The 83,654-nt window shown below is 65.3% G+C and carries 64 protein-coding genes and 2 pseudogenes (1 of these 66 only partly in view); 27 read left to right on the top strand and 39 right to left on the bottom strand.

The genetic code is table 11. From position 1 onward, the window contains the following. Both U5760_RS26395 and U5760_RS26390 read right to left on the bottom strand, forming a co-directional pair. Positions 1-191 (bottom strand): annotated as a pseudogene (locus tag U5760_RS26395) (hypothetical protein); the annotation flags it as partial. 265 nt (positions 192-456) lie between these two features. After that, on the bottom strand, positions 457-4,797 hold the full coding sequence (locus U5760_RS26390; protein ID WP_322015268.1) for an autotransporter outer membrane beta-barrel domain-containing protein: 4,341 nt from the start codon (positions 4,795-4,797) through the stop codon (positions 457-459). Between the two features lie 511 nt (positions 4,798-5,308). Between U5760_RS26390 and U5760_RS26385 the strand changes: the two genes are divergently transcribed. Continuing rightward, positions 5,309-6,583, top strand: coding sequence for a DUF2252 family protein (locus tag U5760_RS26385; protein ID WP_322015267.1), 1,275 nt, complete (start codon positions 5,309-5,311; stop codon positions 6,581-6,583). On the opposite strand, the gene U5760_RS26380 is transcribed toward U5760_RS26385, so the two are convergent. Continuing rightward, a complete protein-coding gene (locus tag U5760_RS26380) occupies positions 6,578-7,531 on the bottom strand; it encodes a LysR family transcriptional regulator (protein WP_322015266.1) in 954 nt (317 codons plus the stop codon). The genes U5760_RS26385 and U5760_RS26380 overlap by 6 nt on opposite strands. Before the next feature lie 113 nt (positions 7,532-7,644). On the opposite strand from U5760_RS26380, the gene U5760_RS26375 reads away from it, so the two are divergent. Further along, a complete protein-coding gene (locus tag U5760_RS26375) occupies positions 7,645-9,000 on the top strand; it encodes an MFS transporter (RefSeq protein ID WP_322015265.1) in 1,356 nt (451 codons plus the stop codon). Further along, positions 8,997-10,046, top strand: coding sequence for a hypothetical protein (locus tag U5760_RS26370; protein WP_322015264.1), 1,050 nt, complete (start codon positions 8,997-8,999; stop codon positions 10,044-10,046). Before U5760_RS26375 ends, U5760_RS26370 begins: the two co-directional genes overlap by 4 nt. A gap of 28 nt (positions 10,047-10,074) precedes the next feature. Here U5760_RS26370 and U5760_RS26365 read toward each other — a convergent pair whose 3' ends face one another. Both U5760_RS26365 and U5760_RS26360 read right to left on the bottom strand, forming a co-directional pair. Next, positions 10,075-10,404 (bottom strand): hypothetical protein, encoded by a 330-nt coding sequence (locus U5760_RS26365; RefSeq protein ID WP_322015263.1) that lies wholly within the window; start codon positions 10,402-10,404, stop codon positions 10,075-10,077. Positions 10,405-10,451: 47 nt separating this feature from the next. Further along, positions 10,452-15,296 carry an NAD-glutamate dehydrogenase gene (locus U5760_RS26360; RefSeq protein WP_322015262.1) on the bottom strand — a complete coding sequence of 1,615 codons (4,845 nt, stop codon included), beginning with the start codon at positions 15,294-15,296 and terminating at the stop codon, positions 10,452-10,454. A gap of 267 nt (positions 15,297-15,563) precedes the next feature. On the opposite strand from U5760_RS26360, the gene U5760_RS26355 reads away from it, so the two are divergent. From U5760_RS26355 to fliD, 5 genes and pseudogenes are all read left to right on the top strand, one after another. Further along, entirely contained in the window at positions 15,564-15,890 is a 327-nt protein-coding gene (locus tag U5760_RS26355; RefSeq protein ID WP_322015261.1) for a hypothetical protein, read from the top strand. A gap of 40 nt (positions 15,891-15,930) precedes the next feature. Beyond that, a pseudogene (locus tag U5760_RS31720) lies at positions 15,931-16,133 on the top strand (hypothetical protein); the annotation flags it as partial. 253 nt (positions 16,134-16,386) lie between these two features. Beyond that, positions 16,387-18,984, top strand: coding sequence for a bifunctional aconitate hydratase 2/2-methylisocitrate dehydratase (gene acnB, locus U5760_RS26350; RefSeq protein WP_322015260.1), 2,598 nt, complete (start codon positions 16,387-16,389; stop codon positions 18,982-18,984). Positions 18,985-19,167: 183 nt separating this feature from the next. Beyond that, positions 19,168-19,518: a VOC family protein gene (locus U5760_RS26345; protein ID WP_322015259.1), complete on the top strand. Its 351-nt coding sequence runs from the start codon at positions 19,168-19,170 to the stop codon at positions 19,516-19,518. Between the two features lie 417 nt (positions 19,519-19,935). After that, positions 19,936-21,510: a flagellar filament capping protein FliD gene (gene fliD, locus U5760_RS26340; RefSeq protein WP_322015258.1), complete on the top strand. Its 1,575-nt coding sequence runs from the start codon at positions 19,936-19,938 to the stop codon at positions 21,508-21,510. Positions 21,511-21,730: 220 nt separating this feature from the next. Here the strand turns inward: fliD and U5760_RS26335 are convergent, their stop codons facing one another. Next, the gene (locus U5760_RS26335; protein ID WP_322015257.1) at positions 21,731-23,242 is read right to left on the bottom strand and encodes a CoA-acylating methylmalonate-semialdehyde dehydrogenase; all 1,512 of its coding nucleotides are present in this window, start codon (positions 23,240-23,242) and stop codon (positions 21,731-21,733) included. Positions 23,243-23,395: 153 nt separating this feature from the next. Here U5760_RS26335 and U5760_RS26330 point away from each other — a divergent pair, with 153 nt between their 5' ends. After that, positions 23,396-24,337: a LysR family transcriptional regulator gene (locus U5760_RS26330; RefSeq protein WP_322015276.1), complete on the top strand. Its 942-nt coding sequence runs from the start codon at positions 23,396-23,398 to the stop codon at positions 24,335-24,337. A 14-nt stretch (positions 24,338-24,351) separates the two neighbouring features. On the opposite strand, the gene U5760_RS26325 is transcribed toward U5760_RS26330, so the two are convergent. Beyond that, a complete protein-coding gene (locus U5760_RS26325) occupies positions 24,352-25,305 on the bottom strand; it encodes a LysR family transcriptional regulator (RefSeq protein WP_322015256.1) in 954 nt (317 codons plus the stop codon). Positions 25,306-25,425: 120 nt separating this feature from the next. On the opposite strand from U5760_RS26325, the gene U5760_RS26320 reads away from it, so the two are divergent. Further along, positions 25,426-26,193, top strand: coding sequence for an SDR family oxidoreductase (locus tag U5760_RS26320; RefSeq protein WP_322015255.1), 768 nt, complete (start codon positions 25,426-25,428; stop codon positions 26,191-26,193). A 42-nt stretch (positions 26,194-26,235) separates the two neighbouring features. Here U5760_RS26320 and U5760_RS26315 read toward each other — a convergent pair whose 3' ends face one another. From U5760_RS26315 to wecB, 11 genes are all read right to left on the bottom strand, one after another. Then, on the bottom strand, positions 26,236-27,189 hold the full coding sequence (locus tag U5760_RS26315; RefSeq protein WP_415914185.1) for a hypothetical protein: 954 nt from the start codon (positions 27,187-27,189) through the stop codon (positions 26,236-26,238). After that, positions 27,182-28,687 (bottom strand): AMP-binding protein, encoded by a 1,506-nt coding sequence (locus tag U5760_RS26310; RefSeq protein WP_322015254.1) that lies wholly within the window; start codon positions 28,685-28,687, stop codon positions 27,182-27,184. The genes U5760_RS26315 and U5760_RS26310 overlap by 8 nt, the downstream gene beginning before the upstream one ends. A 1-nt stretch (position 28,688) precedes the next feature. Then, a complete protein-coding gene (locus tag U5760_RS26305; RefSeq protein ID WP_322015253.1) occupies positions 28,689-28,931 on the bottom strand; it encodes an acyl carrier protein in 243 nt (80 codons plus the stop codon). A gap of 32 nt (positions 28,932-28,963) precedes the next feature. Further along, positions 28,964-30,565 carry an MBOAT family O-acyltransferase gene (locus tag U5760_RS26300; RefSeq protein WP_322015252.1) on the bottom strand — a complete coding sequence of 534 codons (1,602 nt, stop codon included), beginning with the start codon at positions 30,563-30,565 and terminating at the stop codon, positions 28,964-28,966. Positions 30,566-30,570: 5 nt separating this feature from the next. Next, on the bottom strand, positions 30,571-31,824 hold the full coding sequence (locus U5760_RS26295; protein WP_322015251.1) for an alginate O-acetyltransferase AlgX-related protein: 1,254 nt from the start codon (positions 31,822-31,824) through the stop codon (positions 30,571-30,573). After that, on the bottom strand, positions 31,821-32,873 hold the full coding sequence (locus tag U5760_RS26290) for an alginate O-acetyltransferase AlgX-related protein (protein ID WP_322015250.1): 1,053 nt from the start codon (positions 32,871-32,873) through the stop codon (positions 31,821-31,823). The genes U5760_RS26295 and U5760_RS26290 overlap by 4 nt, the downstream gene beginning before the upstream one ends. A 98-nt stretch (positions 32,874-32,971) precedes the next feature. Beyond that, on the bottom strand, positions 32,972-33,709 hold the full coding sequence (locus tag U5760_RS26285) for an alginate O-acetyltransferase AlgF (protein ID WP_322015249.1): 738 nt from the start codon (positions 33,707-33,709) through the stop codon (positions 32,972-32,974). A gap of 15 nt (positions 33,710-33,724) precedes the next feature. Next, on the bottom strand, positions 33,725-36,214 hold the full coding sequence (locus U5760_RS26280) for a bacteriophage N4 adsorption protein A (RefSeq protein ID WP_322015248.1): 2,490 nt from the start codon (positions 36,212-36,214) through the stop codon (positions 33,725-33,727). Between the two features lie 158 nt (positions 36,215-36,372). Further along, positions 36,373-38,544 (bottom strand): glycosyl transferase family protein, encoded by a 2,172-nt coding sequence (locus U5760_RS26275; protein WP_322015247.1) that lies wholly within the window; start codon positions 38,542-38,544, stop codon positions 36,373-36,375. Next, a complete protein-coding gene (locus tag U5760_RS26270) occupies positions 38,541-40,745 on the bottom strand; it encodes a cellulose biosynthesis cyclic di-GMP-binding regulatory protein BcsB (protein ID WP_322015246.1) in 2,205 nt (734 codons plus the stop codon). The genes U5760_RS26275 and U5760_RS26270 overlap by 4 nt, the downstream gene beginning before the upstream one ends. Before the next feature lie 156 nt (positions 40,746-40,901). Beyond that, a complete protein-coding gene (wecB, locus tag U5760_RS26265) occupies positions 40,902-42,098 on the bottom strand; it encodes a non-hydrolyzing UDP-N-acetylglucosamine 2-epimerase (protein WP_322015245.1) in 1,197 nt (398 codons plus the stop codon). A 1,261-nt stretch (positions 42,099-43,359) separates the two neighbouring features. Between wecB and U5760_RS26260 the strand changes: the two genes are divergently transcribed. Then, entirely contained in the window at positions 43,360-44,145 is a 786-nt protein-coding gene (locus U5760_RS26260; RefSeq protein ID WP_322015244.1) for a DNA-binding response regulator, read from the top strand. A gap of 431 nt (positions 44,146-44,576) precedes the next feature. Here the strand turns inward: U5760_RS26260 and U5760_RS26255 are convergent, their stop codons facing one another. Together U5760_RS26255 and U5760_RS26250 are read right to left on the bottom strand one after the other, a co-directional pair. Continuing rightward, positions 44,577-45,902, bottom strand: coding sequence for a DUF3443 family protein (locus U5760_RS26255; RefSeq protein ID WP_322015243.1), 1,326 nt, complete (start codon positions 45,900-45,902; stop codon positions 44,577-44,579). 158 nt (positions 45,903-46,060) lie between these two features. Continuing rightward, positions 46,061-46,597, bottom strand: coding sequence for a DUF2844 domain-containing protein (locus U5760_RS26250; protein WP_322015242.1), 537 nt, complete (start codon positions 46,595-46,597; stop codon positions 46,061-46,063). A gap of 375 nt (positions 46,598-46,972) precedes the next feature. Here U5760_RS26250 and U5760_RS26245 point away from each other — a divergent pair, with 375 nt between their 5' ends. Then, complete coding sequence (locus tag U5760_RS26245) at positions 46,973-48,058, top strand: porin (RefSeq protein WP_322015241.1); 1,086 nt, start codon at positions 46,973-46,975, stop codon at positions 48,056-48,058. A 110-nt stretch (positions 48,059-48,168) separates the two neighbouring features. Here the strand turns inward: U5760_RS26245 and U5760_RS26240 are convergent, their stop codons facing one another. From U5760_RS26240 to U5760_RS26225, 4 genes are all read right to left on the bottom strand, one after another. After that, positions 48,169-49,455: a lactonase family protein gene (locus tag U5760_RS26240; RefSeq protein ID WP_322015240.1), complete on the bottom strand. Its 1,287-nt coding sequence runs from the start codon at positions 49,453-49,455 to the stop codon at positions 48,169-48,171. A 13-nt stretch (positions 49,456-49,468) separates the two neighbouring features. Further along, positions 49,469-50,839: a gluconate:H+ symporter gene (locus U5760_RS26235; protein WP_322015239.1), complete on the bottom strand. Its 1,371-nt coding sequence runs from the start codon at positions 50,837-50,839 to the stop codon at positions 49,469-49,471. A gap of 67 nt (positions 50,840-50,906) precedes the next feature. After that, the gene (locus tag U5760_RS26230; RefSeq protein WP_322015238.1) at positions 50,907-52,022 is read right to left on the bottom strand and encodes a porin; all 1,116 of its coding nucleotides are present in this window, start codon (positions 52,020-52,022) and stop codon (positions 50,907-50,909) included. 144 nt (positions 52,023-52,166) lie between these two features. Then, the gene (locus tag U5760_RS26225; protein ID WP_322015237.1) at positions 52,167-53,372 is read right to left on the bottom strand and encodes an aminotransferase class V-fold PLP-dependent enzyme; all 1,206 of its coding nucleotides are present in this window, start codon (positions 53,370-53,372) and stop codon (positions 52,167-52,169) included. Positions 53,373-53,497: 125 nt separating this feature from the next. Here U5760_RS26225 and U5760_RS26220 point away from each other — a divergent pair, with 125 nt between their 5' ends. Together U5760_RS26220 and U5760_RS26215 are read left to right on the top strand one after the other, a co-directional pair. Continuing rightward, complete coding sequence (locus U5760_RS26220) at positions 53,498-54,406, top strand: IclR family transcriptional regulator (RefSeq protein ID WP_322015236.1); 909 nt, start codon at positions 53,498-53,500, stop codon at positions 54,404-54,406. 53 nt (positions 54,407-54,459) lie between these two features. Next, positions 54,460-54,936 (top strand): RidA family protein, encoded by a 477-nt coding sequence (locus U5760_RS26215; RefSeq protein ID WP_322015235.1) that lies wholly within the window; start codon positions 54,460-54,462, stop codon positions 54,934-54,936. 33 nt (positions 54,937-54,969) lie between these two features. On the opposite strand, the gene U5760_RS26210 is transcribed toward U5760_RS26215, so the two are convergent. Further along, positions 54,970-55,917: a LysR family transcriptional regulator gene (locus tag U5760_RS26210; RefSeq protein ID WP_322015234.1), complete on the bottom strand. Its 948-nt coding sequence runs from the start codon at positions 55,915-55,917 to the stop codon at positions 54,970-54,972. Between the two features lie 122 nt (positions 55,918-56,039). On the opposite strand from U5760_RS26210, the gene U5760_RS26205 reads away from it, so the two are divergent. The 4 genes from U5760_RS26205 to U5760_RS26190 all read left to right on the top strand — a co-directional run bounded on the left by U5760_RS26205 (position 56,040) and on the right by U5760_RS26190 (position 60,274). After that, positions 56,040-57,227 carry a M20 aminoacylase family protein gene (locus U5760_RS26205; protein WP_322015233.1) on the top strand — a complete coding sequence of 396 codons (1,188 nt, stop codon included), beginning with the start codon at positions 56,040-56,042 and terminating at the stop codon, positions 57,225-57,227. Positions 57,228-57,325: 98 nt separating this feature from the next. Beyond that, the gene (locus tag U5760_RS26200) at positions 57,326-58,555 is read left to right on the top strand and encodes a porin (RefSeq protein ID WP_322015232.1); all 1,230 of its coding nucleotides are present in this window, start codon (positions 57,326-57,328) and stop codon (positions 58,553-58,555) included. Between the two features lie 22 nt (positions 58,556-58,577). Next, positions 58,578-58,976, top strand: a complete 399-nt coding sequence (locus U5760_RS26195; RefSeq protein WP_322015231.1) for a BON domain-containing protein — start codon at positions 58,578-58,580, stop codon at positions 58,974-58,976. Then, positions 58,976-60,274, top strand: coding sequence for an MFS transporter (locus U5760_RS26190; protein ID WP_322015230.1), 1,299 nt, complete (start codon positions 58,976-58,978; stop codon positions 60,272-60,274). The genes U5760_RS26195 and U5760_RS26190 overlap by 1 nt, the downstream gene beginning before the upstream one ends. 8 nt (positions 60,275-60,282) lie before the next feature. On the opposite strand, the gene U5760_RS26185 is transcribed toward U5760_RS26190, so the two are convergent. The 6 genes from U5760_RS26185 to catA form a co-directional block, all read right to left on the bottom strand. Continuing rightward, a complete protein-coding gene (locus U5760_RS26185; RefSeq protein ID WP_322015274.1) occupies positions 60,283-60,990 on the bottom strand; it encodes a trimeric intracellular cation channel family protein in 708 nt (235 codons plus the stop codon). Between the two features lie 150 nt (positions 60,991-61,140). After that, the gene (benD, locus tag U5760_RS26180; RefSeq protein ID WP_322015229.1) at positions 61,141-61,911 is read right to left on the bottom strand and encodes a benzoate diol dehydrogenase BenD; all 771 of its coding nucleotides are present in this window, start codon (positions 61,909-61,911) and stop codon (positions 61,141-61,143) included. 2 nt (positions 61,912-61,913) lie between these two features. Continuing rightward, positions 61,914-62,936, bottom strand: a complete 1,023-nt coding sequence (benC, locus tag U5760_RS26175) for a benzoate 1,2-dioxygenase electron transfer component BenC (protein WP_322015228.1) — start codon at positions 62,934-62,936, stop codon at positions 61,914-61,916. 39 nt (positions 62,937-62,975) lie between these two features. Further along, entirely contained in the window at positions 62,976-63,464 is a 489-nt protein-coding gene (gene benB / locus U5760_RS26170; RefSeq protein ID WP_322015227.1) for a benzoate 1,2-dioxygenase small subunit, read from the bottom strand. Beyond that, on the bottom strand, positions 63,461-64,819 hold the full coding sequence (locus tag U5760_RS26165) for a Rieske 2Fe-2S domain-containing protein (RefSeq protein WP_322015226.1): 1,359 nt from the start codon (positions 64,817-64,819) through the stop codon (positions 63,461-63,463). Before U5760_RS26165 ends, benB begins: the two co-directional genes overlap by 4 nt. 65 nt (positions 64,820-64,884) lie before the next feature. Continuing rightward, entirely contained in the window at positions 64,885-65,805 is a 921-nt protein-coding gene (gene catA, locus U5760_RS26160) for a catechol 1,2-dioxygenase (RefSeq protein ID WP_322015225.1), read from the bottom strand. 237 nt (positions 65,806-66,042) lie between these two features. Between catA and U5760_RS26155 the strand changes: the two genes are divergently transcribed. From U5760_RS26155 to U5760_RS26135, 5 genes are all read left to right on the top strand, one after another. Beyond that, entirely contained in the window at positions 66,043-66,960 is a 918-nt protein-coding gene (locus U5760_RS26155; RefSeq protein WP_322015273.1) for a LysR family transcriptional regulator, read from the top strand. Between the two features lie 120 nt (positions 66,961-67,080). Continuing rightward, on the top strand, positions 67,081-68,226 hold the full coding sequence (locus tag U5760_RS26150; protein WP_322015224.1) for a muconate/chloromuconate family cycloisomerase: 1,146 nt from the start codon (positions 67,081-67,083) through the stop codon (positions 68,224-68,226). Between the two features lie 33 nt (positions 68,227-68,259). Next, on the top strand, positions 68,260-68,538 hold the full coding sequence (catC, locus tag U5760_RS26145) for a muconolactone Delta-isomerase (protein ID WP_322015223.1): 279 nt from the start codon (positions 68,260-68,262) through the stop codon (positions 68,536-68,538). A gap of 203 nt (positions 68,539-68,741) precedes the next feature. Next, the gene (locus U5760_RS26140; RefSeq protein ID WP_322015222.1) at positions 68,742-69,851 is read left to right on the top strand and encodes a branched-chain amino acid aminotransferase; all 1,110 of its coding nucleotides are present in this window, start codon (positions 68,742-68,744) and stop codon (positions 69,849-69,851) included. Between the two features lie 556 nt (positions 69,852-70,407). Next, positions 70,408-70,656, top strand: a complete 249-nt coding sequence (locus U5760_RS26135; RefSeq protein ID WP_322015221.1) for a hypothetical protein — start codon at positions 70,408-70,410, stop codon at positions 70,654-70,656. A gap of 212 nt (positions 70,657-70,868) precedes the next feature. Here U5760_RS26135 and U5760_RS26130 read toward each other — a convergent pair whose 3' ends face one another. From U5760_RS26130 to U5760_RS26120, 4 genes are all read right to left on the bottom strand, one after another. After that, positions 70,869-72,359, bottom strand: a complete 1,491-nt coding sequence (locus U5760_RS26130; RefSeq protein ID WP_322015220.1) for a hypothetical protein — start codon at positions 72,357-72,359, stop codon at positions 70,869-70,871. 271 nt (positions 72,360-72,630) lie between these two features. After that, positions 72,631-73,185: a GNAT family N-acetyltransferase gene (locus U5760_RS31715; RefSeq protein ID WP_415914184.1), complete on the bottom strand. Its 555-nt coding sequence runs from the start codon at positions 73,183-73,185 to the stop codon at positions 72,631-72,633. Positions 73,186-73,329: 144 nt separating this feature from the next. Continuing rightward, a complete protein-coding gene (locus tag U5760_RS26125; protein ID WP_322015219.1) occupies positions 73,330-74,667 on the bottom strand; it encodes a type II toxin-antitoxin system HipA family toxin in 1,338 nt (445 codons plus the stop codon). Between the two features lie 3 nt (positions 74,668-74,670). Continuing rightward, positions 74,671-74,934, bottom strand: a complete 264-nt coding sequence (locus tag U5760_RS26120; RefSeq protein WP_322015218.1) for a helix-turn-helix transcriptional regulator — start codon at positions 74,932-74,934, stop codon at positions 74,671-74,673. A 497-nt stretch (positions 74,935-75,431) separates the two neighbouring features. Between U5760_RS26120 and U5760_RS26115 the strand changes: the two genes are divergently transcribed. The 4 genes from U5760_RS26115 (at position 75,432) to U5760_RS26100 (ending at position 78,613) form a co-directional block, all read left to right on the top strand. Continuing rightward, a complete protein-coding gene (locus U5760_RS26115) occupies positions 75,432-76,592 on the top strand; it encodes a porin (RefSeq protein WP_322015217.1) in 1,161 nt (386 codons plus the stop codon). A gap of 176 nt (positions 76,593-76,768) precedes the next feature. Further along, a complete protein-coding gene (lepB, locus tag U5760_RS26110) occupies positions 76,769-77,455 on the top strand; it encodes a signal peptidase I (protein ID WP_322015216.1) in 687 nt (228 codons plus the stop codon). A gap of 17 nt (positions 77,456-77,472) precedes the next feature. Continuing rightward, positions 77,473-77,970 (top strand): ASCH domain-containing protein, encoded by a 498-nt coding sequence (locus U5760_RS26105; protein ID WP_322015215.1) that lies wholly within the window; start codon positions 77,473-77,475, stop codon positions 77,968-77,970. Between the two features lie 49 nt (positions 77,971-78,019). After that, the gene (locus U5760_RS26100) at positions 78,020-78,613 is read left to right on the top strand and encodes a histidine phosphatase family protein (RefSeq protein ID WP_322015214.1); all 594 of its coding nucleotides are present in this window, start codon (positions 78,020-78,022) and stop codon (positions 78,611-78,613) included. On the opposite strand, the gene U5760_RS26095 is transcribed toward U5760_RS26100, so the two are convergent. From U5760_RS26095 to U5760_RS26080, 4 genes are all read right to left on the bottom strand, one after another. Beyond that, the gene (locus tag U5760_RS26095) at positions 78,610-79,989 is read right to left on the bottom strand and encodes an LLM class flavin-dependent oxidoreductase (protein ID WP_322015213.1); all 1,380 of its coding nucleotides are present in this window, start codon (positions 79,987-79,989) and stop codon (positions 78,610-78,612) included. The two genes, U5760_RS26100 and U5760_RS26095, sit on opposite strands and share 4 nt — an antisense overlap. Next, positions 79,989-81,233, bottom strand: a complete 1,245-nt coding sequence (locus tag U5760_RS26090; protein WP_322015212.1) for an SfnB family sulfur acquisition oxidoreductase — start codon at positions 81,231-81,233, stop codon at positions 79,989-79,991. Before U5760_RS26090 ends, U5760_RS26095 begins: the two co-directional genes overlap by 1 nt. A gap of 3 nt (positions 81,234-81,236) precedes the next feature. Next, the gene (locus U5760_RS26085; protein ID WP_322015211.1) at positions 81,237-82,487 is read right to left on the bottom strand and encodes an SfnB family sulfur acquisition oxidoreductase; all 1,251 of its coding nucleotides are present in this window, start codon (positions 82,485-82,487) and stop codon (positions 81,237-81,239) included. Between the two features lie 191 nt (positions 82,488-82,678). Further along, positions 82,679-83,654, bottom strand: the 3' portion of a protein-coding gene (locus U5760_RS26080) for an LLM class flavin-dependent oxidoreductase (protein WP_322015210.1). 356 nt of this gene lie beyond the right edge of the window; the window shows 976 of its 1,332 coding nt (coding positions 357-1,332); its start codon lies off the right edge, out of view; its stop codon occupies positions 82,679-82,681.

The following is an 83,654-nucleotide window of genomic DNA, read 5'->3' as shown; positions in this document are numbered from 1 at the left end:
CGGCAACGCCAGGGCGGCGCTGCGGGCGGGCGGCCGCTAGTCGCCCTGGTATGCGGCGTGCTGTTTTCGTCTCTTCCTGCCAGCCGTTCGGCTGCACGCCGGGGCGTGAGTCTGCCATCCACCACATCCTGTATGACCTTGAATCTGTCCAGCTCTCGCATCGTCAGTGTCACCAATCCAGCTGGCCGCATGGTCGGCTCCCGCGCTTACGCAACAAGCCGTCCAGCATGCCAGCAGTCAAAAATACGACATCTGTACTTTGCCCAGCTACGACACTACTACTTTGCTCCCACAGCAATTGGGTTGATAAATTATGTTATGTTAAATTAAATAATTCAGCTACCTCACTAAACCCCTGCATACCCCGAAGAGAACACGACGGCACGCTTCCTGAATGCAGCACACGTTCCGCCGGTTCCCTTTGCAAGTTCGCCAGTCACGTTCTCCCTGCGTGCCTCACCAACTGATCCGCACGCCCGCATTGCCTTCCACCGTCTCGCGATGCTCGCCGCCCAGGTTGAACCAGTAACCCGCCGACGCAAACACGCTCACCTTTTGCGTGACACGCGCCGAAATACCCAGTCCCGCATGGCCTTGTGTCGAGCTCACGTTCGAATAACTGGTGGTGGTGCTGGCAAAGGTTACGCTGTCCGTGCCGCCGAAATAGCGCAGCACGTCGAGCCGCAGGTATGGCTTCCATTGCGTGCCATACGCCTGGAATTCGCTTTGCGCGCGCAGACCCAGCCGGCCGATTAATTCGTTAGCAGTATGAAACGAAACCGTGGACGCCGAATCGGTCACATCGTTCACATGCGTGTACTGATAGATCAGTTGCGCCTGCGGCTCGATCGTCAGGCTGTACCAGTTCAACGGAATCGGCAGGCCGCTTTCGAGCGAGGCAGTGAACGCGTTCGCGCGCGTGGAGGCCGTGTCGCCCAGGTTCGAGCCCGGGCTGATCGACATCGTGCTGCCCATCAGCACCGTGTCGGTGTACCAGCCACCGGGGCCGATATGTGTCCAGTAGCCGCCGACGCTATACGCATTCATCTGCAGGCTGCCCGCGCCGTAGCCCGGCTGCGCGAGCGCGAAGCCATCGACGTCGCCGCTCGCGCGCGCATAGCCGAGGAAGAAGCCGTAGTGGTTGCGATGGCCCGAAGCAGTCGTGTCCGAGTAGATATCCTGGCCCACCTGCAGACCGAAGATCGTGCCGCTGAACGATTGATTCGCGGTGCCCGAGTGACCGTCCGCGTAGTGGTCGCCCCACACGCGCCCCCAACCCGCCGGCAGCGCGCCGTTCTCGCTCAGCAGATCCTGATTGCCCATGCGGTCGTGGAAGGTGCCGATCTGCTGCACGGAAAGCTCGCGGGCCAGCGACGGCACCTCGGTGTAGATCGGCAGGCCCGGCCGGTAGATCGGCGTCGGCTCGTCGTGGCTGTTATCGCTCTCAGGCGGAGTCGGCGGCACGACGGCAGGATCGACGGAGGGATCGGGCGGCGGCGTGGTCACGCCGGGGCCTCCCGGCTGCTCGGGCAGGCTCGAGCGCAGATACCAGTTGTTCTGCGTGCCCGCCGTCACCCCGCCGTGATAGAGCACGTAGGTATACGCCCCCGCGCTGACCGGCGAGCCGACGAAGGCGCCGTTCGCCGTGCTCGCACCATTGGTCGCAGCGACCACTTCGATGCCGTTGAGCAGGGTCAGCGCACCGTTGCCGCCCACGTTCGTGACCTTGAGCGCCGTCGCGCCGGTTGCGGTGCCGCCGCTCACGATCAGCTTGTCCGTGGGCGAATTGTCCGCGCCAAGCTGGGTATTGAGCGCAAGCGTGCCCTGCCGGCCGATATAGTTGCCCACCACCGTCAGCGTGTTGCCCACGCCGCGGCCACCCAGTTGCGCGAGGCCCGCGTTCGTCAACGAGCCGTTGATCGTGAAGTTGCCCTGGGTGCCCGCGAACGGGCTTTGCGGCGTCGCCGCGGCAACCGTGGCCTTGGCCGACTGCTGCGCCGCGGCAGCCGCGACATTCGCAGCGGCGGCTCCGGCGAACAGCGGTACCGCGTCGGCGACCGCAAGCGTGCCCAAGTTCGTCACCGGGCCTGTCACGCTGCCATACCCGCCCAGCGTCGCGCCCTTGGCCACCGTGACCGCGCCGCCGCCCGCGAGCGCCGCCGACGCATTCGACGGATCGCCGACCGCAAGCGTGCCTGCGGCCACCGTCGTGCCGCCGCTGTAGCTGCTCACACCGTCGAGAATCAGCGTGCCCGCACCCGTCTTGGTCAGTGCTCCGGTGCCGCTGATGCCCTGCGCGATGGTGGTGTTGACGCCGTTCGTATCGAGCGTGCCGCCGCCCGCATCGAGCACGATCGCCCGCGTCGCCGCGAGATCGAAGGCGGCGCCCCATTGCAGCGTGCCGCCATCGAATGTGAGCGAGCCGGACGTGTCGCCGAAGGCGCCGTCCGCGCTCGCCACGAGCGTGCCCGCATAGAGCGTCCAGGGCGTGAGCGCGGTCGTGGTGTTCGTGAGCGTCCACGTGCTCGCGCCGGTCTTGTAATACGCGGCAAAGCCCTGGTACTGCGCCGATCCGCCAATGAGCGAAGTGTCGAAGCTGCTATCGGCGCTGCCGCCCAGAATCAGCGTGTTGGTGCCCGTATTGGCGTCGACAGTGCCAACGATGGTCGAGCCTGCCTGCAGTTCGAGCGAGTTCGCACCGCCGGAGAAGACGATGGCGTCGGCCTGGGTGCGGCCGTCGCCGGACAAGCCCCCTTTGATCGTGCCGCTGTTCACGACCGTCATGTTCGCCCCGCCGATGCCGATGCCGCCCTGGCCCGTAGCCCCCGTGCCTCCCGCGTCGCCGGCCGTGCCGCCCTCGCCGCCGCTCCCGCCGGTGATGGTGCCGGTGTTGTTGACGTTGCCGCCCGAGCTGCTGACGAGCACGCCGTCGCCGCCCGTGCCGCCCGCGGCGTTGCCGCCGCCGCCGCCGCGGTTGCCCTGGCCGCCCGTGACGTCGCCCGCGTTGACGATGCTGCCGCCCGAACTCAGCAACACGCCATTGCCGCCCGTGCCGCCTGCACCGCCGTTCGAAGTCGAGTTACCCGCGCCGCCGCCCGTGCCCCCCTGGCCGCCGATGATGGTGGCGTTGGCGGCATTGTTGACGACGCCCGCGCCGGTCACGTCGACACCGTTGCCGCCCGCTGCACCGGCGCCGCCTGCGCCGTTGTCGCCGTTCGCTCCCGCGCCGCCGGTGCCGCCCGCGATCGCGCCGCTGTTGTCGACCTGGCCGCCGCCCGAGATGAACGCGCCGTTGCCACCGGAGCCGCCGCTGCCGCCGCCCCCCGCGCCGTTGTTGCCGCCGTTGCCGCCCGTGAGTGTGCCGCCCGCCTCGTTGGTGACGGTGCCGCCGCCGTCGATCTCGACGCCGTTGCCGCCAATGCCCGCGCTGCCGCCCGTGCCGCCACCGGTCGTATCGCCCGATCCGCCGCCGCGGTTGCCATTGCCGCCGATGATCGCGCCGAGGTTATGGACCGTGCCGCCCTGGCTCACCAGCACGCCGTTCCCCCCCGCGCCGCCAGCCGCGCCGAGGGCCGCCGTGATGTTGGTGCCCGTGCTGGTGCTGCTGCCGCCCCCGCCCGTGCCGCCGTTGCCGCCGGAGATCGTGGCGCCCGCCGCATTGTTGAGCGTGCCGCTGCCGTTGACCGCGACCCCGTTGCCGCCCGCGCCTCCCGCCCCGCCATTGCCGCCGACGGCCGTGGCGACGCCTTCGGCCGCGCCGCCGTTCTGGCCGTCGCCGCCCGTGCCGCCTGCGATCGTGCCAGCGTTGTCGACGACGCTGCCGCTGGTGAGGAACACGCCCTCGCCGCCTTGGCCAGCTGCGCCGCCGTTGCCGCCGACGGGGATCAGCGAGGCCGAGGTCGTGGTCGCGAACGCAGCGAGACCGCCCGTGCCGCCTGTGCCGCCGGTGATGCTCGAATTGGCCGCATTGCTGATCGTGCCGCCGCTGGTCGCGGTGACGCCATCTCCGCCGTCGCCGCCCGCACCACCCGCGCCGGCCACGATGCGCGTGCCGTTGCCGGTGCCGCCCGACACGCTGCCGCTGCCGCCGCCGTTGCCGCCGCTCCCCCCCACGACGGTCCCCTGGTTGCTGAAGGTGTTCGATCCGGTGAGCAACGCACCCACCCCGCCGGTGCCTCCGCCGCCGCCGGAACCCCCGCCGCCGGTGCTGCCCGCCCCACCACCACCGCCGCCGTCGCCGCCTTTGCCGCCCGCGAGGCTCGCTGCATTCGTACCACCCGACGAAAGGACGGTACCCGCGCCTCCGCCGCCGCCACCGCCGCCACCCGCGCCATCGGCGGTGCCCGTAGCCGTGCCGTTGCCCCCGGCGCCGCCATTGCCCCCCGTGCCGCCGCCCGCTGAGCCGGCCGCGCCATTCGAACCGGGCGCGCCGCCGCCGCCCGTGCCACCGCCACCGCCGGAACCGCCGTCGCCGCCGTTGCCCGTTACCAGGCTCTCGCCGCCACCGCCACCCCCGCCGCCGCCCAGGCCATCGGCGGCATTTTCGCCGGTACCATTGAGTCCGATAGTCGCGCTGGTCGTCGCCACCGAAGTCGTGCCCCCCGAAGCGCCGCTGCATGTCCCATTGCTCGAGTTGGTGCAGCCACCCGCTCCGCCGTCGGCCCAGGCGCTCGTACAGGCCAGCAGCGCCGCCGCCGCAATCGCAGTCCCACGGCGGGCGTAAGGCACACCTTGCGCGAGCGCATGCGTCGAACCTGTAGTGCAAATGATCCCGACAAGACGGCTAACTGGATTCATCGGAGGCTCCCAAAGCGCGGCAGTGCCGAACGCCCACGCAGGTTAATCGTCGTGCGGAATAGCGAAACGCAGTGCGGCAAATTCCTGCAGCGACGAAAGAAAGGGTCGCAAAGTAATAAACCGTAATAAAGAGCTTACAGCGTTCGCCAATCGTGCAGCGTCTGCATGGCCGACCGCCGGATTGACAAATCCCGGACATTGAGGCTGCCCGCGAATTGCGTATCCGCAAGCTGAGCGTTCGTTATGCCGCCTGCTGTCGCTGTGCGGCGTGTCAATTTTTCTGGTCTTGTCACCGCGCGAGCAGTTCCATTGCCGCGATCAGATCCCTCACATACCGGGTACCCGGGCAACCCGGAGCCTCATGCCGGCTCGCGCGCCGATAAGCAGAACACGCCCCGCTCCTGCCGCCGTTCGACCGCGGCACCCCGTCCAGACAAACATCGGGGCTATGATGAACGGGCCGACCTCGCGCCCCAGGAGGCTTCCTTAACGAGCAAAGGAGATATCCCGCATGTCCAGCCAAAAGAAGAACACCGGGCGAGCCGAAGAGCAAAAACCCAAAAATCCAAAGCGTGCCGCACGCTCGAAGCCGCTGCCGAAGCCAGCCGGACGAGCCCCAATCCTCACCGATCAACGCCGCCTGAAAATGGCACGCTCGCCGCATGCCTACGTGCGAGGCAACACTGCACAGTTCTACGAATGGATCGTCGAGGCAAACGGCAGCTCGCTGCCGCACGGTCCCGCGATCTGGATCTGCGGCGACTGCCATACCGGCAATCTCGGGCCCATTGCGAATCAGGACGGCGAAGTCGAAGTCCATATCCGCGATCTCGACCAGACCGTCATTGGCAATCCGGCGCACGACATCATCCGTCTCGGCCTTTCTCTCGCGACCGCCGCGCGCGGTTCGTCGCTGTCCGGCCTCACGATCGTGCACATGCTCGAAGCGCTCGCGGCCGGCTACGAATCCGCGTTCGAGGCGAAGCACGGGAAGGCGCGGCTGCCCGAGCGTCCCGAGGCCGTACATCTCGCGATGAAAATGGCCGTGCGCCGCTCCTGGCAGCATCTCGCCGAAGAGCGCATCGAGGATCTCGAGCCGACGATTCCGCTGGGCAAGCGTTTCTGGCCGCTCAGCCGCTCCGAATGCAAGGCGATCGATGCGCTCTTTCGCGACGAGGCCATTTCGAGTCTGCCCACTGGCCTGCGTGGCCGCAACGATGGCGGAAAGGTCAAGGTGCTCGACGCCGCTTACTGGGTCAAGGGCTGCAGTTCGCTCGGCCGTCTACGCTATGCAGTGCTGCTCGATGTGGATGGCGGCGTGATCGAAGGCGACGACCTCTGCCTCATGGATATCAAGGAAGGCGTGAAGGCCGCCGCGCCACGTTACGAGGACGCATCGATGCCTCGCGACAACGCCGAGCGCGTAGTGGAAGGCGCCCGCCACCTCTCGCCCTTTCTCGGCGAGCGCATGCGCGCGGCGCGCATGCTCGACCGCGCCGTCGTGATTCGCGAGTTGCTCCCGCAGGATCTCAAGCTGGAAATCGACACGCTCGACAAGGACGAGGCACGCAAGGTCGCGTTCTATCTCGCCGCGGTGGTCGGCCAGGCTCACGCGCGCCAGATGGATGCCCCGACCCGACGCGGCTGGCTCGCCGAGCTCCGGCGCAACCGCTCGAAGACAATCGATGCGCCATTGTGGCTCTGGACGAGTATCGTCCAGCTGGTGAGCAGCCACGAAGCCGGATATCTCGAACATTGCCGGCGCTATGCAACGGGCGCGTCATGATCCTGGCCGGGCAGTCGACGAACGGCGGCCCTCCGGCGCATCCCCCTTCCCTCTGCTGCGCGCTGCGAACGCGAGCACCGTTTCGCGAAAGCGCTCCACAGCCGGATTCTGGGCATCGGGTTTCGTCACGAGGTGCAGCGGCGCGCGGAATGCCGCGTCGCCGGCCACCCGGCAATAACGCACGCTTTCCTGCCGGTAGCGCCGCATCGAGGCCGGCACGAGCGTCACGCCGCCGCCCGCCGCCACGAGGTTGATGGCGGTGACCATGCGCGGCACCTCGTCCACCACGCGCAACTCCACGCCCAGCGCTTCGCAGGCGCGAATGAAGTCCGCATACATGCCCGGCGCCCCGGGCCGCCGCACGAACACGAACGGTTCGCCCGCGAGGCATTCGAGTCCTACCGCGCGGGCACCGGCGAGACGGTGTCCGGCCGGCAGCACGAGCAGCATCGGTTCGTCGGCGATCTGTTCAAAGCGCAGTTCGGGCGGCATCTCGACGGGTTTGCGCAGCATGGCGACATCCGCCTGATCGCGCAGCATCATTTCGATGATTTCCGCCGCGTTAATTTCGCTGAGCTCGATGGCGATATCGGGGTTGTCCTCGCGAAACGCGCGGATCGCCGTAGGCGCAAGCGGATGAAACGCCGCCGAACTCGTGAGCGCCACATGCACTTTGCCCACCTGCCCGTGCGCCACGCGGCGCGCCTGGGTGACGCCCTGCTCCAGCGTGCGCATCACCGAACGCGCACACGTCGCGAAAGCCTCGCCTGCCGCGGTCAATTCGACACCGCGTGGCTGGCGCCTGAACAGCGCAAAGCCCAGTTCGTGTTCGAGTTCCTGGATCTGCTGCGACAGAGGTGGCTGCTGCATATGAAGACGCGCCGCCGCGCGTGTGAACTGCCGCTCTTCGCACACGGCGAGGAAATACCGCAGGTGACGCAACTCCATCGCGCGCTCCGCTATATTCAATGGATATGGGAACCGTGTCCGATATGTATTTTACATTTGGCGGCGCACTTTGTACGCTCTGAAAAAACACCAGCAACGGTTCATGGAGACATATGGATTCGATCCTTGAAAGCGGCGCGGGACTGCGCAATGCGCAACCCCTGCCCGCCTCGCAGGTTCGCCGCGCGGTTCTCGCGTCGGTGATCGGAAACGGGCTCGAGTGGTTCGATTTCCTGATCTACGGCTACTTCGCCAATACCATCGCCAAGGTTTTCTTCCCGGTCGCAAGCGGTGCGCTCTCGATCACGCTGACGCTCGCCACGTTCGCCATCGGCTTCGTCGTGCGCCCGCTCGGCGGCATCGTGATTGGCGCGTGCGCCGACCGCTACGGGCGGCGCAAGACACTCGCCGCGCTGATCCTGCTGATGGCGGCGAGTACGTTGCTCATGGGCCTCACGCCGGGTTACGCGTCGATCGGCATTGCAGCGCCGCTCCTCGTGCTGCTCGCCCGCGTGCTGCAGGGGCTCTCGGTGGGTGGAGAATTCGCCACGGCCGCTTCGATGCTCACCGAGTACGCGCCGCCGGGCCGCAAGATGTTCTACGGCAGCTTCCAGATGACCTCGCAGGCCGTCGCGCTGCTGCTCTCCTCGGTCTGCAGCTACCTGCTCTCCACGCGCCTCGCGCCCGCGTCGCTGGCTGCGTGGGGCTGGCGCGTGCCCTTCCTGCTCGGCGCACTGGTCGGACCCTTGGGTTTCTATATCCGCCACAAGGTCGCCGAATCGCCGGAATTCGTGCAGTTGCGCAAGCGGCTCGGCCATGCGCCGCGCCAGTCGCTGCGCACGTTCCTGCGCGAGCGCGGCGACGCCGCGCTCTGCGCCATCGGCGTAATCGCCATTGGCGCTGCGACCAACTATCTCTGGCACTCGTATATGCCGCTCTATGTGGAGCGGCAGTTGCATCTGCCGCTCAGGAACGCGCTGCTCGGCACGGCGGCGTCGGGGCTGATCGGCATCGTCGGCTATCCGCTCGCGGGCCGGCTCGCAGACCGCTTCGGCGCCTACCGGCTATTCGTTCCCGTCGCACTCGTCTGGATCATTGCCGCATGGCCGCTCTTCGCATGGGTGCTCGCCGCCCCCACGCCTGAACGCGTCTTCGTCGCGCAAATGGTGGCTACCGTCGTGCTGAGCCTGATGTCGGGCGCGCACCCCGGCATGCTCACGCAACTCTTTCCGACTTCCACGCGCTCCACCGGCGTCGCGCTTTCGTACAACATCGCCGTCACGCTGTTCGGCGGCATGGCCCCGCTGACCGTTTCCACGCTGATCGATCTCACCGGCTCGCGCATCGTGCCCGCCTGGTATCTGATCGTGGCCGGCGTGATCTCGCTGCTGCTGGTGGGTTTTTCGGCCTCGGGGCGGCGCCTGCTGCGCGATCCCGGTGCGCTGCCCATTGAATCGGAGTCCATATGAATGCGCCGCACGCAGGGCAAGCGGCGCAGGCGAGACGTCCACGCAACGAAGCGCCGGTGGCCGTGATCGGTGAAGCCCGGCTAGGCGTCGAGACCGTGCACGGCAGCGGCATCCTCCCACTCTTCAAGGGAGGATGCGCCGATGCCTCAACGACCACGCGGGCCGTGATCATGCTGCACGGACGCCTGCGCGACGCGGACGCCTATCTGCGCACGACACTGCATGCGCGTGCCGTTTCGTCCGCGCATGATGACGGCACGCTGATCGTGGCGCCGCAATTCCTCGCCAGCGCCGACGTGGCGCATCATCGTGCCGATGCCGGCTGCCTGCACTGGGAGTGGACAGCGTGGATGGCGGGGCTCGATGCGCGCGGGCCCGCACCGCTAGGTTCGTTCGATGCGCTCGATACGCTCGTCGGCCATCTTGCCGACCGCTCGCGCTACCCGGCGCTGGAGGAAATCGTGATTGCGGGCCATTCGGGCGGCGCACAGGTGGCACAACGCTATGCCATCCTGAGCGATGCCCCCGAACATTGCGCAGCGCGCGGCATTGCGATTCGCTTCGTGATTGCCAACCCTTCGTCGTATGCCTGGTTCGACGGCCTTCGTCCTCGCGCGGACGGCAGCCTGCAACTCGCGGATCGCACAGTGTGCCCCGGCGTCGATGACTGGAAGTACGGCATGCGCGATCTGCCGCGCTACGGCGCTCTCCGTGAGCCCGCTGCGCTGGAGCGCCGCTACGTCGGGCGCGACGTCGTGTATCTGGCAGGCGAGCTCGATTGCGATCCGGCGCACCCGGCACTGGACCGCTCGTGCGCCGCCAACGCGCAGGGGCCGCATCGACTCGCGCGCGCCCGTGCCTACTACGCATACCTGCGCGGACGACATGCCGCGCTGCGCCATGCCTGGCACGAGGTGCCGGGCGCAGGCCATAGCGCCGAAGCCATGTTTACCTCGATACAGGGCATACGCGCGCTGTTTGGCGACAATGCCTCGATCGCTTCGGAAAAACCGCTCGCGCCCGCGGTGAGCGGCGCGAGCGAATAAGCGCCGGGAACGATCTGGACTGCCTCTTTTACTTGTTATTGTCCCCGGACTTGCCGTGAGCCGCGTCGAGCGGCTTATGCTGCTCGTCGCCGAGGCCAGGAAAGAACGCGTTCCACACGGCGCGCACGCCCACTGCCGCAGTCGCCGCCGCGTCGATCGTTTCGGCGTCGGCGGATTTCGCCGGATCCGAACTCAGGCCGCGCCAGTGGGAAAAGACAAGCGGCGGTTTTTCGGTCCACTCACCGGCGGCAAAATTCGCAAATGCCGTGTCCCCGCTCACCAGCCGAACCTCGTACCATCCCTCCCGGACAGGCGCATGCCGCTCCACCGGAAACCACCTCGTCGTTTGAAGTCCCATGACGCCCTCCCAGCTCCGGTATCTCGCTGGGAATCACCGAGCATTCGTCATGCCCGCTCCAGTGCCGCCATCGCCCGCACGATCACCAGCAGCACGGCCAGGCTCACGCCGCTGGTCGCGCGCAATTCGGCAAGCAAGCGCCCGTAACGTTCGAGCACGGCTTCGTGCTGCGCGCACCACGCATCCACGAGCGCCTGCGCGTCGGCGGTATCGCTCGCTTCGGCGAGTGCGTTCGTCGTCAATGCGCGCTTGAGGCGCGCGACTTCCGCGAGCGCCGCCGCACGCGCCATCGTGTCCCAGTGCGTGGGCGTCGGCAGCGCCGCTGCCCGCTCGCCGATCCAGCCAAAGTTCAGCCGCGTGTCCAGCGCGAAATACGCCGCCGCCACGTCCTCCAGCGGCCGGTCGCACGCCGCGGCCACATCGGCAATGTCGAGCAAGGCGATAGAAATGTCGCCGCTTGCCACGCGCACCGCCAACGCACTTTCGACGCCCGCATTCACGAGGGCCGCCTGACGTGCAGACAGCGCTTCGAGATCGGCCGTGGGCAACAGCGCCGGCAATTGTGGCGCGAGCCGTTGCGCCGCATCGCGGCAACGCGCGAGCAGCGTACCGCCGCCGTCCGCGGCGCCCGCCTGCAAGTGCCTGAGGAACCATAGCGCGGCCCGTTCGAGCAGCCGCGCCACATCGACGAACATGCGTGCCTGCACGTCGTCGGGCACGCGATTGTCGAGCGCGTCGATATCGCGCCAGACGGCGTCCAGATCGAACACGTCGCGCGCCATGATGCACGCGCGCACGATTTCGTCGGGTTGCGCGTCAGCCTCTTCCATCAACAGGTGCACGAACGCACAGCCGACCCGGTTCACGAGCGCGTTCGTCAGGTGCGTCGCCAGAATCTCGCGGCGCAGCGGATGGCGTTGCATCGGTTCGAGAAAACGCTCCTGCAAGGGCTTCGGAAAGTAGTCGATCAACATGCCGGTGACGAGCGGGTCCTCCGGCACGTCCGATTCGAGCAGCGCGTCGTAGAGCCACATCTTGCTGTAGGCAAGCAGCACGGCCCGCTCCGGCGACGTCAGGCCGACCTTCCTCGACACGCGTTCGGCGATTTCCTCGTCGGTGGGCAGGAATTCGATGGCGCGGTTCAGGCGCCCGGCGCGTTCGAGCGAGCGCATGAGGCGCGTTTCCGCCTCGAGCAGTTCGGCACTGTAGCGGCCCGCAATCGAGAGCGCCTGCGTCTGGTAGTAGTTGTCGCGCAGCACCAGCAACCCGACTTCGTCGGTCATTTCCGCGAGCAGCGTGTTGCGCTGTTTCGTCGTCATCTCGCCGTCGGCCACCACGATGCCGAGCAGAATCTTGATGTTGACTTCGTGGTCCGAACAATCCACGCCGGCGGAATTGTCGATGGCGTCCGTGTTGATACGGCCACCCTGCTGCGCGAACTCGATGCGGCCGAACTGCGTGACGCCCAGGTTGCCGCCCTCGCCCACCACCTTGCAGCGCAACTCCGCACCGTTCACGCGTACGGCATCGTTCGCCTTGTCGCCGACTTGGGCATGAGTCTCGTGCGATGCCTTCACATAGGTGCCGATGCCTCCGTTGTAAAGCAGATCCACCGGGGCCAGCAAAATCGCACGGACCAGCTCGGCCGGCGTGAGCGCGGCCGACTCGATGCCGAGCACCCGCTGCACAGCAGCCGACAGCGGAATCGTCTTCACGGTGCGCGGGAAGACGCCGCCTCCCGCCGAAATCGCTGCAGGATCGTAGTCGGCCCAGCTCGAGCGCTCGAGCGCGAAGAGCCGGCTGCGTTCCGCAAAGCTTGCGGCCGGATCGGGATCGGGGTCGAGGAAAATGTGCCGATGATCGAAGGCGGCGACGAGCTTGATATGCGGCGAGAGCAGCATGCCGTTGCCGAACACGTCGCCGGACATGTCGCCGATGCCCACCACGGTAAAGTCGGTCGCCTGCGTATCGACACCCATCTCGCGGAAATGCCGCTTGACCGACTCCCACGCGCCGCGCGCTGTGATGGCCATTTTCTTGTGGTCGTAGCCTACCGAGCCGCCGGATGCGAAGGCGTCGTCGAGCCAGAAACCGTACTCCTGCGAGATCGCGTTCGCGTAGTCGGAGAAGGTGGCGGTGCCCTTGTCGGCAGCCACGACCAGGTAGGGGTCGTCGGGATCGTGGCGCACCACGTCCGGCGGCGGCACGACGGTATTGCTCACGAGGTTGTCGGTGAGATCGAGCAGGCCGCGCAGAAAGGTCTGGTAGCACGCTACGCCTTCGCGCATCCATGCTTCGCGATCGGTGGGCGGCGGCGGATTCTTCACCACGAAACCGCCCTTCGATCCCACCGGCACGATCACCACGTTCTTCACCATCTGCGCCTTCATGAGCCCGAGCACTTCGGTGCGGAAATCCTCGCGCCGGTCCGACCAGCGCAAGCCGCCGCGTGCCACGCGCCCGCCGCGCAGATGCACGCCCTCCACGCGCGGCGAATAGACCCAGATCTCGAACATCGGCTTCGGTTCGGGCAGCCCCGGCACTTTCGCCGGGTTGAACTTGAACGAGAGCGATGGCAGCAGCGCACCGTCAGCGGCGCGCCGGAAGTAGTTGGTGCGCTGAGTGGCCGTGATGACGCCGAGGAACTGCCTGAGAATGCGGTCTTCGTCGAGATTGGGCACCTGGTCGAGCGCGGCTTCCACCGCCTTGAGCGAGCGCGCTTCGCGTTCTTCCCTGCCTTCGCCGATATTGCCCGTCGCGGGATCGAAGCGGATCAGGAAGAGTTCGACCAGTTGGCGCGCGATGTCCGGATTGCCGGTGACGGCGCGCTCGATATAGGCGTCGCTGAAAGTCGATCCGACCTGGCGCAGATACTTCGCGTACGCACGCAGGATCGTCACTTCGCGCGCGCTCAGGTAGGCGCGCAGCACGAGGCGGTTGAAATTGTCGTTTTCGATGCGTGCACTCCACACGCCCTCGAACGCGTCTTCGAAGAGGTCTTTCACGCGTTCGATATCGAATTCCGCGTCGTCGGCGAGTTCGAGGCCGAAGTCGTGCACCCACGCAGGCTCGCAACCGGCAGTCTCGATCACATAGGGCCGCTCTTCGTCCACCCGCACACCGAGATGTTCGAGCATCGGCAGGCTGCGCGAAAGCGCAATGGCCTCGCCCGTGCAATACACCTTGAAGCGGAACGTGCGCGGCCCCGCTTCGATGGGCCGGTAAAGGTTCATCGCAATGCGGCGGGTGCCCTGCACGCGCTCGATCAACTCGATATCGCGTACCGCCGTGCGCGCAGGATAGTCCTCGCGATAGGCCGCGGGAAACGATTCGGCATAACGATGCAGCAGCCGCGTGCCCTGCTCTTCGCCGAATGCGTCGAGCAGCGCGTCGGCCAGATCGTCCTGCCAGCGGCGCGTGACCTGCACGAGCCGCTCTTCCAGTTCGCGGGTATCGACGTCCGGCATCTCGCCGGATTTAGCGTGGACAACGAAATGAATGCGCGCGATGGTGGACTCGGAAAGCAGCGGCGTGAATTCCACCGAAGCTCCGTTGAATGCCTCCGTAAGCAGATTCGCGATCCGGCGGCGCAGGTCGGTGTTGTACTTGTCGCGCGATACGAAGACGAGACACGAAACGAAGCGCCCAAAGCGGTCGCGCCGCACGAACAGCCGCGTGCGCTGATGCTCCTGCAAACGCAGCACGCCCATTGCGATGTCGAAGAGTTCGTCTTCGCCGGCCTGGAACAGTTCGTCGCGCGGATAGGTTTCGAGCACCGTCACGAGCGATTTGCCGAGATGGCCTTTCGGCAGAAAGCCCGCTCGCCGCACGATGTTGGCGCACTTGCGCCGCACGATGGGAATCTCCGCGCTCGAGACCCTATACTCGGTCGAGGTATACAGCCCGACGAAGCGCCGCTCGCCCGCGACTTTCCCATCCAGTCCAACCAGTTTGACGCCCACGTAATCGAGGTAGCCGGGACGATGCACGGTCGCGCGCGAGTTCGCCTTGGTCAGGAAGATGGGCCATGCGCCCCCGATGATTTCGGCCGCCGCTGCGGGAAGCGGCGTGACCTCCGGCGTGCCGGATGCGCGCAGCGACTCGCGCAGGATGCCGAGGCCCGAGCCCTCCACGCCGCGCAGGCCAAAGCCGCCGTCGTGGGGCACGAGCGCGTAGTCGCGCTGGCCGAGAAAGGTAAAATGATCGGTAAGCATCCATTCGAGAAACGCGCGCGATTCCACGTCTTCGGCGCTGCTTTCGCGCGCCTTCATCGTTTTGATCGTGGTGCGCGCCACGTCGAGCATCTTCGGCCAGTCCTCCACCGCGGCGCGCACGTCGCCCAGCACCTTGGCGATCTCGCTGCGCAAGGCCTCGAGCTTTGCTGCGTCGCCGCAGCGATCGACTTCGAAGTGGATGAACGAGGCGAGCTGCGACTGGCCGTCGTCGCTGCCGGCCCCGCCCACATCCACGCGCGCAATCGCGCCGTCCTGGCCGCGCCAGATGCGAAACACCGGGTGGATGACCGAATGCAGCGCGAGCCCGAGCTTGTTGACGGCCATGGAAACGGAATCGACGAGGAACGGCATGTCGTCGTTCACGATCTCGATGGCGGTGTGATCCGAATGCCAGCCGTGCTGCTCGAGAATCGGGTTGTAGACGCGCATGCGCTCCGCGCCCGGCACGAAGCGCTGGGCCGTTTGCCAGTGCGCCATGGCGGCGCCGTAGAGATCGGCGATGCTGCGGCTGCGCAGGTCCTCGGCGTCGACGAAATCGTAGTAGCGCCGCAAAAAGGGTTCGACGATCTGGAAGGTGGGCTCGGGTAAACGTGTACGCGCGAATGCCACGACATCGGAGAGCAGATGGGCAGCGTACTCTTCGTTCCTCGCTTGCATGGCGAACTCCTGGAAGGACGGCCATCGAGTGCGTCGGTGGGCGTTCATTATGCACCGGCGTGGTGAGCGGGCGGCGGCTGCGTGTGCACCGGGCCGCGCAGCCACGGCATGGCCCCGGCTGCGCGGCGACTCGCACCGGACGGTCGATTTGCGGTGCGAAATGACGCTATCTCCCGCGATGGATCCGGTTTTTGGCGTCGTAGAGTTGCAGCTACCGGGAGTCTCGTGAAAAGCGCCCCGGTTTAAGAGAGCCGGAGGGTGGATTCAGTGAGCAATACGTTAAATCGGCTAGTGGCCTGGAGTGCGCGCGCAGGGGTGCTGGGCGCCGTGCTGTTGGGCGTTCCGGTCGCGCACGCGCAGGGAACCGGCGGCACGGGCAGTGTGCCGGCGAGTATGTTCTTCAACGAAGCCAGCCTGGCCACCACCGCCGCGCCCAATGTTTCGGGCGACCTCAAGACCGGCACAGATTTCCTTCCCGCTTTGGCCCCCGCTCCCGCCGGAACCGAGCCGCCGACCCGCGTAGTGCCTTTTTTTGAGGGCAGCTATGGACACCACCCGGCCGTCGGGCTCAATTTCCTGTTCGACCTCGGGTGACGAGCGGGGCCACGGACACAGCACGCGATTTCAACCGCCGCGTGAAGACTGGGAATCGCTGTTCTGCGCGCACGGCATGAAGCACCCGTTACCCCGCATGCACATGCTGGACGGGTTCAACGAAGGCTGGATCCGCTTCGAAGCCCCGCCGATGCGATCGTTCGCGGGAGCATCGAACGCATCGAACTCGACACGGTACTCGAAACGCTGGTGAACCGCGCGGCGAGGCAGGAAGCTTCGTAGGCAATCGCCCGTGTGGCATTTCAGGTTTGCCACCTTCCCGGTACGCATTTCATCAAGATTCAGGTAGATTCCGACGCACCACAAATCTATGTCATTGATTTACCTAAATTTTAATTTTTAACTCTTATATAAGATATAAGACATTTGACAATACAGGCCTCTGGAACTAGAATCGCGTCCAAAGCCGCGCCCGGGACATAACCGTCCCGGCGCGCGGGGAAAGCCCCCCAACCCATTTCCAGCAGGTCCCCCCATGCTTGAAAACTTTCGTGCTCACGTAGCCGCCCGCGCCGCGCTCGGCATTCCTCCCCTCCCGCTGACCGCCCAGCAGACCGCCGAACTGGTGGAGCTGCTGACGAACCCGCCCGCGGGCGAAGAGCAAACGCTGCTCGACCTGATCACCCACCGCGTGCCCGCCGGCGTGGACGAAGCCGCGCGCGTGAAGGCCGGCTTCCTCGCCGCCGTGGCCAAGGGCGAGATCGCCTGCGCGCTGATCTCGCGTGCGCGCGCGACGGAACTGCTGGGCACGATGCTGGGCGGCTACAACATCGCCCCGCTGATCGAACTCCTCGCGGATGCCGAAGTGGGCACCGTCGCCGCGAACGCGCTGAAGAACACCCTCCTGATGTTCGATCAGTTCCACGACGTCAAGGAACTGGCCGACAAGGGCAACGCCAACGCGCGCGCCGTGCTGCAAAGCTGGGCCGACGCCGAATGGTTCACGAGCCGCCCGGAAGTGCCGCAGAGCCTGACCATCACGGTCTTCAAGGTGACGGGCGAAACCAACACCGACGACCTCTCGCCGGCTCCGGATGCCACCACGCGCCCGGACATCCCGCTGCACGCGCTGGCAATGCTCAAGAACGCCCGTCCCGGCATCACGCCGGAAGAAGACGGCAAGCGCGGCCCGGTCAAGTTCATCGAGTCGCTGAAGGAAAAGGGCCATCTGGTCGCTTACGTGGGCGACGTGGTCGGCACGGGCTCCTCGCGCAAGTCGGCGACCAACTCGGTGCTGTGGTTCACGGGTGAAGACATTCCCTTCATCCCGAACAAGCGCTTCGGCGGCGTGTGCCTCGGCAGCAAGATCGCCCCGATCTTCTACAACACGATGGAAGATGCCGGCGCCCTGCCGATCGAGCTCGACGTGTCGAAGATGGAAATGGGCGACGTGGTCGAACTGCGCCCGTACGACGGTAAAGCTCTCAAGAACGGCGAAGTCATCGCGGAGTTCAAGGTCAAGTCCGACGTGCTGTTCGACGAAGTGCGCGCCGGCGGCCGCATTCCCCTGATCATCGGCCGTGGCCTGACCGCCAAGGCGCGTGAAGCGCTGGGCCTCGCCCCGTCGACGCTGTTCCGCCTGCCGCAGCAACCGGTCGACAGCGGCAAGGGCTTCTCGCTCGCCCAGAAGATGGTCGGCCGCGCATGCGGCCTGCCGGAACTGAATGGCAAACAACAGGGCGTGCGCCCCGGTACGTACTGCGAACCGAAGATGACCTCGGTGGGCTCGCAGGACACCACGGGCCCGATGACCCGCGACGAACTGAAGGATCTGGCCTGCCTCGGCTTCTCGGCCGATCTCGTCATGCAGTCGTTCTGCCACACCGCCGCCTATCCGAAGCCGGTCGATGTGAAGACGCACCAGACGCTGCCGAACTTCATCAGCACGCGCGGCGGTATCGCGCTGCGCCCGGGCGACGGCGTGATCCACTCGTGGCTGAACCGCATGCTGCTGCCCGACACCGTGGGCACCGGCGGCGACTCGCACACGCGCTTCCCCATCGGCATCAGCTTCCCGGCCGGTTCGGGTCTCGTCGCCTTCGCGGCCGCCACCGGCACGATGCCGCTGGACATGCCGGAGTCGGTGCTGGTCCGCTTCAAGGGCAAGATGCAGCCGGGCGTGACCCTGCGCGATCTCGTCAACGCGATCCCGCTCTACGCCATCAAGCAAGGCATGCTGACGGTGGCCAAGCAAGGCAAGAAGAACATCTTCTCGGGCCGTATTCTCGAAATCGAAGGCCTGCCCGACCTGAAGGTCGAGCAAGCATTCGAACTCTCCGATGCGTCCGCCGAGCGCTCGGCCGCCGGTTGCACGGTGCACCTGAACAAGGAACCGATCATCGAATACCTCAACAGCAACATCACGCTGCTGAAGTGGATGATCGCCCAGGGCTACCAGGACCCGCGCAGCCTGCAGCGCCGCATCAAGGCGATGGAAGCGTGGCTGGCCGATCCGCAACTGCTGCAACCCGATGCGGATGCCGATTACGCCGCCGTGATCGAGATCGATCTGGCCGACATCCACGAGCCGATCGTGGCCTGCCCGAACGATCCGGACGACGTGAAGACGCTCTCGGACGTCGCCGGAGCGAAAATCGATGAAGTGTTCATCGGCTCGTGCATGACCAACATCGGTCACTTCCGCGCCGCCTCGAAGCTGCTGGAAGGCAAGCGCGACATCCCCGTGAAGCTGTGGGTCGCGCCGCCGACCAAGATGGACCAGAAGCAGCTGACCGAAGAAGGCCACTATGGCGTGTTCGGCACGGCCGGCGCCCGGACCGAAATGCCGGGCTGCTCGCTGTGCATGGGCAACCAGGCACAGGTGCGTGAAGGCGCAACGGTCATGTCGACGTCGACCCGTAACTTCCCGAACCGTCTGGGCAAGAACACGAACGTGTACCTCGGCTCGGCGGAACTGGCGGCAATCTGCTCGCGTCTGGGCAAGATTCCGAGCAAGGAAGAGTACATGGCCGATATCGGCGTGATTAACGCCAACGGCGACAAGATCTACCAGTACATGAACTTCGACCAGATCGAAGACTTCAAGGAAGTGGCCGACACCGTGACGATGTAAACGGGCGGTCGAGCTACGGCGCGAGGTTCGCGTTGTCGCACCACAGAATGGCGCTGCAGGCATTGTCTGCGGCGCCATTTTTTTAACTGCAATCGGTACGTCGCTTGGTCGCCTGGCCCGCCGGAGATCCTGGCGTATCGATCTCTGCTAGATTCCGGTCCACCTCCACTCCGGGACAATCCCATGAAGCTTCGCACGGTTTATCTGAAAGTGAATGACATGGCGGCATCCACCTTGTTCTGGCAAAAGCTCCTCGAACGCGAGCCGCATAAGCAGTCCGGGAAATGGACGGAATTCATGATCGACACAATCCGTCTGGGTCTTTTGCTGAACGACTTTGGCGATGAATACTCGGGCAGCAGCTCGGTGCCGGTTTTCGAATTCGAAGAACACGCCCTCCATGCATTCGTGAAACGCGCGAAAGAGAATGGCGCAGTCGTCGTGGTCGACGGATTGGAGATCGAGGCGATGAAGAGCATCGTCCTGAGCAGCCCGGACGGCCACGAGTTCGAACTCTGCATGTGTCACGCCTAGACGGCGCAGGCCGTCCCTTCCTTCCTGCCGACGAGTTCTGCGCGGCAAGCCCTTTCTGCGGATCGCCTCGCCGATCCCAATCCCATCCCGCGCCGGCGGCACGCGCCGCCGTGCCGGTGCCGCCCCGATAGCCCCCGCCCCTCTACGGCCCGTCGCCCCGCGATGCCAATGAGCATTTAAATATTGTTATAATTGGTAATAAGTTCCATATCAAAAGTTTGACTAATGGCCAAACCGGTGGTCTAGCACGCGGCGTAGTGGTATGCGCCTTCAGCTATCGAAGGCTAAAGCTTTCGTTTTCCTTGCCGTTAGCTGTATGTAGGGTTTCGAGTTACCCCTCTTCGAGAAGCGGAATACCGCTCGTTCCGGTGCGAACCGGATTGCGTTCAGACAGGCCAACCATTACGCGGAGTTCTCATGGCAACCATCGGTGGAACCCCTTCCGTCACCAACGGCACCGGCACGACGGCCCAGCAGGCAGCCGAGCAGGCGAAGGCGGCCGCACAGAGCGCGCTTCAACAGGCGGCGCAGTCCATCATCGGCGGATCGACGGGCAATAGCTCGATGAACGTGCAGGCGCTGGTCTCCGCGCTCGTGACCGCCAAGGTCGCCGGCCAGACGGCCACGCTCACCGCGAAAACCACCGCCGCCAACGCGCAGATCTCCGCCTTCGGCCAGTTGTCCGCTTCGCTTTCGGGCTTGCAGGTCGCGCTCGCCCCGCTCTTCAACGGTTCGATGCTCACGTCGTTCACGGCCACCACGAGCGGCACCGGCATCACGGCCAGCGCGGGCAACGGCGCCACCCCGGGCACCTACTCGCTCGACGTCACGCAGATCGCCAGCGCGCACAGCCTGACGTCGAGCGCGTTCGACGCGAAAAGCGCCGCTTCGCTGGGAACGGGCGCGCTCACCATTCAGGTCGGTTCGCAGTCCATGACGATCGACGTCAATGCGTCGAACAACAGCCTGAGCGGGATCGCGTCGGCCATCAATTCGGCGAACAACAATCCGGGGCTCAAGGCTTCGGTGATCAACGGCTCGAATGGCCAGCACCTTGTGCTGACCTCCACCGCCACGGGCGCGGCCAACGCGATCAGCGTCATACCGAACGACACGTCGAGCGACGCGCTCAAGAGCCTCGCCGTCAAGACGACACCGGCGAGCAACACCACGCCCGACAGCAAGTCGACGCTCACGCAGCCGGGCTCCATGTGGAGCCAGACGTCCTATGCGCTCGACGCGCAATTCACGGTGAACGGCGCGACGGCAACGAGCGCCAGCAACAACGTGACGGGCGTCATCAACGGTCTGACGTTGAACCTGACTTCGGCGGCCGTGGACACGAGCGGCAAAGGCACCGGAGCCCAGACGGTCACGGTTGCCGCCGACACGGCAAGCCAGGTCTCGACCATCAACAGCTTCGTGACGGCCTACAATTCGCTGATCGGCACCATGGGCACGCTGACGGCATTCAACAAGGGCGCGGCGGCCGGCCAGCAGGGCGCCACGCTGCTGGGCGACCCGCTCGTGAACAACCTGCGCGAGGCCCTGGGCAATATCGTCGGCGGCACGGTTGCCAGTTCGGGGGTGCGCAGCACGCTCGGGGCGCTCGGTATCACGCTGGGAGACAACGGCAAGCTGTCGCTCGATTCGGCCAGGCTCACGAGTGCGGTGCAGAACAATCCGTCGCAGGTCGGCGCGGTGTTCAACCTGACGAACGGGATCGGCAAGCAGCTCAATTCGGCCATCAAGCCCTATACGCAGACGGGCGGCCTGATTGATTCCCGCACCAACGCGGCGACGGCGAACCTGAACGACGTCACGACGCAGGGCAAGGCGTTGACGGCCTACAGCAACCAGTTGACGGCACGATACAACGCAGAATTTACGGCCTTGAACACGCTGATGTCGACGACGAACAACAATACCCAGTACCTGACGGCATTGTTTGGCGGTGCGAATAATTCTGGAGCGCTCAACAAGTCCAGGTGATCACCTGCGTGTTGACACGGCCTCGGCTGAACGATCAGCGGCGCGCGCTCGCGAAAGGGCTTTCTAGCGGCTCAAGCCGCGGCCAGGTTCGTCCGGATCGACCGTATCGACTGCGCACCCTCTCTACGCTATCTACTGGCCTGACAAAAGAGAAACGGTCCCGGGCGACGGCTTCATGCCGCCGCCCGGGACCGCTCTCAAACGCTTCGGTTAACGCGCGTTACTTCGCCACCGGCATCGTAAACTCCGCCCCCTTCTCGGTGCTTTCAGGCCAGCGCTGCATGATCGACTTCTGCTTCGTATAGAAGCGCACGCCCTCTTCGCCATACGCGTGCATATCGCCGAAGAGGCTGCGCTTCCAGCCGCCGAAGCCGTGCCATGCCATCGGCACCGGAATCGGCACGTTGATGCCCACCATGCCCACTTCGATCTGGCGGCCGAACTCGCGGGCCACGTTGCCGTCACGCGTAAAGCAGGCCACGCCGTTGCCGAATTCGTGGTCGTTGATCAGTTGCACGGCTTCCGAAAAGTCCTTCACGCGCACGCAGGCCAGCACCGGCCCGAAGATTTCCTCGCGATAGATGCGCATTTCGGGCGTGACGTTGTCGAACAGCGTGCCGCCGGTGAAGAAGCCGTCTTCGTGTCCGGGGACCTTGAGGCCGCGTCCGTCCACCACCAGCGTCGCGCCTTCTTCCACGCCACCCGTGATGTAACCCTCGATGCGCTCCAGCGCCTGGCGCGTGACGATCGGGCCCATTTCGGCATCGGCTTCCATGCCGTTCTTCACGATCAGGCTCTTCGCGCGCTCGGCGAGGCGCGGCACGATCTTGTCGGCGACGTCGCCGACCAGCACCGCGACCGAGATCGCCATGCAACGCTCGCCCGCCGAGCCGTAGCCGGCGCCGATCAGCGCGTCCACGGCCTGGTCGAGGTCGGCGTCGGGCATCACGACCATATGGTTCTTGGCGCCGCCCAGTGCCTGCACGCGCTTGCCGTGCTTCGCACCCGTTTCGTAGATGTAATTGGCAATCGGCGTGGAGCCCACGAAGCTCACCGCCTTCACGTCGCGGTGCGCGAGCAGTGCGTCCACCACGGTCTTGTCGCCCTGCACGACGTTGAATACGCCGTCCGGAAGACCGGCTTCCGTGAGCAGGCGCGCCATGAACAGCGACGCAGAAGGATCGCGCTCGCTCGGCTTGAGCACGAACGTGCAGCCCGCCGCGAGCGCCACCGGGAACATCCAGCACGGCACCATGCAGGGGAAGTTGAACGGCGTGATGCCCGCGACCACGCCCAGCGGCTGGCGCACGGTCCAGTTGTCCATGCCCGTGGACACCTGCTCGGTGTAGTCACCCTTGAGCAGTTGCGGAATGCCGCAGGCGAATTCGATCACGTCGATGCCGCGCGCGACTTCGCCCTGGGCGTCGGCGAACACCTTGCCGTGCTCGGCCGTGATGATGGCCGCGAGTTCGTCCTTGTGGCGGTTCATCAGTTCCAGGAAGCGCAGCATGACGCGCGCCCGGCGGATGGGCGGCGTGTCGCGCCAGGCCGGAAACGCGGCTTTCGCGCTCGCCACGGCCGTATCCACGTCCGCTGCCTCGCCCAGCACGAGGCGGCGCGCCACGGCGCCCGTCGCCGGGTTATAGACCGCCTGGGTACGGTCGCCCGTGCCCCGTTCGGTCTTGCCGCCAATGAAATGGACCACGTCCGCGGAATCGGTGTATGCCTGCATGTCATCTCCTCGCCAGTCGGTTTGATGACGCCCAGTGTAAGGAGGCCTTTCGAGCCTGCAAAGACATCGCAGCTGAATTGATTGTTTTCCATAATGAACAATCAAGGTATCCCACGATGAAAGATGAAGACCCGCGGTGCTATCATCGGCTCCATGGATACGCAGAAAGTCGAAGCGCTCTGGACCCATCTGCACTGGCTGAATGTGCTTGCGGAGCAAGGCAGCTATACCGCTGCCGCTACGCGCCTGGGCGTGAGCAAGGCGGCCATGAGCCAGCGCATTGCCGAACTGGAGCGGGTGGCCGGAGTCGCGCTGGTGCAGCGCACCACGCGCAGCGTGCGTTTTACCGAGGCGGGGCGGCAGCTCGTGGAGCAAACGCGCGCGCAGTTCGAACACATCGCGGCGAGCTTCGCGAGCGTGCGCGAGATGGCCGACGTCGTGCGCGGCACGGTGCGCGTGACGGCGCCCGTGGCGTTCGCGCGCCAGCAGCTCGTGCCACGGCTCGCGCAGTTCGCGCGCGCGAATCCCGAGGTGCGGGTGCAGGTGGATCTGTCCGACCGGCTCACTTCGATTGCGACCGAGGGCTTCGATCTCGCCATCCGCCACAGCGCGCAGGTGCCGGAAACGCACGTGGCATGGAAGCTTTGCGACACGCGCTCCGTCATCGTCGCCACGCCGGCCTACCTCAAAAGACGCGGCACGCCGCAGGCGCCCGCCGATCTCCCGGCCCACGACTGCCTGTTCTATCCGCGCATGCCGGGCTCGGCCGTCTGGTCGTTCGAAAAGACGGGGCGCCGCGCCGACCCTGTGCGCGCGAACGTGGCGGTGAACGGCCCGGTCTCGGCCAACAACAGCGAAGCGCTGCGCGACGCCGCGCTGGAGCATCTGGGCATCGCGCTCTTGCCCGACTTCAGTGCCCAGACCGCATTGCAGGCCCGCAAGCTGGTTCTGGTGCTCCCGGCCTGGCGGCCCGTGGGCGCGTTTGCCCCGGAACTGCATGTGCTGCGTCCCTACGGCGCCCATGTGCCGCGGGCTGTGACGCGTTTCACCGAATTCCTCCGGGAGTCCTTCGCAGGCGGCTTCCCCCTCGAATGAGGGCAGGCAGCGCGCTACTCGCCCAACGTCACGCCCACCGTCCTGCCTACCGTCCCGCCCGCGCTGCCGCCCTGCTCCAGCAGCCCCGGCAACTGCGCCTGCAACCACGCCACCACGGCGCCCGTTTTCGCCGACACCCGCCGCGAGGCCGGATAAATCACGTGAACCGCTACGTCCGGCAACCGGTAATCCGGCAACACCGGCACGAGCTTGCCTTCGGCAATCTCGTTGCGACAGCTCGGCCACTGCAGCGCGCCAATGCCATTGCCGGCCAGCAATGCGCCCAGCAGCGGGCGCCAGTGGTTACAGCGCCAGGCTGAACGCACGGACGCAAGAACGGCCGAGCCGTCCGGCCCGTCCAGGCGCAGCTTGCCGTTGCGCGCAACACTGTCGATGTGGACGAACGGATGCGCTGCGAGCGCCGCGGGCGAAGCCGGTGCGCCGGCCCGCGCCAGATAGGCGGGCGAGGCCACCAGCAGCTTGCGCATCGTGCCGAGCGGCCGCGCGACGAAGCCGCCTTCGCCCAGACGGCCCACCCGGATCGAGACGTCCACGCCCTCCACCACGGGATCGACGAAGCGGTCGTTGAGCACCAGGTCGATACAAAGCTCGGGATGGCGCTGCTGCAATTCCGCGAGCAGCAGGGGCAGCAGCGTTTCGCCCAGTCCGTGGGGCGCCGCGATCCGCAGTCTGCCGCGCAACTGCCGGTTGAAGGTGGCGACGCTCGCGGTCGCGCCATCGACCACGTCGAGCGCCTCTTTCGCGCGCGCGTAGAACACCGCCCCTACGTCGGTGACGTTGACCGAACGCGTGTTGCGATCGAGCAGGCGTGCGCCCAGGTGCTGTTCGAGCTGCCGCAGACGTTCGCTCACGGCCGGCTGCCCCAGCCCGAGATCGCGGCCGGCGGCGGAGAGCCCGCCGCATTCGACGACGCGCACGAAAACGCGCATGGCGAGAAGAATGTCCATGAGTCAACCCATTCAATTCATCAAAGAATTCGATAAGGGTAATCGACGACGCGTGCGTTCTCCCGGCTCCGGTTCTCATAGAGCATGGCGGTTCTACTTCCTTGTCGATCGGAGAATACGATGAACGAAACCACGATGGAGCACCACGCGAACGCTAACACGGCTGGCCACACGAGGCCACTCGCGGGCCGTCATGTGATGGTGGTGGGGGGCACCTCGGGAATCGGCCTCGCGGTAGCACGCGACGTGGCGAGCGCGGGCGCCGAAGTGACGTTGGTCGGCCGCGATCCGCAGCGGCTGCGCCGCGCCGCCGGGTCGATCGGCGGTGCTCGACAACTCGTGGGAGACCTGCACGATGCTTCGGTGTTCGAAGCATTGTTCGATGCGCTGCCGCCGCTCGATCACCTCGTGATCACGGCGGGCACCGCATCGCTCAAGACGCTGCGCGAAAGCACGCCCGACGACTGGCGGCGCGTGGCCGAAGAGCGCATCGTCGGGCCGCTCGCTATCGTGCGTGCGGCGCTGAACCGGCTGCGCCAGGATGGCTCGATCGTCCTGACCTCGGGGCTGCTGGCTTCGCGGCCGATGCATACCGGCGCGGTGATCGGGGCGGGCGTGGCCGCCGTCGAGGCCATGGTGCGGGCGCTCTCGCTGGAGCTCGCGCCGATCCGGGTGAACGCGGTGTCGCCGGGGCTCGTCGATACGCCGCTGCTCGACACCTTCTTCGGCGACGGCAAGCACGAGGCGCTCGCGTCCGCCGCGGCGGCGCTGCCCACCGGACGTATCGGTCGACCCGACGATATCGCGCAAGCCGTACGGCTGCTGCTCACGGGCGGTTTCATTACGGGCGAAGTGCTGCACCTCGATGGTGGCGCGCGCTGGGCCTAGTGGTCCCCAAGCCGGGCCAAAAGCCAAGCCGCAAGCCGGCTTTCACCCCTGCCCCTCGGCATTGAGCAGGTCCTGCACGAGCCGATTCGACACATAGTGCGGACCGTCGAAGATCCAAATCTTGTAGTTGCGGTAGGCCCGCAATTGCGGCAACAACTCGGCCGCCGTAGCAGGACGAAAAGCGGGACGAAAGCCACTGCCGCTCGGGGCCGGCCGGAAGGCCTCGGCGATGATCCGCACGCGGTTGCCGCCAAGCCGTGCCGCGAGGGCATCGGCATAGCCGCGCGCCGTGTCCGGGGCGCGTGCCGAGGCACCGCAGCCGTCCTGGAAGAACACGCCCACATCGCGCGGCAGGCACCGATCCAGGAACGCGGCCAGCGCCGGGCCGCCCACGTTCGAGTTGTCATAGGCGCTCACCCACAGCGGGCGCGGCAGTTCGTCGAGCACTTGCGCAAGCACCAAGGCGCCCTGCCACGTGGGATCGATTTCGACGGGGAAATAGTAGCCGTCGATATGCACCGGCGGCTGCGCCGTCACCAGTTGCAACGACCGCCCGGTCAGTTGCGCCAGGTTCGTGCGCGCTCGGGTCTCGTCGAAATAACCGGCCAGTCCGACGATCACATTGCGCGCCCATGGCGCCTGTGCAATGCCAGTCCAGTCCGGCAACGGGCTGGATTGTTGCAAGCCGCTGGCAGCCTCGGCGACCGGCAGGAACGACGTGCCGTCCACGGCGGTCCATTGCACCAGCAGGTCCGTCACGCCAAGGCGGTCCCAGTCGCCATGCGGGTTGAGATGGTCGGCATCGGGCTGCCAGACGATGCCTTGCGCGAGGCGTTGCGGGCTGTTCGAACCGGGCGTCGAGCAGGCACCCGCCATGAGCACACCCACGCCGGCAACCAGCAGCGCGCGGCGGCGCGGCGATTGCAGCGGCGATTGCAGCGGCGGGGCCAGCGGGTCCGGTCGCTTCGCGCTGCGCGGATCAACAGGATCAGGCATCGGTCCGGCGCTCAGTACGGGCATGAAAATCACGGTAGTCGTTGGCGAGCTGCGCGCGGTCGATCTTCGCGTTGACCGTGAGCGGCAAGGCCCGGCAGGTCAGCAGTTCGGACGGGATCATGTAGGGCGGCAGGTATCGGCCCAATTGCGATTTCCAGTCGTGCAAAACATCGGGCAAGCGGCCGCTGCCATCGTGACTTTGATCGATCGCGACATACGCCGCGATCCGCGCCACGGAACCATCCGCGCGGCGCAGCGCCACCGCCGCGCCACCCTCCACGCCGGACAGCGTCCGCAAGGCTGCATCGATTTCCGCCAGTTCGATCCGGTAACCGCCTACCTTGATCTGTTCGTCGATCCGGCCATGGCAAAAGAGAAGCCCGTCGCCTTCCACCGAACCCAGATCGCCGGTCCGAAAGGCGCGCTGCCCATTGTGTGTGAACATGCGCGAGGCGTTCAGATCCTCACGGTTCAGATACCCGCGCATCACATGCTCACCCGCGATGCACAGCTCACCGTTCTCCACAAAGACTTCGGCGTCGCGCTTCGCGTAGCCGACCGGCAGACGCGCGTGTTGGGCGAGCACCGCGTCGTCGATCACGATCCATGTCGTAGCCACCGTGGCTTCGGTCGGCCCGTAGGTGTTGATGATGCGCGCGTTGGGAAAGCGCTGCCGCAGTTGCCGTGCGAGCGTCACGGGCAACACTTCGCCGCAGAACAGCAATGTTCGGAGCGACGGCAACCCTGCCGCGGAGAACTGCGTGCTCAGCAGTTGCTGCTGCGCGAAAGAAGGGGTGGATACCCACGTGGTCAGGCCGTTGCGCGCGAGGATGGCGCGAAAGAGATTGCCCTGGGCGGTCAGCGAGCGGGACGCGAGTATGATCGTGCCGCCCATGACCAGCGTGCCGAATACCTCGTACATCGAAAGATCGAAGCTGAATGGCGCCTGGCTCAGGAACACCGGGGCCTCGCCGAGTGCGAAATCCGCCATCCAGGCGGCCAGTGCCGCCACGCTCTCGCGACCGATCTGCACGCCTTTGGGTTCGCCCGTCGTACCGGACGTGAAGAGCACATAAGCAAGACCGGGCTCGCGCAACGGCGGTGGCGCCGATGCCGACTCAGCCGCGGCCAGCCGGGACTGCCCCTGCGCGTCGAGCGCGACGAAGCGCCCCTCGCTTGCGTCGAAGTACGTCGTCGCACCAAGCACAGCGGCAATGCGCTGCATGCGCGCCTCGGGATAGATCGTATCGACGGGCACGAACGGCGCGCGCAGCAGCAGCGCCCCCGCCATCGCCACGAAGAACGCCGCCTCCTTGTGGCCCCGCACGATCACGGGCACGTCGGCCGAGAAACCGTAGTCGCGTGCCTGCGTGGCCCACGCTTGCGCCTCGTCGGCCAGTTCGCGCCAGCGCAAGCTGCGATCGTCGGCAATGACCGCCCACGCGCCGGCGCGCACGTCGCACTCGACGAAGCGGTTTTCGGCTAGATCGAAGCGCATCTCAATCCTCGCGCTGCGCGGCGACGTATTCGCACAGCGCATCGACGGAGGCCAGATGTTCGGCGATCTCGGTGGGCGGAATCTGCACGCCGAACTGCGTTTCCACGCCGATCACGATTTCGACGGCCAGCACCGAATCCACCAGGCCGTTTTCGAGCAGCGGTTCGTCGTGGCTCACGGGACGCACCACGACGGACTCCACGAGACTCGCCACTTCGGCGCTCAGTTTTTCGTTTTGATTCATGGTTCTCGTCCTCACAAAGAGCGTTCCGGGCATCAGAACTGGAAATAGAGAAAGCGCACTTCGCCATGCAACTGGGCCACGCAGAACGCCAGCACACCGACCATGGCGGCAGTCCAGCCCAGCGACGGCCGCCAGCGCGGCAGCGCCGAAGGACCTTCGGCCGGACGCTCGAGCGCCGGCGAGAAGCGGCCCATCAACTGATGCGAATTCGGCAGACACCACACGATCGCGAGCAACGCGGCAATGCGCAGCGCGAGCATGGAGCGGCCCATGACCAGATGGAGCCACGTTCCGGCGTCCATGTTCGCGGCGTGCCATGCGGGCCAGGCAAGCGGCTCGATGCCGCGCAGGCCAGCCATGCCTTCGAGAAGCGCCAGTGCATCGCTCACGCCGTGCGCACGGAAGAATGCGAAAGCAACGAGCGCGGCCAAAAAAGTCAGGAGTACGTTGCAGACGTGGCGGATGCGTGCGCGCCAGCCTGTCGTGGCTGCCGTAGCTGCCCCCGGGCGCAGCCGCCAGGCGTGATTCACCGTCAGATAAACGGCGTGCAGCAGGCCGTAGATCAGGTACTGCACGCCTGCGCCGTGCCAGATGCCGGCCAGGGCCATCGTATAGAGCGTGGGCGTGGCCACGGTGGCGAGGAATCCGCCTGTCGAGCGCTGCGCGAGACGCCCGATCGGCAGACCTTGCTGCGCCCGCCGCCGGTTGATGCGCATCGCCAGCGGGTAGTAAAGGTACGCGGTCAGGTAGCGCGTGAGCGTCATGTGCCAGCGCTGCCAGAAGTCGATGATGCTGGCGGCCTTGAACGGCGAGTTGAAGTTCAACGGAAAGCGCACGCCGAACATCTTCGCCAGGCCCACGGCCATGTCCGAATAGCCGGAGAAGTCGAAATACAGTTGCAGCGCATACGCGAGACAGGTCCCCCACGCCGCCAGCCACTGCAGATCGTGCGGCGCGGCGAAACCCGCGTCGGCATACGGCGCGATCGTATCGGCAAGCAGAACCTTCTTCGCGAGACCGATCGTGAACAGGAATGCGCCAATCGAGAGATTCCCGGCACGCAACCGGTAGGTGGCCGGCTGCGCGAACTGCGTCATCATCTCCTTGTGATGCAGGATCGGCCCCGCGATCAGATGCGGAAAGAAAGTGACGAACTGCACGTAGCCCAGTACGTCGCGCTCCTTCACGATGCCTGCGTTGCAGTCCAACAGATAGCCGATCTGCGTGAAGGTGAAGAACGACACGCCGAGCGGCAGGATCACGTCGTGCATGCCCTGCGCGAGCCAACCGGCCGGCGTCATGCCGCTGGCGTGCACGAGCGCGCTCAGGAACGTTGCCAGATATTTGTAGCGCACGAGCACGGCGAGATCGGCCGTGATGGCGAGACCGAGCAACCAGCGGCGGCGCTTCGACTGTGCCGGTGCGGCGACAATCGCGCAGCTCATGGCGTAGTTGAACGCAATCGAAATCGTAAGCAATGCTACGAAAGCAGGATTCCACCAGCCGTAGAACACAATCGATGTGCCGCACAACCATGCCGCCGCCGCACGTGGCAGGCGCGCCCCCAGCAGGTAATAACCGGCCAGCGCGAGCGGCAGAAAGAGTGTCAGGAAAATGAACGAGTTGAATAGCATCGGCGTCAGTCCTGGCGGGCGCTGGGCGCTTCGTGTGCAGCACCGGGAGCGGGCACGGGCGGATTCGCGGCTGCCTGTGGCGCGCCGGTTCGCGGCTCATCGGCGACAGGCATGGAAAGCGCGTCCTCCGACATTTCCCAGATCACCACACGCACGCTTGCAGGCCACGAGGCACGCTTCGCCCACATCGCGTGCAACGCGCGGTCGAACTGGCCATCGTCGAGGCTCACGTTCCAGACCTCGCGCCCCAACTGCTCGCCCAGGCGGTCCGCAAACGCGCTGCGGCGCGAAAACGAGCTGCCGGCCAGCATGACTTCCGTGCCCGGGCCGGCGTCGAGCAGTCCGCCCGCGCGCACCGGGGTCAGTGTTTCGGTGGTTTCGACATCGGGTGCGGGGCGCCAGCCATCCGGCGCATCCGCGAGACCCGCCAGTTGAAGCAGATCGCCCACGCGCGGCGCGGCCGGCGCCTGCGCGTGTACGAAGCGCGTATCGCCGCGGGTGCCGAGCCGCGGCAGCACCGCAGTCGCCAATACCTGGGCTGCCGCTTCGGCACCGCGCGCATTCCAGTGCACGTCGGTGCGATAGAACGCGGGCCGCGCCTGCTGCAAGGCGGGCAGCAAATCGACATGGGCAACGCCCGCCTCGTCGAGGGCATGCTGCCAGCGCGCGAGACGGCGCGTCATGACAGGCGCCTGTGCGAGACCGCACAACGCATCGGTTTCCACCCGCGCCTTGTCCGGTACCGTGGCCACCACAAGTGCGATACCCGCTGCGCGCAGCGCACTCGCGTAGGCGTCGAGCGCGGCGATACGCGCGTCGATCAAGGGATCGGTCGCGGCCTCGCCGCCATCGTCGCCAAGGGGCCTCAAACCGTCGCGATAGAACAGCCAGCCGGGGCACCCTTCCATGACCTGCAGCCCCAGATCGCCGAACAGGCGGTAGCGCACGGCGGCTTCCCAGCCATGCAGGCCGCGCGCGTAGGGCACGTCGATCGCGCGGTCGATCTGGCGGCCCAACGTGCCGTCACGCCAGCCGTGCAGATCGAACGTCGCGCCGTCGTTGCGCGAGGCCGCAAGAGAGACCAACGCACCTGCGAAACCGAGCGCGAGCAGGCCCGCCACGAGCCATGCCACCGGAGCGTGGTTCGCGAGCGGACTTGCGGGCGACCCGGCCGCCGCACGCTTCGCGCCATACGCAGGCTCCGGCCTCGCCGGCAAGGCCCGCGATCCGGTCGCCTCGCCCGTCTCCTGGCCGCTCATGCGCCCGCCGCCCCCACGGCCTTTTCGACGCGCGCGAGCCAGGCGTCTTCGGCCATCACCGAGGGCGCATCCCACTGCCCGGCGGCCGCGGGTCCGTTCATCATCTGCCCTTCGTTGAACTGCCAGACGACGGCGTGGGGAGGATGGGACTTGAAGGCCGGCCCTTCGAGGTAGTTGAGCAGGGTCTTCCACGGGCCCGTGTCGCCGAAAGTCCAGGTGAGACCCACGGGCCGGTCGAGCGCATTCGAGAGCTTCTGCGTGAAACCCAGATACGGCTGCACCATGCTGTTGCCCACCACTTGCACCACATCCGGCCCGCTATCGAGCAGCGCGTTCTGCTGCGCCACGGCGCGCACGATGAAGTGATCCTTGCCGATCTCTTTCTTCTGCTGCAGCGCCAGCAGGTCGGCCAGGTCGCCGTAGTGCACCTCTTCCGTCCACGCACCGAGCTTCGCCCCCGTGCCTGCCGTGCCCGGCAGTGGTCCCGCCTCGGCAATCCGGGCGGCCACGCGCGCGGCCACGGCCTCGGCGCTATGACCGCTCCAGTGATAGTCGGCGCGCACGAAGCTCTCCACGTCCGGGTCGAGTGCGGCGAGCGCCGCTTCCGAGTCGATGATGGGCAGCCCGATCGCGTTGCCATGCGCGTGCATTGCCGCGAAGCGTTTTTGCATCGCCACCGAAAGCGTCACGCCGGCCGGCAGGTTCGCGGCGCACGGCCGCGCCTTGAGCGGCGCGATGGCGACCAGGCAGAGGATCTTGCGCGCGGCGAGTTTCTGCGCGGCGTTGTAGATGAGATCGACGTTCTTCAGGCACGCGTCGGTGGCATCGTCCGTGAGGCTTTCCCAGCCCGGGTAAAGCCAGCCGTCGCGTCCTTCGACGACGGTGCCCGTCGTCGCGGCGCGCGCGCTGCGCGGCAGCGCGAGCAGCGTGGCGAGCCCTGCGGCAAGCGGGATCGCCCCCAGCGCGGCCAGCACGCGCCGGCGTCGCGTATCGATCGGCGCATGGCTCTTGCCCAGGGAAGTCCCGGGCATGCGGTTGAAATCGGTCATGGACTGAGGCCTCTTCTCTTTATCGTGGTTATCGTTCGACGTGGGCGGCAGGCCGCACGGTCTCGTCGCGCTTGCGTCTTGCGGCAAGCCGATGGCTTCTAGGGGTTCGTCTGGCGCGCGCCGGGCGGCCAGGCCAGCGCGTCGCGCGCGCCGGCAAGCACGGGGTTCGCCGCATCGCCGAGCACGAAGAGGCTGTAGCCGTCTCCCGCCGCAAGCTGCGGCAGCGTCACTGCTGCCGAGGTCGCGCTGCCGCACTGCCCGACGAGGCGGGCCGTCACCGGATTGATCGCGCGCGCCGCCGTGTTGCCTTCGTCGAGATTGCCGAACACGGTGGCCCCGGCACCCGCCCCTGTGCCTGCAATGCCGATGCTCGCGCCGCAATTCGCGGCGAAGTTATAGGCGCGCAGCGTGGCCTTCAGGCCGTCGATGCGGTCGCCGCGCGCCGTGATGGCGCTCGCGTGCCAGCCGTGGGCGTCGTGCAGCACGGCCAGGGTGACGTAGTCGCCCGCTGCGGCCTTCGCGCTACCGCTATCGGTGCGCGACAGGGCACGGCCGTCGACGGTCGCGGAGAGCGGTTCGCCCGGCCGCAGCACGGCATAACGTGTCGCCGCGCGCGGCGCGAGCGTTTGCGCCGGGCCGCCCCCTGTGTAGACCACCTTGACCGGCTGCGCGGAGGCATTGAGCACGCGCAGGTAGGCCGCGTCGGCGGGCGGTTGCGGACCGTAGAGGCTCGCGACGTCGGCAGCCGCCTGCGCCAGGGCGGTGGGCGCCACACCGGCGAGTGCCGCGCCCGCCATCGCCCAGGCCATCGTCGTGCGCAAAGATCGGTTCTTCATTGCGTTGCTCCAGAATCAATACGAAAACACCGTGCCAAAGAACACGCCGCGCGCGCGCTCGTCGCCCGCGAGACGCCAGCGGTACTGCACGGAAACATCGACGTACGAGCGCGGCGCGTCGTACTTGCTGTCGCGGAACCAGTAGCGGGTGGAGATGCCCACGCCCGCCCCGACAGGGATGCTGTGATCGATGCTCGAGTCGTAGTCGGCGCCGGCCACGAGATACGGAAACACCGTCCAGCGCGGGCTGATGCGATCCATGCGGTAGGTGCGGCCCGCTTCGATCCAGGTCGTGCCATAGGTTTCGCCGCTATCGAGGTAGTGTCCGGTTTCGGCGTAGATTTGCGTGGTCCACCACGACGGCACGTCGATGCGTCGCTCGGTGCCGAAACCGCCCGAGTACGCAAGACGTGCGAGCCAGTCCGGATTGGCCGAGGAGCCGATGGGGATGATGCGTTCGAAGGCGAAGATCGCGTCGATCTGCGAGAACGGCTTGACGCGCGCGCCCAGCGAAAGCTGGAGCGTGCTCGCGCCGGTCGGGCCGCCGCCCTGCACGCCGAAGTTCTCGTAGCCGCGTGCATAGACTTCGAACATGCGGTCGCCGAGGCTGCCGAAGGGCCGCCACCAGGCTTCCACGCCGGTCTGCCAGTTGTTCGAGATGCCGGGCGTGGGCACCGTCGCGAAGCCCGGCTGCAGACCCGCGCCGCGATAGTTGAGCGATGCGTCGAAGCCCCAGTTGCGCGTGACATCGGCGTGCGCATTGCGCATGTCGTACACCTGCTGCGCCGTGGGTACCGGGTCGTCGCCGGCGGGTCCGGTGGCGGCGTCGATGGCGCGCTCGAAGTACCTGGCGGCTTCGGCGTTGCGGTGCGCCTGCTCTGCGGCGAAAGCGGCGTCGGCCGTTGCGTTGGGCGACAGCTTGCGGGACTGGTCGGCTGCCTTGAAGTAGTCGGAAGCCAGCCGGCTCTCGCCCGCGTGCTGGGCGACATACGCGGCCGTCAACGGCGGCATGGCCGCGAGCAACCCGTCGTCGACCGCCTTGCGCGCCTCGCGCGTGGCGCCGCGCTCGTCGCCCGCGTTGGTGAGCGCGTCGATCAGTTCGACGCGATGCTGCGCCACCTGCGGCGCCGCCTCGACGGCCTTGCGGGCCGCTGCGACGGCAGCAGCTTTGTCGGCGTCGCCGGTCTTCTTTGCCGCGTCGGTCTTTGCGGCGATTTCGGCGGCAGCGGTCTTGCCGCCCTTACCCGTCTTTTCAGCGGCAAGGGTCTTGATGGCCTTGTCGTCGTCATCGGACTTTTCGGCCGCCGTGGCGTAGTCGCGTGCGGCGGCAAAACCGGCGTCCGCGGCATAGACGTAGCAGGTTGCGCCAAACTGATCGCTCGAACAGTCGAAGATCGGACGGTTCGCAGGATCGAGCGCCGTAGAAGCCGCCGCGCCCTTGCCCTGGGTTAGCTGCTGCTTCGCCGTGTAGCGGCGTTGCGCAATGGGGGGATCGGTGTCGTCGCCGCGCATGCGCAGCGGCGCGAGCATGTCGAGCGCGCGTTGCGCCTCGCCGCGTGCGATCCAGACGTCGGCGATGATCACGCGCGCCACCCGCTGGTTGCGCTCGGTCGCGTCCTTCGCCTTGAGCGCGCGTGCGAAGTCCGCGTCGGCGGCCTCGGGTTTCCCTTCTGCCGCAAGCACGTAGCCGCGCAGGACGAGCGGCATGATCTCGGTGTCGTCGTTCGCGATTGCCGCGGCCGCCGCCGCTTCCACCGCACCCAGATCGCCGGTGGCGAAGAGCGTGGAGATCAGCTGGATGCGATAGTCCACCTGATCCGGCGCGTACTGCACCGTCTGCTGTGCGAGCGACACGGCCGTGTCCCGATCGCCGCGCCGGAATGCCGCGAACGAAGCGGCCGAGGACTTCGGCGCCAGCCGGTTGCCGATAAAGGTGCGGCGCAAGCGCAGGTCGTCGCTGTCGCCGAAGCGCTTCACCGCGTCGAGATCGGCCTGCCAGGCGTCCTCGTCCTGCCCTGCCGCGCCCGCCGCGTCGATGTAGAGGAGGCGCAGGCGCAGAAGGTCCGGACGCAACGCGACGGTCTGCCGCGCGTAATCCGCGCTCGCCTTGAAGTCCTTGTTCGCATAGGCCGCGTAAGCCTGCTTGCCGAGCGTGAGCGCATCTCCCGTCAACGTGTCGGGATCGGCCGGGCGGGCGCGTTCCACCTGCACCTTGCGAAGCGCTGCACGCAGCGTGTCGATCTGGCGTCGGCGCGCAACGAGCGAGGGCTCGGGACCCAGTTGGGCGATGGCCTCGGAGAGCGCCTGGCTCGCGGGGCCGAGGCGCCGCCCGGCCGCCAGCGAATTGGCGAGCAGGAGGCGCAGCGATACCACGTCCGGACGCTGCCGGATCGCTTCGCGCGCCTGCGCTTCAGCGGCTTCGTAATCGCCGCGGCCATAATCCGCGTAGGCTTGTTGCGCGATGCGATAAGCCGCGCCGCTGAGAGGAAGATCGATACGGGTCATCGTGGCGGAACCTGGCATGACGGGAGCAACGGCGGGTAGCGCCTGAGCGTGGGCAGCGCCAGGCACACCGAGCGCGAATGCAACGAGCGTGGCGGCGCACGAGGCCGTCAGCGAGGCCCGAAACGAACCGGCGGCGCCGCACCTGGAGTGGAAATAGGTCATCGTGAGGCTGGCAACTCGCCGCGCAAACGCTGCTGTTGCTGAATAACGGTCTCTAACGCCGCGCGTGAAATCACGTCGCGCGCCACCATGAAGTCGCCGATCCGGCCGTCCCGGTCGGGACGGTATTGCTGCAGCGCTGCTTCGAAAGCCTCGCGGCGCACCAAGCCCTGCTCGATCAGCAAATCGCCGATGAGGGGCACGCTGCGCACGTGCTCCGTGCCGGCCTCATGCTCCACGTCCCCGCTCCCGGCCATCGCGACTTCCACGCCGCGCAGCACGCGCAATCCCGTGACGATCTCCCCTTCGCGCACGATCTCCTGCACCACCGGCCCCGCGACGAGCGCGCCCAGTTCTTCGAGCACCGGTTCGGCCAGCAGGCTCGCGGTAAGCAGCACAGTGCGCCCGTGCCCGGGATCGGCCTGCGGCAGCACGCGGTGGCGCACGATTGCATCGAGCGGCAGCAGCGCTGCGTCTTCGTGCAGCGTCTGCGCATGCAGATGGCCGCGCGGCAGATCGGCCTGGAACGCGAGCGCTTCGGCAAGCGTCTCCTCGTCGAGCCAGCCCTTGGCCATCAGCACGCGGCCCAAAGGAATTTCGCGCTCCTGACTTTCTCCCAGCGCAGCTTCGAGCTTGCCCTCGTCGATGGCCTGCCACGACAGCAGCAGCTCGCCCAGACGCTGGCGCCGGTCCTTGAGGCCGTCCGCCGAGGGGAAGTCGTGCATGGTCTTGTCCCATGCGAGGCGCTTGCCCGTGGCAACGTGCAGGAGGAACATCTTCCAGGCGCGTGCCACGGCCATAAAGTTGATGAAATTCCCCACCACCATGCGCGGCACGGAAAGCACGCCATGCTCCCACCCGTACAGACGCGCGACGAAGTACACGCGCTGCACGACCCGCAACAGCAGCGCGCAGCCATTGGCCCACAGCACGGCGCGCAGCCAGAACGAGTCGGCGAACGGCGAGGCGATGAGCGGCGGCATCGTGCCCAGCAGGCCCGCAAGCCCAAACAGCAGGAACTGGATCACGAGCCCATAAGCAATGATCCCGACGAAGGCCGTGACGATGCCCTTGCGATCGCGGAACAGCAGATAGCGGTTGGCGAGCGACCCGCTCCAGCCGGTCTGCTTCCACCCCTGCAGGCCGATGCCGAGCGTCCAGCGCGCGCGCTGGCGGTAGGCGGTGCGAAAGGTGTCCGGGAAGAATTCGCGCACGCACAGCGGCATCGTTATGGTCAGCTCGCGCTCCTTGCCGAAACCGAACCAGGCCTTGCGGCGCGTGGCGAACTGCACGGGAAAGCGCGCGAAGATCGAGCGCATGCCCATCTTGCCGAGCCGCGCGCCCACGTCGTAGTCCTCGGTGAGGCTCTCGGTATTGAACGGCTGATTGTCGGTCTGCGCGCTGAGCGCCAGCAGCGCGCGGCGCGAGAAACACGTGCCCACGCCCGCCGAAGGCACCGCATTCACAAGGCTCTCGCGCACCACGAGGTCCTTCGCGTGCCATTCGGCGAACTCGTCCATATAGGTGCCGGCCACCAGCTCGAACCAGTTGCGCTCGAGCGAAGCCACCGGCAACTGGATCATGTCCTTGCGCGGCAACAGATAGTTGAAGAAGCGCAGCTCGACCGGATGGAGCACGTCCTCGCTGTCGTGCAGCACCACGCCGGCAAACTCGATGCCGGCCGCGCGTTCGTGCTTGAAGATCGCGGCGATCACCCAATTCAGGCAGTCGGCCTTGCAGGTGGGACCGTCGTGCGGCACCTCCACGCGGCGCAACTGCTTGTAGCGGCGGCGCATGCGCTCCACTTCGGCAATGGTCTGCGGATCGTTCGGATAGGTGCCGACGAAGATCACGTAGTTGCGGTAGTCCAGCACGCGCACCATGTCCTCGATCATCGCCGCGACGACGTCGTACTCGTGCCAGGCGGGCACCATGATCGCGATGGGCTGCTCGTTGCGCTCGTACAGCTGGGCGCGCGTGAGCGGCCGGTAGACGCGCTGCACCGTGAAGCGGCGATAGAGCGTGCGGGTCCAGTACCAGACGTCGATGAACAGGTCGTCGAGACTGGAGAGCAGGATCACGAGCGCGACCAGCACCGCTGCGTATTCGAGCCACTGGTAGTAGTGGGCCACCGCGTAGCCCACGTACCACTTGATCGAAACGGGGATCACGACCGGTCCCGGTTCCGGCGGCGCACGATGTTGGCCACCAGCACGAGCACGATCAGGAAGCCCACGAGCCCCGCCGGAATGCCCCACCACACCCAGCTGCGCGTGGTCCACGGGCTGTCGGTGTCGTCGGCGTCGATCGTCTCGCCCGGATGACGCGTGTCGAACTGGCGCAGCACGCCGCTGCCGTCGACGATCGCCAGGTCGCCGCGCGTGAGTTGCAGCGAAGCGGGCAGGATCGCCGGCGTATCGCCGATGCTCGAGTACGCAATGCCCGGCACGCTGCCCGACTTGACCGCCTCGATCACGCCGGTGCGGTTCAGCCCCGAGATGTCCGCGAGCATCGTGCCCGACGAATCGGTGAGTGAGAGCCGGTCCTTCGACAGACGCGCGACGCTCTTTTCGTCCGCGAGCGCCACATCGACCGCGAGAAACGCGCCCTTCGGGCTGGCTGCCGTGCCGGCGGGTGCCACGCTGAGGTCGGCGCGCAGAGGCGCGATGCCGCTGGCGTTGGCAAGGCGCGCTACGCGCGGCAGCGTCGCGACGGCGTTCTGCAAATACGCCGCGGGCACGATGACGTTCGCGTCCGTGGCGAAGCGCGCCACCATGCCGGTGAAGTCGTCATCGACCTTCGCGTCGGTCAGCGTGAGATGGCTGCTGGGCAACACGGCGACGGGATGCTCGAGGCCGCGCCGCTGGCAGCTGCCATCGGGCTGGCGCTCGAACACCACGCGCAGCAGGTTGACGGGTGCCAGCGCGTAGCGCGGCACGCGCGCCGCGATGCGCTGCGGCTTGCCGTTCGCATTGAGCAGTTGCGAGCCGATCAGCACGTCGTTGAAGTAGACCGAGGCGGTCTGCGCCGCGTTGTTCGCCGTCGGCGCGGTGGCCACGTCCAGCACCACCTCGCCCGGCAGCTTGCCGTCGCCCGAAGCCGCGCCGAGATCGAAGCTGGCGTCCCACGTCGCGCGGCCCTGCACATCGAGCGTGCGCGGCTCGCCGCCCAGCAGCGACAGCGCGATTTCATCGCCCTTGGTGTTCGGCGCGTTGTCGATTTCGTGCACCACGAGGCGGTTCGTCACGCCAATCGGGCGCCAGGCGCGTGCGAGGAGCGAAACACCGGCCGTGTCGCCCACCACGATCGCGGTCTGGCCGCCGAGATGGGCGACGCGCACCTCACCGGGTTCGAGCGGCGCGGCGACGGGACCGGTCGCGCTGTTGCGCCAGGCATCGAAGGCATCGCCCGCGTTCGGCGCGACGTCTGCCACCTGGGCGCGCAGCGCATCGAGCGAGGTCTTGAGCGCGGTACGCAGCGTGTCGTCGGCGACGATCACGTCGGGCGCGAAGGCCGCACGCGGTGCGAGCGCGATCAGCGCGCCCACTTCGGCCGGATTCGCCAGCTTGTGCGAACCGCCCGCAGCAAGCGCCGCGAAAGCGGGAATGGCGCGCAGCGACGCGGGCACGTCCACCTGGCCCAGATCCACCGTATCGCCCACCGCCGGCAACGCACGCGTGACCGGCACGCGGCCGTCGCGCTGCAGCAGCGCCTCGGTGCGCCAGCCCGCATCGAACGCGGCGGCGCCGAGTGCCGGCGAGCCGAGCATCACGACGGGATGGTCGGGCAACGCGCTCCACGCGCCGCGCAGATCGACGATGGCATTCGGGTCGAAGCGGTACGTGAGGCGCGAGGTGGGCGCGATACGCCAGACGTTGCCGATCGCCGTCTGGTCCGCGCAGAGGTTGTCGCTCAGCACCGACGACCAGTCGAGACCCACGCGCACGAAACCCGTCTTGCGTGGCGCGCCGTCCACGCCCACCGCCGCCGAGGCGTCGCCGCCGTCCTGGGTAGGCGTGTTCGCGAGCACCGGCGAGCCGTCGATCGACACCAGCAGAGTCACGCGGCCGCCGTTGCCGCGCAGATAAGTACCGTCGATCTGCAATGCGGCGTCGGTGAGCGGCACGCCGGCGGGCACCGGCAGATACAGCTCCTGGCGCATTTCCGGCGCGCGCAGCACGATGGGCTCGCGAATACCGAGCTCGGCGAGCGACACCGTACGCGTGGCGAGCCGATTGCTGCCGATCTGGGCGAAGCCGCCGGCGAGGTCGACGGCTTGCTGCGCGTGAACGCTTGCGGAAATCAGGAACAGCGCAGGCAGCGCCTGCAGACGAGCGCGCGCAATCGCGCGCCAGGGCGTGACGGGATTCATGACGTTCTACACTCTCTATGTGCGTACCTGGCACGGCCCGGCCGGCGCGCATCGTTTGTGGGGGGAGTCCGGGCCGGCGTATCGCCTGACTCCGGCTCCCTTTCCTGGCAGTCCTACGGGTATCGGCGTGCGATACCTTTGTGCCCCACCACCGCGCTAATAAACGGCGTCGGCAAACGACGCGCGGGCGGCAGCGGGCACTGCGCCAGTCTCGCCTGCGTGGAATGGTTCGAAGGGGCGTCCTGTGAGCGCCGCGACGATGCGTTGCGATGCGTAGCCGTCGCCGTAGGGATTGATGCGGCGGGCAAACCCGGCGCACGCCCGCGCGTCGCCCAGCAGGCCGGTCACCGCGCTCACGATCGATTCGCGTTCCGTGCCGACGAGGCGCACCGTGCCGGCCGCCACGGCTTCCGGGCGTTCGGTCACGTCGCGCATCACGAGCACGGGTTTGCCGAGCGCGGGCGCCTCCTCCTGCACGCCGCCCGAGTCGGTGAGAATGATCGACGCCCGCTGCATCAACCGCACGAAGCCGAGATAGTCCATCGGCTGGATCAGGTGGACGTTGCGCGCCCCGCTCAGCGTTGCCTGCACCGGACCGCGCACGTTCGGGTTCAGATGCACCGGATAGACGATCTGCACGGCGTGGGTCTTCGCGAGATCGGCGAGCGCGCCACAGATGTTCGCGAAGCCTGCGCCGAAGCTTTCGCGGCGGTGCCCCGTGACGAGCAGGAGCGGCAGCGCACTGTCGAGAAACGGCAGGCGCGCGTCGAGCTCGGCGCGCAAGGCCGGCGTGTTGTCGATGCGTGCCGTGGTGAGGTTCAGCGCGTCGATCACCGTGTTGCCGGTCACGACGATGCGTCCTTGCAGCGACTCGCGTTCGAGGTTCGCCTTCGAGTTCGCGGTGGGCGCGAACAGAAGGTCGCTCACTACGTCGACGGCGCGGCGGTTCATCTCTTCGGGCCACGGCTGTTGCAGATTGCCGGTACGCAACCCCGCTTCCACGTGCCCCACCGGAATGCCGCGATGAAACGACGCGATGGCCGCGGCGAACGCCGTGGTCGTGTCGCCATGCACCAGCACCCGATCCGGGCGCACGGTGGCCAGCACGTCGTCGAGCGCCGCGATGAGTTTCGCGGCCAGCCCGTTGAGGGTCTGGTTGCCCGTCATCAGGGCGAGGTTGAAGTCCGGCGTGATCTCGAACAGGTCGAGCACCTGCTTGAGCATTTCCTGATGTTGCCCCGTCACACACACTACCGGTTCGACGTGGGCGCTGGCCTGCAGCTGTATGGCGAGCGGCGCCATTTTGATGGCTTCTGGCCGCGTGCCGAAAATCGACAAAATCTTCGTTCGCATGGTCTCTCTAGCTCTTTTCAATTTGGACGGCCAGGCCGACGCTTGCCGTCCACGTGAGGGACCTCCGCACCCGCCTCTCTAGCTCGGGAGGCGCTGCCCCGTTGTGAGCGCCCGTCTGGCGAAGCTCCGATTTACCCGCAAGATTTACATACCGCCCCGGGCCGGAATTTTCTTTGAACGGAAAAAATGTTTATTTCAACGACCCGTTGTTGGCAATCTGTCAATCCTTAACAATTACCGCTTCCCAATACCCATGGGCGAATCTGCGAAATATCCGAAGCGAACGATCATTCGATCATTTTTTGAAATCGCCGCTTTACATGCGAACGGGAATCGCCTTTGGCGCCGGGATATCGGCACTCCGGAAGATGGGAGGTGAGATAAATCGACGCAGGGTCTTTCGGAAGGCGATGTGATCGATGCACCCAGGGAAAATCCTGAAACGGCGCTTCGTCCTCTTGGGTGCCAACATCAAATCGCCTCATCCCGCCGGGGTCCGCCCAAGCCCTGTCAGCATTGGGTTTTAAGCCTATCCACGCGTGTAATGCGATACGCCGGGAAGCGCTGGCGCAATGCTTAAAATGGCTTTACTCGCTCAATCGCTGGTCGGTCACTAATAACGGATATCGAATAGCTCATTGACATTCGATATTCCGGGCGCAAACGTTTTTCACCCGGGAAAAGGCCAGCAACTGCCGGGAATCCCCTAAATTCATAGTATGAAAATACCCATCGGATACGGGCAGAAATTCACCGCTACCCATTCCCGCCCGGTTTGATTTTCCCGGCTACCCCTGCGGTAACGTTTGATGATGGAATGCAGTCTGATGCATAATTGCGCAGCGCCATTTCAGTCTGACCAGCGGAAACAATTGGCATTGCCTGCATCAATTCCGTTTTTTCAAACAGGGCGAAGTTTCAGAAGGCGTTTGCCGCGCGTTTCGGCGTAACAGCGGAAAAGGCGCGCCAGCAAGACCGCTCCGTGGTGTCGGCAACAGACGCCGCCACGAGTTTGTCGAATCATTCTGGAGCGTTCGGTACGGGGCGCAGCGACCGGCCTCGCGTGCCGGCTCAGCACCCGGCCCCTGCTTCGGGCGAGACGGCCACCCCGGCCGCCGCCACCGCGTGACGCGTCCACGCGAGCAACGCATACCTACAAAGACTGCCATGAGCTTTCCATACCAACAGCGACCGGCCTGCGAGCCGAAAGTCGAGGGGCATGCCGCATCGTCCAGCCCACCGAGATTGACAGCATTGCACCATGTTCGAGGACAAACACATACTTCTGGTCGATAACCAGCCCGACGACCTGCATCTGCTCATCGCAGCACTGCGCAACACACGCTGCCGCATCAGCATCGTGTTCGACGGCGAACAGGCCTATCATCGCGCCCAGGCTCAACAGCCGGATCTGATCGTAATGGACGTGAAGATGCCGCGCATGGACGGGCTCTCCGCCTGCCGGCTGCTCGCGGCCACCCCGGCCACGCGAACCATCCCGGTCATCCTGCTGACGGCTACCGACGACCTCGCCACGCGTCTGGACGGCTTCGACAGCGGTGCGGTGGATTTCGTGACCAAGCCCTACGAACCGGCGGAGATGATCGCACGCATCCGCGTTCACTTGCGACGTTCCGCTCATGCCGATTCCCACGCGTTGCCGGATCTCGGCCATTCGGCGGACGCTTCGCTCGTGCGCGCGGCGCTTCAGTATCTGGCGGCCAATCTGAGCGATCCGCCCTCGCTCGACAATCTGGCCCGGCGTCTCGGGACGCACGAGAAGCGGCTGTCGCGCGCCTTTCGCGAACACCTGGGCCAGAGCGTGTTCGAGCACCTGCGCGAGAAGCGGCTCGATCAGTCGCAATACCTGCTGGCTTATACGTCGCTCAGCATTGCGGCCATTGCCGATGAGACCGGTTTTTCGAGTGCGGCGAATTTCGCTACGGCATTCCGTCGTCGCTTCGTCAAGACGCCTTCTGAATACCGGCGGGAAATGCAGCAGAATGCAGTGGGCCAGCAGGAGCCGCTCGAAGCGATAGAAAAGTGATGCGTGGCACGCCAATGCGCATTCATTCTTTATTGCGCAAAAAAAAAGGACACCCCTGAAGGCGTCCTGAAAGAGGGCTCTACATTTTGCCTGTCCACAGGCTCGATGAGCCCATGTCCAAGCCCGGCCAGTGTGCCGTCCAGGCCGGGCCCGGTCAATCGATTTCCGGGAATGAAAAGAATCAGCCGCGGAATCAAACATCGGCAATACGATCGGCTTTCGCTATACCGGGGCTTCAAGAATATTAATGGCTTTTTTCAGCTGTCCGTCTAAACGTTCTTTATTGGATTTATCGAAACCGACTCGCATCGCCGTACTGATCGAGTCGCCATGATAGGCCCTACATAACCTGGAAAATTACTTCGTAGTGCAATATTTTTTCGATAAAAAAGAGGATCCGCCGTGCGGCGGATCCTCTCAAGGTCTCTACATCAAAGCGAACCAATCGCCGTAAACGGCCCCGCCTGCCCCAGCGCGGTTTGCCCCTCGTTGAGCACGGCAATTGCGCGCCCGAAGAAGAACGGCAGCCCGAAATCGATGGCGCCGGTATAGCCGGTACCGGCAATGTTGTTGAACGCTACGTCGTTCGGGTAGCTATTGAAGAGCGTCTGCGCATTGGCGATCGAAAAACTCTCGCCCAGCGGCACGCCAGTGACCGACGCCATGGAGACGGTCCGGGACAAGGTGCCCGACGGGCAATAAAAGTCGTTCGACGACGAGCAGCGCGGAATCGTTGCGTCGTTCAGGAAGAAGAAGTTCGAGCCGCTGTCGATGAAGCTGTCCGGATAGAGCGCGCCTTCGTACGTCACCACGTTGTTGAACGTGTTCGGATCGGTCTGCAGCACGGTGGCGCCGGTCATGGCGTTATTGGTTTGCGTCGCCACACCGAAATAGAGCGTACCCGACACGGAAGTCGCGCCCGTGGTGCCGATGGCCGGCAGGCTGAGCACCACACCGTTGTTGTCCTGCGCGAAGCTGGAGACGAGATTCTGCGCCTGCTGCGCCAGCGGCACAGCCGTGCTCTGGCACGTGCCGCCCGCACACGCATAGTAGGCCGGCGAAATCGCCTGCTGGGCGCACGCCGTGCCGCAATCCTGCAAGGCTGCCGAAACGCCGATCACACCGTTTTCGCCAAACTCGGCCGGCGTGTTATCGGACGTGAGCGTGCCGTTGTCGCTGCAGTCATTCGGCACGTTGCCGATCGAGGTATCGCCGAAAATCTGCAGCGGCTGCGACGAAGCCGACTTCGGCCCAAGCGTCACATCGGCCACGCGCATCGATCCCCACGTATAGCCGTCGAGGAACTGCTCGCAGGAGCCGAGTGCCGAGCCGCTCACCGTTTCCTGCGGCAGCGCGGAAAGCAGTTGCGGGCTCAACGCCGCGCTTGCAATGCGCACGCCGGTCGAGCCCGTGTCGATCAGCACGTGGTCGATCGTCTGGCACACGTTCGTGCCGGGCGCGCAGATCTGCACGCTGACTTCAGGCTGGTTCGCCCCATTGCCGGCCACGCCGTTGCCCACCACGAGCGCCATCGAATTCGCCTCGATGGAGCCGTTCGTGCCGCCCGTCGGCGTATTGCCGCTCCCCGCTCCAGAGGACGACGAGCCATTGCTCGACGACGACGAACTGCCGCCCGCGCTGCCCGACGATGCACCACTCGCACCACTTGCGCCGCTCGCGGTACCCGCGGCGTTGTTCGTGGCGGAACTCGATCCGCCGCCACCGCCGCAGGCGCTCAACACCAACGCGGTCGCCACGCAGACGGCAGCGATAGCACCACGCCCACCAGGCAACCATGCCCAGCCACGCTTCGTAGAATTGGAATCCGTTGCGCCCGCACCGATCTCGGCGCACTGCCCCGTTTGCTGTGCCATGTTCACTTTTTTGTTTTTCGGGCGCTATGCCCGTTGAAGATTCAGGTACCCGAAACAATCCCCAGCGCATCGGGCTTCATGCCCGCAGGCAGCTTTTGCGGCAGCCACGCAATGCCTGCCGAATAGCGCTGGCGCACGATGGCGCGCGCGGCGAAGTCCCCGCCCGCCAGCGACGTCACGCTATGCGAGCCCAGGCCGGCCTTGCGCATCAGCCGGGCGCTCTGCGCCATCTGTGTGGCGTAGCCGGCGCCGAGCAGCGTCGAGAGTTCCGGGCGGCGCGGGCCGCGCCACGCCACGGCGAACACGAGGCCATCCGCGCCCACGTACTCGCGCTCGACCGTGCCGTCGGCGAGCGTCGTCTCGCGCGTGCTCCATACCGAAGAGGAAGAAGCGTTTGCGGCACCCCCCGCCGTGTTATCCGTGGCGTTTGCCACCTCTCTCGCCCGGAAGGCCGACTGCGCGGCTGTTTGCGGCGCGGCAGCGGAAAGCGTGGGCATCCCGCCGAGTTCGGCAAAGGCCGCGGGCGTCATTCCGGCCAGCCCGAGAAGCGCAACCCCGGCGACCGCGGCGGCAGACAACAGACGGCTTCGGGCGACGCGTATGCATCGCGCCTCTCGCACGCATTTCATGAAAGATTCTCCAGACAAAAGACGCCGGATTTTAACCAGATATCCCGGGGACGTGCATCCGGTCTTTGTCGGGTATATGGGGAAAACCCGTGTGTGCCCGCAGCCACGGGCTTTCCGGCGCCCCTGCGAAACAACGCCCCCGATAATCGGAAGTCAACTGAATGTTGCGGGAGGGCGACAACCGGACGAATTAATTACAACATTTAATTTAATGGAAATATCATCCCGTCCGTTCGGTCGCCGGAAATTGCCGGCGTATTCGATTCAATTGCAATGCTGGCGATTGCGTCCGCGCGACGCCGGCGAACAACGTCGGGGACACATATGAAGAAAACAGCAGTCGCGGTCGGTGCCGCCCTCCTTGCCCTCTCAGCTCAATCCGCCTTTGCGCAAAGCTCGGTGACGCTGTACGGCCTCGTCGATACGACAGTGCGCTACCTCACCAACGCCAACTCGAACAACGACAGCCAGGTCGCCATGGGCGAAGGCGTCGAAACGCCGAGCCGCTTCGGCTTGAAGGGCACGGAAGATCTCGGCGGCGGCACGTCGGCGATCTTCAAGTTGGAAAACCAGTTCCAGCTCTGGTCGGGCAAGCTCGACAACAGCAGCAACCAGCTGTTCCAGCGTAACGCTTACGTCGGCCTTTCGAACACGCAGTACGGTACCCTGACCCTCGGTCGCCAGCAGACGCCCTTCTTCGACATGATGGGCAACATCTACGATCCGCTGACCGTCGCCGACTTCTGGCAGGACAGCTGGGCGTATAACCCGGTCGGTCCGTTCCTGTTCACCAACAGCTCGATCAAGTATCAGAACGACTTCGCCGGCCTGCATGTGGAAGGCATGTACGGCTTCGGCGGCGTGCCGGGCAGCACGGGCGAAAACAGCATGTACGGCCTCACGGCTTCGTACACGCTGGGCCCGATCCAGGCCATGGCGGGCTGGCAGCAGAACGACGTCTCGGGCAAGAAGTTCAACATCGGCAACCTGGGCGTCGTCTATACCGTCACGCCGACCATCAAGCTGCTGGCAGGCTGGCTGCACTCGCAGGATCAGACCGGCACGGTCGATCTGGCTGAGCAGCAATCGGGCGCACCGTCGCTCGCGCACGTGAGCCCGAACCGTATCGACGACAACTTCTACGTGGGCTCCACGTGGCAGGTGACGGCACCGCTCGCGCTGACGGCAGCAGGCTACTACGGCCACGCCCGCAACGCGGCAACGCTCGACGGTGCACTCGGTGTCGGTATCAACTACTCGGCAACGCTGCTGGCCGAGTACTCGCTCTCGAAGCGCACGGAAGTCTACGGCACGGTCGACTTCACGCGTGGCACGGGCGCCTACCTCGCGGACTACCCGGGCCGCAACAATCAGACCGGCGTCGCTGTCGGCCTGCGCAACATCTTCTGATCGCGCGTCCGGCCAGGTGCCGGACCGGTGGTGTCAGACGCAAACCGCACACGCTGTTGCAGCGTGTGCGGTTTTTTATTTCCGATCCGAAAATACGCAGCCCATCAAGGCTACACCGCGGCAAACGCGATATCCGAAGGGCTGCCCACCGCGACATACGTGCCGGTAAAGCGCAGCTTGCCGCTCGCCTTGTCGGCCGCGAAGATGGCGATGTGATCGCTGCGCTGGTTCAGCGAATAAAGGAAACGCCCCGTGGGATCGAAACGGATCACCCGCGGATAGTCGCCGCCAGTGTGGATTTCGCCGATCCAGTGAACACGTCCGTCCGCGCCGATGCCGAACTGCGCGATCGTGTCGTGCAACCGGTTGGCCACGTAGATGAAGCGCGCATCGTGCGAGAGCAGGATTTCCGATGCGAAACTCGTGCCTTCGTAGCCTGCTGGCAAGGTGGAAACCGACTGGAGTGGCGTCAGCGTGCCGCGCGCAGCATCGTACCCGTAAGTCACGAGCGTCGAAGCCTCCTCGGTCACTTCGTACAGGTAGCGGCCGCCCGGATGGAAAGCAACGTGGCGCGGCCCCGCGCCGGCCGATGCCGCCACGAAAGGCGGATCGTTCGGCGCGAGGGCGCCGCTCGTCTGGTCGAATTTCCACTGATAGGTTCGATCGACGCCCAGGTCGGTCGAGATCGCAAAACGGCCGTCGGGCGAAGGCACGATCGTGTGCGCGTGCGGACCGTCATGGTCGCTGATCGCGAAGCTGCCCGGCACCCCTTCGGCCGCATGCTGCGCGCCGGCCGGAGCCTGCGGGGCCTGCACGGAAACCGCTTCGCCCAGCGTGCCGTCGCTACCCACCGGCAGCACTGCGACGCTGCCGCTCACATAGTTCGCCACCAGCAGGAAGCGGCCGTTGGGATGCAGGCTCAGATACACCGGGCCCGCGCCCTGCGAATTGACCGTACTGAGCAGGCGCAGCGCACCCGTGCCCGGTTCGATGGCGTACGAACTGACTGAACCGTTCGTCGTGCCGTTGTAGTTCTTGACTTCGCTCACGCTGAAGAGAAAGCGCTGTTGCGCATCGACGGCAAGCGCGCTCGGATTCTCGATACCCTGCACCGGCTCCAATGCGTCGAGCTTGCCCGTTGCGCGATCCACGCGAAAGCGGTGAATACCGAGCCCATGCGGCGTGTAGGTGCCGACAAAGGCCATGAGCGCCTTGCCGTCCCCGGCCGCCTTCATGGATGCCGCGGACTTACCCGCATCTGCCGCACGCGCGGAGGGCGCACCGGCCAGCGTGCCCATGGCCGAAACCGCCGCCATGGCACCCATGCTCTTCAACCACACGCGCCGCGCCGACGAACCGGGAAAACCTGGAACCTCGAGCTGCCAAACCTTGCTCATCGTTTGCCTCCTCCTAAATGACGACCGAAAGACCCAGCGTGAGCGCCAGCGCCACGACGGAAATGATCGTTTCGCAGACGGTCCACGTCTTGAAGGTCTGGGCCACGGTCATGTTGAAGTATTCCTTGACCAGCCAGAAACCGCCATCGTTCACGTGCGACAGGATCAGCGAGCCCGCACCCGTTGCCAGCACAAGCAGTTCGGGCCGCACTGCCGACGCCGTGCCGGCAGCCGCTCCCGCGATAGGTGCGAGGATACCCGCGGCCGTCGCCATCGCCACGGTTGCCGAACCCGTGGCGATGCGGATCAGCGCCGCCACGAGCCACGCGAGCAGCAGGAGCGGCACGTGGGCGCCCAGCGCGACATCGACGATGGCCTTCGAAGTACCGCTGTCGATCAGGATACGACCGAACCCGGCACCCGCGCCCACCACGAGCGTAATGCTCGCGGTGGGTGCCAGGCACTCGTTGGTGAATTTGAGGATCGCTTCGCGCCCGAAACCGCGCGCCGTACCGAACGTATAGAAGCTCAGCAGCACGGCGAGCAGCAAGGCCATATCCGGATGACCGATCAGGTGCAGGAAGTCGTTCGCCTTCGTCTTCGGCGCGACCAGCAGGTCGGCCCAGCTACCGACCAGCATCAGCACCACGGGCAGCAGCACCGTGAGCAGCGTGATGCCGAAGTCCGGCAGTGTCTGCTTGCTGCGCGCCTCGCCCTCTTCGACGAACTGCTGCGCAAGCGGGTTCGGGCCTTCGAGCACGACCAGGCGGCTGGCGAGCCCCGAGAACAGCGGCCCCGCAAGCACGGCGGTAGGAATGCCGACGATCAGCGCGTAGAAAATGGTCCGGCCGATATCCGCGTGATAAGCGGTCACGGCCAGCAACGCGGCCGGGTGCGGCGGAATCAGCCCATGCACGACCGAGAGTCCGGCGACCATCGAAATGCCTACGCGGATCATGGAGGTGCCGGTACGCAGCGCGACGTTGAACGCGATCGGGATCAGCAGCACGAAGCCCACTTCGAAGAACACCGGCAGGCCGACCAGAAATGCGATGCACATCATCGCCCAGTGCACGTTCTTCGGGCCGAACAATGCGATCATCGTGCGCGCGATGCGCTCCGCGCCGCCCGATTCGGCCATCATCTTGCCGAGCATCGTGCCAAGACCCACGACGATCGCGATATGGCCGAGCGTGCCGCCCACACCGGTTTCGAACGACTTGAGTATCGACGCCATCGGCATGCCCACTGCGAGCGCGAGCACGACGGACACGCCCATCAGCGTGATGAACGGATTGAGCCTGAAGCGCGCGATCAGCACGACGAGTGCGACGATCGCCACCAGTGCATAAACGAGGAGCAGGCTGCCCTGAACAGTCGCCATGGGGACTCCTGAAAAGAGGTGGGGAAAACCACCGCGCGCGGCTCACACCGCGCACGCTGGCGTTCGATCAGAACTTGTGGCGAATGCCTGCCACGGCGGCGATCTGGTTGCCGCTGCTCGACGCCTTGCCGACGCCTTCGATCCAGGCGTTCATGCCGTTGGCACGCTGGTAGATGCCGTTCAGGTAGAGGTCGGTCGATTTCGAAAGGAAGTACTCGCCGCCGAGCGCGATCTGGTTGTAGTGCGCATCGGGCGCGCTCGCCGCGCTGCTGCTCTGGCTCGTGTAGATGTAGCCGAGCGAGAACAGCGTGGCCGGCGTGAACTGGTAGCGCAGGCTCGCCTCGTAGTTCGCGAAGCGCAGCGTGCCGCCCGAGAGAATCTGGAATTGCGAGTTCGTGTACAGCAAGGCGAGCGTGGCCTGGCCCAGTGTGTAGGCACCGCCCGCGCCCCACACCTGATTGCGCTTCACGTTGCTGATGATCGAAGAACCGGTGCCGTAGTAGTTATCGGAAGGCGCGGCCCCGGCGGTATTCGAGGCCGGGTTGTTCGTGAGCGAGTACGCGGCGTCGAGGCGCAGCGGTCCCGACACATAATCGGCGCCCACGCTCCACGCGCGATTATTGGCGAACTCGCCCGGCGTGTTCGAGAACGCGTACATCGCGTTGGCCGTGAGGCCGGCGATGGTCGGCGTGGTGTACTTCACCGCGTTGTCGGTGCGATACGTGTTGTTCAGGTCGTCGTTGTCGTACACCGCGTTCGCGTACTGGCTCAGCGCGCCCACGCCGTTGATCTGCAGGTTCGAGAGATAGTCCTGCACGCTGTTGTACTGGCGCCCGAGCGTGAGCGTGCCGAAGCGGTCGTTGCCGATACCTACCCATGCGCTGCGGCCGAACATGCGGCCGCCCTGCCCCGATGCACCGGTCTCGGCGCTGAAGCCGTTCTCGAGCCGGAACGTCGCCTTCGTGCCGCCGCCCAGGTCTTCGGTACCGAGCAGGCCCCAGCGCGAGCCCTGCACGTTGCCCTGCGTCGCCTGCCAGGCGCTGTGGCCGGCCTGATTGCTGGTGTAGGTCACGCCCGCATCGACGATGCCGTACAGCGTGACGCTGCTCTGCGCCCACGCACTGCTCGCGCCGAGGCCGGCGATACCTACGGCAAACGCCGTGCGAACGAATTGTTTTTGCATGATGGTTTCCTCAAGCCGTAGAAGGTCCTCGCGATGAAGGCTGCATCGCGATATAGGTAGTAGTGCTAATTTGAAAAGACGTGCGTGAAGAGCACGGCCCGATACCGGGCCGCCACCCTTCCCGCCTTACTGCCCGGTTACCACTCAGTCAGGCCAGCGCAGGCGCGCGGCTTGACGTCTTGCATCACGCTGATGGAACGGCGTGACGATCGGCTCGCTCGCGCGCTGCGCGTGGCCGATTTCCTCGACGAACCGATCGGCAACGATCTGCTCTTCGCCCGGATGCAGATTGCACGGGTCGAGAAAGAAGTAGTTGAGCTCGGCTTCGTGGTCGCGCGCGATCACAGGCCGCGCATCGCCGCGCGGCCGCGCCAGCGCATCGACGAGATCCCAGGCGCTGATGTGCGCGAGCTTCGGATCGACCGAAACGCGCAGGCGCTCGAGCGGATTGCCGGTGGGATCGGCATCGAGCGTGGCGGTGAGACCCGGCAGGCCGTTGAGCGTGTCGCGCCACAGCTGGAGATAACCGCGCTCGCGTTCGCGCACGGCCGCGTGATCGCGGGTGCGCCAGGCCTCGAGCGCGGCGATCGCGCCGGCGATCCCCTCCTTACCCACCTTCATGCCGCGGCCGATGCCGCCGTTCTGGAAATAAGCGGCCCGCACGAGCGCCTTGCGCCCCGCGACAATGCCCGCCGTAAGCCCGCCCAGGAATTTGTGCGCCGAATACAGCACGATATCGGCGCCCGCTGCAATGAAATGCCGCAGGTCGTACTCGGAAGCGGCGTCGACGATCACGGGCACACCCTTGCCGTGCGCGACGGCAATGAATTCTTCCAGGTGGATCAGGCCGTAACCGACGGTATGATGCGAGACGACGAAAAGCGCTGCCGTGGTGCGTTCGTTGATGGCCGAAGCGAGCTGGTAGCCGTGCGCCTCGGTGGCGGCGCCGACCGGCACGACGCGCGCACCCGCGAGGCGGATGGCCTGGTCGATCGGCGCGCCGTAGTTGACGAGGTGCCCGGTCTGCACGACGACTTCGTTCGCGAGGCCCGCGGTGTCGGGCAGACGCTCGATGAGGCCGGGGTCGTCGCCGGTCATGGTGGCGGCAATGGAGAGCGTGATGGCGGCCGAACAGGAGGCGGTCACGTAGCCGCTTTCGCTCCCGCAGGCGGCGGCGATGGCGGCCGAGGCCCTGCGCTGAAGATCGTCGATCTCGACGAACTGCGGCAGAACACCGGCGACGGTCTCGATCACCTGCGGGCCGACGATCGAGGCCCCGAGGCTCGTCATCGTCCCGGACACGTTGATCACCGGGCGCAAGCTGAAACGCGAGCGGATATCCAGTGCCATCACCATCGCCTCCAAGTTTTATTCCGTAATTACGAAATATATGCTTTAATTACGGATCAGTCTAACATACAACGAACGCGGGTCAACTGGTCAAAATTGGCTCGCTCCTGCATCAGAGGAACCCGATGACACGCTCGTCCCCGTCGCCGCGAGCCGGCCGCCCCGCGGCCGCGGCTCATCAGAAGACTGAACAGCCGTCCGCCCCCGAGACCGGGGAAGACGGCAGCGTGGCGAGCGCCCAGGCGCCGGCAAACGCGCCGCGCAGCCGCACGAACGCCCTCGAGCGCGTGGTGCAGATACTCGACGCGCTGCAGGAAGCCGAACGCCCCGCCACGGCGTACGAAATCGCCCGCACGGTCGGCGCGCCGCTCTCCACGGTCTATACGATCATCAACGACCTCGTGGAGCGGAACCTGCTGTCGCGCGCGGCGGACGGCACGCTGTGGCTCGGCTCGCGCCTCTACGGCTACGGCCTGAGCTACGCGCGCGCGCTCGACTACATGACGGTGGCGACCGAGGAAATGCAGCGGCTCTCGGCCGAGGCCGAAGAAACCGTGCAGATCTGCGGGCTCGTGGAAGGGATGATGGTCGTGTTGCAGATGGCCGAGGGGCCGGGCCACTTCCGCGTGACCTCGCGCGTGGGCAGCCGCGTGCCGCCGAACTGGACCGCTTCGGGACGCCTGCTCGTCGGCCATCTGCCCGACGACGAGCGTCTTGCCTTCTTTAACCGCTACGCCCGGCCTTCGCCCACGGGACGCGCCGAAACGCGCACCGAGGTGCTCGCGAAAACCGCGCGCGACGCACTCGATGCGCGGCTCTCGATCCAGATCGGCGAGTCCGACGCGTCGGTGGCCTGCCTCGCGGCCCCCGTGATCGACAACGCGGGCGTGTGCGTCTTCACGATTTCGATCGTCATGCCCGAGATCAAGGCCGCCAAGGGCGCCGAGCCCTATGCCCAGGCCGTGCGCGACGCCGCGCTACGCATCGAAACGCGTCTTGGCTGGCAATACCGCCGCCACGAACCGGCCGCCTGAACCGCGGCCGCCCCCTCTTCATTCATTTTTAAATCGCATTCCTGAACTTCTTCATGGCATCCGATCCGACGACCTGCTACGACCGTCTGCTTCACCACGGCCTCGCGCTGCCTCAGGTGCCCACACCGATCGGCAACTTCGTGCACTGCGTGCGTGAAGGCGATCTGCTGTTTCTCTCCGGACAAGGTCCCGTCAACGCCTGCGGCGAGCTCATGACCGGCAAGGTGGGCGCAACCGTCAGCGCCGAAGAAGCCTATGGCCACGCAAAACTCGTGGGCCTCAACCTGCTTTCGGTGCTGCATCAGGAACTGGGCGATCTGGGGCGCGTGCGGCGCATCGTCAAGCTGCTCGGCATGGTGAACGCCACGCCCGATTTCGCGGAACATCCCCGCGTGATCAACGGCTGCTCCGATCTTTTCGTCGATATTCTCGGCGACGCCGGGCGTCACTCGCGTTCGGCCGTGGGCGTAGGGTCGCTGCCGGGCAACATCACAGTGGAGATCGAAGCGGTCGTGGCCGTCCAGGACTGAAGCGCGCAACGCCGCAACGCCGCGATTGCGGCTTCAGTTACGCGGATTCAAGCGCCGGTTGATGCCCTGGCGGCTCGCCACTTGCCCCATGCGCCGGCGGGCCACTTCGAGAATGCAGTCCACGAAATATTCGGCGGGACGCGTGAGTTGCGCCTCGGGCGGCGAGTATAGATAGAGGTGCAGCGGCGGCGGCCGCTCCGGCAAATTGAGCTCGACGAAGGAGCTGCCCAGCTGCGTTTCTTCGAGCGAATGGCGGGTCCACGCGAACACTGCGTCGGTGCTCAGTGTCAACGCGTAGAAAAGCGCATACGAGGTGCACCGCGTCACGCGCCGCGGCGGCTCCAGTTGGGCGCGTTCGTACATCGCGCGGATGTAGAGCGGATAGTTGTCCGTAACATCTGTGTGAATCCACTCGGCTTCCTGCAACGCTTCCAGACTGACCGCTTCGGCAAACGTGCCGGCGGCCCGCGTCACGAACACCGATTCGAACGAGAACAGTGCCTGCACCGCCCCGGCACCATCGTCGGGGCGGACCGGAAAGGCCGCGAACGCGAGGTCCAGCGTGCGATTGCGCAACTGCTCGCCGAGCTGGTGAAAGCCTAACTCGCGAAATTCGATCGAGACGAGCGGCCAGCGCCGCCGGAACTCGGTGAAGGCTTCGGTCATCCCGGAAGTGCCCGCAATGGGCGTCACGCCCACCACAAGCTTGCCGTCGCGCTGCCCTTTCAGATGCGCGAGATCTTCCTCCGCCCGCTCCATCTCGCGCACCACGGTATGCGCCCGTTGCAAAAGCGCCGCGCCTTCGGCCGTGGGCACCACACCCCACGGGTTGCGCTCCAGCAGCCGCACGCCGAACTCGTCCTCCAGCTCGCGTATGGCCTTGGTGACTGCCGGCTGGGTGACGTGCAGCCGGCGGGCGGCGCCGTTGAGGCTGCCCGTGGCCGCAATTTCGACGAGCGCGCGCAACTGGTGAATTTTCATGATGCGGATGATATTACCACTGGTTATCGGCATTCGAATTTTTGCTTTTTTATTTCGACCGATCGTCCTTACGCTGGACCTCCAGAAGCCGTCACCCCCCACGGCCATGGAGAAACCCGCACATGACGCAGCACTACGCCCCGTTGCTCGCCGCCCTTCGCGAGTCGGAACATCGGTTCATCTCGATCCGCCACGACATCCACGCGCATCCGGAGCTCGGCTTCGGCGAAGCGCGCACCGCGCAGATCGTTGCCGAACAGCTCGCCCAATGGGGTTATGACGTCACGACCGGCATCGGCGGCACCGGCGTCGTCGGGCAACTGAAGCGCGGCGGTTCGTCCCGCGCGATCGGTCTGCGCGCCGACATGGATGCGCTACCCATTCAGGAAGCCACGGGCCTGCCCTACGCCAGCACCGTCGCCCAGACCATGCACGCGTGCGGCCACGACGGCCACACCGCCACGCTTCTCGCCGCCGCGCATCACCTCGCCACACAGGGGCAGTTCGACGGCACGCTCAACGTGATCTTCCAGCCGGCCGAGGAAGGTCTGGGCGGCGCGGCGCGCATGATCGCCGAGGGGCTGTTCGAGCGCTTCCCCTGTGACCGCGTGTACGCGCTGCACAACGCGCCGGGACTGCCGGTGGGCCACTTCGCGGTGCGCCACGGCTGCATGCTGGCCTCCTCGGACACGGCGACCATCACGATCACGGGCCGCGGCGGTCACGGTGCGATGCCGCATCTTGCGTGCGACCCCGTCGTCGCCGCATCGAGCATCGTGATGGCGCTGCAAACGATCGTCTCGCGCAACATCGAAGCCACGCGCGCGGCTGTCGTGACGGTCGGCTCGATCCATGCGGGCACGGCCGGCAACGTGATTCCCGCGAGCGCCACACTCCAGCTCTCCGTGCGGGCGCTCGACAGCGAGACGCGCAACACCCTCGAAGCGCGCATTCGCAGCATTGCGGAGCTGCAGGCGCAAACCTACGGCGCCACGGCCACGGTGGACTACCGCGCGATCTCGCGCCCGCTCGTGAACGAGCGCGAATCGACCGAGCTCGCCATCGAAGCGATCGAAGCCGTGGCCGGCAAGGCCGCGCTTTCGATGATGCCCGAAGCGGTAATGGGCAGCGAAGACTTCTCGTGGATGACCGAGAAGCTCCCCGGTTGCTACGTACTGCTAGGCAATGGCGTGGGTCAGGTGGGAGGTTGCGCCGTCCACAATCCGGCCTACGACTTCAACGACGAGGCGCTCGCCTGGGGCGCCGCATGGTTCGTCACCCTCGCGGAGCGCTATCTGACGCGCGACTGACAGGGTGTGTTCCGGCGGCGGCGCGCACTCACTTCTCGCCCCTCGTGCGCGGCGCCGCCCATTTCCCGCAGTGTCTGACCAACCTAAAGAGTCCATAAATGTCAGCCAGCAGCATCCTGCCGTCTCCATCCGCCCAATCCGGATTGCCGCGCATGCGGCTTGCCCGCACCGCACGGGGTCTTGCGTGTGCGACCGCGCTCGCCGCCGCCAGCCAGGGCGCGCGGGCCGATTCGCCCGCGCTCTTCCTGACCGATTACTTCCAGGGCGTGCCCTACGCCACGAGCGCGGCGTACACGCCGGGCGTCACGCTCTATGGCGCCGTCGATCAGTCGGTGGGCTTCACCAAGGGCGCGCAAACCGCCTTCGTGCAGCAGAGCGGCGGCGAATGGACCTCGAAGATCGGTCTGTACGGCGTGGAAGATCTGGGCGGCGGCTACCGCGTGCGCTTCGCCCTCGAAAACGGCTTCAACGCCGCGAACGGCCAGCTCGGCACGGCGAACACGATGTTCAATCGCGAGGCGTGGATCGGCATCGGCTCAGCGAAGACGGGAGAACTCAAGCTCGGCCTGCAGGACGATGTGGGCGTGCCGCTCTTCATCGACGTGTTCGGCCAGGTCGGCACGGTTTCGAGCGTCGCGTATCTCACCGCGTGGACATACGACCTCGGCCCCGGCGCGAGTTACGAAGCCGCCCGCCTCCAGAACGCGATCAGCTATTCGTCGCCGTGGTTCGGGCCGTTCAATGCGCAGCTGGCGCTCTCGCTGCACGACGCGGGCTCGAACGCCCCCACCATCACCACGCGCGCCATCGCCTTCAACTATTACGACGGCCACCTGTTCGGCACGCTGAGTTATCTGGGCAATTACGGCCTGAACGCGCTCACCACCTCGCAGTACGTGCGCACCGACAACTTCGCCGCGGGCCTGCTCTACGACGGCGGCCACTACGTGCTCTCGGCCGGCTACAGCTTCCTCGCGCCGCGGCTCGACGGTGACCGCGTGGCCTCGCTCTATACGCTCGGCGCGCTGTATCGCTACCAGAAGCGCAACGACTTCCGCGTCGAACTCGCGTATCGCACGGTGGGCGGCTGGGCCGACCACTCGTATGGCGTCACGCTCGGCTACGACTACAACCTCTCGCAACGCACGGCGTTCTACGTGCGCGGCGCGCTGATCCGCAACACGGGTTCGGCGCCGACCTACGGGCGCTATCCCTCGCAGCAGCCCACGGTCGACAACATCACGACGAACTACACCGGCGCGAACGGCCAGACGGAGTTCTATCAGGCGCCGCACCTGGTGCTCGTCGGCATGTATCACAAGTTCTGATATTCGAGAGAGGAGATTCGACATGACCTTACGACCTGCCCATCGCCCCGCGCGCCATCTGGCCTGGCTGACGGCACTGCTGCTCGCCGCCTCGGGCCTCGCCGCGCACGCCCAGGGCGGCAGCGAAGCGAGCGCCGCAACAGGCCAGGCGGCCTCGCCGGCGCTCGCCGCTTCCGCGCCCACGGACCGCCAGCTCGCGGCCTCGGTGCGCCACGCGCTGCGCGCCGCGCGCAAGCAGGGGCTCAAGTCCACCTACATCCGCGTGCGCGCCCGCAACGGCGCCGTCACGCTCACGGGTGTCGTGGCAAGCCAGGACCAGATTGCGATCGCCACCTCGGTCGCGCAAGGCGTGAGCGGCGTGCACTCGGTCGCGAGCCGCATCGAAGTCCGTGACGGCGAAGGCCTCAAAGGCAGCCAGTAATGACCGCCGCCTTCGACCTTGCCGCCGCGACGCGCGGCACGCCCCGCCGCCGCACGATGGTCCTTGCCGCCGCGCTCGGCAACGGGCTCGAGTTCTTCGACTTCACGGTCTATAGCTTTTTCGCCTCGATCATCGGCAAGCTGTTTTTCCCTGCCGGGGACGAGCTCGCCTCGTTGATGATGTCGCTCGCCACCTTCGGCGTGGGTTTCGTCATGCGGCCGCTCGGAGGCGTGGCGATCGGCGCGTATGCGGACCGCGCGGGCCGCAAGCCCGCGCTGCTGCTCACCGTTACGCTGATGGCGCTCGGCACCGGGTTGATCGGCCTAGCGCCCTCGTATGCGCAGATCGGCATGGCGGCGCCCGCGCTCATCGTGCTCGGGCGGCTTTTGCAGGGCTTTTCGGCGGGAGGCGAAGTGGGCACGGCCACGACGCTCCTGATGGAGGCAGGCGCCGTGGGGCGGCGCGGCATGCTGGTGAGCTGGCAGATGGCGAGCCAGGGCGGCGCGGCGCTGGCGGGCGCGCTGATCGCCGTCCTGCTCTCGAAGTCGCTCACGCACGAGCAACTACTCGCCTGGGGCTGGCGCGTGCCGTTCCTGATCGGGCTCGCCATCGGGCCATTCGGATTCTATTTGCGCAAGCGTCTCGACGAATCGCTGCCTGCCGCACCGGCCACTGCCGCCGCCGGCGCCCCGCATGCACGGCGCACGCGCCTGCCGCTCCGGCAGATCGCCGCGGGCACGCTGCTCGTGATCGGCGGCACCGCCACGATGTACACCATCGTGTTTTTCCTGCCCGCGTTTCTCTCGCTCACGCTCGGCATGTCCACGGCCACCGCTTCGCTGAGCGGCTGCGCGGCAGGCATCGTTCTGTTGATCGGCTCGCCGTTCGCCGGCAAACTCGCCGACCGCATCCCGCGCCGCAAGCCGCTGATCGGCGTAGCGTCGTGCGTCTCGCTCGCCCTGGTGTTTCCGGCCTTTCGCGCCATCGCGGCGTGGCCGGCCGTCGGGACGGTCGTGCTCGTCGTGATCGTGCTGATCGGCTTCATGACGCTCACGAGCCCGGCCGCCTTCCTCATGATCCTCGAAGCGCTGCGCCCGGAAGTGCGGGCGACGTCGCTCGGCATCATCTACGCGCTCGGCGTAGCACTCTTCGGCGGCTTCGCGCAACTCGTGGTGGGTGCCCTGTGGCGGGCAACCGGCAGCTTCTACGCGCCGGCGTGGTATGTGTTCGGCTGCGGGCTCGTGGGTCTCGTGGGACTCGCGCTCTTCAAGGAAGGCGAGGTGGCATCGGCGCCTTGAGTGTGCGCTCAACGCTCGTTGGCGTCGGCCTGGCCTTCCGCCTCGCGCGGGTCGCGCGGCGAGTCCGGCGCCCCATGCTGCTGCGTCCTTCGCACGTGATCCCGCGTATGGAATGAAGGCAGCCGCCAGCCGTAATACAGCGACGAAAGTCGCAGCAGCACGCAAGCGAGGGTGCCGACCCAGGGCGTCCAGAACGAGGACCAGCCGAGATACGTGAGCCCCATCTGCAAGCCCGCGCCCAGCAGCGCCGCCGAGGCATAAATCTCGCGCTCCAGGATGGCGGGCACGCGCGAAAGCAGGATGTCGCGCAACACGCCGCCGCCCACGGCACTCACCATGCCGAGCACGACGGCCGTTTCCGCGCTGTTCGTCCAGATCCAGGCCTTCTGCGCGCCGGCCACGGCAAAGAGCCCGAGGCCGATCGCATCGAAGAACAACACGGGATGGCGCAGGCGCCGCACTTGCGGATAGGCCGAGATGGTCAGCAGCGCGGCGAACAGCGATACGGCCAGATAGGCCCAGTTCGAGAGCCCCGCAGGCGGAATGGCGCCGATGCAGACGTCGCGCAGGATGCCGCCGCCGCACGCCACCATGAAGGTCACGACGATGATGCCGAAGAGGTCGAGCCGCCGCTGCCGCGCGGCCACCGCGCCCGAGATCGCGAAGGCGAACGTGCCGATCAGGTCGAGCACCGTGTAGGCCGTGTGAGCGTTCATATGCGCACTGACGTGCGTGCCCAGATCGACGTTCATATGCCCTTGCGCGCGACCGCGCTCCCGTTGCAGAGCCGGCGGGGGCCGGCGACGCAACGGAGTATATCCAGGCAGGCGGAAATTTCAACGGCCGGCGGCGCGCTGCATCGCTGATCAGCCGTTGTCGCCGCCCGCAACCGGCAATACGGCGCCGGTGATATAGCTGGCCTCGTCCGAGGCGAGAAAAAGGATGGGCGCCACCTGCTCTTCGAGCGTGCCGTAGCGCTTGAAGAAGGTCGATTCCGTGACCTGCTGCACGGCTTCGTTCATCCAGGCCTTTTCCTGTTCGCTATCGCCCGCGGCATTGCGCGGGACGCGCCGCGGCGGCGCGCTGGTGCCGCCCGGCGCGCTGGCCACCACGCGAATGTTGTGCTCCGCGTATTCCATCGCCAGCGACTGGGTCAAGGCATTGACGCCGCCCTTGGCCGCCGAATACGGCACGCGACGAATACCACGCGTGGCATTCGACGATACGTTGACGATCGTGCCGCCCCCGCGCCGGAGCAGATACGGCAACACGGCGTGACACGTATAGAGCGTGGGCATCAGCGAGCGGCGAATCTCCGCGTCGATCTGCGCCGGCTCGAATTCGGCGAAAGGGCGCATGCGGATGGCCCCGCCCACGCCGTTAATCAGGACGTCGATGCCGCCGAACGTCCGGGCCGCGAACGCCATGGCCGCCTGTGCGCCTTCGTAGGTCTCCAGGTCGGCGACGAATCCCGCCGTGGCCGCGCCCTGCGCTTCGGCGGCCACCCCGGCCACGAAGTCCGCCCGATCGACGAAGAGCACCTGGCCGCCCTCCGCGGCCGCCCGCAGCGCCACGCCACGGCCGATGCCCTGCGCGGCGCCCGTGACCACAATGACCTTGCCCGAGAATCGTTGCATGGTCAGGCCGCCTTCGCAATAACGTTCGGCGTGAACTTCTCGTAATGGAAGCTGTTCGGCTGCATGCCTTCGTCGTCGAAATACTTCCGTACTGCGTCGACCATCGGCGGCGGACCGCACAGGTAGACGTCGACGTCGCCGTCGTTCAGGGCGTCGGCGGGAATGTGCTGCGTCACCCAGCCCTTGCGCGGATGATTCGACTCCGCTTGCGCCACGACCGTAGCAAAGCTGAAGTTCGGCAGCTTCGCCGTGTAGGCCTCGATTGCCTCCACCTGCACGAGGTCGAGGTCCCGCGTCACGCCGTAGATCAGATGCACCTTCTGCTGCGACGCCGTGCGCGCCAGCACCTCGAGCATCGAAAGGAACGGCGCGAGCCCCGTGCCGCCGGCCAGGAACAGCAGCGGGCGCTGCGCGTCGCGCAGATAGAAGCTGCCAAGCGGACCATGGAGGTCCAGCTTGTCGCCCGGCCGTGCCGCTTCCAGCCAGTGGCTCATCACGCCGCCAGGAATCCTCTTGATCAGAAAGCGGATCTTCGCCTCGCCGGGCGCCGACGAGAATGAATACGAACGGTGCTGGCCACTGCCGGGCACGTCGATATTCACATACTGGCCAGGCAGGAAAACCGGTGCCGTTGCGTCCACATCGAGTTCGAGCACTACGGCCGCGTCGTTGTGCGGTTCGACTTTCGCGACGGTGGCGACGAACCGGCTTTGCTCCGTCTTGCACGCAGTGGACGACGTGGGCACCGCGATCACGCAGTCGCTCTGCGGCACCATCTGGCAGGTCAGCACGAGACCACCCGCTTTTTCGTCGTCGGTCAGCGCGTCTTCGATGTAATCGTCGCCCAGATCGTAGCTTCCGCTTTCGGCGCGGCACTTGCAGGTGCCGCACACGCCATCGGAACAATCCATGGGTAGGTTGATCCTGGCCCGAAACGCAGCGTCGAGAACCTTCTCCCCCGCTTTACAGTCGATGAAACGGGTGACGCCGTCCTCGAAATTCAATGCGATTTTGAAACTGGACATGGAAATCTCCCCCCTGCCTTTAATACGGAATGCAAAACATCAAACGTGGTAGACGTCGAGAACCTGGCGGATATAGTCGTTCTTCAGAACGATCTTCTTGTATGAGATCAGTAGGTCTTCGCCCACCCGGCGCAGTGTCACGAACATCGTGCCGAAGAAGTGGTCGGTCACGCGATAACGGTGATTGAGCGTGTGGAAGTTGTAGCGCACGTCCACTTCGTCGCCGCGCTCCGCCAGCACTTCCACATTCGTGACGTTGTGGCTGGTGCGCGGCTCGGGCGTCGAAGCGCCACTGCGCTCGGTCTTGATGCGGAACACACGATCCTCCAGACCGCCCCGGTCCGGGTAGTACATCAGCGAGATCTGGCTGTCGTGGTCGTGGGTGAGCTGGTCGTCGTCGTCCCATGACGGCATCCAGTAGGTGACGTCTGCTGCATAGCAGTCGAGCCAGGCGTCCCACTGGCGGTCGTCGAGCAGCCGTGCCTCGCGATAAAGCGCGGCGCAGACACGCGTATAGTCGAAGCTCATGCCTGCGCCTCCCCACTTTCCTTCTTCAGCGCGTCGCGCATCACGCGCACCCAGTATTCGTGCTGGCACACGAACAGCCCTTCGTCTTCGCTGCGCTCGCCCGAAATGAGCGGCTTGAGTCCCATCTTCTTCGCGTTCTCGTCCGGGCCTTCGATCCACAGGGGCGCGCCGCGCGAAAGGTCGTTCCACATTGCCGTGATCCCGGCGTAACCCGACTGGCAGGCGCGGAACTCTTCGAGATCATCCGCTGTGCCCATGCCGGTGACGTTGAAGAAGTCCTCGTATTGACGGATGCGCGTAGTGCGATCCGCGGCGCTTTCGCCCTTCGGCGCGAAGCAGAAAATGGAGACTTCGGTCTTGTCCACGCTGATCGGCCGCACCACGCGAATCTGCGTGCTGAACTGGTCCATCAGGAACACGTTCGGATAGAGGCACAGGTTGCGTGTCTGGTTGACGATGAAACCCGCCTTTGTCTCGCCCACCCGCGCCGTGATTTCGTCGCGATGCGGGTACACCGGCCGCACTTCGGGATTCATCGTGTTGGTCCACAGCAGAATGTGGCCGTGTTCGAAGCCATAGACGCCCGCCACGGACTTGCTCCAGCTGTTCGCGTCCACCGCCTGGGTGCCGTCTTCCTTGCGCCGCCCCATCGTCGCGGCGTAGTTCCAGTGCACGGTGCTGACGTGATAGCCGTCGCAGCCGTTCTCCATCTGCATCTTCCAGTTGCCTTCGTACACGTAGGACGAGTTGCCGCGCACCACCTCCAGCCCCTGGGGCGCCTGATCGACGATCTGGTCGACGATCACCCGCGCTTCGCCCAGGTAGTCTTCGAGCGGCATGACATCGGCATTGAGACTCCCGAACAGGAAACCGCGATAGTTCTGGAATCGCGCGACTTTCTTCAAATCATGCGATCCGTGACTGTTGAATTGCACCGGATATTCGGTGGTCTTCTCGTCCTTGACCTTCAGCAGCTTGCCGGTATTGGAGAAGGTCCAGCCGTGGAAGGGACACGTAAAGCTGCCCTTGTTGCCATGCTTGCGCCGGCACAGCATCGCGCCCTTGTGCGCGCAGGCGTTGATGACGGCATGGAGTTCGCCGGTCTTGTCGCGCGTGATGACCACGGGCTGGCGGCCAATCCACGTGGTGTAGTAATCGTTGTTCTCGCTCAGCTGGCTCTCGTGCGCCAGGTACACCCAGTTGCGCTCGAAAATGTGCTTCATTTCGAGGTCGAACAAACTGGCGTTCGTGAAGATGTCGCGACGGCAACGGTACACACCCGCTTGCTTGTCGTCCTGCACGGCCGTGGCCAGCAGGTGTTCCAGTGGGTCGGCTTGGTCGATGATGGCAGACATGTTTTCTCTCCCCAGGCGCGAACCGGGTCCAGCCCGGAGTTCGCGCACCGGTGTCGAATGATTCGTCAGGCTGCGGCGCGCACGCGCTCGACTTCGGCGGCCGGCGCGGTGTCTCGCTCGGCGTTCAGGCGGAAATCGAAATCGATCGAGGCGAACGGTTTGTCCACGCCGTGCTGCTTCACGCGTTCAGCCGAGGCAATATGTTCGATGGGCGGCACGAGCCCTTCGCGGCTGGCGAAGGCGAAGTCGTCCCAGAGGTAGGCATCGCCGTCGATGTTGATCTGCGTGGTCAGCTTGCGATGGCCCGGCGCCGAAACGAAGAAGTGGATATGCGCGGGACGCTGACCGTGGCGGCCGAGCTTGTCGAGCAGGCGTTGCGTCGTGCCTTCGGGCGGGCAGCCGTAGCCCACCGGCACGATGCTGCGAAATTGATAGCGGCCGTCCTGGTCGGTGACGATCGTGCGGCGCAGATTGAAATGCGACTGCGTCTTGTCGAAGAACGAATAGTTGCCCAGCGTGTTTGCATGCCAGACCTCGACCTGCGCGCCGGGCAGCGGCTTGCCGTTGCCGTCGTACACCGTGCCCTGCATGAAGAGCAGTTCGCCCTTGCCGTCTTCGCTGCCGTCGTCGAGGCGCGCATAACCGACGCTCGCCGGCGCGCCCGCCACATAAAGCGGGCCTTCGATCGTGCGCGGCGTGCCGCCCGTCAAGCCCGCTTTCGCTTCGGCCTCGTCCATGCGGATGTCGAGGAAGCGTTCGAGCCCGAGGCCCGCGGCCAGCAGGCCGAGTTCGTGGGTGGCGCCCGCTTCGGAGAGGTACTCGATGCCCTTCCACACTTCGGTGGGAGTGAGATCGAGGTCTTCGATGGCCTTGAAAAGATCGGCGGCAAGACGCACGACCACCTGCTGAACGCGGGGATCGATTTCGCCTTTGGCGGTATCGACGACGAACCCTTTCACGAGGGTTTCGATTTCTGCGTGCTTCATTGTCTGCTCCTATGCTCTGATCACTGAACCTCGCGCGCAATGTGGGATAAGCGCGCTGTCTCCCAGTACCGCCGCCGCCGCGGGAATGACTCCTTGCCTGCTTCGGGCTGGGGCGTCTTTTTCATGCCCCGAAGGTATAATGAGATGCGGCTGAGGGGGTGGCTGAAGCATAGTTGGCGGCGAATCGGCGCGTCCAACACTGATTTAGTATCGGGACGATATCTCCAGGGTATGAACATCGAACTTCGACATCTGCGCTACTTCGTGGCCGTGGCCGAAGAACGCAACTTCACGCGCGCCGCCCAGCGGCTGCATATCGCCCAGCCGCCGCTCTCCCGCCAGATCCAGCAGCTCGAAGAGGCACTGGGCGTGCAGCTGTTCGAGCGCAACTCGCGACCGCTCAAGCTCACCGATACCGGCCGTTTCTTTTATTCGCACGCGGTGCAATTGCTCGCACAGACCGCCGAGCTGGAGTCGATGACGCGGCGCGTCGGCAAGATCGAGCGCAGCCTTTCGGTGGGTTTCGTCGGCTCGACGCTTTACGGCTTGCTGCCGAAGATCATTCGCCGCTTTCGTCAGGAGAACGGCGCCGTCGAATTGAGCCTGCACGAGATGTCGACGATGGACCAGATCCAGGCGCTCAAGGAGGGGCGTATCGACGTGGGCTTCGGGCGCATCCGGCTGGAAGACCCGAGCATCAGGCGCGTGGTGCTGCGCGAGGAACGCATGATCGTGGCGCTGCCGATCGGCCATCCGCTCATCGACGCGAAGCCCGTGCTTTCGCTCACCGATCTCGTCAGCGAAACCCTCATCATCTTTCCGAAGGCGCCGCGCCCGAGCTACGCGGACCAGGTGCTGGCGGCCTTCCACGACCGCTCGCTCAAGCCGGAGCACGTCTACGAAACGCGCGAGCTGCAGATTGCGCTCGGGCTCGTCGCGGCGGGCGAAGGCATTTCGATCGTGCCGAGCAGCGTGCACGGCCTGCGGCGCAGCGACGTCCTCTACAAGGACCTGGACGACCCGCGGCTCGTCTCGCCGATCATCATGAGCATGCGGATGCTCGACGAATCGGAAGACCTCACGCGCATGCTCGAACTGATCTACCGGCTGTACACCGAAGAGCAGATGGAGTTCATTGCGCCGGCCGCGCCGTGAGGGTGGCGCCGGCGCATCGACAATACTTTCCGGGTATCAAACCAGACATTATCGGTCTTGGACAACGCCAGCCGGGCCCGCGCATACTGCGTTCACCTCATCCGACAGTATCTCCTGGGTATGAACGCAACCGTAAGCTCCATTGAGGCGATCCTCGTCGATCTGCCGACCATTCGCCCCCACCAGCTCGCGATGGCGACCATGCAGCAGCAAACGCTCGTGATCGTCAAACTCCTGTCCAGCGACGGCGTGGTGGGGATCGGCGAAGCGACGACCATCGGCGGCCTCGCCTATGGCGACGAGAGTCCCGAAGGCATCAAGCTCACCATCGACACCTATCTGGCCCCCGCCCTCGTGGGCGCTGACGCAACCAACGTTCACGCCGCCATGGTGAAACTGAACAAGGTGGCGCGCGGCAACCGCTTTGCGAAGTGCGCGCTGGAAATGGCGCTGCTCGATGCGCAGGGCAAGCGGCTGAACGTGCCGCTCGCCACGCTGCTGGGCGGCGCGGTGCGCAGCACGCTGCCCACGCTATGGACGCTCGCGAGCGGCGACACGCGGCGCGACATCGACGAAGCCGAGCGCCTGCTGGCCGAGCGCCGCCACGACACGTTCAAGCTCAAGATCGGCCGGCGCAGCGTGCGCGACGACGTGGCCCACGTCGCGGCGATCAAACGCGCGCTGGGCGAGCGCGCCCGCGTGACCGTGGATGTGAACCAGGCCTGGAACGAGGCCGAGGCGGCCACCGGCATCGCCATGCTGGAAGACGCGGGGATCGACCTCGTCGAGCAGCCGGTGCCGCGCGAGCAACGCGCGGCGCTCGCACGCCTCGCGGCACGTTTCGTAGTCCCGATCATGGCCGACGAAACGCTGACGGGCCCCGAGGACGCCATCGATCTCGTGCGCGGAGCCTGTGCCGATGTGTTCGCACTGAAGATCATGAAGTCGGGCGGCCTGTACGGCACGCTGCGCACGGCCGCCGTGGGCGACGCGGCGGGCATGGCGCTGTACGGCGGCACGATGCTCGAAGGCAGTGTGGGCACGCTCGCGGCCGCACATGTTTTCGCCACGCTGCCGCAGCTCGCATGGGGCACCGAACTGTTCGGGCCGCTGCTGGTCAAGGACGACGTCGTCACGCAACGGCCGGTGTATCGCGACTTCTGCCTGCACCTGCCCACGGGCCCCGGCCTCGGGATCGCGCTCGACGAGGACAAGCTCGCGCACTATCGCCGCGACGCTTCGCGCAGCCACGTGGCGCTCTCCTGACTTTGCGCAACCTTTACCGGGACCCAACGACCCATGCTTTTTCTCGTCAGAATGGATGTGCATCTGCCCGCGGATCTGCCCGCAGCGCAGGCCGATGAAATCAAGGCCCGCGAAAAGGCCTATTCGCAGGCGTTGCAGCGCTCGGGCAAGTGGCAGGCGCTCTATCGGATCGTGGGCGAATACGCGAACTACAGCGTGTTCGACGTCGAATCGAACGACGAGCTGCATACGTTGCTCGCAGCGCTGCCGCTCTTTCCCTATATGAAGCTGCATGTCACGCCGCTCGCGAAGCATCCTTCCTCGATTCGCTGATCGCGCCCCGCGGCTGCCCAGGCACAACGCCGGCACAAAAAAGGCTGAAATGGGTCAAAAAAGGGCCTAATTAGCTCCCAAGGGCCCGTTTCGAGCCCCAATCGCCCTCCAGGCCGCGAGCCTGCCGGAAAATCTGCACCAAACCTCAAAAAAGACCGAAAATACGCAGGCAGCCGCAATCAACAACCGCGAGACACCGAAACATGAGCACTAGCAGTCGCCTGGCATTCTCCGTCGAACAGCACCCCAACCCCACGCCCGCGGCGCAGATCGCCGAGCGCCTCGAAAGCCCGGTCTTCGGCCGGGTCTTCACCGACCACATGGTCACGATCCGGTGGAGCGAAGGGCGCGGCTGGCACGACGCCAAGGTCGAGGCACGCCGTCCGTTCCAGATCGACCCGGCCTGCGCCGTCCTCCACTACGCCCAGGAAATCTTCGAAGGCATGAAGGCGTATCGCCGCGAAGACGGCTCGATCGCCCTGTTCCGCCCGCAGGAGAACGCGAAGCGTTTCCGCGCCTCAGCGGCGCGCATGTCGATGGCGGATCTGCCCGAAGAACTCTTCATGCAGGCCATCGAAGCGCTCGTCGATATCGATCAGGCCTGGGTCCCCGGCGGCGACGGCAGCCTCTACATCCGCCCGTTCATGTTCGCGAACGAGAGCTTCCTCGGCGTGCGCGCCTCGTCGGAGTATGTGTTCTGCGTGATCGCCTGCCCGGTGGGCCCGTATTTCAAGTCGGGCAAGTCGGCGGTGACGGTGTGGGTGTCGGACCAGTACACGCGCGCGGCGCCCGGCGGCACGGGCGCGGCCAAGTGCGGCGGCAACTACGCGGCCAGCCTGATCGCGCAAACCGAAGCCTCGAGCAAGGGCTGCGACCAGGTGGTCTTCCTCGACGCGGCCCAGCACCGCTGGATCGAGGAGCTGGGCGGCATGAACGTGTTCTTCGTGATGGACGACGGCTCGCTCGTCACGCCGCCGCTCTCGGGCACGATCCTGCCGGGCATCACGCGCGCCTCGATCATCGAGCTGGCCCGCAAGGAAGGCATCGAGGTCAAGGAAGCGCCCGTGGCATTCGATTCGTGGCGTGACGACGCCGCCAGCGGCCGCGTGAAGGAAAGCTTCGCGTGCGGCACGGCGGCCGTGGTCACGGCAATCGGCCAGGTGCGTCACGAGGGTGGCGAATTCACGATTGGTGACGGCGGCGAAGGCGAAGTCACGCGCCGCCTCCGCACGCTGCTTACCGGCATCCAGCGCGGCAAGGTGGTCGATCCGTCGAACTGGGTCTGGAAGCTGGAATCGAGCAAGAAGGCGTAAGCGTCGTTCGAGTTTTGTCTATGAGCGGGGTGCATTTGGGTGCGCCCCGTTTTTTTTAGGTTTGTCGTTGGGTTGTTGGGAAGGGGTCTGTTCGACCCGAAGCTGACGGTAGCGTTGTTAAAAAGCGGTCGCGCGATAGTGGTTATGGATTTTGTTTCTCCACTTCGGTTATAACGAATCGAACTGTGTGTTGATTAGGCCGAAGGATGTGTTCGTATTTCCCCAAGTCAGTACCTCTCGTTTTTTCATCAAAAAACCGAGGGGAGCATGGATTGCCAGCATCCAGTATCGATTGAGTGGACGCATCGAAGCTACAGCGATGATAGGTTGGTTTTTCGCTGTCGTCGTTCGAGCCCCACGTATTTTTGCAGTCGTCTCCAGTCTGACAGTCGACAGCGACGCGAACGGGAATCTTCGTTGTTTGAAGGGGATCTATACCAGAAGTTTTGGAGTCGAGGTAAACCACAATTTGCCTTAGTGCCCAACCGCAGTATCCGAGCTTAACGTCGTCTCGCCAAGCTTGCCAAGATCGCTGTCCATCGGATGTCGACGTTAGTTGGACACGCTTCGCAAAATGGTCGGGCATGAATCCAGCTTCCCCAACCATGTGTTTGCAGAACATCGAGTTGGTTGTCGTGTACCAATCCTCGACGAGAACCGCTTCGACGTCGTCTGGTATCTTGCCGATTACCTCTATCCCGTCATGGGGAGCGGGGTTGATATCTGGCGCGGCAAACGCGGCGCAACTATAGAGCACCGACAATACAAACAAAAATATAAATTTCACGCGCGCCCCCTTTTCTAAATCTGTGAACGATTGCGAGATTGTCGACGATTCAACCCATGACGTCGATTGACCGCTCATAGCCGCGTACGGCCTTATGCAATTCGCATCGACGCGGCTACGGATGGTTGAGAGCGACCGGCTCAACGCGACCCGGAGCGGTCTTTCGGATTTCCCGGAAGCGGACATCCTCCCTGCGGGTCACGCGCTCCGAAGAATCATCTTATGGCCCGTCACACGCTTCGCAGCTTCTGCAGAACAGCTAGTTCTGCCGTGTCGCGAACCCATCTTCGAGGGTCCAGAGGGGTGTCAAGAATCAGGTGAGCCGCAAGGATTTGGTCCTCGTTATCAGGATCAATCTCTCGTTCCGAAAAATAACCTTCGTGAGCGACGCAGTTTCGAATCGCATAAGCCGCGCGCACTACATCCCACACAGACAGAATGATTGTGTTTGGCGTGTAGCTCGGACTATGTTTGTCGCCTCCCAAAAGCAAATGTTGCTCCCGGCCATCTACTGTTCGCGTCATGGACTGCACGAGCGGATTACTGTTCATGATGAGTTGGTATACGCGAGCTTCTTTTGCGTTTGTGTCTTTCGGATTTCCCTTGCGATTCAGAATCAATTTACCGTCGGGATAAGTGATTGGGTTGCCAGATGAAATCTCGCGATCGGCCAGCAACTCCAGCACCGACCAAGACCGCAACAACGCAATTCCGGGATCTGCCTCAGACGTCGCCTCGGCATACGATCGCAGAAGCAGTCTCAGAAAGGGGGTGCGTTCCAGTTTCGGTGTGGCGACTTCAATCAAATTTGCTGCTGAAGCCGGATCGGCGTCAGGTAATAAGTTGCCTCGATAGATAGGGGATCCGAATGAGTTCGACCACTGCTGCCCACTATTTTGATCTAAAGCCATTGAATAGAATTCGCATGGTTTATGGCCGCGGTCTAGACCAAGCAATTCAAAAATAAGATCTGCATGTTGTCTACAATGATTGAGCGCATCTACGTGGTCTGTTGCAAGCACGCGTGAATACTCTATGAGAAATGTAGGAGTGGACCGCTCATACTGCGCTTCAACCGTATCCTTGAATTCGATGCCCCCCAAACCCAACTTATAGAGCGTTGTGTTGACGATTTCGTGCAGTCGAGCATGAGAGAACCCACGACCCAACGGGGTGACCGAAAAGCCTTCGAGTTGCTGTGGCGCATGTATCAAACACCCAACTCCGAATACCAGCACTCGATAGGGAACACCTGTTCCTTGACCAACACACGCTTGAGTGTGAATCTCCCTGGTCGTATACGCCCAGCGCTGCAATTGCAAGCCGCGAACTGATTCTGCAAGTTGATCCAAGCCTATTGCAGCCTCGCCAAGACTTCGAATCGCAAAGAAAATTGGCCCTATTGCGACAGATTGTGGTTGAATGATTTCACAGGCACTATCCCATCTCAGATTTACCGCGTCGATAACATAGATTCCCGGTCGCAGGTCCTGCGGTAAATTTTGAATTATTGATGCTATATTGCCTTGGACATGCGGCGTCGCCCCGAAGCTGAGCGCGAACTGATTGCGTGCTACGTCAACTCGATTCAGATTTACGGTCACGTTTGATAGCTGGGCGAGTTCGACATGCGGTAAATCGAACAAGATCCGAAAAGCGAACTCATCTCCGGGAAAATAGGATGATTGGTTCGTTTCTGCGCGCAAAGCGGGGATGTTCATGGATAGGAAAATTCACCGTAAGTTTTTTCTATTGCGGCCCGACAAGTTTTCTCCCTGCTGTAAGAGGAAGTTGGCAGGCAATCGAACAGGTGGCTAATTTTACTCGGAACAAGTTCGTCGCTCATGATCTAGAGCGTCGCGGCGGACGTTCTTGAGAGGCCATTTTGAAGTGCCTATGGTCTTGACGCTCCAGATTGTCGCTAATCTACGGGAGGCAGTCCAATGGCCGCTTCTGGCCGCACCCGGTCAGAGATTTCAGCGCTGTCGAACGCTAATCTCCGACAAGACGGGACGCGCTGGAGAAAATGTAGCAATCTCTCGCCAGCTTCCCGAACGCAGGGAGCACCAACCACTTCCGTAAAGTCCCCTCGCACTGAAACCCCAGTTTCTCCAAAACTCGCCGAGCGGCCGTGTTTTCAACGTCGCAGACAGTCCAGATTCTTTGAACGTTGGGCGAACGCCAAAGTGCGTCAAGAGCAGCCCGCCCGGCCTCAACTACGAGTCCGCGTCCCCAGAAACGCTCGCCAATTCCAAAGTGAATTTCGGTCTTATGGCCTTCCGGGATCACGACGAATAGGCCTATCGGCTTATCGTCGTGTCGTGTGCTAATGACCCAGGCAAATGGCGCATCGGCTTCATTCCAGGCCGCAATGCACCACTTTTCAAGCATCACTGTGGTACGCGCGACATTCTCATGGGCATGCCGTTGCAGGTAGCGTGAGCAATTCTGGGCTCCCGTGTAATTCTCGAACAGGACAGGGGCATCACCTTGTCGCGCGCGGCGGAGATGCAAGCGCGTTGTAAGTAGTTCAACTCGATCCTCCATCGTGGTCCCCTGCAAGCGGCGATTGCCAAAACCGGATTGTCGCCAATCCAGCACCGGCTGTCGAACATCGCATATTGGCCACCCACACTCCATCCACAAGTCCCCCCAGAAACCCGCGAAGCCCCCTTTTTATCGCCCCTTTTATCACCCCACTACCCCGAGCCGCTCGGCCGACATCCGCAGCCCTTCAAAAAGGCGCACGGCTATCCGCTCCGGGAAACCATCGGGCAGCGCCTTTCCCACCGCTTCAATCACGGCGGGCGTACGCTCCACAAAACGCGTCACGAGCGGCCCGGCGTCGTCGCCGTAATGGCACAGCCGCGCCGTGGCGTCGAAGTGGGCACGCTTCACGTCGCGCATGCGGTAGTGACGGCCCTTGCCCCATACCGCCATGGCGAGCGTCGCTTTGTGCCACGACCACTGGTTGCCGCCATCGCCCTCCACGGGCCAGATGGACATCACGTCGTAGAGCGGCGCAAGCTGGAAGCGACCGCCCGGCAAGAGGCGCAGGCTGAAGTTCTTCGCGTGACCATCGGGCGCGGCCAGCATCCAGAAGGCGATCTGCGCGCCGAGAAACGTTTCGATGTCCTGATCGGGGCGCTGCGATTGCCGCAGGATGCCCGCGATTTCACGCATGCCCGGACCGCCCTGCGACTCGTATTTGCGATGCGGCGGCACGCCCAGAGCCTGGCAGAAGTCTTCCTGAGGCAGACGCAACAGCGCGCCGCGCGTGGACCATGCCCGGTCGAAACGCTCGACGCTCAGCACTTTCTGCGTGCCGAACGTTTCGATGCGGGCTTCGGAAACCGGCAGCCCATAGGCTCGCAGCACGGCGAGGCAAAGCCACTCGTTTTCGACCGAGGTCTGGAAATCGACCCTGCGATGACCGATCAGACCGAGCGGCAGCTTGAGGATGTGCGTCGTCGGCGTGGCGCCGTGCGGCAGGTGCCACCGGCCATTGTGGTAAAGCAGCGCGGTTTTTTCCTGCGCGCCCGCCAGCGAAATACGCAGTTCGCCAGCCTCGTCGTCCCCGGCTTCGCCGCCCGGCAGCGTGCCGGCGGTTTCGAGCAGCAGGCGCTCGATTGCGCCCTCGGAGAGCGGCGTTCCGTCGATGGCTTCGACATTCGCCGGCGCTTCGTCCTCATCGAGCAGTTGCACGGCGCCAACGCAATCGCGCCCGATCGCCTTGAGCAGGTCGAACGCTTCCACGGTCTCGGTGCGAAAGCGCGCCGCGATGCGCCGGCGGATCTGCGGGCTGTCGGGCAGCAGATTGTCGAAGTAGTTGTGCACGCGCTCGCCGCGCAGCGGCCGCGCGCCGACGCCGAACGGCAGCGAGAGCGACAAGGGCCGCCCCACGGCCGACTGCTTCCAGCCGGCGTCGTAATGCAGCTCCATGTCGCCGCCGGCCGGCAGGACCCAGGTGCCTACCCGTTCGCCGTTGGCCCAGACGGAAAGCGCACGAGAATGCGATCGACGGCCCATGCGCTACCACTCCTGGGTTTCGTTGCCGGGGCCCTTTTCGACGCCCGTGCCGCGCGGCTGAACGCATAGCTCGAGGCCGTAGAGCGCGAAGAGCGCGAGCATCTGGTCGAACGAGAGGCTGGCGGTGCCGACGGTCTCCAGCGCGGAAAGCCGCGGCTGGCCAATGCCGATGCGTGCCGCCGCCTGGGCCTGGGTCATGCCCTGGGCCTTTCTAGCCGACTGCAGGATCTCGCCAAGCGCGGCCGGCGTATGGACGATGATTTTCATGAAATATTCCCGTGAAGCATAAACCCAGTTTATTCTCGTTAGTGATAATTTGTCAATATCACTCACAAGCATAAAATAGAAATATCGGCAACAGGAATATCCAGGGTGCCGCGTCACGGACGATGCCCCTCGTCACGGCCACGTTTTCGCGCTGCAATGCACAAACCCTGTCATTCGTCGAGTGTCGGCCGTGGAGTGTTTTTTTGGCACCACGCTCCGCCCAATTTCAACGCGATTTTTATTTTCTACACAATAAGATTGCCTCGTCGCAATTCGCCGCATTGAACACGATCTGTCCCATGAGGCTCGATCGCAATCCCCGTCGCCCAATAGCAGCGGGGGTCCGCGGGTATTGCGTCGTGCGCAATAATGATCCGGAATTAATTCCATTCTCGAATGCCGCTTAAATAGCTTTCGGATAAATTACATTTCCTTTATTGCCGGTGAATAGCGAAATAAATCAACAGATCACCGCCCATACCCGGAGTTAAAAAAGCATGAAAAAGAGTCTGATCGCCATCGCACTCGGTAGCGTTTTCGCGGTTTCCGCGCATGCACAAAGCAGCGTCACCCTCTACGGCCTCATCGATACGGGCCTCGTCTATACGAACAATCAGCAGGGTCACGCCAACTGGCAGCTGAACACCAGCTCCACGCAGAACACGGTCTTCGGCCTGAAGGGCACGGAAGATCTCGGCGGCGGCCTGAAGACAGTCTTCAAGCTGGAACAAGGTTTCCTGCTCAACAACGGCCAGGAAGCGTTCTCGGGCGACGGCTTCGGCTCGCAAGCCTGGGTCGGCCTGCAAAGCGATCCGTACGGCACGCTCACGTTCGGGCGCCAGTTCGACGTGATGAACGACCTCGTCGGCCCGCTCACGGCCGGCTCGAATACGTGGGGCGGCAACATGGCCGCGCACCCGTTTGAAAACGACAACCTCGCCGCCAATTCGGTCGTCGTCAACAACACCGTCAAGTACACGAGCCCGGTGTGGTACGGCGTGACGGTCGAAACGATGTACGCGTTCAGCAACAAGGCCGGCGACTTCGCGAACAACCGCTCGTACGGTTTCGCGCTCGGCTATTCGCAAGGCCCGATCAACCTCGCCGCCGGTTACCTGCAGTTCAACAACGCCGGCAGCGGCAGCGGCGCGATCACCACGGGCGACACGAGCGCGAACTTCGTCGCAGAGCGCCAGCGCATCTGGTCGCTCGGCGGCAACTACACGTATGGTCCGGCCACGGTCGGCCTCGTGTGGAGCCACACGCAGCTCGACAACCTGGGCGGCGTGTATTCGTTCGGCACCGGCACCTACCTGGGCGCGAACGATCCTTCGTCGGGTTCGCTCGACGGCTCGCTGCGCCTCGACAACTTCGAGATCAACGCCAAGTACGCGATCACCCAGGCATGGAGCGTTTCGGGTGCCTACACGTACACGCATGGCGCGTACAACGGTGCATCGCCGGGCTGGAACACGGCGATGCTGCAAACGGACTACGCGCTCAGCAAGCGCACCGACTTCTACGTCGAAGGCGTGTACGAGAACGTGCACGGCGCGCCGGCCGACTCGGTGCTCTCGCACGCGATGATCAACACGCTCGCGCCGTCCGCCACCAACACGCAGGTCGCCGTCACGGTGGGCATGCGCCACTCGTTCTAATAACAGGCGGCAACGCCTGGCTCCTGTGCGGCATCGCGCACGCCCGAACACCGGGCGCGGCGCGATGCTGTTTTCTCTTTCTGCCGACGTTTGTGCGCAAGCGGGCCGCCGTCGGTATATAGTCGCCATTCCGATACCCCTCGCGACGCATGACGCCTAACCGCAAGAAGACCCGTATGAAACTCCTCACCCGGCTCTGGAAAGAGAACAAAGGCCTGGTTGCATTCCTGCTGCTCATGACGGTGTTTCGCAGCGCCGTGGCCGACTGGAACGTCGTGCCGAGCGGCTCGATGCTGCCCACCATCCGCCTTGGCGACCGCATCTTCGTGGACAAGATGGCCTACGATCTGCGCGTGCCGCTCACGCATATACGCATTGCCCATCTGGGCGATCCGCAGCGCGGCGATATCGTGACGATCGATTCGTCCGCGGCCCATGAACTGCTCGTCAAGCGCGTGATCGGCGTGCCGGGCGACCGTGTCGCGCTACGCGACAACGTGCTCTACGTGAACGGCGTGGCCGCGCGCTATCGGCCCGAAGGCACGAACCTGCTCGCGAGCGACGCCACCTCGACCGGCGAGTACCTCGCCGAACGCTTCGACGGCGTGACGCATACGGTGCGACTCTCGCCCGACGCACCCAGTCCGCGCAGCTCGTTCGGCCCTGTGGTCGTGCCCGAGGGCCAATACCTGGTGCTCGGCGACAACCGCGACGACAGTGCCGATTCGCGTTATTTCGGCTTCTTCCCGCGCAACGAGATCATGGGCCGCACGCGCAACGTGGCCTTCTCGCTCGATCCCGCCCGCTACTACGCACCGCGTTTCGACCGTTTCGGCAAGCCACTCGACGCGCTGCCCGGCTGAGCGTTGCGCAAAGACCCATGAACGATCCTGATCAGCAAGCAAAGCTCGTGGCACGCCTGCGCGAGCGCGGCGTCGATCTGACTGGCGCGCCCGTGCGCATCGCCGGCTTCGGCGACTCGGCGGAGCTCTCCGCCTCGCTCATCGCGCTGATCCAGGCCGGCGTGAAGCGCGCGACCTGCAGCCTGCAGGACTCCTGGCGCTTCGACGGCGAACGGCTTCCCGTTGCCGGCGACTTCGAGATCGTGATGGATTTCGGCGGACGGCCTGTGCTGGTGCTGCGCACGACCGACGTACGCATCACAGCATTCCAGGACGTGCCGGCCGCGTTCGCGATTGCCGAGGGCGAAGGCGATCTCTCGCTCGATTACTGGCGCCGCGAACATTGGCGCTTCTTTCTGCATGAATGCGCGCGCGTCGGCCGCACGGCAACCCAGGACATGCCGCTCGTGTGCGAGTGGTTCGAAGTCGTGGCCGTGCTGAATCCCGACGACGACTGGTCCGCGGTCCTCCCGTAGCCGCAGCGGCACCGCGCCGCCACTCTCGCCCAACCCTTCGGAGCGTCCCATGTCATCGACTCCCGCGAACCCGCCCACCGCGCTGCACGAAGTCTGGCTGATCCGCCACGGCGAAACGCAATGGAGCCTGTCGGGCCAGCACACCGGCAGCACGGACATTGCGCTCACGGATCACGGCCGCGCTCAGGCGCGTGCGCTCGCGCCGCGTCTGGCCACGCAATCGTTCGACGCGGTCTGGTCGAGCCCGATGGCCCGCGCGATCGAAACCTGCGAGCTCGCGGGTCTCGGCGGCCAGCGTGTGATCGTGCAGGATCTGCACGAATGGGATTACGGCATCTACGAGGGGCGCACCACGCCCGAGATCCGTGCGAGCGTGCCCGGCTGGAGCGTCTGGGACTCGCCGGTGCCGAAAGGCGAAAGCCTGCTGCAAATTCAGGCGCGTGCCGAAGCGGTGGTGGCGCGCCTTCTCGCGGCCAGCGGACGCGTGGCGATCTTCTCGCACGCGCATTTCCTGCGCGCGCTGGCGGGCTGCTGGATGGGCGGCGCGGCGGCCCTTGGCGCCCATCTCTATCTCGACACGGCTTCGATCAGCCTCCTCGGCTTCGATCACGAATCTCGCGCGATCCGGCGCTGGAACAGCTAGGCAACGGGGACTTCCGCTGCCTGCCGGAACGAGGCGCCCGCGTGACGCGAGGGCAGCGCGTCGCCCTCGCCGAAGAGTTTCTGCCGCAGCGTGCCGGGCGCATAGGCGGTCTTGTAGAGACCGCGATTCTGCAACTCCGGAACGATCAGATCGACGAAATCTTCGTAGCTCTCGGGCACCACGGTGCGGCTGAGATTGAAACCGTCCACGTCGGCTTCGTCGATCCAGGCCTGCAATTCGTCGGCGACCTGCGCCGCGCTGCCGACGATCGCCGGATAGCGGCCGCCCAGTTCGAACATCTCCAGCAATTTGCGGCGCGTCCAACCATGCTGCTTCGCCGTGCGCGTGGCCGATTCGATCGCATTGCCGGGGGCGTAATCGACGGGCGCATCGAGGTCGTATTGCGCGTAGTCGATGCCGGTACTCGCCGCGAAATGCGCGAGACCCGCTTCGCGGCTCGCATACTGGCGATAGTCGGCATATTTTTCGCGCGCCTCCTGTTCGGTTGCGCCCGCAACGACGGCCGCACCCACGAACACCTTCACGTCGTCCGGGCGGCGTCCCGCGCGCACGAGTTGCTCGCGCAGCGCACGCACCGTCTCGCGGCCCGCCTGGCGATTCGGCGGGGAGATGAACACGCACTCCGCGTGGCGCGCGGCAAAGCGCTGCCCGCGCCCCGAACTGCCGGCCTGGAACAGCACCGGCGTGCGCTGCGGTGAAGGCTCGGCAAGGTGATAGCCATCGACGTTGTAGTAGCGTCCCGCGTGCTGCACGCGATGCAGCTTCGCCGGATCCGCGAAAACACGCGCGGCCTTGTCGCGCAGCACCGCGCCCTCCTCCCAGCTGCCTTCCCAGAGCTTGTAGAGCACGTCGAGATATTCGTCGGCGCGGTCGTAGCGCTCGTCGTGCGGCAACTGCTCCGAAAGCCCCATTGCTCGCGCGGCGCTATCGAGGTAGCCCGTGACGACGTTCCAGCCGATGCGCCCCTCGGTCAGGTGATCGAGCGTCGAGAAACGCCGCGCGAGCAGATAAGGTTGCTCGTAGGTCAGATTGACGGTCACGCCGAAGCCCAGATGCTGCGTGACGGCGGCCATGGCGGGCACGAGCAGCGTGGGATCGTTGACGGGCAACTGGATCGACTCGCGCAGCGTGACATCTACGTCGCGCCGGTACACGTCGTACACGCCGACGATGTCGGCGAGGAAAAGCCCGTCGAACAGGCCCCGTTCCAGCGTGCGCGCGAGATCGGTCCAGTAGGAGAGCTTACGGTAGTCGGTCGAGCGGTCGCGCGGATGAGTCCAGAGACCGTGATTGATATGCCCCACGCAATTCATGTTGAACGCGTTGAGCAGAATGGGCTTCTTCGTCTTCGTCATCAGAGCGCTCCGTGCCGCGGCGGCAACGTGTCGTTCAGCCAGAAATTGCCGACGGCGTGGTACTTCCAGCGCACGGGGTCGTGCAGCGTGTGCGTGCGGGCATTGCGCCAGAAACGGTCGAGCCCGAGGCCATCGAGCGTTGCCGCCGTGCCGGCCAGTTCGAACAGGCGCGTGCCTGCGTCGAGCGAAATCGTGGTAGTGAGCGCGCGCGCCTCGGCGACCGCAATGGACGCCTCGGCCACCGAGCGCTCGCAAGGCGCAGCCTGCGCCGCATCGACGTAGCGGCCCGCGCGCCGCACCAGCGCCTCGGCGGCGCGCAGCCGCACCGCGAGGTTGCCGAACTGCGCGAGCGTGAGCGGATCGTCGGCCGCGCGCTCGACCTTTGCGTCGATCCACGGACGCGAGCGTTCGCGCACGAACTGCAATGCCGCCTGAAACGCGCCGCGCGCAATCCCCAGGTCGATCGCCGCGTGAATGATCTGCGCGAGCGGCCCAATGGTGGTGGGCTTTTCAAACGAGGCGAGGAACGGCACCACCCATTCGGGCTCGACCCGCACGCCATCGAACGCGACCGAGCCGCTGCCCGTCACGCGCTGGCCAAAGCCGTCCCAGTCGTCGGTGATGGTCACGCCCGGTGCGTGGCGCGGCACGAACGCGAGATAGGTGACGTCTCGCCCCGCTTCTTCCGCCACAACGAGAGTCGGAATCCAGTGCGCGTACAAGGCCCCAGTGCAGTAGAACTTGCGGCCGTCGATACGCAGGCCGAGCGCGTCGCGCGTGAGCCGCGTGCGGCGCCTGAAGTCCTTGTGGCCGACTTCGGCGAGCGCGTTGCCGAAGCGCTCGCCCGCCAGCACGCGGTCGTAGAAGAAACGCTGCTGCTCTGCGCTGCCGCCCACGCGCAGGACTTCGAGCGCGTAGAAGTGATTTTGCGGAATCTGGCCAAGCGAGCCGTCGGCGGCCGAGATAATCGCCGTGACTTCGGCGAGCGTGGCGCTCGACACGCCGGGGCCGCCGAATGCACGCGGCACCGTGATCGCCCACAAGCCGCTCGCGACGAAGGCATCGAGTTCGGCCCACGGCAGCCGCCGTTCGCGGTCGCGCAGCACGGCGTCGCGGGCGAAGTCACCGGCGAGACGCCGTGCGGTCGCGATAGCGGCGGTGTCGTCGGCAAGACGGGCAGGCACTTTGGACGACGCAGCGTCCGCTACGGCATCGCGCGTCGCCAGAGAAAGTTCGTCGCTCATCGTTCAGTTCCAGGAGTGCCGTGCCGGCAAGACATGATTCAGGTGATAGTTGCCGAGCAAATGCAGCTTCCAGCGCACGGGATCGTGCAGCGTATGCGTGCGGGCATTGCGCCAGTGCCGGTCGAGGTTGTGCGCGGCGCGCGTGGAAGCCGAGCCCGCAAGTTCGAAGAGCTTTTCGCTCGCTTCGAGCGCGATGCGCGTCGTGAGGATCTTCGCTTCCGCCACCGCGACCGAAGCGCGTGCGCTCGCTTCGGCGTCCACGGGGGGCGCCGCCAGCGCGTCGAGCGTATGACCGGCTTCGAGCAGGACTTCGTGCGCGGCGTGCAGATCGATCTGCAGGCGCCCCACGTCGGCAATGATGTACGGATCGTCGGCCGCCTGCGTGACGCCGGAGTCGATCCAGGGGCGCGCGTGCTCGCGCACGAAGCGCATGGCCTCGGCCACCGCCGCTTCGGCAATGCCCTGGTCGATTGCCGCCTGGATCAGTTGCGAGGTCGGGCCGTACAGGCCGGGATGGCCGGCAAGCTGCCAGATCGGCAGCACGTCTTCGGGATCGACGTGCACGTTGTCGAATCGAACTGTGCCGCTCGCTGTCGTTCGTTGTCCGAATGAAGACCAGTCGTCGACGACGGTCAGGCCGTGCGCATCGCGCGGCACCCATACCTGAACGGCGCGGCCCTTGTCGTCCACCGCGCGCGCCGGCACGCGGTGAGCGAACAGCGCGCCCGTGGAATAGAAACGCTCGCCACTCAGGCGCAGGCCGTCTGCGGTGGCTGCCAGCCGCGTCGTGCCTTGCAGGATCGTGGCCGACGACGCCGAACGGCGTTCGGGTCCGGCGTTGCCAAGCCGCCGCCCGGCCAGCACTTCGCCGTAGAAGCGTTGCTTCTGCGCGGGACTGCCGACTTCTCGCAGCACGCCCAGCACGCCAAAATGGTTTTGCGGAATCTGGCCGAATGCCGGATCGGCGGCACAGAGTATGACGAACACTTCGGCAAGCGTGGCGTACGACACATCGGCGCCACCGTATTCGCGCGGCACGGTCATCGCGCCCAGGCCGCTTTCCGACCAGAGGTCGAGGGCTTCCCACGGCAGGATGCGTTCGCGGTCGCGCTGCGATGCGCCGGGCGCGACGGCCTCGGCCAGGACGCGCGCCGCAGCGAGAGCTTCGGCATCACTGGCGATGCGCTTCACGCGCGCGGGATCGGGAGTTTGCGGCAGGCGAGGCGCCGCATGAGGCGTTTCGGAAGTCTGCATTCGATTCGAACAGGCCGGTTTGCTTCCCGTTCGTTCGTCGTCGCGAGGCCGCCGGCCGTCATCGTGTGACAACCGGCGCCGCTGCGCCGAACGGGTCCAGTCGCTCATTGAAACAGCGCAGACTGCAAATCCCTACCAGTAAATATGCCTTTGCATATGAGCTTTCTTGCTATGCAACGGGCGTCGGAGGCTTACGACCGGGGAAAGAACCGGTTCGCAGGCCGTGGCAGCCCCAGATGTTCGCGCAAGGTCGAACCTGTGTATTCGCGGCGGAAGATGCCGCGCCGCTGCAGTTCCGGCACAACCTTCGAGGTGAAATCGTCGAGCCCCTGCGGCAAGAACGGGAACATGATATTGAAGCCGTCGCTGCCCTCTTCCACGAGCCACTGCTCCATTTCGTCGGCAATCGACTTCGCCGTGCCCACCATCTGCAACCCCGAATAGCCGCCCACGCGCTGCGCCAGTTGCCGGACCGTCAGCCCTTCTTCGCGCGCCCAATCGACAATACGCTGGCGCGCCGAACGGCTGGCATTGGATTCGGGGATATCGGGCAGCGGTCCATCGGGGTCGAAGCACGACGCGTCGTGACCGAGCGCGATCGAAAGCGAAGCGATGCCGCTGTCGTAATGCACGAACGTGTCGAGCAGCGCCCGCTTTTCGCGCGCCTCGTCGAGCGAATCGCCCACCACCACGAAAGCGCCCGGCAGGATCTTCAGGTGATCGCGCGAGCGGCCAAGCGGTTCGAGTCGCGCCTTCACGTCCGCGTAGAAACGCTTGCCCGACTCGAGGTTGGGCTGCGCCGTGAACACGGCCTCGGCAGTCTCCGCTGCGAGCTGCCGCCCGGCCTCCGACGATCCGGCCTGCACGACCACGGGCCAGCCCTGCGGCGGCCGCGCGATATTCAGCGGCCCGCGCACCGAGAGATGCTCGCCGCGATGCGCGAGCACGTGCAGCTTCGCCGGATCGAAATAGTCGCCGCTCTCCACGTCGCGAACGAACGCGTCGTCGTCCCAGCTGTCCCAGAGTCCCGTCACCACATCGAAGAATTCGCGGGCTCGCAGGTAGCGTTCGTCGTGCTCCACATGTTCCTCGAGCCCGAAATTCAAGGCCGCATCCGGGTTCGAGGTCGTCACGAGATTCCAGCCCGCGCGGCCGCCGCTCAGGTGA

It is taken from the genome of Paraburkholderia sp. J12 (genome assembly GCF_905220215.1).
Lineage (GTDB): Bacteria > Pseudomonadota > Gammaproteobacteria > Burkholderiales > Burkholderiaceae > Paraburkholderia.
The sequence above is the reverse complement of the archived record's forward strand: the minus strand, read 5'-3'. Positions and strand labels throughout refer to the sequence as shown.

Excerpts from the sequence above, each read along its gene's own strand:
- benB (WP_322015227.1), bottom strand. The coding sequence starts at position 63,464 with ATGAGCTTCGACTATACGCGTGTCTGCGCCGCGCTTTATCGCGAGGCA.
- wecB (WP_322015245.1), bottom strand. The coding sequence starts at position 42,098 with ATGCGAACGAAGATTTTGTCGATTTTCGGCACGCGGCCAGAAGCCATC.
- U5760_RS26120 (WP_322015218.1), bottom strand. The coding sequence starts at position 74,934 with ATGAAAATCATCGTCCATACGCCGGCCGCGCTTGGCGAGATCCTGCAG.
- U5760_RS26335 (WP_322015257.1), bottom strand. The coding sequence starts at position 23,242 with ATGCAGGCATACACCGATTCCGCGGACGTGGTCCATTTCATTGGCGGC.
- U5760_RS26165 (WP_322015226.1), bottom strand. The coding sequence starts at position 64,819 with ATGTCTGCCATCATCGACCAAGCCGACCCACTGGAACACCTGCTGGCC.
- U5760_RS26230 (WP_322015238.1), bottom strand. The coding sequence starts at position 52,022 with ATGCAAAAACAATTCGTTCGCACGGCGTTTGCCGTAGGTATCGCCGGC.
- U5760_RS31715 (WP_415914184.1), bottom strand. The coding sequence starts at position 73,185 with ATGGAGGATCGAGTTGAACTACTTACAACGCGCTTGCATCTCCGCCGC.
- U5760_RS26360 (WP_322015262.1), bottom strand. The coding sequence starts at position 15,296 with ATGCAAGCGAGGAACGAAGAGTACGCTGCCCATCTGCTCTCCGATGTC.
- lepB (WP_322015216.1), top strand. The coding sequence starts at position 76,769 with ATGAAACTCCTCACCCGGCTCTGGAAAGAGAACAAAGGCCTGGTTGCA.
- U5760_RS26220 (WP_322015236.1), top strand. The coding sequence starts at position 53,498 with ATGACACGCTCGTCCCCGTCGCCGCGAGCCGGCCGCCCCGCGGCCGCG.
- U5760_RS26210 (WP_322015234.1), bottom strand. The coding sequence starts at position 55,917 with ATGAAAATTCACCAGTTGCGCGCGCTCGTCGAAATTGCGGCCACGGGC.
- U5760_RS26140 (WP_322015222.1), top strand. The coding sequence starts at position 68,742 with ATGAGCACTAGCAGTCGCCTGGCATTCTCCGTCGAACAGCACCCCAAC.
- U5760_RS26225 (WP_322015237.1), bottom strand. The coding sequence starts at position 53,372 with ATGGCACTGGATATCCGCTCGCGTTTCAGCTTGCGCCCGGTGATCAAC.
- U5760_RS26125 (WP_322015219.1), bottom strand. The coding sequence starts at position 74,667 with ATGGGCCGTCGATCGCATTCTCGTGCGCTTTCCGTCTGGGCCAACGGC.
- U5760_RS26370 (WP_322015264.1), top strand. The coding sequence starts at position 8,997 with ATGAATGCGCCGCACGCAGGGCAAGCGGCGCAGGCGAGACGTCCACGC.
- U5760_RS26380 (WP_322015266.1), bottom strand. The coding sequence starts at position 7,531 with ATGGAGTTGCGTCACCTGCGGTATTTCCTCGCCGTGTGCGAAGAGCGG.
- U5760_RS26270 (WP_322015246.1), bottom strand. The coding sequence starts at position 40,745 with ATGAATCCCGTCACGCCCTGGCGCGCGATTGCGCGCGCTCGTCTGCAG.
- benD (WP_322015229.1), bottom strand. The coding sequence starts at position 61,911 with ATGCAACGATTCTCGGGCAAGGTCATTGTGGTCACGGGCGCCGCGCAG.
- U5760_RS26235 (WP_322015239.1), bottom strand. The coding sequence starts at position 50,839 with ATGGCGACTGTTCAGGGCAGCCTGCTCCTCGTTTATGCACTGGTGGCG.
- U5760_RS26240 (WP_322015240.1), bottom strand. The coding sequence starts at position 49,455 with ATGAGCAAGGTTTGGCAGCTCGAGGTTCCAGGTTTTCCCGGTTCGTCG.
- U5760_RS26130 (WP_322015220.1), bottom strand. The coding sequence starts at position 72,359 with ATGAACATCCCCGCTTTGCGCGCAGAAACGAACCAATCATCCTATTTT.
- acnB (WP_322015260.1), top strand. The coding sequence starts at position 16,387 with ATGCTTGAAAACTTTCGTGCTCACGTAGCCGCCCGCGCCGCGCTCGGC.
- U5760_RS26345 (WP_322015259.1), top strand. The coding sequence starts at position 19,168 with ATGAAGCTTCGCACGGTTTATCTGAAAGTGAATGACATGGCGGCATCC.
- U5760_RS26200 (WP_322015232.1), top strand. The coding sequence starts at position 57,326 with ATGTCAGCCAGCAGCATCCTGCCGTCTCCATCCGCCCAATCCGGATTG.
- U5760_RS26105 (WP_322015215.1), top strand. The coding sequence starts at position 77,473 with ATGAACGATCCTGATCAGCAAGCAAAGCTCGTGGCACGCCTGCGCGAG.
- U5760_RS26365 (WP_322015263.1), bottom strand. The coding sequence starts at position 10,404 with ATGGGACTTCAAACGACGAGGTGGTTTCCGGTGGAGCGGCATGCGCCT.
- U5760_RS26095 (WP_322015213.1), bottom strand. The coding sequence starts at position 79,989 with ATGACGAAGACGAAGAAGCCCATTCTGCTCAACGCGTTCAACATGAAT.
- U5760_RS26190 (WP_322015230.1), top strand. The coding sequence starts at position 58,976 with ATGACCGCCGCCTTCGACCTTGCCGCCGCGACGCGCGGCACGCCCCGC.
- U5760_RS26100 (WP_322015214.1), top strand. The coding sequence starts at position 78,020 with ATGTCATCGACTCCCGCGAACCCGCCCACCGCGCTGCACGAAGTCTGG.
- U5760_RS26280 (WP_322015248.1), bottom strand. The coding sequence starts at position 36,214 with ATGACCCGTATCGATCTTCCTCTCAGCGGCGCGGCTTATCGCATCGCG.
- U5760_RS26315 (WP_415914185.1), bottom strand. The coding sequence starts at position 27,189 with ATGCCTGATCCTGTTGATCCGCGCAGCGCGAAGCGACCGGACCCGCTG.
- U5760_RS26260 (WP_322015244.1), top strand. The coding sequence starts at position 43,360 with ATGTTCGAGGACAAACACATACTTCTGGTCGATAACCAGCCCGACGAC.
- U5760_RS26320 (WP_322015255.1), top strand. The coding sequence starts at position 25,426 with ATGAACGAAACCACGATGGAGCACCACGCGAACGCTAACACGGCTGGC.
- U5760_RS26305 (WP_322015253.1), bottom strand. The coding sequence starts at position 28,931 with ATGAATCAAAACGAAAAACTGAGCGCCGAAGTGGCGAGTCTCGTGGAG.
- fliD (WP_322015258.1), top strand. The coding sequence starts at position 19,936 with ATGGCAACCATCGGTGGAACCCCTTCCGTCACCAACGGCACCGGCACG.
- U5760_RS26325 (WP_322015256.1), bottom strand. The coding sequence starts at position 25,305 with ATGGACATTCTTCTCGCCATGCGCGTTTTCGTGCGCGTCGTCGAATGC.
- U5760_RS26115 (WP_322015217.1), top strand. The coding sequence starts at position 75,432 with ATGAAAAAGAGTCTGATCGCCATCGCACTCGGTAGCGTTTTCGCGGTT.
- U5760_RS26290 (WP_322015250.1), bottom strand. The coding sequence starts at position 32,873 with ATGACCGATTTCAACCGCATGCCCGGGACTTCCCTGGGCAAGAGCCAT.
- U5760_RS26310 (WP_322015254.1), bottom strand. The coding sequence starts at position 28,687 with ATGCGCTTCGATCTAGCCGAAAACCGCTTCGTCGAGTGCGACGTGCGC.
- U5760_RS26245 (WP_322015241.1), top strand. The coding sequence starts at position 46,973 with ATGAAGAAAACAGCAGTCGCGGTCGGTGCCGCCCTCCTTGCCCTCTCA.
- U5760_RS26375 (WP_322015265.1), top strand. The coding sequence starts at position 7,645 with ATGGATTCGATCCTTGAAAGCGGCGCGGGACTGCGCAATGCGCAACCC.
- U5760_RS26300 (WP_322015252.1), bottom strand. The coding sequence starts at position 30,565 with ATGCTATTCAACTCGTTCATTTTCCTGACACTCTTTCTGCCGCTCGCG.
- catA (WP_322015225.1), bottom strand. The coding sequence starts at position 65,805 with ATGAAGCACGCAGAAATCGAAACCCTCGTGAAAGGGTTCGTCGTCGAT.
- U5760_RS26195 (WP_322015231.1), top strand. The coding sequence starts at position 58,578 with ATGACCTTACGACCTGCCCATCGCCCCGCGCGCCATCTGGCCTGGCTG.
- U5760_RS26330 (WP_322015276.1), top strand. The coding sequence starts at position 23,396 with ATGGATACGCAGAAAGTCGAAGCGCTCTGGACCCATCTGCACTGGCTG.
- U5760_RS26215 (WP_322015235.1), top strand. The coding sequence starts at position 54,460 with ATGGCATCCGATCCGACGACCTGCTACGACCGTCTGCTTCACCACGGC.
- U5760_RS26385 (WP_322015267.1), top strand. The coding sequence starts at position 5,309 with ATGTCCAGCCAAAAGAAGAACACCGGGCGAGCCGAAGAGCAAAAACCC.
- U5760_RS26285 (WP_322015249.1), bottom strand. The coding sequence starts at position 33,709 with ATGAAGAACCGATCTTTGCGCACGACGATGGCCTGGGCGATGGCGGGC.
- U5760_RS26295 (WP_322015251.1), bottom strand. The coding sequence starts at position 31,824 with ATGAGCGGCCAGGAGACGGGCGAGGCGACCGGATCGCGGGCCTTGCCG.
- U5760_RS26150 (WP_322015224.1), top strand. The coding sequence starts at position 67,081 with ATGAACGCAACCGTAAGCTCCATTGAGGCGATCCTCGTCGATCTGCCG.
- U5760_RS26205 (WP_322015233.1), top strand. The coding sequence starts at position 56,040 with ATGACGCAGCACTACGCCCCGTTGCTCGCCGCCCTTCGCGAGTCGGAA.
- U5760_RS26390 (WP_322015268.1), bottom strand. The coding sequence starts at position 4,797 with ATGAATCCAGTTAGCCGTCTTGTCGGGATCATTTGCACTACAGGTTCG.
- benC (WP_322015228.1), bottom strand. The coding sequence starts at position 62,936 with ATGTCCAGTTTCAAAATCGCATTGAATTTCGAGGACGGCGTCACCCGT.
- U5760_RS26085 (WP_322015211.1), bottom strand. The coding sequence starts at position 82,487 with ATGCAGACTTCCGAAACGCCTCATGCGGCGCCTCGCCTGCCGCAAACT.
- U5760_RS26185 (WP_322015274.1), bottom strand. The coding sequence starts at position 60,990 with ATGAACGCTCACACGGCCTACACGGTGCTCGACCTGATCGGCACGTTC.
- catC (WP_322015223.1), top strand. The coding sequence starts at position 68,260 with ATGCTTTTTCTCGTCAGAATGGATGTGCATCTGCCCGCGGATCTGCCC.
- U5760_RS26090 (WP_322015212.1), bottom strand. The coding sequence starts at position 81,233 with ATGAGCGACGAACTTTCTCTGGCGACGCGCGATGCCGTAGCGGACGCT.